This is a genomic window from Paenibacillus dendrobii (genome assembly GCF_009807035.1).
Classification (GTDB): domain Bacteria; phylum Bacillota; class Bacilli; order Paenibacillales; family Paenibacillaceae; genus Paenibacillus_AQ; species Paenibacillus_AQ dendrobii.
The window spans coordinates 230,687-346,029 of sequence record NZ_WUBI01000004.1; the positions used below are offsets into that span (position 1 = coordinate 230,687).

Genomic DNA, 115,343 nt, shown 5'->3' on the forward strand with positions numbered 1-115,343 from the left:
CAGCAGGTATATGAACGAACCGGCTTCAATCGGCGAGAACAGGAAGAACAAGGCTACCGCCACGCCAGCTCCGGAGTTAATGCCGACGATGCCGGGATCGGCCAGATCATTGCGGGTGATTCCCTGCAAAATCGAACCGGATAACGCAAGCGCCATACCAGCGAGCAGCGTAATGACGATCCGGGGCAGGCGCACCGAGAACAGCACGAAATTTTCCTTGAATGTTCCTTCCCCGAGCAGAGTCGGAATGAGCCGGTCAAACGACAGGGAGGAGTATCCCAGTCCCATGCTGATAACGACGGTTAGCACAATAAGTACAAACAGGATAAGCACAACGAGGCGCTGCTTCCTGATGAGAGATGGATGAATCATGAGAATGCTCTTCCCCCTTTACGCACAATGATCAGGAAGAAGGGAAGACCCAGAACGGCTACAATGGCCGCCACAGGTGCTTCGTAAGGGGCACTGATGGTCCGGGCCAGCGTGTCTGCGAGCATCATGAATGATGCACCGAAAATGGCTGACATCGGGATGGTGAAACGATAGTCCGTACCGACTACGGCACGTACGATATGCGGAATCATCAAGCCGATAAAGGTCAGACTGCCGACCAGCGCGACCGAAGCGCCTGCCAGCATAACGGTTACGACGAATAGAACGGCTTTGACACGGGCAGTCTTTTGACCGAGCCCAACAGCGACTTCCTCGCTAAGACTTAAGATCGTCAGCTGCTTGGAGAGCAAAATGGCGATGATAATGCCAATGACGATAAACGGTACGATGACCTTCAGCTGCTCCCAATTGGCCCCGATCAGGCCACCGGAGGTCCACATGGACACATCCTTCGAAATTTTGAAGCTAATGCCCACGCCATCGGCAACAGCGTACAGAAAAGCTGAGATGGCTGCGCCTGCCAGTACGATGCGCAGCGGGGAGAAGCCTCCCCTTTTCACTGCGCTGATCCCGAATACCAATCCGGCACCGACGGCAGCGCCGATAAAGCAAGCGATCATCAGGCCGAAATAATTGACGGAAGGGATAAAGGCAATCGTCACGGCCAGTGCCGCATTGGCGCCAGCCGTTAAACCGAGGAGTCCCGGATCAGCGAGCGGGTTACGGGTCATCCCCTGCATGATGGCTCCGGAGACCGCCAGTGCCGCTCCGACGAAAATGGCTGCAATTTCACGCGGCAATCGAATTTCGCGGATGACGGACAGTTTCTCGCCATGGCTGGTGCTTGTCAGTGCCGCCCATACATCCTGGACAGAGGTCTGAGCTGCTCCGAGTACCATGGCAAGCAAAAATATGATAACGAAGAGCAGTGCGGCGGCGAGTAATTTGAAAATAAAAGGGATGCGTTCAACCGTATTCTTCATACCGCGTTACTTCCCTAGAAAGCTTTGAATAAAGAAGTTCAGCTGATAATCAAGTGTCAAAGGGTCGTTAAAATAGAACGCTTTGGCATCAGCCACGTACATATGATTGTTTTTTACCGCAGGGATGTTTTTATAAGTCGCCGTTTCTTCAAAGGAATTATCGGCATCTTTATTTTTGCTGAAGATCACATAATCACCCGCAAATTCCGGCAACACTTCAGGAGAAAGCGCATAGTAGCCTTCTTTCAAAGCGGCATTTTTCACTTTTTCAGGCATTTTCAGCTTCATTTGTTGATACAGGATTTCGGTACCGCGTCCCCAGTTATCGCCGAAGACGTACAGTTGTTTGTCGAAGCTTTCGATGACGGAAACGGTAGCGTTTTCGCCAATTTTGGCTTTGATTTCATCGCCGGCCTTTTGAGTGCGTGCTTTGAAGTCATCCACCCAAGCCTGAGCTTCCTTTTCTTTGTTCAAAAGTTTGCCGATTTCCAGGTGCTGCGTCAGGTAGTCTACTTTTCCGTACGTAAAAGTAACCGTTGGAGCAATTTGTTTCAACTTGTCGATGTTTTTGATATTGGACAAGCCGATGATCAGGTCCGGATTCAGCTCAATGATTTTTTCCAGATTTTCATCGGAAACTTCCTGAACGTCCTTCAGTTTATCTTGGAAGTTCGGATTCATCTTCGACCAGGAGTCCACGCCCACCAGATTCACGCCTAAGGATAGAACATTGCCGGTAAACGAGGAGAGAACCACGACGCGCTTCGGATCGGCAGGGACCTCAACCGGGCCGCTCTCCGAGTGATACGTGATCGTTTGAGGTTTGGAACTCTCGGCGGCTGCGCTGCCTTCCACTTTATCGCCGGTCGGTTCGCTGACTTGCTTATTGCCGCAGGCGCTTAAGACCAGGATGAGACAGAGTAAGAGAGGGAAAAATGCTTTCTTCATGCTTATGAACTCCTTCAAGAGGTAAATTTTTCATTCAGATCAATGAACTGGGGATTTAGGTTGGAATTCTTTTATTTAATCAGATTATACGTAACGCACATCGGTTTATCCGTTCTTGGATCCCGTCCGATGGCGGCATCGATTTGGTACACCTGCTTCAAGACTTCGGGGCTGATCACTTCCTCGCCGCTGCCGGTTTTGACGATCTCTCCGTCCTTCAGGGCGATCAGATAATCAGCGAACCGCGCCGCTTGGTTAATATCATGCAGTACCATGACGATGGTCCGCTGCTGTTCGTGATTGAGCTTCTGCAAGAGCTCCAGTACCTCCAGCTGATGCGCCATATCGAGGTATGTAGTCGGTTCGTCAAGAAAAATGATATCCGTTTCCTGGGCAAGTGCCATGGCAATCCATACCCGCTGGCGTTGTCCGCCGGAGAGCGTATCCACGGAACGGAACTTGTAATCCTTCGTGCCCGTTTTTTCGAGCGCCCAGTCGATGACTTCATAATCCTTCGTTGTCAGACGACCAAAGCCTTTTTGATATGGAAAGCGTCCGTACGACACCAGTTCGCCTACCGTTAGCCCTGCAGCGCTTTCCGGTGTCTGCGGCAGAATGGCCATCTTTCTTGCGAGCTGTTTCGTATTTTCCTTGGCAATATTTTCACCGTCGAGAATAACCGCTCCGGCTTGATGCGGAATGATCCGTGTGATGGCTTTCAGCAACGTGGATTTACCGCATCCGTTAGAGCCGATGATCGCAGTGATCTTCTTGTCGGGAATGTTCACACTGAGATTCTTCACAATGGAGCGTTCGCCGTAACCAATATTCAATTCTGTTGTGTACAGCCGAACCATGTTTTGTCCCCCTATATATGGATAAAATTTTGTTGAAAATAACTATTGATAATGATTCTCAATATCGTTAAAAGAATAAGGTTATTTTGATGAGTTGTCAATAGAATCTTGAAATGGGAGGTGAAAACGTGTATATTTTTATTGAGAATGAGAATTGTTATCATTAATAATGATTTCTGAGGAGCGAGCGGAAATGGGCCAGGAAGAAATTTTCGATATGACTGTCATCGGCGGGGGTCCGGCTGGACTTTATTCCGCATTCTATAGTGGTCTGCGAGAGATGAAGACCAAAATTATTGAGTTTCAATCGGAGCTGGGCGGCAAAGTCCATGTATATCCGGAGAAAATGATCTGGGATGTCGGCGGCTTGACGCCGTTGCCCGGAGCGAAGCTCATCGAACAGCTGGTACAGCAAGGACTGACGTTTAACCCCGAGGTTGTCCTGAATGAGAAAATTGAAACCATTACGCGCCGGGAAGACGGAGTGTTCGAGCTGCACGGCACTTCGGGCCGCATGCATCTCTCCAAGACGGTTATCGTGGCTGTCGGCAGCGGTATTTTGAACCCGCAAAAGCTGGAGATCGAAGGCGCGAGCCGGTTTGAGGTCAGCAATCTGCACTATACCGTGAAGTCCTTGCGGCAGTTTAAGGATAAGACCGTGATCATTTCCGGCGGCGGCAATACGGCCATAGACTGGGCGAACGAGCTGGAACCCCTTGCGAAGAAGGTCTATATTACCTACCGCAAAGATGCGTTAGCCGGACACGAGGCGACCGTGGGACATCTGCTGAACAGCTCGGTGGAGTGCCTATTCCATACTTGTATTACCAAGCTGCACGCACGGGGCGACCACGAAGTCATAGAACGTGTCGAGCTTACCCATCAGCAGACCGGAGAGGTCATGGAACTGATGGTCGACGAGGTGGTTATCAATCACGGATATGAACGGGATACGACCCTGCTGCAGAACAGTACGCTTAAGATCGATATTGCGGAGCAGGATTACATAGCTGGTACGCCGAACAGTGAGTCTTCCGTTCCGGGGTTATATGCGGCGGGTGATATTCTGATGCATGAAGGCAAGCTGAATCTCATCGCGGGGGCTTTTCAAGATGCGGCCAATGCCGTTAACAAGGCGAAACAGTTCATTCAGCCGGATGCCGGTCAAATCGCGATGGTCTCTTCACATAATGAGGTGTTCAAGGATCGCAACAAAGAGCTCGTTAAAAAAATGATGAGCTGAACTTCTTCCTTGAAATATGCCATGACAATCACGGATACGAACCCCTCGAGAGAGGGGTTTTTTGATGTGGAAATAGATTTCGCCACATTAGAATCCGGAGAACTTGTAGCCGCGAAAATATCCCCATTGCGACAGTTTATGCCTCTCTTCGAACGCGTTCGCGTGTTGTTTTGCTAAAATAACTAAAAATTACTATTTTTTTAGGATTGTATATATAAAAAAGAGTGCAAAGTGAGTTAAAATAAGGAAAATAGGACCTTATATCAGAGCAAACACAATCGATATTAGGATTGGGAGATCATACGCTTGTACAACATAAGTAGTTCATATTTAGCAGGACCATACATCGATGTCAAACGAAGATGACAAGGGGAGAGCGTGTGATGGTGAAGGAGCAAACGAGGTATTCCCGGCTTGCAAACATTACAAAATTAATCAACACCAAACTGGAATTGCGAGAGGTACTGCAGCATGTAACGACGGCAATCTCGGAGGAAATTGTCCAATGTGATTCGGTGGGGATTTATTTGCCGCAGGGGGATGGCAACTTCAGAGGATATGTCGGCAAACCGGAAACCATTAACGGTATGACGTTGGACATGCACATTATTGATACCGAACGTGACCTGCTGGCCAAAGAAGTGATCGAAACGCAAAGAACGATCTACATTCCGGACACATCACAAGATGAGCGCCCTGACTCCTGGGCAATAGAGGGATTTGAGATCAAATCTCTGCTCGTTCTTCCTATCTCGTATGAGAAAGAACTGTTTGGACTCGTATTTTTATTTGATTACGGCATTCCGATGAACCTGACAGAATCGGAGATTCAAACGGTCGAGGCCTACGTTAATATGGCGGCTGTCGCCATCCGCAACGCCAACAATTTGACGCATAAGGAAAATCTGATTGCCGAAAAGCAGCTTCTGCTCGATGTGACACGCAACCTGTCGATGTGCTCTACCATGCAGCAAGGACTTGATACAAGCTTTTACTATATTGCAAAAGTACTGAACAACTATAATGTCGGCGCGCATTTGCTCGATCCGCTCGCAGGCAAGAGAATCAAACCGGCCAAGCTCAGCAAGGACAGCGACTGGACCGAGGAAGACTGGATGAGAACGCATCAAAAAATCAAAATCGATCCGGAAAATGATGCGGTCTTCCAGGAAGTAATACGCACGAAAAAGGTGATCATCATTCCGGATGTTTTCGAGGATGACAGACCCAATCATGAAGCTTGCCGCGATTTCGGGATCAAGGGGATGTTCATGTTCCCGCTTGTGTCCATGGGCGAGGTTCTCGGGGTCATCGCTGTCGTGAATCTGGGCGAGAAAATCACGTTATATTCCGAAGCGACCGTGCAGCTGTGTCAATCGATTGTCGAGGCAACGGCTTCAACGCTGTCCAATCTTCTTTACATGGAAAAGCAGGAAGTGATCATCGAAGAAAGAACCTCCGAAATTACCTTTAAGAATAAGGAGCTCGAACGGGTCGTTGCAGAGCTGAAGCACTTGAGCCGGGAGAAGGAATTGATTCTTAACTCAGCGGGCGAGGGGATTTTCGGTCTCGACTTGGAGGGCAATATTACGTTCTGCAATCCGGCAGGGGAATTCATGCTCGGCTACGAGGTGAAGGGCGAGCTGATCGGACAGCCCGGCAGCATTATTTTCAATGGCAAAAGACCGGATAAACAGCAGGAAAACTACGTTAATGAACGCAAGTGGAGCAACTGCCATACCGACGACCGCTTTTACCGCAAAGATAACTCCAGTTTTCCAGTGGAATATGTCATCTCTTCCATTAAAGAAGGCGAAGACATTGTGGGCGATGTGGTCACCTTCAAGGACATTACGCAGCGGAAGCAGATGGAAGAGGAAATCAAGTACCATGCTTATTTCGACAGCGTGACGGACTTGCCTAACCGGGTCTTACTCAAAGACAGGCTGAATCAGGGTATCAAGTATGCCCAAATGAATGGGGGAAAAGTAGCGCTCCTGTACCTGGATTTGGACCGTTTTAAATTCATCAATGACACGCTGGGTCATACCTACGGGGATTTACTGCTGCGTGATGTGGCCAAGCGCCTTAGCGCCTGCATTCCGAAGAGTGCCACGGTTTCGCGCCAAGGCGGGGACGAGTTTACTATCTTTTTACCGAACATTAAGAGCAGGAAAGAGATTCTGAAAGTCGTGAATCAGGTTGTTGCATCCTTCGCCGAGCCTTTTTACGTCAAGGATAACGAGGTATACATTAAAACGAGCATTGGCATCAGCCTTTTCCCCGACCACGGGGATACCAGCGAAAGCTTGATCAAAAATGCGGATACCGCCATGTATAAATCGAAGGAAATTTCCGGGAACAGCTATCATTTCTTCAGCTCGGGCATGGATACGCGCACCTTTGAAATCGTTAAATTCGAGAACGCATTATATAAAGCCCTCGATCAAAACGAACTGATCATATATTATCAGCCGCAGATCAACTATGAGACCAATACCATCGTCGGGGTGGAAGCCCTGTTACGCTGGAATCATCCAACCGAGGGTATGGTTTCACCGGATGAGTTTATTCCGATTGCAGAGGAGACGGGGCTGATCGTTCCCATTGGGGAGTGGGTCTTGAGAAATGCCTGCTCGCAGATTAAGGAATGGCATAAAATGGGCTTTCCCCGCATCAGCGTGTCGGTGAATTTGTCCGTGAGACAATTTGAGCAGGACAACTTATTCGGGATGGTCAAGAGTATTCTGAAGAAGACCGACTTGTCGCCTGAATATCTTCATCTGGAGGTCACCGAAAACCAGATTATCAAAAATTCCGACATTACCCTTAAAACGATGGAACAGCTCAAGGGTCTCGGCATCAGCATTGCCATTGATGATTTCGGTACAGGCTACTCTTCTCTGGGATATCTGAAGAACTTCCCTATCAGCACGCTGAAGATTGATAAATCCTTCGTGCAGGATATCATCCAGGACGATGACAATGCGGCTATTACCAACACGATCATTACGCTGGCCCAGAACCTGCACCTTGATGTCATTGCCGAAGGGGTCGAGACGAAGGAGCAGGCTGAATTTCTGGCTGCTCGCAGCTGCTATCTGATGCAGGGTTACTATTTCAGCCGTCCGATGAGGCCGGAAGATATCGCTGAATTATACCTATCCTGTGGAGTGAACTAGAGCCTACGGGCTTTGGTCACTCCGTTACTTCATAGATAAAAATGTATTTTTAGGAGGTTTCTTATGAAAGCAGCACGTGCAGTATTGGAGTACCTGAAAGGACAAGGCGTAAGACATATTTTTGGAATTCCGGCAGGTTCCGTCAATGTCCTGTTTGACCAATTGGTGGAGATGCCTGAAATCACGCCGGTTGTTACCAAGCATGAAGGGGCTGCGTCGTATATGGCGGCGGCCTATGCTAAATATTCGGGCCAGATGAGCGTAGTGATCGGCTGCAGCGGGCCAGGCGGAACGAATCTGGTCACAGGCGCGGCCAATGCCATGCGTGAACATCTGCCGGTTCTTTTCCTGACGGGTGCAGTTCCGGTAAACACGCTTGGGCTCAATGCGTCGCAGGAGCTGGATGCGGATCCTGTATTCCGTCCGATCACCAAATACAGCGTGATGGTAAGAGAATCAAAGGATCTGCTGGCTGAAGTCGTCAAAGCCGTTGAAATTGCGATTTCCGGCGTCCCTGGACCGGTACATGTCGCAATGCCGATCGATGTGCAGCAGGGTGAAGTGCAGCATGTCATCATTCCCGATCCACCGAAAAGAGCACCGATCGTCCCTGATTTGGGCGTCATCAAGCAGGTAGCGCTCGAACTGTCGCAACGCGAAAAAGGTTATATTTTTGTGGGACAAGGCGTTAGATATTCGGTTGACCAGGTCCTCGAGGTAGCGGAAGTGCTGAACTGGCCTATTTTGACTTCGCCGCAGGCCAAAGGATTCATTCCTGAAGAGCATTCGCTTCATGCAGGCGTCTTCGGCTTTGCCGGCCATGAAGGAGCATCATCGCTAATCAATGAAGGCGACGGGCAAGCGCTTCTGATTCTGGGTTCGAGCTTGGGTGAGACTGCGACAAACAACTGGAATGCGAATCTAACGAAGAACCGGTTCTGCGTTCAGATGGACTTTGACGAAACGGTATTTGGCCGGAAATATGAGATCGACATTCCGGTTCTGGGCGATATCAACCTGAGTCTGATGTTCCTGATGGAGGAGCTGAAGGCACTGGGACTGCCCCGTGACGGAGCGAAGGCATTGGAGAAGCCGCAAGGCTATAAAGTCACGGAGGAATACAATACGCAAAACGTGCTTAAAAACCTGCAAAAGCATTTGCCTGCGGATACGCGCTACACCGTGGACATCGGCGAGTTCATGTCTTATGTGATCCATTACATGAACGTGCTGGACTATAATACGTTTGATATCAACGTGCATTTCGGTGCAATGGGCAGCGGCATTGGCTCGGCCATCGGTTCGAAGCTTGCTGAACCGGACCGTCCGGTCGTATGCATCACAGGCGATGGCTGCTTCTTCATGCACGGTATGGAGATTCTGACGGCGAAGGAGTATAACTTGCCGATCCTGTTTGTGATTATGAACAATGCACGCCTTGGCATGGTTTACCATGGCCATGAGCTGCAGTATAAACGCTCGCATGCCTCCTTTGGACAAAAGGAAATCAGCATCGCGGCCATGGCTGCCGCGATGGATATCCCGAGCTTCCGCGTGGAAGAGCTTGACGATCTGACCCAGGATTCCGTACGCAACCTGCTGAACACAGGCGGCCCGGCGGTTCTGGAGATCGCGCTGGTGGATAACAATACGCCTCCGATGGGAGACCGCGTGAAATTCTTGTCTTCCTTCGGTAAGTAAGCGAACTAAAGGGCCCTGATCGTCTTAGATCAGAGCCCTTTTTTTGATTCCGCCCAGCCTGATTTACAAATGAGAGCAGGAGCTGCGGATGGTTGCCATAATAGCTCCCATGGTCTGCCCCTTAAAGGCATCCGGAACGGCTTGACCTTCAGCGTCTGCATAGTAAAAACCGTTCGTTTCTTCATCGATATGATAGCCAAGGCTATTCAGAGCCTGCTGCAGGTCTTCGGGCAGGCCAGCCATTCCCGTTTTCTCCAGAAAATATGCAGTCGGGTACACTTTGACATCTACATCACCTTCGCCGGTATAGACTACAAAGAGATCATGGTCCTGTTGTACGATCCACTGGCCTTTGGAGAATAGCGAAATCCGTGCCTTCTCCAGTGAAGAAATGGCGTCGAGATTCACGCCGAACAACTGATTCAGCATGATGCGAATTTCGGGGCCTGTTCTCAGTTTGCCATGGGCGGCAAGCTGGGAGTCCAGCACGTGACGGGGCAGCATGCTGCTGAAGGAAGACGCTTTGGTGCCGATCTCTGTCTGCGTATCCTGGGCAGCAGCCAAAGCTTCCTTCTCAGCTTCCGTTAACAGAGAGGCGTTATCCAGATCGATTTCGAATATCTGAAGAACAATTTTATGAATGACCTCGCCGGTCACTTCACCTTGAAAAGAATGGAGACAGGCGTCCATGAGCTGGGCCTTGTTCATTTGGCTTCGCCGTTCATGAAGTTCAGCCGGACTGGCTTCCGGCATATCTGCGGTTAAGGACTTATTGATGCAATCGGTAATAAAAGAAAGGGCATGGTCTGCATTTCCTTGATTCATAGAACCTCCGCAATTGTTAAAGTTATCCATATGATGGTTTGATTTCATTATAGCTTACTCCGCCATAGCCACAACAGAATTCTTGCCTCAACTGCAGATTCATGCATACTGACGGTTGTTGAAGATACATTTTACTCTTATAATATGGTAATACGGTAGTAAGATAAAGCGATAATATAATAAATTGACATTTAGAGGAGCGCATCATGAAACGAATAGCAGTCATAGGCAGCAGCGGCGGCAATTTATATAATTTGGGAGGTAAGGATCCAGACAAGCTGATGGGCGAAATTGCAGCCCAATGTGATAGTGCCGGGGTTCGAATCTGCGGTGTGCAATTCATTGCGGCATCGGAATCGATGGATACGGCAAAAGACGTAACGGCGGCGGTTCTATATGAATGGAGCCCTGAGGAATCCCGGTTGATGAAGCGTGCCAAGGGTTCCTTAAAGGAAGTGAACCAAGCGGCGGCGGAAATGGATATGCAGATGGCTGACCTGATTCGGTCGGAACAGATTGACGGCTTGATCGTCATGAGCGCGGATCCCGAAGAGGCCAATCGGCTGACGATCGAGGCAGCGGCAGAACGAAGAATTCCTGTGGTCGGAACAGGCGGCACCTCAATGGCCATGATCAGCTCCAAGGGAGCGAATGTGATCGCCACCTCCGGAACAACCGGAACGACGAACCGGACCCGCGCAGTGTCGTTCATCACTTCGCTGTGCAAGCACTGGGGCATGAAATATGTGCCGGTACTTGGCAGCCCGGGGAGTTCGAAGCTTCCCTCTTCCGGTAAACCGTGGCGGAGAATCAATCTGAAAGGGATTATGCAGTCATCGCTGCCGGGCTTTATTGCGATGGCCATTGTGCTTGCGCTCAGCCAGATTCCGGCACTCAAAGGCTTAAGCGAAGTCTTCGATATCATGCTGAAGGCCCTTCCGGTTGTGCTGGCTGTCATCGCCGCCAAGCAGATTTCTGACATGGACGAGGTTTCGATAGTTGCAGGGGTCATCGCTGGTGCCCTGTCTATCAACGGCGGCATTATCGGGGGCATACTCGGCGGGATCGGGGCCGGACTGCTCGTACAGCTCCTGTTCGTCCAATGCGTGCGCTGGCGGTTTCCGATGACGACCGTGAACATCGTGGCCGGCGGGTTCGCCGGGCTGATATCCGGGCTTATCATGTATTATTTAATCGCTCCGTTTGCGCTGCAAGCCGGGGAATTCATCAAGTACCTCATTAATCTGGCGATTTCTTTTAACCCGATCGTGGCTGGCGTGATTGGCGGTCTTCTGATCTGGCCGGCCATTCTTGGCGGCGTGTATCATGCGGCGATTTTACCGATCGTCCTGCTCGAGATGGAAAAGACGGGCAACAGCTTCCTGGGTGCCATTGATATGGTCGGACTTGTCATGGTATCGGCAGGTATAACGCTTGCTAACCTGATTGCTCCACGCGATAAGGGCGAGGCGGCTGTGGCAGCGCCGGGCTTCCTGATCAATATGGGCTTCGGCACGTTCGTGGAGGCAGCCTACCCGTTCATGTTCTCGAATAAATGGGTATTCGCGGGAGCGATCTTTTCCGCAGGCGTTGGCGGCGGATTGGTTGGCGTATTTAATGTCCGGGGCACTGCGTATGTCCCGTCCTTTATGGGTCCCCTGCTCTCGAATAACGTCATGGGCTTCACCCTTTCGATGGCGGTGGCTTTGCTGCTGGCATTCCTTGTAACCCTGGTGGCCAACAAGGCGACGAGAAACCGGAAGCAGGCAGAGCAAAGCGTATCCGTCCAGCAATCCGCTTGATAGTTACAACATACACATAACGTAAAAAGACCCGCACAGCCTTGTCATTAGGCTGAAAAGCGGGTCTTTTTTGTGACTTTTGGCATGGCAGCTGTCCTTTTTCCACCGCCTGTCAGAACATCCGGAGAATATCTGCCAGGCGATTGAGGATATGATTAACGCAGCAGCTCCTCAGCCAGCAAATATCCGGAGGTGGCGTTCAGGCCGCCGCCCGGCCAGGTGGAAGCACCAACAATATACAGACCGTTCAACGGCGTTTTGTAGCGGGACCAGCCCGGGAATGGACGGAACAGGAAGTTCTGGTCCAGGTGATGGCTTCCGGCCACGCTGTCCCCGCCGACGAGATTCGGATTGGCTTTTTCCAGGTCCTCCGGTGAGTATACGGTGCGGTCAAGCAGCACCTGCCGCAGATTCGGAGCGTATTCCTCCAGCTTTTTCAGAACGCGTTCGGCATAAGGTTCTTTCATATCCGACCAGGAACCGATGGCGATCTCGTTCAAGGAATCCCCTTTCGGCTTGGAAGGCAGGGCCCGTACCTGAATCCACAGGGTATGTTTGCCCTCCGGTGCGCGGGAAGGATCGAATGCGGTTTGCTGGCCAACAACGAGCATCGGACTTGCAGGGAGAATACCGTTGATGGCATCCGTATAGGTTTGCGAAACGTTATGAACATACGGACCGATATGCACATAGGCGAATTTCGAGAAATCCTCGCCGGCTCTCCACTGCAGCGGGCCATCCAGCGCAAGATGAACCATCATCGTACCGGGACCGAAACGAAATGACTTGGATTTCTGCACATATGTCGATGGCAGATGGATCGGGTCCAGCAGCTTGGTGACAAGCTGAGTTGGCGTTACGTTGGCAATGACGCCACTCGCTGCGTACAGTTGTTGTCCGTTGGCCAGCTGAACGCCCGCAGCTTTATTGTTCTGGACCAGTACTTTATCTACAGCGTGACTGACCATCACCTTGCCGCCAAGCTCTTCCAATGTTTTGACCATGCTGTCGATCAGGTTGCTGATGCCGCCTTTGACAATGGCCATTCCGTTCATATGATCAAGCGGCGGTTCGACGAACGGAAACTGCGCGCCGCCGGATACATCGGGTCCGAAGTCCAGGTGAAACGCCCATGGAATGAAGAGGGCCTGAACCTTTTCCGATTCGAACCAGTGCTCCGCGAATTGGCGAGGGCTCTTCAGAATGAGATCTCCGAGTTCCATCAGCTTGCGGTACCCGAGACCGCGAACCATGCCGTACAGCGATTTCACCGCTTGCAGGGAAGGCATCGGCTGCTGCAGCAGAGGCAAGAAATAAGGAGAAGTTTCATTGAATACCTTCAGGAGTTCTTTCCAGGCTTCTGCATCCTTCGGGGATTGACGCTCGAACTGTTCGATCGTACGTTGTTCGTCTTTGTATACGCCGATTCCGTCGCCATCCGGGAACACGCTGGAGAAGGGTTGATCGGACACGGCAATGTCAAAGCCGTTCCGGTGCAGATCCTGCTTACATTCCTGGTAGATTTGCGAACCGACAAACAGGCCGATGTTCGTGGCGTACAGGTCATGCACGAAGCCCGGCCGCGTGATTTGACCGCTCTTGGCTGCTCCGCCGGCTTGATCCGCTTGCTCTAGCACCAGCACTTTCTTGCCGGCTTTCGCCAGTTTTAAAGCACAGGCAAGCCCGTTATGTCCAGCCCCAATGACAATATAATCCGCATCATTCATGTACCATAACCTCGCTTTCTTGCAGCTGAAATTATTTTAGTCTTAAGAAATAGGCATATGAATATTATAACCAATATCTAGATGGGTGCCGCTCCTTTTCGTGCTTCATTTTCAGGATGACCAACATCATTTCATTTTAGGCATGATGCGATGGGAATTCGGTAGTCAAAGGGAAGAGGCCTAAAGACAACTGCTTACCTGGATTTATCTGCTTACAATCTCCTAACTTCTTGCGCTATCCCACTCTGTATACCAGTCCTGCACTTTGCCGCTGATACTGCTGCCCAGTTCACCTTCAATTCGGGCTGCCAGCAGCCGGTATTGCTCCTGAACCCCCTCCTTATCACCTATTTCCCGGTACAGCTTCATGAGTGTAAGGCAGCATTCCTCATCGTAAGGAAACAGCTGCTGAACGCGCAAATTGAGGCGAACCGCTTCGCCCGTAAGCTGATGCAGTTCATAAAAAGCGCTTAAACTCCGGGCCGTCCGCAGCCATAACCCGCGCAGATGCTCCCGTTCCGGTTCTGCCCATACATAGTCGTATTCAGCCAAGTAGTCGCCTTTGTACATATCCAGCGTCAATTCGTAGTTAGATGCATTGATCACATTCAGCGGGCCAAGCTTTAGCACCTGTGTTTTCCATTCTTCCGTGTCCAAACGCAGATCCCCGAATGTCAGTCGGTAGCCGGTCTCAAAGCTTCCGCTTGAAATGGTGATATGATCGAGTCCATTGTTCTTCAACGTTTGGCGAATATGGTACACCGTCGTGTACAAATACTGCAGCGCCCGGGGAGTATCATATTCAGGCCACAGCATCTCAAGCAGGGTCTCCTTGTCCACAATGCGGCCGCGGTGATGCAGCATGAAGGCAAACAGCTCCTGGGCCTTGCCTGTGCGCCATTTCAAGGGTTGGGGTGGTTCGCCTGCTGGTTGGTACTGCAATTGGTTAAAACAGCATAGAAGAGCCTGTCCGGTATCTGCCTCCATGCGCTTGTTTTCACTCTCCCGGAAGCGCTCAAGCGTCTTCTGCAACCGTTTCGGATTCGGCGGCTTGAGGATGTAATCCAGCGCATTCATTTCAAAGGCTTCAACGGCATAGCGGTCGTAACCCGTGACAAATACGATTTTTAATGAAGGAATCGACTCCTGCAGCAGATCCCCCAGCTTCAAACCGTCAATGCCAGGCATATGTATATCGAGAAAAATAAGATCCGGTTGCAGCTCACGGGCTTCTTCCAAGGCCTGCACCGGGTTGGTATAAGCTCCAACGACGGTTACGCCGCCGACTTTTTTCTCCAGCATCTGCTGGAGCAGTTCCAGCGCCAGTCGCTCGTCATCGACAAGAATGGCTCTCATGACACCACCTGCAATTTCTCCGAGTATTTACCTTATTATAACATCCCGGAGACAAGGCTTACACCTTGAGGAATTGCCGATTAGAGGACATAAAATGGACCCGGTATGTGGGGCTTGTGGATATAAATGTTTAATGATATGGCAGAGGAAAATTTTGTGACTTTGCGTTTGTATATTTTTTGTATATGTTGAATTGATATGCTGTGTCTGAATGGGTAGAAGGTTGCATGAAGTTTTACATAAAGGAGCAAGGATGATGCAAGTGAGTAAAGTGAAAAGACCTGGGAGAAAAGCGTTTACACTCCTGCTTTTGGCACTGGTATTTACTTTTTTGCCCGGTTGTGGACTGTTCGGCGGTGAAAAAGGTGAAATCGGGACTGACAAGCAGCCCCAGGTTCAGCAGCCGGTCACGAAATTTACAGGAGCCAAGAGCCGGGCGATTTCTTATGTATATACCACGAAAAGGGAACTGGCGCTGACATTTAACGGAATGGCGGATCGCGGCACGATGACCAAACTGCTGGACGAGCTGGACCGGTACCGGATCAAGGCGACCTTTTTCCTGCCGGGCATGAGAGTGGCGGAAGAGCCTGATATTGCACAGGATATCAAGTCCAGGGGACACGAGATCGAGAACAACACGCTGAATGGCCTGGATCTGAGCAAGCTTACCTATGATCAGATGTATAAAGAGATTCGCCTTGCGAATCAGGTCATTGAAAAAGAAACCGGAGCCGCACCGCGATACGTGAGGACGAAAACGGGAACCTATAATGACGACATTCGGCTGGCAGCCGCACATAACGGGCAGAGTGCGGTGATATCCTACAGTCTTTTTTTGCATAACTGGAATCAGGAGACAGAACTTCAGAAAAAGCAATATATTCGAAAATACATCAACCGCGGCGGCATTATCACGCTCGACATCGAGGAAAACAAGCAGCTGGAGGAAAATATCTCCCTTATTGCAGCCGCTGCCAAGGACGTCGGCTACACTTTCGTGCCGCTAAGCAATCTGGTCGCGGAGGGCAGCGAGCGGAAGCCGCTCGAGGAAATTGCAGGGTATGATGCAGCCAAACCGAATGCGGATTATCACCAAGTCCCTTACAACCTGATCTATAGAAAGGAAACCCCGCGCAAAGAAATCGCGCTGTCCTTCGATGATTGGGGCACGGATTATACCATTACCCATATTCTCGACATCTTGGACAAGTATCAGATCAAGGCTTCCTTTTTCCTGCGGGCGGATGGTGTAGAGAAGAATCCGAATCTGGCAAGAGCCATCGCGGAGGCTGGGCATGATGTGGGCAACCATACGTACAGCCACCCCGTATTGGACACCCAAACCGCGGAGCAGCTTCAAAATGAGGTGGTGAAGGCGCATCAAGTGATCACGGAAGCCATTCAGCAGAAGCCCGCGATGATTTTCAGGCCGCCGACCGGAGAAATCAACGAGGCCGAAGCGCGCATGATTTCGGCTGCCGGTTACCATACGATTGCGGATTTTGACGTGGACCCGAACGATTGGAACCGGAGCCGAACCGCGGATCAAATCGTAAAGACCATTACGGAACAGACTCGAAGCGGGAGCATCATTTTGCTCCATATGCTGGATGATCTACACACCATCGAAGCGCTGCCCGAAGCCATTGAGAAGCTGAAAGGCAAAGGTTATACATTCGTCAGGGTCAGCGATTTGTTGAACCCGTAGAAGCCAGTTAGGAAGCGAAGGAGATAGAGAGATGAGTTCAACCATGTTGGAGGATATTGCGAATCGGCGGACGGCCATCGCAGTGATTGGTCTTGGGTATGTGGGCTTGCCGATTGCGGTTGCTTTTGCCAAGCAGGTTCGGGTCATTGGATTTGACGTGAACGAGCGGAAGATCAGCCGTTATCGAAGCGGCAATGATGTTACCGGCGAATTGGGGAATGGGGTAATCGGGAACTGCGCCGTCGAATTCACCTCGGATGCGGATCAGCTCGGAGAGGCCGGATTCTTTATTATTGCGGTCCCAACTCCAGTGCAGAGCGGCAATGTTCCCGATCTTAAATATGTAGAAAGCGCAAGTAAGATCGTCGGGCAGAAACTGGCCAAGGGTTCTGTTGTCGTGTTCGAATCGACGGTGTATCCCGGCGTTACCGAGGATATCTGCATTCCTATTCTGGAGGCTGAGTCGGGGCTGCGCTGCGGCGAGGATTTCAAAGTGGGCTACTCGCCGGAACGCATCAATCCCGGAGATCAGGTTCATCGGCTGGATAATATCGTGAAGATCGTTTCCGGCATTGACTCAGAGGCACTTGATATCATTGCCGGCGTATACGGGCTTGTGATTGAAGCGGGCGTACACCGCGCGGCAAGCATCAAGGTTGCCGAAGCAGCCAAAGTCATCGAGAATGCGCAGCGGGACATCAATATCGCATTCATGAATGAGCTGTCCATGCTGTTCCATCAGATGGGCATCGATACGCAGGAGGTTCTGGAGGCCGCAGGGACCAAGTGGAACTTCCTGCGCTTCACACCAGGACTTGTAGGCGGGCACTGCATCGGCATTGATCCTTATTACTTGACCTATAAGGCGGAGGATACCGGATACCGGTCCCGGATTATTCTGGCTGGACGTCATATTAACGACGGAATGGGATCATATGTGGCCCAGCAGATCATTAAACTTCTCGTGAAACAGAAGCTGGACTTGAACCACTCCCGAATCGGCCTGTTTGGCCTTGCCTATAAAGAGAACTGTGCCGATATAAGGAACACGAAGGTTACCGATATCCTTGAGGAGCTTCAGGAGTATGGCGTATGCCCAATCATCACCGATCCTTATGTGGACCGCCAAGAAGCTTACGATGAGTATGGATTGGAACTGTCCGATTTGTCCGAAATGCGGGATTTGGACGTGCTGATCGTAGCCGTTCCGCATCGGGAGTTTGCCCAGATGAGCTTTTCCGATATCGACCGGATGTTCAGCGGGAAACAGCCCAAAGTGATGGTGGATTTAAAAGGAGTCTACAGCAAGGCCGAATTCGAGAATGAAGGCTACTATTACTGGAGGCTATAATTCATAGATTGGAGAAGGGCGCCAGTGCTTGGAAGAAAAAAGAAAGTTATTGAAGAGGTATTGACTTCTCCGCGCGCCGACCGTCGCATTTTGCCCGACGTGCCTGATCCCGAGCAAATCCGGACCAGCCCGGACCGCCGGGGAATGAAGGAGATGGATCAGGAGCAAACGGATCAGGATCCCGATCTGGTATCGAAGCTCAGGCTGCTCAGTTTGCGCTATGAGGCTGATTTTGAGGTTCGGATGACGGCGAAGGGACAGCGGAAAAAAGGAATGCTTAAGGGACACGCCGTGGATATATCCTCCACCGGCATTCTGGTTCGAATGACTGGAGCGGAGGTTCCGTTCAAACCCGGTGATGCGGTGCATATCCGGTTCCATATTCCGCCTGGAACCATGCCGGAAGGCTTCGAATCGGCCGTGAAAACCGATGCGATAGCCATTCGTCTCTTTACGGAGGAGCAGAACGGCTGCGAACAGCAGATGATCGCATTTGAATTCGAAAAGCCGCTGACGGTCTATTTTCAAAAGAAGCGTTGGGGATATTCCGTGTACACCGCGAGCGCGTTGCTGTTTGCCTCGGTACTGTTCATTATGCTGCTGCGTGCGGAAAGCATCATCTATTTTAAATATAATTTGCTATTGTACTTATACAGCCTGATTGCGGCGGCATTTTTGCTGACGCGGTATTTTTTCGGGGCGCTCTACCGTGATGTTCCGGTCAATCCGGAATATACGCCGGGCGTATCGATCATTATCCCCTGCTTCAACGAGGAGGAGTGGATTCACCGCACGGTGCTCAGCTGCATGAACCAGAATTATCCGGTGGACAAGCTGGAAGTGATTGTGGTGGATGACCGGTCAACCGACCGCTCCGTAGAGCAGATTCAGAAAACCATCGATCTGGTTCATCGCGAGGCAGACCGCTACAAGACGAAGGAGCGTCTGCGAATGCATGTACTTCCTGAAAACGGCGGTAAACGGGTTGCATTGGTGGAAGGGGTAAAAATGGCTAAACATGACCTAGTCGTGTTCGTGGATTCAGACAGCTTTCTCGATCACCAGGCCATCAAGAATCTGGTCCAGCCGTTTCAAGACCCGCAAATGGGCGGGGTGGCAGGACGTACGGACGTGGAGAACAAATATACCAACTCCGTGACCAAGCTGCAAACCGTCAGGTATTATATTGCATTCCGGATCATGAAGGCTGCCGAGTCGTGGTTTGACAGCGTGACCTGTCTTTCCGGGCCTCTGTCCTGTTACCGGAAGGAACTGATCGTGCAGCACTCGGAGGCGTGGCTGAACCAGAAATTCCTGGGACAACCGGCCACCTTCGGCGATGACCGCAGCATGACGAATTATATTCTGAAGACCCATCGTACGGGTTACCAGGATCGCGCCATTTGTTCGACGATTGTTCCATCGGATATGGGCGTGTTCCTGAAGCAGCAGATGCGCTGGAAGCGTTCCTGGCTGCGGGAGTCGCTTCGGGCGGGGGGATTTATCTGGCATAAGGAGCCCTTCATGGCGCTGTTCTTCTATATCGGGCTGATCGTACCGATTGCCGCGCCCGTTATCGTGCTCTACAATCTCGTATACGTTCCGGCAGTGCATCACATCTTTCCGACGACATTCCTGATGGGGCTGCTGATGATGGCCATGCTCATGAGCTTGGCGCATCTGTTGTTCCGTAAGAGCAGGCTGTGGATATTCGGACTGGTGTTCTGTGTCTTCTACGAGCTGGTGCTGCTGTGGCAGATGCCTGTAGCCTGGGTGACCTTTTGGAAGTCAACGTGGGGTACGCGGGAAACGCCGCAGGATATTGAAGCACGCAACCGGAAAAAGGCAAGGAAGCAGAGAAAGAAGCACAAGCACAAGGACCGTAACATCGATCTGCCGTTCTAGTCCCGTGCAAGCTGAAACTATAGAGTGAGGTTGGCCGAAATGAACAATGGAAAGCGGAGAACCGCCCTGGACTACCAGCGCAAAAACCGCCGGAAGCGGATCAAGACGGTGGCGCAGCTGGCGATATTGCTGGTTGTGGTCATCCTGCTGGTCCAGACGATTTTTAATACGAGGCATTATGCAGAACCGTCCAAGGAGAACTGGACGAACCATAACGGCTTCATCGCCTTGTCTTATTTTGGCGTGGATCGTGCCGGCACCCCGAAGCTGGTAGCCAAAAAGCAGCTGGAGCAGCAGCTGGGAACGCTGTACGATCAAGGCTATCGTACGATTTCCCAGCAGGATGTCCTGGATTTTTATGAGAAAGGCAAGCCGCTGCCGGATAAAGCCTTGTTCCTTTCCTTCGAGGATGGGCGCAATGATTCCGAATTATTTGCCCAGCCGCTGCTGGAAAAGTACAATTTCAAGGCTACGTTCCTCTCCTATGCGAACAAAATGGGAGACAGCGACGGCAAATTCGTCCAACCCAAGGAAATGCTGAAAATGATGCGGACCGGCTATTGGGAGCTGGGCACAAACGGATACCGCTTGTCTTATATCAACATATTTGATCGGGATGGCCGCTATCTCGGGCAGAAGACCGAAAACGAAATGCGCAATAAAAAGAATATCGCGTACTATAATCATTACCTGATGGATTTCATCCGCGATGAGAATATGATACCGCTCGAAGACCGTAACCAGATGGATGCCCGCATTCAGGGGGATTACGATCAAATGAAGTCCGTTTACACGGCAAAGCTGGGTTTCGTGCCTCCAGTGTATATGATCATGCATGCCAACACGCTGTATGGAAGCATGAACCGGTTGGTGGCTGAAGCCAATGATGAAAATATTCATAAGCTGTTCAGCATGCATTTCAACCGGGATGGCAATATGTATAACGACAGCAAGAAGAATCTGTATGATCTGACGCGGGTACAGCCGGAGCCTTATTGGTATACGAATCACCTGCTGATGAAGGTGGAAAGGGACGCCGGGCAGCAGATGGAGTATATTAAAGGGGACGAAAAAAGGGCGAGCCAGTGGCAGCAGATCAGCGGCGCGACTGAGTATTTGGAAAATAAAATTGCCTTGACCTCAACGCCTGCCGGGGAGGGGAAAATCTTACTGAAGGATAGCATGCAAAGCCCGGATCTTCGGCTCAGCGTGAAGCTGACCGGCAACGTGGTGGGTAAACAAATGGTGTACGTCCGCGACGATGAGCAGAAGCAGTCGTTTATCCGCATCGTGCTGGACAATAACGAGCTCCGCGTTGAACAGAAGAAAGCGGGACAAGCCGTGGAGATTCTGCAGAAGCGCAAGCTCGATACCGTGCAGTGGCGAGCAACGGACCTGACGCTGGATAAGGCGGGCGTGTACTCGGAGCAGGTGGCGACTGCAGGGCTAAAGACTTCTGAGGATGAGTACCCGGTTAATGTCGGCCAGACCCGCAATCTGGAAGTAACGATTCAGGGCAGCAAGCTGGATGTGAACGTGGACGGCGAGCCGTTGTTTGTGCAGCAGTCCGTCGACGCCTCTATCCAGACAGGAGGCGCAGCCCTGGGTTCGGAATTCAATAAGCAGAACACCAAGGACGATATTTATGACGGCGTTTTTGAGAGCTTGAAAATCGAAGCCTTGAAGGATAAGAACGATGGCGGCAAGTTACTGTGGAGCAGCCGCTCTACGGGCATGAAGGGCATCGTGGTAAAGGTTCAAAACATAATCAATGCTTCCATCGATTGGGCAATCGATACTTTCTGAGGAATCAGAGGTGAAGGGAAGAGTGAAAGGTGTCTAAACCAATGCAAACGAATAAATGGTTGGTTGTCTTATCCATCACGATCATTTCAGCAATAACCGCCATTTACATGGGAGTTAAGGAGCAGTTTCATCTGGATGAGACACGGCCTGTGGCCCCCTTACAGAAGGAGCTATCCTCCTGGGTGGTGGATTGGCAGTGGAAATCGGGGCTGGAGGATTTCCGGAGGATGTCAAGCGGCCTTGGAAGTCTGCAGCTTTTTGCGGTGTACTTTGACGAAGCGGACGTTTTGTATATGACGGAAGACATGAAGAAAGCCTTTCCGTCCATGCTGCAGGCCGCGCAGGATGCTTCCATCAGCAAGGTCTACTTGACGCTGGTGAATGACCGTTATCTCCAGGATGGAACCGAGGTACAGAAGGACCCGGATCTGCTTACGCGCCTGCTGGGTTCGGAAGCGGCTAGGAGCAAGCATATCGGAGAGATTCTAAGTTTGATGTCGCAATATCATATCCAAGGTGTGGAGATTGATTACGAAAAGGTCAAGGACAGTGACTGGAGCAAGGTTACGGCTTTTTATAAGGAACTGTACGAGGCTCTGCACCAGCAGGGGAAATCTTTACGGATTGTCCTGGAGTCAAGGGCGCCAATAGAGCAACTGGATTTGCCAACGGGACCGGAATACGTCATGATGGCCTATAACCTGTACGGAACGCACAGCGATCCCGGTCCGAAGGCTGATTACACGTTTCTGGATAAGCTTGCACGCCGGATGAACCATCTGCCGGGAGACAACGTCATCGCCATTTCGGCGGGAGGTTTCGATTGGAGCGGGCAGGGGAAGGTCACGGCGGTGACGGAGAAAAGGGCTGTAGAGCTGGCCCTTCAGGCGGTTGCTTCGCCGGAGCGGGATACCGCAAGCGGAAGCCTTCACTTTGAGTATGTAGATGACAAAGGGGAGAAGCATACCGTGTGGTATGCAGATGATTCCACCTTGATCGGATGGCTGGATACCCTCCGACGGGACGGTTATGGCAAAGCAGCCATCTGGCGTCTGGGTGAACTGAGCGAGAACTCGCTTGCTAAGCTGAAGAGCTGGCATGAGGATCATTAAACAGAATGGAATGAGGATGGGCCCCTGGTGAGGGCGCATCCTTTTTTACATATTTCAGGGTCATCCCAGTCCGAAAATCCTGTTTTTTGCAGGCTTGCTATCCATTTTGGATTTTGGGTCGACTTCATTGACAAATCCAAAGAGAGAACGTATATTCACTAAAAACAATGAGCAGCGTTTCCGATAAGCCGGCGTACGGCTTTCATTCTACGTATTTTTCAGACATCCGAGGTGTGGTTTTATGAATGGTTTAATTGGTCTACTCTGCCTGATTTGGGGCTTCAACTGGGTATTTATGAAGCTGGCGAACGGCGTTTTTCCACCGGTGCTGTTCGCTGGTTACCGGTTTGCACTTGGGGCTCTGGTGCTGATTGCCGTATGCATGGTCCGGAGGGTGCCGCTTCCCCGCATGCGGGATTTGAAATGGTATATTCTCTGCGGTATTTTGCAGACCATGTATTTTAATCTTGCCATCCAATTATCACTGGAGGATCTCAGTGCAGGACTCACCTCTGTACTTACTTACAGCATGCCGCTATGGCTGACGTTGATGGCACATTTTTTGTTGCCGGGTGAACAGCTCCGCATTAGGAAACTGCTCGGTGTTGTGATTGGTATCATCGGTTTGTTCGTTGCGATGGATGCTCACTGGAGCGGTAGTACGCCCGCGTTGCTGCTGGCGGTTTCCTCGGGGTTATCCTGGGCTCTCGCCAATCTGCTGGTTAAGCGCAAGCTTGGACATTGCGACATGCTTCAGTTCACGACGTGGCAGATGATTGTCGGAGCGGCAGGATTGCTGCTGTACTCGGTTATTTTCGAGCATGGGGAAAGTCATTGGGGCGTGATGCCTGTGGTGTATGTGCTCTTCTCGGGCATCGTCGGCTCCGCACTGGCTTTTGTGATGTGGTCTTACATCTTGTCCAAGGTCGAAGCCAGCAAAGCCTCCATCTCGCTCCTTCTGGTCCCGGTCATCGGGGTGGTTTCGGGCGTCCTGTTTCTAAACGAAAGTCTAAGTATGGTCACGATCGCAGGTATCGTGTTTGTATTGATGGGCATTTGGCTGGTAAACGGCAAGAGCCGGAGGCAGGAGACGGGAGTACAGGCTGCAGCAGGACAAGAGCAGCAAACGCAGGTCATGAAATAAATAGGGTTACTTGGTAAAAAACATCGGTAGAGGAGCGGATAATCATGAAATATCGTCGACTAGGAAACAGCGGCCTGGAAGTGTCCATTCTGGGCCTTGGAACGAATGCATTCGGCAAACGCGCAGATCAGGATGCATCCGCCCGGATTATTCACCACGCGATGGATCGTGGCATAAATTTCATCGATACAGCGAATATCTATGCAGGTTCGGAATCTGAACGGATTATCGGCGAGGCCCTGGTTGGCAGACGGGACAAAGTGGTGCTTGCAACCAAGGCAGGGCTGGTGAACGGGGAAGGGCCGAACACGCGGGGTTCATCGAGGTATCATTTGATGCAGGAACTGGAACGCAGTTTGCAACGGCTGAAGACGGATTATGTTGACCTGTACCAGATTCACACATTTGACCCGAATACCCCTTTGGAAGAAACGCTCCGCACATTGGATGACATGGTGCGGGCCGGCAAGGTGCGTTATATCGGCGCTTCCAACTACGCAGCCTGGGAGCTGATGAAGGCACTGAGCGTCAGCGAAGCGAAAGGGCTGAACCGATACGTATCCACTCAAACGAGCTACTCCCTGGCTGACCGTACCCCCGAGCAGGAGCTGGTGCCAGTGTGTCTGGATCAGGGAGTGGGCATTATTCCGTATTTTCCTCTGGCAGGCGGCATTCTGACCGGCAAGTATAGCTTCGACGACCGTGCGCCGCTGAAATCGCGCGCACAGACGGACCCGAGCTTCAGCCGGTTTATTAATGACCGGACGCTGACGCTTGGCGAAGAGGTGAGCCGGGTCGCTGAAGAGAATGGGTGCACGCCAAGCACATTATCGCTGGCATGGCTGATGGAGCAGCCCGCGGTTTCAACCGTGATCGTGGGTGCAACCCGAACGGAGCAGCTGGATGAGAACTTGAAGAGCGTGGAGCTGAGCCCAAGCGAACAAGTGCTGAACAAGCTTGACGAGATCAGTGGGTCATTCCGGTACGGCAAGCCTTTTGCGACATATCGGTTGTCTTAGATACCAGTTTGGGCTAATGATTGCTTGAGACACTTCACCATAGAGGCTAACCAAACCACTCTTCGGAGTGGTTTTTTTGTAATTAAGCTCAGTCAAAGCAGCGGAACCACAAGCATTGTTGCTGCATCTAGTCATGAACCCATGCCCAGGCCCCTGCATAGCATATAGCACCACTTTGCAGCAGGGGAAGGGAGTGACCCAAGAGATGGTCATTCATTTAACGGCAATTCATTACGTGTATCTGGCGTTTATCGTGTTGATCATGGTACTGCTCATCCGGCGGCGCGATACGACCATGATTTGCGTGGCAGGGATTTTGGCGCTGGGCGTTTTGGCTACAGGCACGGTCAGCGGATCGGTGTCCGGTGTCTTTAACTCTTTCATTTACGCTACGAAAGAGCTGATGGGTACGATCATGATCATTTCTATTATCGTGGCCATGAGCCGGGTGCTCATTCGCACGGGTATCAATGAAGCGATGGTAGCGCCGCTCACGCGCTTTTTGCGTACACCGGCGCTGGCTTTCTGGGGAATCGGAATCATCATGATGGTGACATCCTGGTTTTTCTGGCCGTCACCGGCCGTCGCCCTGATTGGAGCCGTACTGCTCCCGGTAGCGATTCGGGTCGGCTTGCCAGCCCTTGGCGCGGCGATGGCAATGAACCTGTTTGGCCATGGCATCGCGCTGTCCGGCGACTATATCATTCAGGGAGCGCCGAAGCTGACGGCGGATGCCGCAGGACTTCCGGTTACCAGCGTAATGGAAGCAAGCGTACCGCTAGTGATCGTCATGGGGCTCGTTACAACTGTAACCGCTTTCTGGATGATGCGGAAAGATATGAAGAACGGAACTTGGCGAGACGGCTTGGTTACAGTTAAAGGCACAGGGAATGTCCTTGCCGCAAACGGCGGGGAGGATGAACAGAACGTTATTTTGCCTTCCAAGGTGAAAAAAACGCTGGCGCTGGCGATCCTCCTGCTTTTTCTTGCCGATGTGGTCGCCATGTTCGTACTGAAGCTTCAAGGGGGAGATGCTACCGCGCTCGTTGGGGGGACTGCGGTGCTGATCCTGATTGTCATCTCTTTGCTCGCCCATAAAAACCAGGGGCTAGAGAAAATAACATCATACTTGATTGACGGCTTCGTTTTTGGCTTTAAAATTTTCGGTCCGGTCATTCCGATCGCAGCCTTTTTCTATCTTGGCGATGCAGCCTTTACAGATCTGTTCGGTAAAGTATTACCCGAGACATCGCATGGCATCGTGAACGACTTGGGCGTGGCGCTGGCGGGCAGCGTACCGCTGAACGGCGCAGTCGGAGCCGTGACGTCAACCATTACGGGCGCGATTACCGGCCTCGACGGCTCCGGCTTCTCCGGAATATCGCTCGCGGGTTCCATCGCACAGCTATTTGCGGCGGCTACGCATACCGGTGCGGCGACGTTGACGGCTCTTGGCCAGATTGCAGCCATTTGGGTCGGCGGAGGCACGCTCATTCCGTGGGCCCTCATTCCGGCGGCTGCGATTTGCGGAGTGAGTCCATTCGAGCTGGCGCGCCGCAATCTGAAGCCTGTGCTGATCGGTCTCACTGTGACTACGATTGTTGCCATATTCCTGGTATGATTTTTCTGAAAAAAACCAAATAAAAAAGCACGATTTCAATGCGCGGTTGAAATCGTGCTTTTTATTCTAATTTAGGATAATGGGGCTCCATACTTAGTTATTGTTACCCCGGGCTTCTCCGCCCTTTCTACCGTTTTCCCGGTAAAAATCCTTGTCATGGTTTTTGGAAGTGGCCTCTCCGCCCTTTTCGCCGATTTCCTGATAGAATTCTTTGTCATGATTCCGTGCTGTTGCTTCTCCGCCTTTACGACCTGCTTCTTCTCTGGACATTTTGTCTGCCATGATTCATCTCTCCCTTTATTTTGTATTTTTGCAATAATCTATGTTATTGATACGTTATTTATATAAACTCTATCCGGATGGACTAAACAAAAATCGTATTTTCGAGTGTTTTGAAAATACTGGTAAAGTTACGGGACAACGAAGTGTTCCATCCAAACCGGCATAGTCTACTATTAACCGTCTGGCCAGAATGCAATCGGATTGAAGGTTTTATATCTCTGGAAGAGGAGAAGACGCGGGCGCCCGCAAATACATATAAAAAAGTAAAAAATTGAGCGCGGTGGAAAGCCGACTACGCAGAGCCCGGCAAAAATTAAAAGAGGAGCTGTATGACATGGTCCATGATTTTTTGGAAGACAATCGCCTGGAGGAGCAAAAATTCGAGAAAGAAGTGACCTCGCGACTAAAATCCCTTTTTCATATGCAAATTCCGGTCAAAGACATGGATGCATCCATTGCTTGGTACAAAGAAAACCTTGGGTTCACGCTGAGAGAACATTACGGAACCTGTGCATTTCTTGAATTGCCAACCGGACCGTTTCTCATGCTATGGCAGACGGCTGATGATACCACAGCCAATTTCACGGTGGATGGAGCCTCGATGCCCGTGCTCTTGTATGCAACGGATGATGTGCACTCCATGCGGGACTCTTTGGAAAGGAATGGTGCAGTCATTACTTTTTATAAAAAGGAGAGCTTCGGCTGGGTTCTGAAATTCGTAGATCCAAGCGGAAATATGTGGGGCGTCGTTCAGGAGCATGAAGCCAGGTAATATATGGATGAATGTTTATTCATCCATATATTGACAACAAATTCAAATGAGGTTAGTATCAAATTGTTAGTGTTCACTAACATTCGAAATGAAGGCAGAAGGCAGAGGATTGGAATTATATGAACCAGAGGCTGAATAGTAAAGACAAGCTGCTTCTGGCGGCGATTGATCTGATGGCGGACAAGGGATATAACGGCGTGACGACCAAGGAGATTGCCGCTGCGGCCGGAGTCAGCGAAATGACACTTTTCCGCCATTTCGGCACAAAACGGGCGCTGCTTGAGGCGGCTGTGGACCGTTTCCATTACAGCGGGGATATGAAACGGATTTTTCAGGAGGAGCTGTTCTGGGACTTGCGGGCGGATCTAAGCCTGCTTGCAAATCGCTATCACGAGATCATGAACCGCAATCGGAAAATGATTCAGATTGTGCTCAAGGATACGGGCCTTGAGGATGTGATGAACAACGCTCAGAAGCATCCCCGACAGCTCAAGGAAATGTTGACGAATTATTTTATAACCATGCAGGAACAAGGTAAAATGATCGCTATGGATGCGGAAACTCAGGCCATGACCTTTATGTGGATGAATTATGGGGCATTTATGACCCACCTGTACCAAGCGGAATCTATCACCAGCATCACGATGCAGCAGTTTAAGGAGAGCAGCGTGGATCTGTTTGTCAGGGCATTGACACCCTGATTTTTTTAAGGATTTATAATCTAAGGTCACAGCGGCATCGAACTTACATTTACTCGCAAAGAAAAATTTCCGGGCAAGACGAATGATTAATTCGAAACGGAGGTTGATGTTCAAATGAACCCATCACGTGATGTAATGAAATCATCCGGGGAACGCCAAGCAGTTAAGCCGGTTGGCCAGACGACGAGCGCAGGCTTTCAAATCGGCGTACGCAGGACTTTTCCGATATCGGGTCAGGAAGCCTGGACGCTGCTTGTCTCCCCCGAAGGAATGATGCATTGGATCGGGGAGGTGGGAAGCCTTGAAATGAAGCCTGGAGAGTCCTTTGCATCTGTTGAAGGCATTACGGGCGAACTTCGGGTCGTTAAGCCGATGGAGCAGCTGCGGATGAGATGGCAGCGCAAGGACTGGAAACATCCGTCAACGCTGCAAATCCGCATTTTACCGGCCTCACAGGGACAGACAACCATCAGCTTTCATCAGGAAAAGCTGGAGGATATGCATGCCAGAGAGGTGATGAAGGACCACTGGGAGCAGGCACTAAACAGCCTTAAGGAAATGGCGGGAGAAATTAAACGCGGGAGCGGAAAGGAGAACAATAATGAACAAATTTAGCCATATCGATGTGCGCGTTCGCAGCTTGCAGGATGCACTTCCTTTTTATGAGCAGCTGCTTCCGGCACTTGGATTCAACCGTACGTTTCACAGCCGTGACTGGCGGGTATTTGCGGCGGACGGGGAGCTTCCAAGCGCTCCTTATTTCGCGATTACGGAAGATCCGGAGCATCAACCAAGCAGCCATCTCACAGGCTTTTGGGCCGAAGACAGAGCTGAGGTGGATCGGCTTGCGGAACTGGTATCACAAGCTGGAGGGCATATAGAGTCTGGTCCGCAGCTATTTCCGATCAGTCCGACATACTATGCCGTTTATTTCGAGGACCCTTGCGGGAACAAGTTCGAAATCGTTCATAGGCTTAACTGAATTTGGTTTAAAAACACCGAGCGCATAGAAGCGGAGGGGAGAACATCATGAACAGAACGGATCGCTTACTGGCAATCGTTCTTGAGCTGCAGGGCAAAAAAACCATTCGGGCCGAGGAGTTGGCCGCTCGCTTCGAAACAAGCGTGCGCACCATATACCGGGATATGCAGGCGCTCAGTGAAGCGAATGTGCCTATCATAGGCGCACCCGGTCAGGGATACTCCCTGATGGAGGGATATTTTTTGCCTCCCTTAAGCTTTACAGCCAGCGAGGCGGTGACACTCCTCGCGGGTGCGGAGTTCGTGCAGAAAAAACTGGAGCCGAATTACGGCGTTCATGCTGAGTCCTCCAAGGCTAAGATTGAGGCTGTACTTCCTGAACAAGTAAGGCTTGAGGCGGAGCAAGTACGTGCCACCATGCGGTTCTTCTCGGCCAGGGAGGCGGAAGGCAGCAGGCGTGAGCGGGAGAATATGGAGCTGCTGCGCCAAGCCATGCTGGATAAACGGAAGATTCGCTTCCATTATGCCAAAACCACAGGTCCGGTGCTTCAGCGGGAGAGCACGCGTGTGGTGGCACCCTACGGGTTAGCGCATATTCAGGGAGCATGGATGCTGGTGGCCGCCTGCGATCTGCGGCGGGACATTCGGCATTTCCGGCTATCGCGAATGAGCGGACTGGAAGAGACCTCTGACAGTTACGAGCTTCCTCCCGATTTTAACCTGGAGGCTTACAGACCCCGGGACGACCGTGAATTGAAGGTCATTCTCCTTGCGGATCCCGATATTGCGGATCGGGTTAGAGAATCGGATATCTACTATATCGACGCATTTGAGGAGCATCCTGATGGTCTCCAGATTAAGCTGCGCGTCAGACGCATGGAGGACATCCTGTACTGGGTGCTCAGCTGGGGGGCGGATGTAACCGTGCTGGAGCCGGAATCCTTACGTTCCCGCGTTGTTAAAGAAGCCCAAAAGCTCCTGGAACGCTACTGACATAACGCTGTCAGTAGCGTTTTTGTATATTGGTCTCAAGATCAATTACAAGGAGTGATTTGCTAGATGACTACGCAAGAAACGATACGTAAATTGGACAGCGTGACGCATCATTATTTGGAAGAATTGGACCGTTTCAGCATGGAAGATTTAACCCGGAAGCCCAGTGAAGAGGAGTGGTCGCTTGGTCAAATGTACATGCATTTGGTTCACGCGTCCCTGTATATGCATTTGCGCAATGTCCGTGCATGTGCTGCTTCAGCCGACGAAGTGTTGACGGAAGGCGAGAAATCGGAGAGAGGGGAGGCCGCATTCGCGAATCAGGCGTTCCCTCCGGTACGGATTCAGGTTCCGCCTTCTCCAGCATATACGCCGCCCCAACCTGATAACAAGGAGCAGCTTCGCGAGGGATTGCGGAGCGTGCTGGCCGAAATGAGAAAGGCGGAGCCGCTCGCAAGGACTGCGCCAGTGCAGAATAAATTGATCCATCCCGGATTTGGCGCCTTGAATGCGGCCGAATGGTTCATGCTTGTCGAAATGCATTACCGTCATCATTTGCGGCAGAAGGAGCGCTTGGAGAGTTTTATTGAAGGAGCGGGCTGCTAAGGCTGTCCGCTTCTTTGGCATTGTCATCAGCGTCGTTGTTCATGAACGGATCTGAATGATTTGTTGTCTATTCTATTTACGTAGTCATATATATCATTTTTTCCGCAGGTTTGGAGAAAATTGTGCCGCTGACTTGTACGGGAAGCAGGGGAATGACATACCATATCCTATCAATGGTGAAAGGGTGTAGAGCGATGCCTACTTTTGATAGTGTATTGGTAACGGGTAACCAGACTATAAATCAGAATTTGCAGGTGGATGGCAATGAAACGGTTGGAGGGATGCTGCAGGTCGAGAACAACCAGACCGTTATGGGCAGCATGCAGGTAGTCGGGGATCAAACGGTGGCAGGGAATTTAGCGACGGGTGGGTTTTTCCTTGCGAATAGCGACGCATTGGTGCTGGGTTCCGTGGATGTCGGAAATACAGTGAATGCGGCCAGCACGGTGAATGCGATATTCAGGCTGATGTCCTCATCGCAATCGACTACACCCGCTGGAGGTTTCAGCGCCCAGCAGGTCCGGTATTACTCAGCCGTCATGGCAGGCCAGCCGGGCCTGGTCCTGAAAGGAACGGATGGCAATGATTACGTACTCTTCGTAGATGTGTCGGGCGGTGTGCCAAACCTGGGCATCATGAAAGCTTAGGTGGCCGAGATTCTGACCGCAGCATTTGCCTTACTAAGCAGGATGGGGCTTTCAATCGAACGGGCGGAAACCTGCCCGGGATAGAGCCCGTTTTCCGTCAAGGCATCTCTTACGGCTTCAAGGTATCGGAAACGGTGGTGCTGATCGGGTTCCAGATAAGCCCCCTCAGCCCACTCATTCCAAGCATTAATAAACATAAATTCGCTTTGGTATACCGCCGCGGCGCGGCGGATCTGCATAGAAAGATAATGGCGGAACCTCTCCGGAGACGCGCCGATGCAGCTCTGGCCCCTTTCTCCAAGTCTTGGCGTATTGTCCCAATTCACGAAAGCACCGGGGAAAATGGTCTCTCCGTCTCGATGGGGAGATCTTTTCAAAATGGTCTGCCATATGCTGTCATAGTCCACAACCAAATGCTCCATTTGCCTCGTTGAAATATAATTCCATAGACTCCCGTTAGCATGATTCGCGAACGTGTAGTGAGGCTCGAATTCCACACTGGCGTCAAAGCCCCTTTGCTGTGGAACCGCAAATCCGCCGAGCGTCCGTGCGAAATAAATTCCATCCAGGCCATTTCGTCTGGCTAGCGTATTCCAGAAATGGAGCATCTCCTCACAGCGGGGAATATTACCGGGACGATAGATTAAAAATAGGGGTTTATTGTTTACCCGGATATATCGTTCGTCCTCAAAAGCTTCAAGCAGCTCATGGAAGTGACGTTCCCAATCATGCTCGTTTCCATAGTCCTGCTGCTGTAAAATATGCCCTTCTCCGCCATCCCATTTTCGAGTCCAAGCTTCGTTTGCCCAGGACAGGCAGAAGGGGAAATGCGGCTCTCCGAGTTGAAGCACCTGATGAAATGGTTTTTCGAGCAGTCGTTTCCCTTTGAACCAATAATGGTAGTAGCAAAATCCGTAAATGCCGTATGTGCTGGCTAGATTGGCCTGCCACAACCTCGCCGCGCTGTCAGTAAGATCATAATAGTAATGATCCAGCGGCTCTTTGGGCTGCTGATGGCCTCTATACAGTGGTCTGCTTTTCCGGGTATTCGTCCATTCCGTGAATCCTTCTCCCCACCAACTGTCATTTTCGGGAATCCGGTGAAACTGAGGCAGCAAAAATGCGATAAGCTTCAAGCTGTATACCTCCCTCAGCAAAGCGGTTTATTTGTGAATTCTAAGATGATGTTGAGATGATGATTCGAAGGAGCTCAATGACCATATGCAGGGGCGAATATTCGTAATGGGTGTTCCAGAGTGCCTGACTTGCAATTAATCTTCTCTGGTCAACCTGATCGGTATAGTAAGTCAGCCGTGTTCCGAGCTCCGCCGCGTTCTGAAACGGGACGACGTCAATGCTTGCGTTCATGTATCTAAAAAGGTCGGCGCTGGCCTCTGCCAGTTGAAATACGCCGCAGGCTGCGGCTTCGAATACTCTTCGCTGGACTGGATCCCACTGGATAATCATGTTAGCGCGATTATAGACCTTCTGCAGGCCATCCTCGGCTGAGCAGGGAACAGTTTTAACAGAGAATGGCTCCCAGCCCTTGCCTATGGCAAGCAGCTTCAGATCCGTGGAGAAATCGCGGATGACACGAATATATTCCTCTCTGGAACGTTCGGCATCGCCGATAATCAGAATGTCGCAACGTTCGTATTCGCCGGATTTTCGGGGGGGAAAAACCTCCGGATCCGCAGGAAAAGGCAAATAATGTACGTTCAGGCACCCAAGGGTCTCCTGATAGATGCAGAGATGAGCATGATGTTGTGTGAATACATAGTCAAACGTCTGGGCCATCCACCGCTGGGAATCAGTCACCCCGTTTTCGTCATCCATCCATACGGCTGCAGGAATGCCGGAATCCCTGATGGTTTCCAGATCCGTGGAAATCATCACCTCGGTTCCGCCGAGCAGTAGAAGAAGATCCGGCTGAAGCCGGGTCAGAGCATCCGTAAACCCCTCATAGGCTTTAATGACGATCAATTCTTTGACCAAAAGCCGCAGTGCTTCCGGTATGGATTGTCCCCCCACGGTATGGTTGGTGCGAAAAAAAGGCGTCACAAGAAGAACTCGTAAATTCTTATGGGCGATGAAAGGCAGCGCGGCCTGAGACTCAGGGGGAACGGGGAGTTCCGGCTCCTTCTGCCGCGATGGGTATTCTTGGCCGGTCTGTTCCGGAGCATGCGGAGGCAAGTTCTCATGAATGACATAAGGTTTGGTTAACGTTCTCAGCCATTCCTCGATGCTGCCGGAGGGGGCGGCGGAAGGGATCTTTTTTCGTTTGGGGGAATTTCTCCGGGGAGCTTGTTTTTTTAAAGACCGGATGACAGGATGGCGTCTTTTGGATTTATGTTTGTTTTTCATAGCTACACCCTTTGCGGAATCATCCTCTTTTTGGATCATTATATGATGGGTGAGGCTCCTGTTACAGGGCAATTGTGCGTAGTGCGGAAAAATAGGCAAGATGCCCGCGGCAATTGTTCCTGCCTCAAATCCTGCCTGTCTCCCCTTGTTTTAACAATGAAATTTTGGGACAATAAAGACAGATTGCCGTTCCTTTTCTGGTAAAGTAGAGAGGGACTGAATTATAGGTTTTTTGAAAAGAGGAAAGCATTCATGAACAAACCATCCATTTATGGATTAACTCTCGACCAACTGGCCGCATGGCTGGCTGAGCACGGGCATAAAAAATCACGGGCACTGCAGGTATGGGAAGGACTGTACCGCAAGCGGGTGACGGAATTCTCTGACATGGCTGATGTTAGACCGGAATGCCAAGAGCTATTGGCCGAGCATTTTGACATTCAGACGCTGGAGGAGCATACCAAACAGGAATCCGCAGACGGAACGATCAAGTTCCTGTTCCGGCTCCAGGACGGCAACTTGATTGAAACCGTGCTGATGCGCCACAAGTTCGGCCTTTCCGTATGCGTAACAACGCAGGTAGGCTGCAATATTGGATGCAGCTTCTGCGCCAGCGGACTGCTGAGCAAGAGCCGGGACCTGACCAGCGGCGAAATCGTGGGACAGGTGATGAAGGTGCAGCTGCATCTGGATCAGCGGAAGCTTGATGAACGGGTCAGCCATATTGTCGTGATGGGCATCGGCGAGCCTTTCGATAATTTCGAGCATATGTCGAATTTCATCCGCGTGATCCGCGACCATAAAGGGCTGGCTATTGGTCCTCGTCACATCACGGTATCGACCAGCGGCCTTGCGCCGAAGATCCGGGAGTTTGCCGACAGCGATCTGGGCACCAACCTTGCCATTTCTCTGCATGCGCCAAACAATGAAATCCGTACGCGGATCATGAAGATTAACCGGGCATATCCGATCGAGCCGCTGATGGAGGCCATCGATTATTATCTGGAGAAGAGCAACCGCAGAATCACGCTGGAATATATCCTGCTGAAGGATGTGAATGACCAGCCGGAGCATGCGCTGGAGTTGGCCGAGCTGGTGGGCAGCCGCAGAGCCTTGGCTAACGTTAACCTGATTCCGTATAATCCGGTCGATGAGCACAGCCAGTATCAGCGGAGCTCCCAGGAGACGATTACCGCCTTCTACGATACGCTGAAAAAGCAGAACATCAGCTGCAGCGTGCGTTTGGAGCATGGCACAGACATCGATGCCGCTTGCGGACAGCTGCGCAGCAAGCAGATTCAGAGTGAACGGGGACGGAGCGCGAAAGCAAGCCGGGCCGTAAACGAATAAAAAGGCATAAAAAGAGCGCATTTCCGAATGAAGAAATGCGCTCTTTTTGTATTGCTTCTTCGTTATCCTTGAGCTGCAGCAACGATAAACAGGACCCATCCGGCCAAAAAGGCAACTCCGCCAAGCGGCGTAATGGCGCCAAGCTTCCGGATGCCAGTCAGGCTGAGCGCGTACAGACTGCCGGAGAAGAGCAGGATACCCGCAGCGATGAACCAGCCGGCCAGAACCGCCATAGAGGCGTGGTCTGCCATGCCTGCGTAAAGTCCGATCAGCACCAGACCAAGGCCGTGGGCCAGATGATATTGAATGCCGGTCTGATATGTTTTTAACTGGCTTTCGTTCAGCCGTTCCTTCAGGGCATGCGCGCCAAAGGCGCCCAGCGCTACTGCGAGGAATAGCATGATACCGCCAAGGATCAGCATTGTTTTCAAGTCGAATCACCTCTTAAGACTCATATTACCGATCGCATGGTCCTGACGTCAATGGTATTGCGTATTGCATCCGGTCTCCATTTACCAAGAAAAATTTGTTAGAATGATAGGGTAAGGAAATCGGAATACATATTTGTCTAAAAATAAGAAACATGGCTCTAGGCGGAAACTAAAATCAGAAGACTTGCTCCATTTTTGCAAGCGTTTTAACGACATCATGGATGAATTGAAATGGTGCAAGAAGAAGGGCGGGAAGAGGTATGGAGAGCGTGCATCAGTTGGCGCAGAAATTAAAGCGGAACATTGCAAACGTGATTGTGGGCAAGGAGCATGAGGTGGATCTGCTTCTGACGGCGCTGCTGGCCTCCGGACACGTACTGCTGGAGGATGTTCCGGGAACAGGCAAGACCTTGCTTGCGAAAAGCCTGGCGGCATCGCTTAGTCTAAGCTTTCAACGCATTCAGTTCACACCGGATTTGCTGCCTTCGGATTTGACGGGCATCCATTATTTTAATCAGAAGGACGGCGAGTTCCATTTCCGTCCGGGACCGCTGTTTGCCCGCATTGTGCTGGCCGATGAGATTAACCGTGCGACACCCAGAACCCAGTCAAGCCTCCTGGAATGCATGGAAGAGCGGCAGATTAGCATCGAGGGGAAGACGATGCCGCTGGCAAGTCCGTTCATGGTGCTGGCCACGCAGAATCCGGTGGACAATCAGGGAACCTTCCCGCTACCGGAAGCGCAGATGGACCGGTTCCTGATCCGGATGAAGCTCGGTTATCCATCGGCAGCCGAGGGGCTTGAGATTCTGAAACGGACTGCCGCCGCAGGCCGTCTGCGGGCGGAGGATACCGCGCAGACGGCAACCGCAGAAGAGGTACTGGAAGCGCAGCAGCTGTGCGGACAGGTAAGCATTGCGGATGATCTGCTGGGCTATATTGTTTCTCTGGCTGAGGCTACCCGGAGTCATGAACAGACGATGCTCGGCATCAGTCCCCGAGGCACGCAGGCGCTGCTCCGTGCTTCCCAGGCTTACGCCGCGCTGCAAGGAAGAAGTTACGTGCTGCCCGATGATATCAAACGGCTCCTTCTACCGGTTTGGACACACCGGCTGGTGCTGCGGAGAAGGCATGAAACAGGAAGCGGCCACGGCGAGCGTATTTTGACGGAAATCATGGATAGCATCCCGGTTCCAAGCGAAAAGGAACTTGAAAGCGGCGTGAAATAATGGCTGTATTCTGGCTTTTTCTTGCCTGCGGCGTCGTTATGGCACTGCAAGGCCTTATTTTGGGGAAGAGCGCACTGAACAAGCTGTCCTATGACCGGCATTTCAGCACGGGGACTTGTTATGCCGGAGACCGGATCGAAATGGTGGAGACGATTGAGAACAAACGCAGGTTCCCGATTCCTTGGCTCCGTTTGGAAGCGATGCTACCGGCATCCCTGGGCTTCAAACGAAGCAAGGAAACCTGGATCAGCGAAGGCCAGATCTATCAGAATCATACGAGCTTTTTCTCGCTTCCCGCGCAGACGCGAATCACCCGGACGCATCAAATTCAGTGCCGCGGCCGCGGTATCTTCCGCATGGATACGGCTACCATGACCGGTAGCGATTTGTTCGCGATGTACACGCCGTCTCTACAGGTGACGCTGAACAAACGGCTGGTGGTGTACCCTTCTCTTCGGAGAGACGAGGAGCTGCCTTCTTCCTGGAAAACCTGGCAGGGTGAGCTGGCCGTACGCCGCTGGATCGTGGAGGACCCCTTTCTATTCACGGGGGTAAGGGGCTATGCGCCTGGCGATGCCATGAACCGGATTCATTGGAAAGCCAGTGCAAGATCGGGAGAGCTGCAGGTGCATCAACACGGATATTCCGCAGATCCGAAGGCGATGATCCTGCTGAATATTGAGGTTACGGAGCAGATGTGGAATGTCGTGACCAAGCCGGAGGTCATTGAAGAGGCGCTGTCCTATGCGGCAACCTGCGCCGCAGCGCTCATTCATCAGGGGATGGCGGCCGGATTCGCAAGCAACGCCTATTTTTCGCCTGATGCCGATGGCAGGCTGGCACATCTTGCGCCGGATTACGGTCTTCCTCATCTTGAGGATGTGCTGGAGGCGATGGCGGCCGTGGAGCTTAAGGTCTATAGACCCTTTTACGAGCAGCTGAAGCTCGAGGCCGAGAGGGATTTTCACGAGACGATCGATTATTTCGTGGTGACCCCGCATGTATCCCAGGCGATTCGGGACGCGGTCCGAATACTTGAGACGAAGGGGCACCGCGTGTCTATAGCGCATTTGGACGACGGGCTGAAGGAGGCGGGAGCATGATGCATTCCGGTCAAGAAACCCGCAGGCGCAAGCTTCTGGCTGTACTGGGCAACTCGCTGCTCGAGACGGCTGCATGTTATCCTTTTGTGGTGCTGTACATGGTTTATGCCATGCAGTCTGCTCCATGGTGGTTGATGCCATTGATATGGCTGCTCCATGCCCTGGGTACGCTGATTGGCAGACGGCAGGCGGCAGGCCGCAAGGAATTGCTGGTTACGGCTCTGCTTCTGGTGGCTGCGCTGCTGCCGCTGGCGGTACTCGGGCTGCGCCCTGCCATATTGGCTGTCGTCGTCTTGCTGCTGGCCGATTTTCGCGGGCTGATTGTCGGCCGCAAGGATCTGTGGAGATTCATTCAATTGAATCTGCCGCTCGCGGGGCTGGCAGCAGCCCTGATTGTTTATGGGGTATCCTCCAACGTGGAGGCTATCGAGCCTTACCGAGTTCCCCTTTACTTCATGAGCATCTTTACGCTGTTTGCGGTTTTGCTGCGGTGGAACGGGGACCGCGTGCGTGAAGCCTCCAATGCGCATGAAACCGACCGGATGCAGCTTCGCAGAATACTGTCCAGAAACCGCTGGATGACCTGGCTGGTTGTCGCGTTTATTGCAGTGCTGAGCTTGTGGAACGGACTTGGGGAAGGCTTGGCTTACTTCAAACGGTGGCTGACCGGATTGTTGAATGGCCTGGGCAAAAGTGGACAGGCGGAGAGTCCGGAGCAGATGCCGCCGGCGCAGCCGGGACCGATGGAGCTTCCTCCACCGTCTCATCAACCGAAGTGGCTGCACATTGTCGGCCAAATCGCGTTTGCCGTGCTCGTGGCCGCCGTTGCTGCGGCCCTGCTGCTGCTGTTGTACCGCCTGCTGCGGCGCTGGCTCCCGCAAAGCATCCGCGCCTGGATAGCGCGGATGGCCCAGCGGCTCCGGCTTATGCGTGAAATGAGGCGCATTCCTACGGATCAAGGGGATTACGTAGATGAAGTGGAGAGAATTGAGCGAGTGAACAAGGGTCAAGGCCGATGGCGGAGAAAGCGCAAAGAGGGTCCAACCTTGGCCCGGGATGGCGATCCGCGCCGAGCTTATGAAAGCTTGATCCGTATGGCCGTCAGACGGGGCTTCAAGTTTCGGCCGAGTCTTACGCCTTCCGAGAATGGCGCAGCGCTGGCCTCGGACAAAGACCTTACCGGTCTACCGGCTCAGGACATGGATCAGGTCATCAGCCGGTACAATCAGGCACGTTACGGCTCCAATGATAAGAGGTGAGGCGGTCGCCTTTAGGTATCACTAAGTTACAGACCAATGATAAGACCAGACGCTTGGGCGATCCCAAGCGTCTTTTTATATGGACCTATCCAACGCAAGCGAAACCCGAAAATGATGCTTGCCTGAATCCAAACGATTGAAACGGTTAATATTCTTTTATCGAGAGGAATGATCTACAACTGTCACCAGAAAGCAGAGGAAGGCGGGTCAAGCATGCGAAAATATCGTATATCACTGATGATCACCGGGATTTTTTTGATTGGAGTAACGGGCTTTTGGCTCTATGGAAGGGACCGGCAGTCCGAGGTTTCACCTATCAAGACGGAGGCCTTTATCCAAAAATTCATGGTTAATCCTAACGGCACGCTGGCTACCTATCTGCAAAGCGGAAGCTCGGCCAACCCGGAGATCGCCGCGGGCCGGGAGGCTCTGTCGGAATCCATGGGGTTCTGGATGCAATATGCCTTGTTAAAGCAAGATCAGGGGTTGTTTGAACAAAGCTATGAAGCGCTGAAGCGGTATTTTCTGACTCCGCAGCATTATTTGGCATGGAAACTTGCACCTGACGGGACAACGAATGTACATACCAATGCGCTTGGAGACGATCTGCGAATTATCGGGGCTCTGTTGAAGGCGGAGCAGTTATGGGGCACGGCGGAGAATCGGGGGCTTGCGGAAGAACTGACGGGCACGCTTGTTACTTCTGCCACGGTTAAAGGTTATTGGACCGATTTCCATGATTTTTCCCGGAATGAATCCGCACAGGTCCTAAGTCTAGCCTACATCGACAGCGACGCCCTCAATCAGCTGCGGCAGGCGCAGCTGATTGAGCCGGCTTTCTATAACCGGCATATTCGGCTTTTGGAGAACATGCCGAATGACGGAGCCTTTTATCCGAAAAGCTTTGATGTAATGAACAGGCAGTATGCGTATGATGACTCCGTCAATTTAATTGATCAGCTGCTGGTGGGACTGCATGCAGCGGAAATCGGCCGGAGGCCGGAGCCGCTGATGGACTTTTTGAAGAAAGAATGGGGCCATAGCCACAAGCTGTTCGGGCGTTATGACCGATCTTCGCGGGAGAGCAGCGTTGATTATGAATCCCCCTCGGTGTATGGGCTGGCTGTTCAGCTGGCACTCAGGGTAGGAGATCAAGACTGGGCCGGCGAGCTCTACAAGCATATGTTGTCACTCCATGACGGAGAGCGGCAATATAACGGAGGCTACGTGTTTAACGGGAACACGCATATTTTTGATAATCTGCTGCCGCTTCTGGCAACCCAATTGTGGAATGATCGTGCATAAATATGAAAAATATGGTTAATTCATGATTTTTTGCGTTAATAGATGAATAATGATGGAAGTGAAATGTCGTATTTTGTAATATTTAAATAGGAGGTAGGCGGCTCACTCTTGTGTCGGACCATCAAGCATTGGAATGGGGTGCCGTTTTTAGTACAATGTCTTTTCATCGCATGAATCTGCGGTATCCGCACTGGCAGAACCTACACAAGGAAGGAGAAGAATGCGGATGAACAACAAGACAACAACGGGCCGGCTCGCACTTGGATATGTCCTCTTAATCGCGCTGATCATGGTACAGGAAATGCTTCTCTTTTTGAAAATGCATCTGAATGCGTCCTATACAACCATGGAGTTCGTGTTAAGCCTGGCGGGACTTGCGGCTCTGTTGGTCGGCTTCATCATTCCTCTAGGCGTTTCCGTTGTTCTGGCGTTTGTGTTCCTGGTGAGTTATTTTGTCTGGCTGACGACATACGCGCCCTTCAATGTACTTACATTCTCATGGATGCTGCTGATTCCGGCGAATATGCTGATCGCTGCCTTTATTAAATCCGGTCTGATCGGTAGCAAGCGCTGGATGGAGCGAATGGAAGAGATGAAAGGGAGCCATCCGCAGGTGGATATCGATACGGCACTGGGCAACAAGGAAGCTCTGGCGGATACCCTGCAGAAGCAGTCCAATCTGGCCCGTCGTTATACGGACCGTTACGGTTTTTCGATGGCGATGTTCAAAATCGACTTTTTGCCGCTTGTTCAGGAATCGCTGGGTTCGCAGCAATATTCGCGCCTGCTGCTTGAAATGTCGGACACGATTCAGAAGCAAATTCGTTATGAGGATTATAAATTCTCGATCAGCAAGGGCCGGTTTATCATCCTCTGTCCCATGCTGGGACAGGAGAACCTGCATATGCTCACGAAAAGGGTCAAAAATGCCATGATGGCTGTCGATATTCTGGATAAAAGAGGCGGTAAGCTGAAGCTGGTTGTACGGGCCGGAGCTCTGGTCTTTCATAAGGAGCAGTTCGGCAAATACGAGCATATCGATCAGGTCATTTACGCGCTGGAGCGCAATACCGAGACCGATCTGATTGGCGAATATATTTAGAGGAGGGCTTCATATGTCATATACGAGCTGGTTTATCCCTTTATGCATTGCCGTCAGCGCGATTTTTGCCATGACCATCCTGATTCTGACCATCGCTACGCTTCGATTCCGGACCTATGTCAATAAAAAATATGATCGGGGGAACTTCAGTGGCTGATGTGCTGTTGATCCTATCCATTGTAACCATATGGATTGCGGTATTCGAATCGGTGATCATTATGGCAGGCGCGGTCCGGTTTATTTTCAAGCAGAACAAGAAAAAGCTCGTACTCCCAAAAAATATGGATGATTTCCCTACGGTAACCGTTATGGTACCGGCACATAATGAGGAACTTGTGATTACCTCGACAGCCGAACATATTCTGCAGCTAAACTATCCGGAGCATAAACTGCAGCTGATCGTCATTGCCGACAATTGCTCGGATCATACGGCCGGAAAGCTGAAGATGCTGAAGGAGATGACCAGCTACAAAGATCGTGACTTTATCATTCTGGAGCGCAAGGGAACCGGCGGCAAATCCGGGGCTCTGAATGATGCGTTGAAGCTGGCAACGGGCGAGTGGATCTGCGTGTACGATGCGGATGCGGCGCCGGAGCGCAATGCGCTGATGTTCCTGACGCAGAAGGCGATGGAGGACCCGGGGAGATACGGCGCCGTCTTCGGGCGCAACAAGGCGCGTAACCGCGGCCAGAACTTTCTTTCCCGCTGTATCAATCTGGAGATCATTACGATCCAGCGCGTTCACCATACCGGGTTATGGGAGCTCTTCAAGCTTGGAACGATCCCCGGCACGAATTTTATCGTGAAAACAGCTCTAATGCGGGAGATTGGGGGTTGGGACGAGCAGGCGATTACCGAAGATACGGCCGTTTCGTTCGAGATCATGTCGCGGGGACAGTTGATTGCGCTCGCTCCTCAAGCCGAGGCGTACCAGCAGGAACCGGAACAACTGGGCGTATACATGAAACAGCGGGAGCGGTGGGCCAAGGGCAACTACAACGTCGTCGTCGAAAATTTGCATCATCTGTTTGACCGCAGCAGCTGGCGGATTAAGCTGCATGTTCTCTACTATGCGGCCAGTTATTTCTGGTTTATGATTGCCATTATCGTATCGGATATCGTCTTTGTCGCTAATCTGGTGTATCAGGGAATTGCTTTGTTCAAGCCCGGCGTGGTATCTCCCTTCCAGTTCCAATCGGACGTATATGTCTATCTTGTGGTGGCCTGGGCACTCATGTACTTTTTGTATGTGCTGCAAATTAATCTGGCGCTTGCGACCGATATCGGGCAGAGCAATGTGCGTAATTTCGTGCTTTCGTGCATTTCCTATTTTACTTACGCGCAGCTGTTCCTGCTGATATCCGTCAAGGCATTTTACAACATGGTCATGGATAAGATCACTGGACGCGAAAGCAAATGGTACAAGACTCAGCGCTTCGGCTAACCAAGTAACCAGGCTTGTATTTATATCGAAAATGGAACCAATCAGCTTTCTTTGGCTTGCACCGGGGAAGCTGTTTTTTTGTATGCTTTGGACGTACTTGCTTCAGTAACGACATGGGTTATTGACTTATGGGGGAATTGACTTAAACTATAAACAATTATTCCGATTCGATTAGTAAGAAAAAAGCGGCGGAGGAGACCCCATGAATTCAATAACACTCACCCAAAAGATCAGCTCCACCATCATCGCATACACGTTCGATAAGAGGCCAATATTCAAGCGTTCCTCGCTCAAGAAAGAGGTATCCCGTGCAGCGTAGTAAACAAATTCTAGTCGCCTCCCACTGCGTGCTCAACCAGAATGCCGTCGCTCCAGGTGGAGCGCTTAGCCCGGGTATACTGAGGTCTGCGGTCGATTGGGCCAGTGATCAAGGATACGGCATTTTTCAGCTGCCATGTCCCGAACTTACATTTTGGGGTCCGGATCGGCCGCGAATGACCGTGGAAGAATGCGACACGCCGGAATTTCATGCGCATAACCGCAGCATTCTGCAGCCCGCGATCGAGCAGCTTAAAGTCTATCAGATGCACGGATACGAGATTGTCGGCGGTCTGGGCATTGCAGGCAGTCCTTCCTGCGATCCCGGCAAAGGGATATTCATGAACGATTTCCTTATGCTTGCGAAGGAGCAGGGTGTACATATTGATTTCTTTTGGCAAATCCCGGATACAGAGGAGGGCCGGTTTGATCCGCGCGATAAGAATAGCGTGCACGGTCCGGTAGGCGTGCAGCTTCGGACCGTTTCGGTGAAACCAGAGAAGGCCCGCGGCAGAAAGAGGCACGGATTGTCGTAATGCGAATCAAGCGAATCCGATCACAACTATTCGATGACGTTCAGGTATGGCCGGTTCATTGGCAGATGACACTATAGTGAAAGGCAATTGAACCGGTGACCGCAGTCTGGAAAAGAAGGAGGATGAGGCGTGAAAACCGCATCACTGCTTGAACGGTACAAGCCGGCTATACGGAGATTGCCGCATGGCCGTGACCTGACCCGGCAGGACCTGCTGACGGATGCATTTCGTATGACAGCTGAGGGACGAATCGCAATGTACTATGCTCCCCATAACGAGTGGATCAACGATTCTGCCAAGGTGGTGATTCTCGGCATTACTCCCGGTTGGACGCAGATGAAGATTGCCTTTCAGGCCGTGCGAGACGGTCTTGACGAAGGTTGCACGGATGAGGAGGTTCTGCGCCGAGCGAAGCGGGAAGCCGGGTTCGCCGGCACCATGCGCCAACATTTGATCGGGATGCTCGACTGTCTTGGCCTCCAAAATGAACTCTGTATCGAATCCAGCGCCGACTTGTTCGGGGAGCGGGCATCGCTTCTTCATACGACTTCGTTGTTGAAGTATCCTGTGTTTGCGGGAGAGCGGAATTACACCGGGGCGAACCCCGATATACTTGCTTCAGCGTTGCTGCGCGGACAAGCCTTATCCAGCCTGGAAGAACTGAAGGAGCTCCCTGATGCGTTGCTGATTCCTCTTGGCAAGGCGGTGGAACGAGTGCTCAGATGGCTGGCCGATCAAGGGCATTTCGCGGGGCAAAGGGTATTATGGGGGTTCCCGCATCCATCCGGAGCCAATGGGCACAGGCAGCGGCAGTTTGAAGAGAATAAAGAGAAGATGCAGACTATATTTACGGAGTTTTTCCGGGAGCGATGAAGAATCCTCCACAGAATTGAGAAAAGTATCGTTAAAAAGAGCGGGTGCTACGTAGCATCTGCTCTTTTTGGACTTATGCGATGCGTTTAAGCTAATATGTGTGTTATCAAATGATAAATCCTTGAAGGAGATCATGAACCTGATGAAAATAGATCGATTGCTAGCGATGACCGTCCTCTTGCTGAACAGGGGGAGAATCAGCGCTAAGGAGTTGGGTGAACGATTCGGGGTTTCCACTAAAACGATATACAGGGATATGGATACGCTTAGTCTTGCGGGCATCCCGGTGATGGCACATCAGGGAACCAGCGGTGGTTTTGAGATGATGAGCCATTACACGATTTCGCGGCAGTTTCTTACCCTGGACGAGATTTCATCCGTCTTTTCGGCTGTCAAGGGTGTAAAAGCAGCCATGGATGACCGGACGCTAGACCAGCTGCTGGATAAAGTGGGATCGCTGCTGCAACGTTCAGATCAAACGATGGATGCAGGGATGGCCCAAGGCCTCCTATTTGACCTGAATCCCTGGGGGCAAGCAAAAGGAACCAGAGATAAGGTGAGTTTGCTGAGGCAGGCGTCCAACGAATCCAGAAAAGTGAATATGCACTATATCAACATGAATGGCGCAGAAGGATGGAGAATCGTTGAGCCAGGCAGGTTGATTCTAAAAGGGAATGTATGGTATCTGCAGGCATTCTGCACCTCCCGCGAAGATTTCCGGATTTTCAGAGTATCCCGCATCTTGGATATGAAGGTTCTTCCGGAGGCGTTTGAACCACGCGAGCTGCCGCCTTTGGAGGCCTACGAGTGGAATCCGGAATGGTCCAGCAAGGATCACCAGGCGGTAACATTGAGGTTTTCTCCGAAGGTCAGACATAGGGTGGCCGACTCCTTCAGCCCGGAACAGATTTCGGTGCAGGGGGATGGAAGTCTGCTGGTCAAAAGCGGGTTCCCTTTGGATGAATGGTTCTATGGCATGGTCCTCAGCTATGGAGACCAGATCGTTGTCGAAGCTCCGGAGCATGCAGCTATGGAAGTGGTACGGCGGGTTCAGCATATTTTGAGGCAGTATGCGAAACCGGACAGACAGATGTCCACGTAGCCTCTATACAATGGAATCATCTTTAAGGAAAAGAGGAACCCTTCATGAATTATGAAATAACCCACATGCCGGCTGTTGAACTGGCAGGCATCAAGATCCGAACATCCAATCGACGGGAGAGCGGGCCGGATGGGCTCATCCCCTCGCTATGGGAACAATACGGCCAAGGCGGCCTGTCCGCAAAGCTGAAGCCAATACATCCACAATTGCTCTACGCCCTTTATACGGAATATGAGAGCGACGTGAACGGAGATTATACGCTGCTCCTCGGGCATGAGCGGGACCTTGGATTTCTAGGGGAAGACGCCATTGGGATTGCCTCGATTCCAGAGGCGACGTACCTCAAATTTACGACGCAGAGGGGACCCGTACAGCAGGTTGTGATCCAGCTATGGCAGGAAATATGGGCTTTCTTTGAGAATTCGGAGATTAAACGGACCTATACCGGGGACTTCGAGCTGTATAACCTGCAGGATCTGAATTCGGCCGATGCCGTAGTCGATGTTTATATTGCTGTAGAAAAGCACTGAAAGATAGGTTTTTCATAAGAAAGCCAAAATAAACGGCGTGTCTGCAAGAGTCGACTGGACTCTTCGGCACGCCGTTTGTTGGTACTCGGCCTTGATACAAGGAGATTATAGATATTGTTCGCGTACAAGCAGCTCCAGCTTTTTCATCCATGCGAGGTCCATGTGCAGCTGGCTTTGCGTATGATCATGGATCAAATGAACGGCGGGCGGTGTTTCGTCACGTACCTTATCCCAGAAAACAATACCGCTCTGAATTTTGTTTTCCAGCTTTTGCTGGGCTTCCTCAATCAAAAACAGCAGTTTGTTCGGATCGGCATACTTCAGGAATAGCGTGGTTGAATAGAGGGCTTCTACGCGGGTGAAATTTTTGAAGCTTGCATAGATCTCTTGCTCCAGATGCTCTTTTCCAAACGTTGTGATGCCGTAAGTTGTCTTCTCCGGACGGTTGTCGTCACGGATCACTTCGATCTTCTCGATATATCCCTTTTTCAGCAGGACCTCGAAATTATAGTATAAGGACCCATCATTAATTTTGGAGTTTTCATCCACAACGTTTTGCTTGAACATCTTCTTAATATCGTAAGGATGATGGTGTCCTGTACTCAGAACACCCAGTATAAAAATTTGAAGCGACATAACAGCTACACTCCCATCCGAAATCATACGAAAAGCCGGCTGACTCGAGGGGAGTGAGCTGGCTTCGCGTGTATGCGATATAGAAGGACCCGGAAGCATAGATTCCGAGCCCGTTCCATTCAGCTAAAGATAAATGAATGAAGGCTAATGAATACCCCTGATGCGCACTGCGCGATGTTAAGCGACTGCGTGCTTCTCTTGGTCATCGGCTGCTTCTTTCGGAGAAACAAAGTAGAAAGCAAGAAGGCAGATGATCATCGAAGCAATGGATGCGATCCACAATCCGAGCAGATGTTCAGGCAGCTTGCCGCCGCCGAAAATGATCGAAAAGTCCGTTTGAACGGTATAGAACATGATGGAAATATAGCTCACAATCTTAAAGAGCCACGGCATCATTTCCTGAGACATCGTCGCGCCACTGCTGATGGTTTGGATCAGCATGAGGGTCAGGTTGGCGAAAATGGCCTTGTCCTTTAATAATAAACTGAAGATGGACATAAACTCAATGGCTCCGAACAATTCAAGCGCGTGTACAAGCCATACCTTCACGAAAGTCTCCGCTCCGTAACCGCCCTGAATCAGGAAATAAATCGAAATCCCGATCAGCGGCGCAATCAGAGAGACGATCGCATTGGTTGCTTGCGCGGACCAGAAGGCCTGCCAAAAGCCCATTTTGCGTTTCAGCGCGTTCATGGCACCGACCATCATCATGGAGAAAATCATGGCGCCCACATAACTGACCATCGTCAGGAAAAATGGTGCCATTTGGTTATGCATGCCTGCCGGTACCGGATTGGTATTGACGATATTGGCATCCAGCTTGGTAGGGATCTCGGCTGCGAGCTTCTGTGCCTGCTCCGCCGGCATTTTCATCGATTGGAAGACGCCCTGGGCGGACTGCGTCGCCAGCTGGTTATTCAAATTGGTCGTGATTTGCGTAACGACCGACTGCATGCTGCTGGAGACCATCGCCGGGTTGGACTGGTTCATGAAGAAGTCCATTTTGGCTTTTGTTCCGGATGTAGACAACTGCTTCGTAAAGTCCTGCGGAATGTGAATGATCAAAGCAATATCACGGTCATTCAACTGCTCCTGGGCTTTATCCAGCGGAAGATCGGTCACCATTTTGAAAGGAAGCTGCTTGGCCAGACCTGCCGCAATATCTGTGCCCGCCTGTTTGTCCTCGTTGACAATGGCGACGGTCATTTCGTTCATGTTTTTCGGAATTGCGCTGTAACCTGTCATGAAAATCAGGATAAAGGCAACCTGGTAAAACAGCACCATCGTGATGCCGCCAATGACGGATTTGTTTTTGAGAAACGTTAAAATATTTTTCATTGCCCCACACCTCAATATTCTAAATTTGATTTGATTACTTTAATTAGAGTAATTGATTTAGAATTATACGCCGGGGTTTTGGAGGTGTCAACAAATGTATGCGCTTGTATGTGATTTTGGTCATATACAAAATGAAAAGTTTTCATTTAAGACACAATTACAGTTGTAATAGTTTGATGCATCGTTTATATTTACACTTGTAATAGTTTAATTTGAACCGGAAAGGAGGTGTGAGAATGGAAAGTATGCCCAAAATTTCGGAATCCGAGTGGGAGATCATGAAGATTGTCTGGAAGGAAAACCCGCTCACGGCGGAGCAAATCGTGCAGTATTTGCCTGCGGATACGGACTGGAGCGATCAAACGGTCAGAACGTTCATTAACCGACTGATGAAGAAAAAAGCGCTGGGGTATCAAAAATCCGGCAGAAGCTATCAATATTATCCGCTGATTTCGGAAAAAGAATGCGTGCGCGCGGAGAGCAAATCCTTTTTGAACCGTGTGTTTAACGGAGCGGCGGGACTGATGATGACGAACTTTTTGGAGGAAACGCAGCTGTCTGACAAGGAGATCGAACGATTGCAGCAGATTTTGATGGAAAAGCAAAGTCAGGACTCGAAAGATTCACCACAGTCATAATGAAATCCAAATTTAATCAAATGAGGTCATTCCATGAATATAGCTGAAAGCCTCTTCAGATGGTTTGTCGCTTCGACACTGACGGCCAGCTTGGTCGCCATCGTGGTGATGGCAGTACAACATCTGCTCCGCAGGCGCATCAGCGCCCGTCTGAGGTATTCGTTATGGCTGATCGTGCTGGCAAGACTGGTGCTGCCGGTATTTCCGGACAGTCCGGTGAGCTTATTCAACGTATTTCCTGCCATCTCGGATATAAAAAATGCTGTTGCCCATCTTCCGTCTCAGCAGGACAAGCCGAGAACGGAAACAGGAAACAGCATCAAAGAAAATACTACTCAATCCCATTATACATTGAATGGAGCCGGAGGAAACAGTCAACAGCAGCCGGTCCTGCAGCTGGATCGAGGCGCAGGCGCTGCTGCGATTACAGAGAGAGAAAATCATCCGGCGATTCGGATTCTGTCCGTCATATGGCTGGCCGGTACGGCATCCTTTTTGGCGTATCATTTGATGTTCTGGCTGCGGATCAAGAGAAAGCAAAAAAGCTTCAACCGCGTCAGTGACTTAACCATGAGAAATGTGGCAGAGGAATGCCGCCGTTTATTTACTTTGAAACGTCCGGTATCTCTTTACATGAGCCCTTCGATACAAAGCCCGTATATTTCGGGAATGATCCGTCCGGCAGTCTATCTGCCTGAAACACTCTCCTGTGATCCGGAGGAAGCAGCCCGTCTGAAGCATGTGATTGCGCATGAACTGGCCCATTATAAACGAAAAGATACGGCTTGGAACATGCTCGGCAGTCTTGTACTTGCCGTCCACTGGATGAATCCGCTGGTATGGATGATGATGCGCCGAATGAAAGCGGACCGGGAGCTGGCATGCGATGCCTGCGTACTGGAGGTGCTTGGCGAAGAAGAAGCCGTACCGTACGGCATGACCATTATCGGGTATCTGAAAAGGTACTCATCCGGCCGGAATCATCCCCATCTGCTGTACTTCAAAGGCCTGAATGGTGAAAAGGACATTGTGCGGCGGATTCGGATGATTCAATCCTTTAAAAGGGGTTCATATAAGTTTTCCGTACTGGCGGTACTGTTGGTGCTCTTGGTCGGCGCGGCCACGCTGACGAATGCGCCGGTGTCGAAGGCGGGGACTTCCGCCTGGATTCATGCTGAAGAGGGCGGGGATGAGATGCTCTTCGCGGATGGCGAATTCCGGGAGTACGATAATCTCGAAAAGGCAGCCCGTGTGGCGCCGTTCCGGTTCAAGGTTCCTTCGGTGCTGCCGAGTGGATATACCTTCGACAATATCAGCTTTCACCTGCAACCCTTAACATCATCAGCAAGTTCCGCCGTAAATGTACGGTACCAGAAAGCGCACGTGAATGAAATCTCCGGCTATATGGATCTTAACATCGTACGTGGCGCGGAACCGCAGCAGTGGTATGAACAAATCCGCACCGAGGAAGAAGATCTGGGAGACGCGCAAGCCGGCGGCAAGGTCATTGAGAAATCGGCGGTGTCCGTGAATGGGCTTGAAGGCTTGAAGGTAACCATTCGAATGACCGCATGGAAAGGGCAACCGGAAAGATACTACTATGTCTGGAAGGATCAAGGCGTCGCTTATAAATTGGGGGGCGATGGTCAAGTGACAAGCCGGGACTTCGAGAATATGATCGCTTCCATGAAATACCCGGATGAGAATCTGAACAAACTTTACGAAAACAATGATTACTACGCGAGAGCGCTGACATATCTGTTCGATACGGAGGATATCCGGCGTGCACAGAAGCTCATTGGTTATCATGCCTCATTTCCACGGAAACTGCCCGGGGATTTTGCCGCGAGCGGAGCCTATGTGTCCCGTAAAGTGAATTTCAACTATCCGGAAAGTGACCAGGACTCCATGCGAATGCTGCTTGCGGTTACGTATAACCCCAGTGCTTCCTCCGCCGGAGTAAAGCGTGTGGAGCTCACACAGATGCTGAACGGGCATATGTACGAAGATATGAAAAAGGACAGGAAGTTATCTTTAATGAGAATCGACGGGAAGAAATTTACTGTTAACCTGCAGCCCATCACGATTCAGGGCCGTGAAGTGCTCCATTCAGAAAAATTTAAAATCGATGGCGAACTTAGCAGCCCGAACGAAACCGACCGTGTCAGTTATTTTTGGCTGAATGACGGGGTCATCTTTCAGGCCAGATTCATTGGTCAAGGTTCAGAGGAGCAAAGCATTGTGCAATATTTAATGGAGCAAGGCAAATCATAATATTGTGGAACGCCTTGGTTCCATAATAAGGAATAGGCGGCTGGATTGACTTCTCATCTAACGGGGAATAGTATAGTTCTATGACTATCAAACCTTCGAAAGACGATGAAAAGCGGGCTAAGATTTTTAAAGCCATGGCGGAAGTAAAGCGCATTGAAATGATCCGTTACCTGCACCGCCACCCGAGCAGCAATACTTGTGGTGAGATTGGAGAGGCGGTCGGAGTGGACAAGTCCAATGTATCTTACCACCTCAAGATTTTGTACGAAGCGGACTTGATTCAGGTGTTCCGTAAGGGCCAGAACAAGTGCAGCGAGTTGAGGGAGGAGACATTGAACGAATTTATGCCGGGTTTCTTGGACAGTTTATAATGGACAGGAAACCCTGATTTTAGACCAATAGTTTTAAAGTTTTAAAACTATCTGATTAAATGAACTGTCTTACTTATCCGCCCTTTGCCATTTGGGTGCAGACAGCACGGGATTGCGTAGTCACTTTTCATCAAAAATATGAATATGGGAGCAGTGAACATACATGCAACAGTTAACCAATAGATCCATTGCTTTGAAGTCACGTCCGGTGGGAATGCCGACGGAACAAAATTTTGAATATCGCGAAGCACCAGTGCAGGAGCCAGAAGCAGGACAAGTTGTGGTACGCAGCGTGTATCTGTCCGTGGATCCTTACATGCGCGGCAGAATGAGCGATGCCAAATCCTATGTCGCGCCGTATGAACTGAACGAGGTCATTTCAGGCGGAATCGTGGGAGAAATCGTAGCGTCGAAATCCGATCTGTTTAAAGCCGGCGACAAAGTGATCGGCATGCTGGGTTGGCAGCTCTACAATGTGGTAGACGCGAAGCTTGTCCGGAAAATTGATGAATCCATTGCGCCGTTGTCCGCTTATTTGAGCGTGCTCGGTCTGACCGGGCTTACCGCCTATTTCGGTCTTCTGGATATCGGGCAGCCGAAGGCTGGAGAAACGGTTGTGGTATCCGGTGCAGCTGGCTCCGTAGGCATGTTCGTTGGACAGATTGCGAAAATCCAAGGCGCCCGCGCCGTCGGCATTGCCGGAACGGATGAGAAATGCGCATATCTGATCAACGAGCTGGGCTTTGATGCTGCTATTAACTATAAAACGACTAAAGATTTGGGCAAGGCGCTGGAAGAGGCGTGTCCGAATGGCGTAGATGTGTATTTTGACAATGTAGGCGGCTCGGTTTCGGATGCGGTGATCAATCTACTGAATGATTATGCCCGTATCCCGCTGTGCGGCGCGATATCTTCTTACAATAGTACAGATGGCGACATGGGCCCGCGCATTCAGTCGAAGATCATCAAGACCCGTTCGCTGATGAAAGGCTTCGTCCTGGGAGACTATGCTTCCCGCCAACAAGAGGGCTTGACACAGCTTGGAAAATGGTTGTCCGAAGGCAAACTGAAATACGAAGAAACGATCGTTGACGGCTTTGACCATATCATTGACGCTTTCTTGCAGCTGTTCCAGGGAACGAACCTGGGCAAGATGCTCGTAAAAGTGGATTAAGCGGCAGACTCATTAGAGTTTGACGAGGAAATATGAAACAGGAAGAGGCTCTCTCCGTTTGTGGAGGGAGCCTCTATGCATTATCCCAGGGAGGGGGCGTCCCGCATTCGTTCCCTGTTAGCGGATTCCGGGGGGCTTTTTTTCGGGGAAGCCTTGTGCGGGCATGAAAATAGCGTTATATTGAAGAGCCGGTACCTATCGGTCCTCGGCGATATTTTAAGATAAGGAAGTTTCAGACTATGACTGCAAAATTTAAAGGCAACAAGATGAACATCGTGATGTTTGGATTGCTCCTGCTCGCTGTTATCATCCGGCTGGCGCTGCAGTCGACCTCTGATTACACGACGGCACAAGCCGTGTGGAATATCGTTTTTATGGCGGTGCTCCTGCTCTTGTCTTTGCGTTTCGCTTATGTGTATGCACGTTACATCCGCATCAAGGGAGACAAGGTGAGGGTAGTCAACATCCAAGGCACTAGGACGTTTGATCTGACGGAAGTAGAGAAGGTTATGATTTATGACAATTGGATCCGTTTTACGATGAAGGCGGACCGTGACGTGTTTATTCATATTAAGGATCTGAATGTACGGGGGCGTGTTCCATTTGTGGCCTGGGCAGCGGATCAATTTGAAATTGAAAAGGATTAGGGCGAAAGAAACGCACCCTAATCCTTTTTTTGTTTTGAGGTATCATTTTGGCTAGCTATGCCCGAATGTAGAACAGCAGCTCCCGGCCGTTTTTCACGGGTTCCTGTTCAAGCGTATAACCATGCTTGACGACTTCCTCTGGAACATTGCGGAAGGCGGCAGGGCAATCGGCAATCACCTGCAGCAGTTCTCCCTTTTTCATTTCCTGAAGCGTTTCAAGTGTATAGATCACCGGATAAGGACAAGATTCTCCGCGAAGATCAAGTGTGTAATCAATGGACATGTTTCGTTTCCCCTTTCTTGAACCCGACGCCGAAGCGGTAGTTTTTTTGCCAAATGACAGCAATGAGAAATCCGGCTGCCAGCAGAACAAGGGTTGAAATCAGTGCCCATGCCGGCCCCATGACCTCGATCAGGTTGATAGGTTTTCCCATCTTCACCAGCGCGTTATAGATTCCGAGATGATCCCAACCATAGGCAAGCACGGTAGCGCCGGCGATATTACCGATAAATACCGGCAGGAAAATCACCTGTCCCTCCATCAAGCGGTACATCATGCCGGTTTCGCATCCGCCTGCCATAACGATGCCGACGCCAAACAGGAGGCCGCCGATCAGCGTGCTTGGAGCCGCCATTTTAGTGACAGGGTCCATGCCGTTCACCAGAATGATGATCAGCGTTACGATGGAGCTTACACCCATGCCGAGCGTAATGGCTTTGGTCATGGTGGCGCGTCCGCTGATCCACAAATCGCGGAAAGCGGAGGTGAAACAGATTTGTCCTCTTTCGATGAGGATGCCGAAGGCTGCGCCGAACAAGGCTGCCGTACCCAGCATGTTTTTGCCTGCTGCATAGAAGTAAATAATAAGTAGGGCATAGGCGAGCGCAAGGACGGCTCCGATATACGGCTGAATTTGTTTGCGTTCCTTGACGATCGAAGCCGTGTTGCCCTTTTGCAGGACAGGCTTACCCTTCCACCAGGAGGTGTTGACGATTTTGGCGCCCCCGAAGGTACCGACTGCCGTGGCGACAATGAAAATCCACGAGTGCAGCGAGAACTGCGGCACGCCTGTAAAAAAAGCAGCCAGGTTGCAGCCAAGCGCCATCCGGGCGCCGAAGCCGGCGACAAATCCGCCGATCAATCCTTGAAACAAACGGCGCTTTTGTCGCGGCATCCTGATTTTGAAGTTATTGCTGAACAGCACCATAAGCAGCGCTCCGATGAACATGCCCCAGACAATCCAGCCGTCCGTACGGGTGAAGGTCGTCCCTTCCATATGAATTAACTTGAAGTAAGCCCAATCGGAAATATCAACGCCGAACAGCTCGAGAATATGCCCGCCCAGACGGGTAAACTCACCGGTTACCGCCCATACCGTTTTGGTAATCCCGAAGTATACAGCGCTCAGGATGCCTGCAACAGCCATCACGATATAAGGACTCCAGTACTGATTGAATACTTTTTTTAACACGATTGCGATTCCTGCCCTTCATAAACGCTAAAATGTTGGAATAACGAATATGTATGTTCCAAACCTTATCAATTTTACATCATTTATTGGAGCATGTGCGGGGAATTCTTTTTTAAGCCGATGGGTTCTGAATCTCCGAATTCGGAGAACCAGGATTTGAAATATGAACATCTTGTGAATTTTTGATAGATATATATTAAAAAACGATTTCGATTTTAAAAAATATGGTTTTATAAAATCTATTTTCGTGTATAAACATAGTATAAACTAATAGGTAATAAGTCCCATTATATTACATACTCTGAAGGAGCTTGCAAGCATGAAATTTAAACAAAAACTGTCTCTGAGCTTTGCGGCCGTTCTGATCCTTACCGTGATTGTAGGCACCATTGGCTGGGTGCAGCTCTCGAGCGCCAACAAAAGCTACCGTAGCCTGATAGATGATCGTGTACAAAACATGCTTCTGGCCAAAGACCTTGGGCGAATCGCTGCGCTGGAGGCCGAGAATGTCAGAGGATATTTGCTGACGGGAAATGAGGAGGATTTCAGTGGCTACGAGGAGACGCGCAAGCAGTTTAGCGATACGCAAACAAAAGTGGGCGGCTTAAATCAAACGGGAAAAGGGAAAGAACTGTCTGATCAGCTTGCTGATTTGGAGATTCAGTATTCCGTGATCGTGGATGAGATTGCGGCGTACAAGAAAAAAAATGACGTGGCTACGTATACCCGCCTTGTCGAGGAAAAATGTGCACCCATGGTTAAGAAAATGACCACAGCCGCGGCTGAGCTGGAAAATTACCAGCAGGTGCTGCTGAATGAAGACTTGGAGCGGACCAAGAAGCAGGAAACGCAAACGAAAGTGGTGCTGGGCATGACAGTGCTGCTGTCCTTGCTGGTAGGAAGCGTCATGGCTTACCTGATGATTCGTATGATATCCCGTCCGATTTCGATGGTTGCAAGCGCTGTGGAGCAAATCGCCGGAGGCGATTTGACGGGAAGGGATCTGAATATTCGTCAGAAGGATGAGATTGGCAGCATGGCCCGTTCTTTTGATGATATGAGGCATCATTTGAACCAGCTGATGCGTCAAATTGATCACCACGCGTCTGAGGTAGCTGCAGCATCCGGGGAGCTTGTGCTTGGTTCGGAGCAGACTGTGCTGGCTTCGCAGCAGATTGCCGAATCGATGCAGGAGGTGTCCGCAGCGGCAGAAAACCAGATGGCCCGGATGAAGGAGAACAAAACGGCGATGGGGGAGAGTTCGGCAAGCTTGCAGCGGATCGCGGAATCCGCATCGGTTACGGTTGAATCTGCCGAGACCGTGCAGAAGCAATCTGAACAGGGAAGAGAGCTTCTGGCGGGAACCGTATTGCAGATGAACAAAATCCAGTCTGTGATGGAGGAATCCCGAAAGGCTGTCAACGATTTGGGTCACCGTTCCCAACAGATTGAGAGAATTTCTCTGTTCATTAAGGGGATCGCAGACCAGACGCATTTGCTGTCGCTGAATGCAAGCATCGAAGCTGCGCGTGCAGGGGAGCACGGAAGAGGATTTGCCGTAGTAGCCGGCGAGGTGAAAAAGCTGGCTGAGCAGGTCGGTACCGCTTCGGAGCAAATCGCCGGAGGCCTCCGTGACATGGTGGGGAATGTATCCACATCCGTCGATGCCATGCAGAGGGGATCGGCTGAGCTGGAAGCAGGGATGGAGGCGATGCATCAAACGGGTAAGGCCTTTGAGGATATTTACGCATCCATCCAAACCGTTACCGGACAAGCCCAAGAGGTATCTGCATCCACGGAGGAGCTCTCCGCCTTGACGGAACAGCTGCTGAGCTCGGAAGAACGGATGGTAGAGCTGTCTTCCCGCATTGCGGAGCACTCGCAAAGCGTGGCAGCAGTGACCGAAGAGCAGCTGGCTGCGATGGAGGAGATCTCCGGGTCCACCGGATCTATGAACGGGATGGCGCTCGGATTGCAGGAAGAGATCCGGAAATTCAAATATAAAGACAGTTGAATGTCGAAAAAAACATCTCTACTTTTGTAAATTTGTTAAATTACGGTTTGAAAAAATGGAAACCCAAGCATTTTGTGTTACAATGGCGCTAGGACATGAAATAAGGAGATGAAAAGGCCATGAGCGGCACACTCAACGAGAAGGAGCTTGTGCAGTACATAGCGGCTGAGACGGGCGCTGAACCCGACAGCATCAGGGCTGTCCTGAAGCATGAGAAGACGTTTATTAACACGGCGGAAGCGAATGAACAAGGTGAGGTTGAGATCGACAGCGATGACTTGGTCGATTATGTACTGAGCCGCAAGGATGTTAAGCTGGATGAAATGACCGTCGAAGCTGTACTCGATGCCGAGATGGATTATCTGATGGATATAGGGATTGCCGTAGACGAAGATTAGTCGAAGGCTGCACACCCGCTAGAATAGCTCATTGCCCCGTTGAAGGGACCAATGGGCTTTTCTTGTTGGCTTCGGGGGACAGAGCGTGACCGTGAGAGGTGACAGATGACAAAAAAAGGCAGCCTATTCAGGCTGCCCTTATGAACTGAAACGTCTACATGCGCTGTCCGCCATCAATATTGACGCAGGCACCGTTGACGTAGCTGGCTTCATCGGAAGCCAGGAATGCGATCACGTTGGCAATTTCATCTGGCTGCGCCAATCGGTCCATCGGATAGGAAGGATAGTACTGGCGATCGGTCTGCGGCATGTCTTTGGCTGCCTCTTTGACAAGGTTGGTATACACGGTGCCCGGACAAACGGCGTTAATGCGGACGCCCATAGGTCCGTATTCCACGGCTGCCGTTTTGGTAAGGCCGACGACACCATGCTTGCTTGCCGCGTAGATGCTGTTGAGCGGAGTGCTGAACAAACCGCCGATCGAAGCCGTGTTTACGATAGCGCCCTTTTTCTGCTCAACCATAATTGGAAGCGCATACTTCATGCCGAGGAAAACGCTTTTAAGGTTAATGCCGATAATGCGGTCAAAATCAGCAAGCGTTTTCTCGGCGAGCAGGGTTGCTTTCTCCACGACGCCGGCGTTGTTCACCAGTACATCGATACGTCCGTAGGTTTCCATCGTTTTTTGAATATAGTTTTGCACGTCCTCTTCAGACGACACATCGGTTTTGACGAAAATGCCTTCGCCTCCAGCACTTTTGATTTTCTCAAGGCTTTCGAGGCCGGCAGCTTCGTTGAAATCGACCAGCACGACTTTAAAACCCTGCGAGGATAACTTTTGAACTGCGGCGAATCCAATACCTCCGGCTGCTCCGGTTACGATGGCTACTTTGTCTGACATACTGCTTCATCCTTCCCATTTTTGAATATATGAGCCTCGAAATCTGCATCCTATGTTGCTGGCATGTCTCGATTAGTCGGCAGACTATCCTAACATATTCTAAAGCTAACGGCACATGTAAGATGTTAAGGATCATTGAAACTTAAGGGAAAGTACTGATAATTTTGAAGCTTGAAACCGGAATATGGGTACATTTAATATAAGCTTGGACGAAAGAGTCTGGAGGGATGAGGCGGCAATGAAGGAGAAGGATTACAGAGAACTGTATATTTCCGGGATTCTCGATTTGGCGGAGGAGCATGGGCTGGACTATCCGAGGAAAACCCTGGAGCAAATGGCGGAGAAGGATCTGATCGAGCTGCGGGATGCGCTGCGGATGAAACATGGAAATATAAACTTCAAACGCTTTTGCTAGATGATCGGGCCGGTATTGCGATGTACTCTTATAACATGGACGAAACAACATGAATAACGCTGAATTCGGAGGAATGCGCATCGGGTGATGCTTCGGGATTCGGCTTTTTTTAGATACAAAAAAACTAAGCTTCGAGGAGCCGGGTTCTTTATATCGCAAGAAAAACATTCTCTGAAATGCGGTTTGTCTACCTTGAAAGTACGGGGATATGCGATTATTTTATTATGAAAGAAAAAATCTCCTAATTTATATTTAATAATGGAGAAAATCTTTAATATTTGCTATAATCGTTTCCATGAAGCATCGGAAAATCATTCCCGTACCGAAAAGGTAGAGGATAAACAGGAGATGAATGCATGGGAGATCTATATTTTGAAAAGATACGAGGCGGGTTGATCGTTTCTTGCCAGGCTCTTGAGGATGAGCCGCTGCATGGAGGGGACACGATGGCCAAAATGGCTCTTGCAGCTGACCAGGGCGGCGCTATCGGTATCCGGGCGAACAGCGTACACGACATCACGTCAATCAAGCGAACGACCCGATTGCCGATTATCGGTATCATCAAACGGGACTATGATGACAGCGGTGTATATATTACGCCCACTCTTCGCGAAGTCCGTGAGCTGATGGATGCCGGGGTGGATGTCATCGCGCTGGATGCGACCCGCAGCCCAAGACCTCATGGGGAAACGCTGGAAGAGCTTGTGGCTTACATGAAGGAACGCGGGCAAAGGGTGATGGCCGATATATCGACGATGGAGGAAGCCTTGTACGCAGAGTCCATCGGAGTCGATTGCATTTCGACGACGCTTTCCGGGTATACCCCTTATTCACCGCAGCAAAAGGAGCCTGACTTCAAGCTGCTGCAGGAGGCGGTTCGCAGCATCCGGATCCCTGTCATTGGGGAAGGAAGGATCAATACACCGGAGCAGGCTGCGCATTGCCTGAAGCTTGGAGCGCACGCGGTCGTTGTCGGATCGGCTATTACAAGGCCCAAACTGATTACGGAGAGGTTTGCTGTGGCTGTCCGCGAAGCGTCGGACGGGGAAGCCCGTTAAGAAGGCCGGGGACAATGAAAGGATGGGAGCAGGCATGAAGGTCATAGGTATCGATATTGGCGGCACCTCTATTAAAGGGATGGTTCTGGATGATTCGGGCCGGGTTATGGATCAGGGTAAAATTGCAACCGAGGCCACGCAGGGGAAGGAACGCATTCTTGAAAATATGACAAATCTGTTGGATAACCTCATGGCACAGCATGGGGATATCCAGGGCATTGGGATCGGCACGGCCGGCAGGGTCAACGTGCGGACAGGCGAAATTGTATATGCGACTGACAACCTGCCTGGCTGGCAGGGCTCTAATGTGAAGCAATTTGTGGAAGAGGCGTATAAGCTGCCTGTATTTGTTGATAACGATGCCAATACCGCGCTGGTCGGCGAAGCCTGGCTCGGAGCGGGCAGAGACGTGAAGGATCTGTCCATGCTGACGCTTGGAACGGGTGTTGGCGGAGCGAATATGATCGGCGGCGAGCTGTATAGAGGGGCTCATTGGAACGGTGGAGAATGGGGGCACACCATTTTGGTTCCTGGCGGTAGGCTCTGCAACTGCGGTTTACGCGGCTGTATCGAGCAATATCTGTCGGGTACGGCCTTAGTCAAGCTTGCCAGTGAAGCTACAGGAAGTACGTATACTTCCGGTGTCGAAGTGCTGGATGATCATCTGAAAGGGAATCTGCTGGTCACTGAGGTGTTGAAGCAGTTCACTGCGCATTTGGCTATTGTCGTGAATAACATTCATGTCGGCTTGAATCCGCAGGCTATTTTGCTCGGTGGAGGCCTTATCGACTCCAGGGCTATATGGTGGCCGTACTTGTTGGAATGCATGCAAAACATGCAAATGGATGCGGATATTCGTCCGGCCGAGCTTGGCAATGAAGCAGGTGCAATCGGCGCGGCTAAGCTAATTCTGGAGCATTTGAGCACAATCAAAAAATAAATGTAGATGACTTCGTTTTCGGGCAGCATTGGATGTAAACCGATGAGTCGAAAATGATGTCAAATGACGATAATAGGGCGGCTGAGAGCTGCTCTTTTTTTTGATTATTAGTTAGTATAATAAATGTTTGTATACATATAATATTTACAAAAATGAAATGAACCTATACAATTAAACAATAACCAGCAGCCAACGAAGGAGGCAGCAGCTTCAGGTATGGAGGACAAAGAGCATCTTTACGGGCATTTGATTTCAAAGACCAGCCGGACATTACTGCGTTACTTAACGATGCATTTTAAGGAAGACGACATTACACCCGAGCAGTGGACTGTACTGAAACGTTTGGGGGAGCAGGACGGGATTACACAAAAGGAGCTGTCCCTCATCGCGGATAAGGATCAGGCGACACTGACTAAAATATTGGATATTCTGGAACGCAAGCAGCTGGTCCGCAGAGACAAAAACAAGGATGATCGGCGCTCGTTTCTTATTTTTATTACGGATGAAGGCAGACAACTGAGGGAAAGGCTGTTTACGCATGTGAATCAGCTTTTTGCGGATGAGATTGTAGCCGGAATTCCGGAAAAGGACTTGAGTATATTTTTGGCGACGCTAATGAAAATTCAGCATAATGCTGAGTCGGCAAAAGAAACGGATCACAGCTGAATCCTGTACAGCATAAACACGATGACAAAAGAGATTACCAACTGGAGAGAAACCTAATGATAACTGAATCGCATCAAAATGATTATGTTCGGCGCAGAACGGCGCAGCGGGGGCCGGCTGCAGTGAAGGTGCGCGACGCCTTCCGGGTTCGGCCTTTGCCGCTGCAGTGGTTCCGGGGCATCGGCTCTGCCGTCAGTGCAGGGATTCCGGTTCTGATCGGGGCTTTGACCGGACATATGGATTATGGATTATGCGCCTCCATCGGGGGCTTTACCTTTTTGTACGTATCGAATGAAACCTATAGACAGCGGGCGATTAAGCTGCTGCTGGTGGCCTTGGGGATGGCTGTATCTTTCGGACTCGGCTCTTTGACGGGAACGATTCCTTGGCTGATGGTACTGCTGTTCGGGCTGATCGGTGCGGCTGCCGTATTCTGCTTCGGAGCCTTCCAGGTCACCGGGCCATCGGCCATGTTTTTTATTTTGACCTTTGCTGTCGGTACGAGTCTGCCTTATGATTTGTCATTCGTTCCACTGCGGACCGGATTTGTTTTTGCGGGCGGGTTGCTGGCTTGGGTTGTCGGCATGGCCGGATGGCTGCTGAATCCGCATCGGCCGGAAACGAAAGCTGTTGCAGGGGCCTATGCTTCATTAGCCCAATTCATTGACTCAATGGGCACGGAGCATCAATATGACGCGCAGTATAAGGCAGCGGTCGCCCTGCAAAATGCCGGTAAAACGGTAGCCGGCGGCGAATTGCGCTGGAGGCATGCCTATGCGCCAACCCAGCGCCTCATGCAGCTGTCCCAAAAGGCCAACGAGATGTATCTGACCCTGGTAGAGATTGCACTGGGTCAGCGAGCTTCAGGCGATGTGGAGGCAGCGGCTTCGATCCGGTCGATTGCAGCCGGAATTCAAGGAGCAGGGCATGTTGAGGCTTCTCGAAAGGTTAGGTCGTATACCCGTACCGAGGATAAACTGAACGAGCGGCTGAACTTCCAGATGGAGGAAGCTCGGTCTCTATTGAGCGAATCAGGCGAGGCTGTTGTTCAAGCCCCATTGGCTGAACCGGAGAACCGCCTGCGGCTGATTCTATCCGGTGCGTTTAACCGCCAATCCACGCTGCTGAGCACCGCCGGCCGCTACGGCATTATGATTGCCATTGCGGCAGCCGTTGCTTATGGATTCGGCTTTCACCGCTCCTATTGGGTGCCTTTGTCCTGTGCAGCCGTCATGCTGGGCACGACGGCCATCGGCACGATGCACCGCGCGCTTCAGCGTACGGCAGGAACGATCCTTGGCCTGCTGGCCGGGGGTGCACTGCTGTCTCTGAAGCCGGAGGGAGTCTATGTGGCTCTGGCCATGGCAGTGCTGCAGTTCATCGTCGAGCTGATCTATTTGCGGAATTACGCACTGGCCGTTATCTTTATCACTCCCAGTACGCTGCTAATCGCAGAGAGCAATCATCCTGAAACGGCCATGACCTACTTTATGTCGGCCCGCATCGTCGATATCCTGGTAGGCAGCGCCATCGGCTTGGCTGGAATACTGCTGTTATGGCGGCGTGCCTCCTCCAGCCGGCTGCCGGGAGCAATGGCAGCCGTCATCCGCAAAGAAGGAGCCCTGCTGGAGCAGCTTCTCGCCGGAGGCCCAAATGCCGAAGAAGTGGTTCATCCTGCAGAACTGGAAACGGCCATGCTTCGAGTCAGACTGCTCTACGATGCCTCTCTGGCCGAATCGGTGCGAAAGCGTGAGCGAATCAGCCTGTGGTGGCCGGCAGTGGCAGAAATTCAACATTTCGGTTATGTGCTCATTGCGGCAGCGGAGAGGGGACTAGAGCATCGTGAACCGCCCGAGACCCTGCGCGGCCTCGAGCAAGCTTTTCATGATATGGCCCATGCCGTCCAGCATTCGGAATCGCCGGCTCCGATCCATGTGCCGGAGCTGCCCTCTTTTTCGGCGCTGCGTTATGAACTGATGGAGCTTCACGCTGCATTGCAGATCGGGGAGAACACCGCTTCGCTGAAATCGGGGACATAAGATGCTATGAAATAAGCCTGTGCCTGGCTCCAATGCACTCTTGCATGAGGAACCTGGCACAGGCTTGTTTTCTTATATAGCTGCCGTCCTACCTTTTTACGACCGGAATCCATACCTCGCAGCGGTAGTCATCACTCATGGTGTCGCCGGGAGGATAAACTTCCAGTTCCGGTCCTGGGGCATGCTCATATCCGCTGGCTGGAAACCAATCTTGGTAGACGTATTGCCAGACCTGTTGGATAGCAGCCGGCAGGGGGCCGATAGATGTGAAGACAGCCCAGGATGCAGCAGGAATGGAGCGGGTTTCGAATCCCGCTGCTTGCTGCCGGTTCGCATCCGTCTTGACTCCGATCAGATATTGAAAACCGCCCTGGCCATCAAATTCCATACAAATGCCGAGCAGATCTCCTCCCTCTCCCATCACCTCCAGCTTCATCGTAGATCCGTCCCGGTGACACTCCTGCCAGAAGGCTGGAATATCCACTAAATTGCTGCCGTCCTTTGAGGATACACCACGCATTTTACCCGTGACCGTAAATGACTCTTTATCAACAACCTGAAACTCCATACCTATCCCCTCTTTCTCGCTTTGATTTCAAAAAAAACTTTGAGCTGTCACACATGTGAATAACTTTCGAGCCCGCGGCAGAGCTTTCCTGCCGGTAATATTCGTTATTTGGCTGTTTTTGACGGATCATGACAAACGTTGTTCTAATTTGTACGACTAATGTCAAACCGAGTCTCCTTCGGTTGCTTCCTTCGAGAGGAGAGCATCGAAAAACTGGCGGGCCGGTGGGGGGAGCGGTTCTTTTCGCGTATAGACTGAAATGGGATTATTGAGCTTCACCTGCTGTACGTGAACCCTGGAGAGCTGTTTCTGGGTGATGAAGAAATCCGTTTCCAGCGAGGAGAGAAAAGCGGCACCGTATCCTTCCATGACAACGCGCAGCGTTTCATGAAGACCGTTCATCTGCAGTCCGATCGAAGGAGCGGGAAGGTTATGGACATGGCAGAGTGAAAGAAGCTGTTCACGGGAGAAACTGCCTTCTTCACGAATAATGAAAGGCTCCCGCAGCATTTCGGCAAGCGGAATATCGGCTCCTGCCAGGCGATGCCCCGGATGTACGACGAAGCACATCTCGTCTTCTACCCAGGAGGTCCGGTTCAGCAGTGGGTGTTCCTTGGCAATGCCGCCGACAACCGCAATATCTGCCTTGAAATGAACCAGCAGATCGAGCGCTTGACTGGAATTGGTCGTCGTCAGTTCCAGTTCGACAGAAGGATATCGCTTCTTATATGCAGCGATAGGCTTGGGAAGCAAATAGTTGGCTGGCAGATAAGTTGCGGCGAAATGTAGTTTGCCCGCATCCCCTCTTTTCAGCCGCTTGAGTCTATCCTCGATGCTTTGCTCCAGCTCAAACAGCCTTTGAGCCTCATCAGCCAGCATGCGTCCTGCCTCGGTCAAGGCCACTCCCCGCCCTTGCGGGATCCAGAGCTGAACACCTAGCTCGCGTTCCAGCCTTTTAATCTGCGCCGTGACCGCCGGCTGGCTGACTCTTAGCAGTTCGGAAGCCAGCGTTACGCTGCCGACATCCGCCACCTTGGCAAAAAAACGAAGCGCATGCAGGTTCAATGGGGACCCCTCATTTCCTTATTCATAACTAAATATGATAGATAACCAAATATAATATATTAGATTTATAAAATGTTCCTGCTTATTCTAATTCTAACCGGGGCAAATGACAACGAGCAAAACGAATCGCTCCGAGCCAAGGATGAGAGGAAGAAGATCAATGAAGCTGGTGTGCGTGGACTGCAGTGCCGAGCTTTCATGGCGGGAATCCCATACGGCGTGTTCCTGCGGTGGAAGACTGGAGGTAATTCAGGATCTTAAGATGCTGGACGGAGAAAGGCTGAAGACGGTATTCCAAGAGAGGTTGGCGGAGCGAATGTCGGTTTATGCCAGCGGCGTATGGCGTTATAAAGAGCTGATCTTACCTGGGGTGCCCGAAGAACATATTGTGACTAAATATGAAGGCAACACCGGACTCTATACCTCGGAGCCGATTCGCAGCCAGCTTGGAATCAGAGCCTTGTATTTCAAGGCCCAGAGCGAGAACCCGAGTGGTTCCTTCAAGGACAACGGGATGACGGCAGCTGTTTCTCATGGACGTTTTCTGGGCTACAAGCACTTTGCCTGCACATCGACGGGCAATACGTCATCATCGCTTGCCATGTATGCCGCTTGGGGAGGCTGCTCTTCGCAGGTATTCGTACCAAGCCGCAGCGTATCGGTGAATAAGGTGCTCCAGACGCTTGCTTACGGCGCAAAAGTGATCCGTTTTGACGGAACCTATGACGATGGCATCCGGTTTCTCGAACAGCATGGAGAAGAGCTTGGACTTTATGTATGCAATTCGGTGAACCCTTTTCGGATTGAAGGACAGAAGAGCATTATATATGAAATTGCACAGTATTTGAATTGGGAACTGCCGGACTGGATTGTCATACCCGGAGGGGCACTAAGTAACGTATCCGCACTTGGGAAGGGACTCGAGGATCTGAAAAACCTCGGCATGATCACGAAGCTTCCGCGGATTGCCCTGATTCAGGCAGAAGGAGCCAGCCCCTTTCACCGCATGATGGCGGATGGCCAGGATGAACTGATTCCACAGCCTAATCCGGCCACCAAAGCCTCGGCACTTAATATCGGAAACCCGCCAAGCTGGAAAATAGCTCGCCGTGTTTTGCGGCAATGCCAAGGAATCACCTGCAGCGTTAATGATGAGGAGATCATGGTATCCAAAAAAATGATCGACCAAAGTGGTATTGGCTGTGAGCCAGCGTCGGCTGCAACTTTGGCGGGATTAAGGAAGCTAATGGACGATCGTATTATCGATAAGGACGAGCGCGCACTGTGCATTCTGACGGGGAATTTGCTGAAGGATACGGATATTTTGGCCGAAACGACGGATGACATGGTGTATTCCGATTTGACGATCGAGAGCCTGCGTGACTTATAGAGCAAATCATAATAAATAGTTGTTGTGATTCCTGAAAGCAATCAACTATAATCGAATAAATTCATGCAGGATTCAAATGAGTCCTGAGCTGGGAGGTTTTTTATTGTGTTAAAAACGCAGACGAAGCAGTGCTTAGTGAGAACGTTGTCCAATCAAATGACAGGCAGTGTGATGCGTCCGTAATCGAAGTAGTGGCATGAATTTTGAATGAATGAGATTGTTCACGGACTTTTAGCGTGACGCGCCGCCTGCCGAGAAGGGCGGAACTATTTTGCGTATTCAACATGCGTCACAAGTGTATATTATCATGAGTTTTATCATGGCTTTGGCCAACAGCATCATGTTCACCACCAGCGGGATTTATCACGTGACATCGCTCCACCTGAATCCATTTGAGCTGGTGTTGATGGGAACGGTGCTTGAACTGACAGTATTGGTCTTCGAAGGCATTACCGGCGTGGTAGCCGATACGTACAGCCGGAGGATTTCGGTCATTATCGGCATGTTTATTCTCGGTTTTGGATTCGCAGTGGAGGGGAGCGCGCTTTGGCTTTCCGAGGCGGGTTCGTTGATTTCCGTATTCGCTTGGGTTGTGGTCTCGCAAATCCTGTTCGGGATCGGCTGGACTTTCGTCAGCGGGGCGAATACCGCATGGGTCGTCGACGAGATCGGCGAGGAGCAGGCAGGTGGAATTCTGATGCGGTCGCAGCGGATGTCGCTCATCGCTTCGCTCTTGGGTATTGGCTGCAGCGTGGGATTTTCGATGATCGCCCCTAATCTGCCATACCTGACAGGAGGAGTATTATATGCACTGCTGGGCATGCTGCTCTTGGTCATCATGAAAGAAACCAAGTTTGTGCCTCAGGAGCATGCTCCGCAGACTTCGCATTTCAAGCGAATGACCGGCACGTGGTTGAGTGGGGCTAAGGTGGTCCGCAGACATCCACTGCTAGGAGTCATCATTGCCGTTACCGTGTTCACAGGTGCTGCGTCGGAAGGTTATGACCGACTATGGCAGCCTTTTCTTATCAGCGGCATGGGCCTTCCCGATCTGCCTGTATCCTTGGCAGCATGGTTCGGCATCGTTGCGGCAGCAGCGACGCTGCTCGGGCTTGGAGGCGTTCGGCTGGCCGAGAAATGGATCGATATGAGTAACCAGAGGAAGGTATCCATAGCGATGTTCGCGCTTACGGGAATGCGCATTGCAGCAGTCCTTTCGCTGGCTGTGGCACCGAATTTTGCCTGGGCTATCGCGTCCGTGCTGATGGCTTCGGCATCAGTGTCGATCAGCGAGCCGATCTATGGAACATGGTTGAATATGAACCTCGAAAGTAAAACAAGGGCGACGGTACTGTCCATGGTCAGCCAATCGGACGCGTTGGGGCAGACCGCGGGCGGCCCGGTGGTCGGGTGGATCGGCAGCCGTTATTCCATACGGGCATCCCTTCTGTCCGCAGGTGTACTCATGCTTCCTGTGTTGGCCGTTTTTGCAAGGATCATACGAAGACGCACTTAGTTTCACGATAAGGGCATGATAAATACCGATGATTGATATGAAGTGAAAGGAGCCGTTCTGAGCAGAACGGCTCCTTTTTCGTTGAGTCCCCTTTTGTAGGGTTACTGTAGCGTAGGTTCAATCTCCTCTTAAAGGGAATTGGCAAAAATGGAAGGGGATTAGGGATGATTTGATGGCCGAAAAGGTAAAGTAATAAATACTTGATGGATTTATCCTACTAAACAGGAAATGAGCTGATGTTCGTCTGTGTTATGGTCAAACAAGATAGGGCAGCGCGTATGGATGGTTATGATCATCGCATGTATAGCGACAGCCAGTATGCCGGTCTCTGGAGCGGAAGGCTACGGACGTTATGATGTCGTTGTGATCGGAAGCGAACTGCAGGGAATATTGCTGGCAAGAGAAGCCCGCCATCTGGGTTTGCGCGTGCTGATACTCGATCCCCGTAGCAAACCGGGAGGAGAATTGATTCAAGGAGAGATGCTTTTTCTCGACGAACCGTTGAATAAAGAACGGAAAAGCATCGTCCAAGGCGAAATGAAGAATCTTTTTGAACAATATAATCAAGGCACCATCCGTGATAGGAATGAGTTCAGGAAGTACTATAACAAGCTGATTCAAGGCATGTCTCTGAAAAGCGGCATTACCATCAGGCATGTAGAGGAGACGGTTGCAGCAGGCGGAAACCGCATCCTGAAGTCATTGACCTATACGGATCGTGATCAGAAAACATATAAGGTGGAGGCCGATTACTGGATAGAAAACACCGATTTCAATGCGTTGACCGGCAGGCTTAGGCACAAGAAACGCATTCCCGGCATGGAAACGGTGGAGAACAGCAATAAACCGGATTACATGGGCGCGACTTATATGCTGAAGTTTAAGAACGTTAATTGGAAAAGACTCCACCAGGATATTATGGGCAGTGATTCATTATCCAATGTCGAAAGATGGTATGGTCCTCATACCTATGTGGATTGGAATTTCGGGGTGGGATTCAGCAACGTCATGGCCAAATATGAGCCTGCAGGAAGGCTCATGCGGCTGCGGGGCCTGAATATGGTCAACCAGGGAAACGGAAGGGTTATCGTTAATGGCCTGATCCTATACAATGTAGACCCATCACGCGGCAAATCCGTCAGAGAGGCGCTGCGGAAGGGGAGAGCCGAGGCACCCCGAATTCTGGAGTACTTACGCGCTCGACTGCCGGGGTTTGAAAATGCGGAGCTGAATGGTTATCCCCGTTATCTCTATATCCGCGATTTCAATCGTTATGAGACCGAATACGTGCTGACTTACGAGGATGTCATGAACGGTAAAATATTCTGGGACAACGTCAGCATCGGCGCTTATCCGGTCGATTTGCAGGGTACGGTACACATTCCGCACGGAATTCATCTCGGAGTGCCTGAACCTTACGGTATACCTCTTCGTTCCTTCCTGCTGAAAAACTATGACAATGTGATCGTGGCGGGAAAAAATATCGGGGCCGATATCAGAGCTTACGGTTCAGCGAGAATCATGGCGAACAATGCTTTGGCTGCGCAAACGATCGGTATTATTCTGGGGCTGGAGTCGAAGAAAAAACAACTGAAGGAGTTAACGCCAGAGGATTTTGAACGAATCCATCTCCTTTTGAAAACAGAGTACAAGATTGACGTGGAGCTTCCCTGATGGAGATTGGTGAAGGAGCCGGCTTTGCCTTCGAATGTACCCCGGCCCCTACTGCTGAAATAAAAAAGTTGTGCACGATACCTAACTTTAGTTCGTTTTTTTAAAGTTTGATTCTTGCTAATCTAAAAGGAAGCGAACGCTCAAGGAAAGCTCATCACCCTCGAATAGCCTCTTTTTGTACCCCGCTACTGAACCCGCGGTTTCTCTGCGACATGTTGAGGGTTGAGTCCGGCAACCGCCGGGGTTAACCCTTCTTCTATCATGAGCGATTGCGACTCGCCGAGATCGGCACTTTATAATTCCCAATGTTAAGTCCGGGGGATGACGGCAGGCTGCATATAAATATGCTTCTCAAGGAGCGCCTTCCACCACGGGGCCCCATTCACATGCCTGCTGCCGTCCACCGTGAAAATATCGAGCTGATCCGTCGAGGACAGGCGCAGCTTCGTTTGGTATTCGCTTTTCAGAACGGACAAGCTTTCATTCCCGTAATGAAAAATGGACAGCCGCTTGCCCGACTCCGCCAGAGAACGGAAAAGTCCGTTGATATGGCCGTCATCGCCGTTGAAGCCGTAGCCGATAATCGCAATGATGTCCGACCGGGCGAATTGGTCATACAGCTCAACGTAACGACGTGACATCGTAATCGAGGTCAGCGGCTTAATTCCGCTCTGGGTGAAGATCAGCGGGACGAGCATCCGCGGATATGCTGTCAGTTCTGCTTCCGTAGGCTGCTCCAGAATCAGGTTGCAGTAGGGATCATAGTATTCTTCCACGCAGCCGTTCAGATAGTAGACGGGGATGGACGGGAGCTGCTGATGCACGAGATCCCGGGCGAAGCCGTTGTAATTGGTCGTGCCGACGGAAGTAATCTCAGCAAGTCCGGATAGCCCGGACAGATCATGGTAATATCCCGGTCCTGTGGCCAGCCTCTCCATAAGCAGGTCATCCGATTTGCTAATATACCGTCTTACGGTGCGCAGGAAGATAGCGATTCTCGTAAAGCGGGCCCAATGTGCCTTGGGATTGTACAGATAGCGGAAGTGGCTGTCGACCAGCGCCTGGTAGTCGAGGGTACGTGAATAGATATCCTCCAGAACCGTATGGCACAGCGCTGTCATAATCTCTGTCGGCGAATCGTCCTCAGTCACGGGCTCTAAGGTTTCCCCGAGTACAATGTCCATGCCTGTCTGCCCGACACTGTGGTAATTGAGGCTAAAAATGCCGGAGAGGTCATCGAATACGGACAGTTTATCGGGTGCGGATTCGAATACCTCCTCATTCAGCTTGGCGACCAGCCGCTGACCGCAGGAGCCGACCAGAAGCTCAAGGATAGCGCGGACGCAATGCTGCAGCCGGGTCTGATCGGGATGAAGCTCCAGCAGTTTCAGCCAGGCGGAGAAGAAGGCGGAATTAAATAGCCCCACGCTCTCCGCTAGGCGGCTGTTGAGCTTGACGGCTTGTCCGTAGAGAATCTGTCCCAGCTCGTGGCCGGTTTCGCTTCGGAAGAGATCACGGATATGCTCCTCGCTGACATCCCAAGAACGGAGCAGGCGGAGTACGTGCTGATCAAGCTGTTCGAGATAAGATAAAATGTCGTCTTTACGGTATTCCAGACTGGAGGCGATAATGCCCTCATAGTCGCTTTTGCCGAAGACATGAATGCGTTTCTTCAAGTAATCATCCGGGAGCCATTTGGTAGCGTAAGCGGACGTATTGTCCAGCGACTTCAGCTGTTCTTTGAAATCGCCTTTATCTTGATCTACAGGAATACGGAACAGGTCAAGCGCGAATCGGCCTCCAGAAGGAAGTCCGTAGCCTACCTCGGCTCCGGCGCCAAAAAACAAGGATACTGCTGGTTTATCCATAAATATGGCCCCCATTCCTGATTGCTAAATCCTTACATTCATTGTAGCATAAAGCGCTTTCCCGAACCTGCGAAAAACGAACCAATAAAGCTTGTTTTGATAGAAAAAAGATCCGGGAATCGGGCAGATGCCAAACTCGATTTGCCAATGGAATGCCCAGGATTTATAATCAGGTTATAAAATAATAGTAAACAGGTGTTTATTTATGCAGATCCTAAAAGAAGACGTCCGCCAAAGCATTCTGCGGGCTGCCCTGAACGAGTTTAAATCCCATGACTACGCCGGCGCTTCCATGCGCCGTATTTCAGCGGCGGCAGGGATTACGACCGGGAATATCTATCGCTACTTCAAGAACAAGGAAGAACTGTTCGAAGCGCTGGTCGGGCCGATTTACGAAAAGATCATCCACTACATCCTCGATCTGAAAAAAGAATTGGGACGCAGCTATGCGGGTGAAGACAACGGGCTGAAGTATTTGAATATGGTTGAGGAAACGATCGTCGGGTTGTTTTTGGAATACAGCGCGGAGCTGACCATTTTGATGAACCGCAGCAGCGGCTCGAAATACGGCCAGGTGAAGGAGCGCATGGTCAGCCTGATCGTAACCATTTTGGAGGATGCCTTTACGGCCGGTCCCCAGAACGCGGCGGAGCTGACGGTGGCCGATCGCCAAAGTGCCAGAATGCTCGCCGGAACCATCGTGGAGGGCGTGTGCCTGATCCTGCGGGAGCACGAGGACGGGGAGACCGTGAAAAGGCTCGTGAACGAGTTCGTCTTCCTGTATCATCTGGGCATGCAGTACAGGTGCACCCATTAAATGGGGCGCCTTCCGCCCTTTTTAGGATGAATAAATTCAGCGCTGCCTCATTATTTATGATTAGAAGCGGAAGCTTTCTTTTTTTGGCTGAATAATGAACGCCTGTTTACTAACCGAATTGGAATTAGAGGAGGAAAATCAAAAGCATGCGGCAAATCATCAAATGGCGCTGGGCGATCCTGGCGCTGTGGCTTGTGGCAACCGTGCTGTTGACTGTATTTCAGCCGGACGTGAACGCCATTTTGCATGAGCGGGGCCAGGACCCGCTGACAGAGGACAGTCCGTCGAAGGTAGCCGGTAAGTTGCTGAACAAGATGACCGGCACCAGCGGAACGAGCGACATCATCGTCTTTCACAAGGAAGGTAAGCTGACGGATGAGGACATGAACAATATCGGGTCCGGGATCGAGAACATGGTCCGGCAAAAATCGGAGCTTGGCTTCAGCCAGCTGATCGACCCGTTCACGACGCCTGCCGCCAAATCCTCTCTTGTATCCGAGGATAACACTACGCTGATGGTCAGCTTTAATCTCGATAAAATGGGCCGCAACGTGGATGACATCGACAAGCAGTTCAAAGCGGCGCTGGGGGACGTCAAGGTTCCTTATTATTTGAGCGGCGAGGACTTTATCCAGAACGATTATCTCAAGGCATCGGTAACCGGCGTGGAGAAGAGCGCCGCACTCACCGTCATCTTTATTCTGGTCGTTCTGGTCGTGATGTTCCGCTCCGTTATCATTCCGTTTGTTTCCTTGCTGGCGGTGGGCATTTCCTATCTATGCTCCATGGGGATCGCCGCACAGATTATCGACAAGCTGAATTTTCCGGTGACGAGCGTCACGCAAATGCTGCTGGTGCTGATTCTGTTCGGCATCGGTACGGATTACAACATTTTGCTGTTCAACCGGTTTAAAGAGGAATTGTCCCACGGGCGCTCGGTAGACGAAGCGATCATCATTTCCTACAAGACCGCGGGCAAAACGATCATATACAGTATCGCAACGGTGTTCATCGCGTTTGCCGGACTCAGCTTCTCAAGCTTCGGCATTTATAAATCGGCGAATGTCGTAGCGATCGGCACGGTGGTGCTCGTGCTGCAAATGCTGACGCTGACGCCATTCTTCCTGAAGGTGCTCGGACCGAAGCTGTTCTGGCCATCGAAAAAAGTGGCGGGCCACAAGGAAAGCACATTCTGGGCGAAATTGACGGGAATCTCCGTCAAGCATCCGATTATCGTCACGGTGATTATCGTGGTTCTGATGATCCCGGCGCTGCTGACAAGTGGACAAAAGCTGTCCTTCGACCAGCTGAAGGAGCTTGGCGACGACTATCCGTCCACCAAGGGCTTCAGCATCGTGGCGGAGCATTTTAGCCGCGGGCAAGCGTTGCCGACCACCGTCGTCATTGAGGATGACAAGGCTATGGACAACAATGAGACCTTGGGTGTCATCGACAAGCTGACGGAGAAGCTGAAGGCAGTCGATGGCGTCAAGTCGGTTGCAAGCGTGACGCAGCCGCAGTCCGAGCCGATCGATCAGTTCTACATCAGTAATCAGACCGAAACGGTCACGGAAGGCATCTCGGCTTCCCAAAAAGGTGTGGACCAGATCAAGAGCGGTCTGGACCAGATTGGCGACAAGCTGAGCACGCCGGATACGTCCAGCGCGAATCAGCTCGTTACCGGTACCGGACAGGTGAAGGACGGATACGACCAGATTACCAAGGCGCTCGGCCAGGTAGCCTCCGGCATTAATCAGGGTGCTGACGGAGCCGGCGAGCTGAGCAAAGGCATCGCGGGCCTTGCGAGCGGGATGGATACCGTGAGTGCCAACACCGGCAAAATCAGCGATGGCCTGTCGCAAATCTCCAAAGGGTATACTTCTTTGGCCGCGGGCTATAAACAGATCAGCGGGCAAATTCCGCAAATTCAGCAGGGCCTCGTCGGCATGAACGGCTTGATCGCCGGTCTTGGAGCCAACCATAGCGAGCTGGCAAGCGATCCGGATTACGTGAAGCTGAAGGCGACCGGAGAAGGACTTGCGGGGAGCATGGCACAGCTGAGCGGGGGGCTGCAGGAGCTGGACGCGAACTATGCGAAGCTGAATGCTTCCCTGAGCGAGACTTCCGGCGGTCTTGGACAGATCGCGGCAGCGCAAAAGAAGATGTCTGCCGGACTGTCGGCCCTGCAAAAAGGAGCGGCTGATCTGCAGAAGGGCCTGCAGCAGGGCGGAAGCGGCAGCCGTGAAATCGAGGCGAACATGAAGAAGCTGAATGCGGCGCTCGGTGAGGTGCAAAGCGGACAGAAGCAGCTGATCGGCGGCTTGTCCAGCTTGACAGGCGGCATGTCGCAGCTGAAGGAAGGCATCGACAAGAGCGGCAGCGGTCTCGGCGATATCTCCGAAGGGCTGGGCAAAACCGGAGATTTCCTCACGCAGCTGAACGGTTCGAAAACCTTCTTCATTCCACGCGAGGCTTTGGATAGCGGGGATTTCAAGCAGTCTGAGGACAATTTCATGTCCAAGGACCGGAAGATTACGAAACTGCTCGTGATCCTAAAGGATGATCCGTATTCGCCGGCAGCGCTGAAGACCATTGAAAAGGTTAACGACACGGTATCCAGCAGCCTGAAGGGAACCGTGCTGGACAATGCCGAGTACGGCGCGGCAGGACCAAGCTCAACGACCTATGACATGAACAAGGAGCAGTTGAAATCGTTCAACAGTACCGCCATCATCGTCATTGTGAGCGTGTTCGTCGTTCTGCTGTTCGTCATCCGTTCGTTCTGGCCGGCGGTCTTTATCGTGTTGTCGCTCGTTGCTTCCTATTATGTAGCGATGAGCGCATCGAATCTGGTCACGACCTACATCATTGGAGCAGACGGCGTATCCTCCTTCGTGCCATTCTTCTCGTTCATCATCATTGTAGCGGTAGGCGTCGACTACAGTATCTTCCTGATGGAGCGTTACCGCGAGAATGGGGACATGGCACCGGGCGACGCGATCGTGAAAGCGGCGAAGAGCGTGGGCGGAGTCATCATTTCCGCGATGGTCATTTTGGGCGGCACCTTCGCTACCCTGATCCCTTCCGGGCTGGTGCTGCTGATCGAGCTGGCTTCGGCCGTCATCGTAGGCTTGATCGTGCTCTGCTTTATTCTGCTGCCGATGCTGGTTCCGGCACTGATCGTGCTGCCGGAGAAATTGCAGCAGCGGCGCACGGAACGCCTGCACGTCGCACATGTAAGCGGCAAGGATCACGACAAGTAAGTTTGGAACAAGCAAAAAGGACCGGAAGAGCTGCAGGCTCTTTCCGGTCCTTTTGTATATGAAGGTTCAATTCCAATCTGCCTGCTTAGAGGGGGGAGCTTGCAAACAGGATTAAACCAGGGTTTTTAGCGTGTCAGGCGTGAACGGCTTGAGCTCCTCAAAGCGGCCTTCGCGTACTTTTGCAGCCCAGGCAGGGTCGGCGAGCAGAGCGCGTCCTACAGCTACCAGATCGAATTCATGATTCTCCAGACGGTCCAAAAGCGCGTCGATATCCTGTTTCCCGGCACCTTTGCCTTCGGTGAAGAGAGCGGTGAATGCCTCGTCAAGGCCAACGGAACCGACGGTGATGACGGTCTTACCTGTCAGCTTCTTGGCCCATCCGGCAAAGTTTAGGTCAGAGCCTTCGAATTCAGGTTCCCAGAAACGGCGTGTCGAGCAGTGGAAAATATCCACGCCTGCGTCTACAAGAGCAGTCAGCAGCTGTTCCAGTTTTTCCGGCGTATCTGCCAGCTTCGCATCATACTTGGTCGTTTTCCACTGGGAAAGGCGGAGCGCTACAGGGAAATTGGGCCCGACCGCTGCACGGACGGCTTGAACGACTTCAATCGCAAAGCGGGCGCGCTTCATCATGTCGCCGCCGTATTCGTCGGTCCGCTGGTTGGTAGTTTCCCACAGGAATTGGTCGATCAGATAGCCGTGAGCGCCGTGGATTTCCACGCCGTCGAAACCGATCCGTTTGGCATTGGCGGCCGCATCGGCATAAGCCTTAACTACGCGGTTAATCTCATCCACCGTCATCGGCTCAGTCACTTTGTTCCCGTTCAGGTCGAGCCCGGATGGGCCGATTGGCAGCGCCTCAGGATTCGGCTCGGAGCCTACCGAACGCGTCATGCCGACATGCCAGATTTGCGGCATAATTTTGCCGCCGGCTTCATGGACCTGCTTCACGACTTCGGCCCAGCCGTTCAAGGCTGCTTCGCCGTGGAAGTTCGGTATGCTCGGGCTTTCAACTGCCGCCGGATGGTCAATTGCCGTGCCTTCCGTGACAATCAGGCCGACGCCGTTCTCGGCGCGGCGGCGATAGTAGGCAGCCACGTCGGCTCCCGGTACCCCGTTCGGGGAGAAGCCGCGGGTCATCGGCGCCATGACGATTCGGCTAGAAAGGCTAAGGTTACCCAGGGTGTAGGGCTGGAATAGTGATGCGGTAGAACGAACGCTCTGTTTTTGGTTACTCATGTATGGATTCCTCCAATTTAAATAATTTTATTTTTCTATATTTCCATAAAAATAGATATATATATGATCAAAAGAAAGAGCCCTCTGCTTAAAATGGCGTATAATTATGCTTTTTAAGCCTAAAGCTCTTTCTTGAGTTGTTCGATAAAGCGGTCAATACCCTCCTCATTACGTCTGTAATAAGTCCATTGTCCCGAGCGCCGGGACTCCAACAAGCCTGCCTTCTGCAACTTGACCAGATAGCCGGACACAACCGATTGGGCGAGGCCTGTTTTCGCGGAAATCGAACCGACGCATATACCGCCCTTGAAATCACAGGTCGCAGGCATGTGCTCCTGGGGACAGAAATGCTCCTCGGGATGCTTTAGCCATTCCAAAATGTTGAACCGGGTCTCGTTTGATATCGCTTTGATCGTTTGTAATATATCCATGCGCTTTATTATATCTATTTTTATAGAAATGTAAATATTCTTTCCGAACTTTTTATTAGGGAATTTTCACCGGTGCAGCTTCTTTGGCTGAATCGGGGCTGGCAGTGGTGAAGAATCCCATGACCAGCACGTAAATACTCCCTCCAAATAAGAACAAGCAGAAAAAGAGCGAGGCAACCGCTCCATCCAGGCTGCTGAATATCGAAGAGAGGACTGGAAAAATGAAGATCGAAAGAATCATTTGGGACAGTCCGGCCGCGAATCTCTGCGTTCTTCTTTGCTTGGTCATGACGACAACCATAAAGGTAATGAATGCTGCCAACAGCATCAGTAAGAATAGGATTTCCATCCGCAACTCCTTTCTACTCCTGAATCATTCGCGTCATTGTACCATATTATGGAATATTAATAAATTTAGGAAGGTTTGCTTCTCGCCTCGGTTCCGTTTAAGGGTGAATTCCGAAGGGTAATATCGTGTGTATTCAACTTCGGACGATCGTGCCGTTACATAAGAACAGGAGGGAATGAACTTCATGAACAAAGACCGGAAAAACATGAACATCCATGAAGAAAGCAAGAAGGAGCAGCTGAAGGATTTTAGCGTGAATGACTCCGGAACGAAGATGACCACCAACCAGGGTGTGCGCATTACCGATGACGAGCATTCGCTGAAGGCGGGAGACCGCGGTCCGACGCTCATGGAAGACTTTCAGTTCAGAGAAAAAATGACCCATTTTGACCATGAACGGATTCCTGAGCGGATTGTCCATGCCAGAGGCTTCGGCGCACATGGTTACTTTCAGGTCTATGAGCCGATGAATGAGGTTACCAAAGCCAAGTTTCTGCAGGATCCATCCGTGAAAACTCCCGTATTTGTCCGTTTCTCAACCGTAGCAGGCTCCCGGGGCTCTGCGGATACGGTAAGGGACGTGAGAGGCTTCGCGACCAAGTTCTATACCGAAGAAGGAAACTTCGACCTGGTAGGCAACAATATGCCGGTCTTTTTCATACAGGATGCGATGAAGTTCCCGGATTTCATTCATGCCGTCAAGCCGGAACCGCATAACGAGATACCGCAGGCTTCCACTGCTCATGATACTCACTGGGATTTCATCGCGAATAATACTGAATCGACGCATATGATCATGTGGGCCATGTCCGACCGCGCGATTCCGCGCAGCTATCGGATGATGGAAGGATTCGGGGTTCATACCTTCCGCTTCGTAAATGAGAAAGGTGAAGCGCATTTCGTTAAATTCCACTGGAAGCCGCTGCTCGGTGTGCATTCGCTGGTGTGGGACGAAGCCCAGAAAATCGCCGGTAAAGACCCTGACTTTAACCGCCGCGATCTGGCGGACGCCATCGAGATGGGGAATTATCCGGAGTTCGAGTTCGGCGTGCAGATGATCCGTGAGGACGAGGAATTCAATTTTGATTTTGATATCCTCGATCCGACCAAGCTGTGGCCAGAGGAGTTGATTCCGGTACGCCGCATTGGCAAAATGACGCTAAACCGCAATGTCGATAATTTCTTCGCTGAAACGGAGCAAGCCGCATTCCACGTGGGACATGTGGTGCCTGGCATCGATTTCAGCAATGACCCGCTGCTGCAGGGCCGTCTGTTCTCTTATACGGATACGCAGCTGTCCCGCCTCGGTGGACCGAACTTTCATGAAATCCCGATTAACCGCCCGTTAGCGCCCGTGCATAACAACCAGCGCGACGGGATGCACCGGATGACGATCAACCAAGGTCAGACAAGCTATCATAAAAACTCGCTGAACAACAACGATCCGCATGAAGCGACCGAGCAGGAAGGCGGGTTCGTTCACTACCAGGAGAAGGTGGAAGGCCGCAAAGTACGCTCCCGCAGCGACAGCTTCAAGGATCACTACAGCCAGGCTAAGCTGTTCTGGAACAGCATGTCCGACGTCGAGCAGAAGCATATGATCAAGGCATTTCGCTTTGAACTGGGCAAAGTGCAGACCAAAAGCATCCAGCAGCAGATGGTCGACAATCTCAGCAATGTCGATCTGGAGCTTGCACAGCAGGTGGCGCTTGGCATCGGAGCTAAAGCTCCGCAGGCACAGCCGGAGGAGACCCGCGAAAGCGTAACCCTGCTCTCACCGGCGCTTAGCCAGCTGAACACGGTGAAATCCGCAGCTACCCGCAAAATTGCCATACTTGCGGCGGATGGTTTCGATTCCGCCGAAATGAAGGCTGTACAGTCGGCGCTTCAAGAAGCCGGAGTCACCGCTGAAATCATCAGCGAACATCTCGGGATGATCACGGGGACCGAAGGGGATCCGTTGCAGGTGAAGCAAACGTTCCTGACAGCCGACTCTGTCTTATATGACGCCGTGTATGTTGCCGGAGGCAAGGAAAGCGTGTCGCAGATCGGGACGATCCGCGAAGCGGTGAATTTCCTGAATGAAGCTTACAATCATTGCAAGACGATTGGTGCCGCGGGTGAAGCCCTTGATCTGCTCGGTACAGCTGGCATCCACGCTACGAGCCCGGATCAGCCGGTCGGCAATCTGGAGAAGCCTTTCACGGATACCGGACTCGTTATCGACAGCGATGCAGGAAGTGGCGCCGACTTCGGTCAAAGGCTGGTGGACGCGATGGCCATGCACCGCCACTGGGACCGAGAAGTTTCCATGTCCAAATAAGCCGTTAACGGCTTAATCAAGAGTTCATAAGCCAGTCCGCGATCTTCATCCGGGCTGGCTTTCTTTTTAGACATTTGTATCATCCAAGCTTTATGTTAGGATAATAAGGGAATTTAGTTCCAATCTTTACAAGTGAGAGGGTGCATGGCATGAAGGAAAGGCTGGAGCGGTACAAAATATTCCGTATCCTGGCTTCCATATACCGGATTAAAGCCGTCCGATTGCTGATACCGATCGCGGTCATCGGGCTGGTCTACTGGGAAGGCCAGAAGGAGCTGCGTCAGGTTTCTCTCGGCCGCACGTTTGGCGAGCTGCGCCGCTTGCCGGTCGAAGCTGTTGTGGAAATATTTCTGTTTTCCCTCTTTTCGATCGCGGTCATGAGCCTCTATGACTTTATGATCCGCCACCACTTCCGGCTAAAGGTTGGATTTTGGAGTACGTTCCGATACGCTTGGATCGCCAACACGTTTAATAACATTATTGGATTTGCCGGATTGACCGGAGCCGGACTCCGGACGATTTTATATAAAAGAAGCGGGATATCGCCGGTATTGATGGCTTCCGCGGTCGTGTTTCTATCGCCGGTCGTCGTTACAGGGCTTTCAATTTTATCCTGGGGCATTATCGCTGGAGTATTTTCCGTGGGAGATTTGTTTGCGGAACACCGGTGGCTGATCTTTGCGGTATGGGGGATGGCGCTGTATTTGCCCCTCTTTGTACTGATGCAGAGATCCTCGCTCTTCGCGAAATGGTTCAACCGCGGAGAGGGAAGAACGCCATGGACAACCGTCGGCGTGTCCCTCAGTGCGTCGCTGTTAGAATGGGCCTGCGCAGGGGTGACCTTCTGGCTGATTGCCAGCAGCATCCTGCATGACGTATCCTTCCGCGAAGTGATCGGTATGTACTCGGTAGCTGCTATTGCCGGGATTTTGAGTATGGCGCCTGGAGGTATTGGAGCCTTCGACCTGACCGTGCTCTTGGGACTGGAGCAGCTGGGATTTCCCTCTGACCGCGCAATGGCGGTACTGGTGCTGTTCCGTTTGTTTTACTATATTGTGCCGTGGCTGATCGGACTGATCATGTCGGCTTTCGAGCTGGGCAGCGCGGCCAAACGTGCCGGGGACAAGGTGGACGAGGGGCCGGAGTTTCCTTTGAATGTATGGCAGAGGCTGTGGCGCTGGCCGGGCCAGTATCGCTTTTTGAGTGATCTCGGCGTATGGGCACTTGGCAAGCTGGTGCTGGTGAGCGGACTGGTGCTTTTGCTCTCGGCCGCTACGCCAGGCTTGTTGTACCGTCTGAAGCTGACCGAGGAGATATTGTCCATGCCGATCATGCGCATATCCCATCTGATTTCGGTCATTATCGGCTTTATGCTGATCGTTCTTTCGCGGGGCATATCGCTTCGGATCCACAGGGCCTATGTATGGACGGGCGTACTGCTGCTTGCGGGCGCTATCTTTACATTTACCAAGGCATTCGATTTTGAAGAAGCGATTTTTTTGCTCATTGTCGGTATTGCGCTGTGGATGTCGCGCTCCCGGTTCTATCGTAAAGGGGCCGTGGTGGATGTGCGGAGCTATCTGCTCTGGTATGTCCTGTCAGCGGTCATTGCGGCAATCTATTTCTGGATCGGAAGCCATGTTCACCACGGCTGGCTCAGGCACCTTCCTACGGCCGACCGCATCCACTGGATGTTTGGCCCAAGGCCATACGCCATAACGGCGTTGATCGGACTTGCTGGAGCCTGGCTGCTGCTGACGATGCTTTTGCTGCTCCGTCCCAACCGTAAGATGGCTGCCGCCGCAGGTCCGGAAGAGCTTAAGAAGCTGAAGGCATTCCTCCAAAACAATCAGGGCAACTTATTGACGCATATGCTGTTTACGGGAGATAAAAGCTTCTTTTGGGCTCAGGACGAACGTGTACTCATACCTTATGCGAAGGCAAGGGACAAGCTGGTGGTTTTGGGTGATCCGCTGGGTCCCGTAAAGCTGGTGCCTGACGCGATCGGTGAATTCCAGCATTACGCCGATCAGTACGCGATGGCTGTGGTTTTCTATCAGGCGACGCCGGATTACCTGCCCATCTATCATGAGTACGGATACCGTTTCTTTAAGCTGGGGGAAGAGGCGTTGATCCCTCTGGACCATTTCACCCTAAGCGGCAAAAAGGCTACCGATTTGCGAAGTGTCCGCAACCGGTTTGAACGCGAAGGCTATGCATTTGAGGTAGTTCATCCGCCGTACAATGATTCACTTCTGGAAGAGCTTCGATCCGTATCCAACGAATGGATTAAAGGGAGACGGGAAAAGGGCTTTTCGCTGGGATGGTTCGATAAGTCATATCTGGAGCAGGCTCCGATAGCCCTGCTGAAGAATCCCGAGGACAGCATCCTTGCGTTTGCCTCTCTTGCGCCAGGATATGATGAAGGCCGGACGATGTCTATCGATCTGATGCGGCATCAAAGTGGTACCCCTAACGGCACGATGGATTATTTGTTTGTTAAGCTGCTTGAATGGTGCAAGGAGCAGGGATATGAAATCTTTAACCTTGGCAACGCGCCGCTGTCCAGCGTCGGGGAGAGCAAAAGCGCGCTGCGCGAAGAGAAACTGGCTGCGCTGGTGTTCCAATACGGCGGACACTGGTATGGATTCAAGGGCCTTCGCAGATATAAGGAAAAGTTTGCGCCGGAGTGGGAGCCGCGTTTCCTGGCTTATCCGGCATGGGTATCGCTGCCCGTGCTCACGATGGATCTGGTTAGGCTCGTATCGAAGCGGGTACAGGAGAACAGAAAGTGAGAAATGGACGAAAAAAGAGCAGGGGCTGGGACTATACTTCGTATGGTCTTGTGCCTACTGCTCTTTCTTTGGATCTGAGGAAGGAAGTATGGCTTAGGTTATAAGAACAGCCCAAGCCGTCTTCATGCCCGTTTGGGCTAAACAAGACGGCTCGATTGGGAGAATAATGAGGCTTATTTCGGAAGCCGGATACGGAAAATGATGCCTTTCGGCTGATTATGGAGCGCCTGAATGGTGCCATGATGGCTGTCAACGATCCACTGCGCGATCGACAGTCCGAGTCCTGATCCGCCGCTTTCACGCGAGCGCGCCTGGTCTTCGCGGTAGAACCGGTCGAAGATGCGGCTTAGACCGGCCTCGCTGATACCAATGCCGGTATCGCTGACCTCAATAAAGACTTTATTCTCCTTCACGAAGGTGCTGATGCCGATGCTGTCATGCTCTCCAGTATATTTCAGCGCATTGTCCAGCAGAATCACCAGCAACTGATGCAGTCTTGCAGGGTCGGCCTCCAGCCGGATTTTACTGTGAAGCTTCAGCCACATATGCTTTTCGGAAAGTTCTGCAATTTCCGCATACGGACTGCAAACCTTGTGAATGAATTCGTCCAAATCAATGGTTTGCTTTTCGAGCTGCGTCTCGGTCGAGTCCGCTCTGGCGAGCGTCAATAGGTCGGTCGTCAAGCGCGATAGCCGCCTTGTTTCGGACAGGGAGAGGGCGATATTCTCGAAGGTATCGATGATTCGCTTCTCCGGCGTTGTCTGCAGCAGCTCCAGTTTGTTCTGGATGATCGTCAGCGGGGTCCGCAGCTCATGTGAGGCGTTTTCCACGAACTCCACCTGTTTGTCCCAGGAGCGGATGATCGGTTTCATCATTTTCCGGGACAGTATGAAGCTTGCAGTGATGGATAACAGGATGAAGATAATCGAGCAAATGATAATAATCCGTTTAAAATTATCGATCAGGTTTTGCTCGGAGTCGACATTGACCATCAGCTGAACATAAGTACCCGTTTGCGTCGGATGGGGAATGGATATCGTTCGGTAATGAAATATATTATGGACTTTTATATTCGTGATGACGCCTATGGTGGAAGGGTCGAATTTCAGGTCGCTGAAAAGAGATTCATTAAAGCCGATTTGATGAATATTCATAATTTTTCCTTCTTTGCTCCACTGAATGGGCGTCACCCTAGGATTGAACTCCGGCCGGCCGTTCTTGATAGGGGGAGGGAAGCCGTTCTTGTCCGCGATGGGGTCCTTGTCCGGGCTCGTGCCGTTATTCGTCCCTCTACCGCCGGACTCAATCATCATTTTATAGCTGTTCAAATCCGTGTCCGTCTTGGCATAGAGTGTCGTCTTGATCTGACCGAAAATAATCGTACCGAAGATGCCGAAGAGGATGGTGAACGCAATCAGGGTATAGACCATAAACCGCAGCTGCTGGCTGCGAATGACCTTGTTCTTATTCATGGTCATCCTCATTTTCGGACAGCATGTACCCCATGCCCCGGATCGTCTTGATGTATTTGTCATAACCAAAGGATTTGAATTTCTTGCGCAGATTACTGATGTATACCTCGATAACCGTATTGGACGTGCTGGAATCCATGCCCCAGATGCGATCGAAAATCTGTTCCTTGGTCAAAATCATGTTTTTGTTATTGATCAGATATTCGAGAAGGTCGATTTGCTTACCGTTCAGAAGCACGGATTCCCCGCCGATCTGGACGCCGCGGCTTTTGAGGTTTAGCTTGAGGTCCTTGAACATGAGCGTACTTTCCTTGAACCCGCCGACCGAGCGCCGCAAAATCGCCTCCAGCCGCAGCAGCAGCTCTTCGCGGTGAAAGGGCTTGACCAGGTAATCGTCGGCCCCCGTCTTAAAGCCGCGGATTTTATCGTCGATCCCGTCCTTGGCCGTCAGGATCAGCACCGGGGTTGCAATGCCCTTTTGCCGGAGCTCGCCAAGCACCTCGTATCCGTTCATGTGAGGCATCATAATATCGAGAATAATGACGTCGTAAATGTTCTGTTCCGCCATATATAAGCCTTCTTCCCCGTCAAAAGCCTGCTCGGCCTCAAACAGGTCGCGGGTTGTTTCGCATACCGTATCGGACAGATGTTTATCATCCTCGATGACCAGGAGTCGCATACCGGTTTCACCTCTTGATATTTATTCCCTTGTATAAGAACGTCTATCGACGTACACAAAAGGGGACAAGCCGCATGCAGCGGAAGTTTATCTTCTTGCGATATCGGGATTGGAAATCCTCGGGCGTTTATATATCCCTGATATCTAAAAATAAACATTTTGCGGTGAATGTCAAATTCCGTCCCTGATCGGCAATGAAATAATTGTATCTGTCCTGAGGCCATGTCAATCATGAAAAAGCCCGGTATTAACCGGGCATTTCGACCTTCGCTTCATGTTGGTGTCTGCGGTTCAGCGAAGGCAGCACCATGAGGTAATATACGCTTACAATGAAAATGCTGGCTGCCAGGATCCAGTAAAGTGCCGTTACCGATACCAGGGCAGGGAAGAAGATGGCGACGAATCCGAGCGCCAGCGCCTGACCGGTCGTGGACAATGGCTCGATCCAAGCGCTGACCCGGCCCATACTCTGTGGTTCCACAAGTTCCGGCATCCATCCGCCCAGCACAACGTTAATCGGTCCAAGGATGATGCCAAGCAGCACCGCTATGCCCAGATACAGCTGAATATAGGCGAAGCTGCCTAATATGATCGTCAGGATACCGACGAGGAAGAGGCCGGTAATCAGCACTGTGACTTTGCCGACTTTTTTGATGAGCGGTGTGCTGATCGCGCTGCCTATAAGGTAACCGATGCCGAGAAATACCATCACCAGGGGGGTGTATACCTGATAGTGGTCGGGACTTAGTTTGTATTTCATGGTAAAGAGAGGAAGAATCGAGAACACGCCATTCACGATGCCAAAAAAGAAGAAGCCAAGAACGATCGCGAGCAGCAGCCGGTTACGGACGATATATTTGAAGCCTGAGCCGAAGTCCGTAAGGATGCTCTTCATGTTCAGGTCTTTCAGCTTTGCTTTGCCGTTTGGCTGGCGAACATGGAGCGGGAAATGACAAAACGCGAGGAGAAGGCCAGAAATAATAAAGCTGACCGTGTCGATGATAATGGCACCTTCGATGCCCAAGTAGTAATAAGCAGCAGAACCCATACTCATGCCGAACAGCATGAAGATACCCATGATAGACATATTCAGGCTGGAGGCCTGAACATATTGCTCCGGCTTCATAATGCCCTGAAGCAGGCTCATTTCGGCTGGGGCAAAAAATTTTGAGATGGCGCTCCGCAAAAATAAAATGGCAAAAGCGGCGACGATCCAGTCTTCATGTACAGCCAACAACAGAACCAGCGACAAACCGGCACGGATCCAGTCGCTTAGTACGGCGATGCGTTTGCGGTCGAGCCTGTCGGCCAACACGCCGATGAACAGGAACACCACCAGGGTCGGGAGCGAGTACATCATCTCGGCGACTGTGGCATAAGTAGGCTGATTGCTGAAACGGTCGATCAGGTAAAAGGCGAATGCCATGGTGCCGACCATGGTGCCAAGCTGCGAAGCGAATGCAGCCAGAAACATTCTGACGAATATGGAATTGCGGAAGAGTTCCATGCGGGGTAATCCTCATTTCTTTTTTATTTTTGGGAGTATTCGATTTACGTGGATTCTCGAAGGTGAACAATCTGATGGAAAATCTCGATTTCATTTATTTAGTAACAGTTTACAACGATATCCCCTATTCCGATAACGGCGCAGGAATGATGTTACTATCGGTCTTTGGACGGAGTCCAGGCATCCATTAATGGTCCGCGTGCACCATACAGCGGGTCGGTGCCGGGAAGGGGTACGTTGCGAATGTCCTCAAGTACGCGCGGCCGCTCATCCGGTTCGCCGGTACACAAGTTATAGTCCATGCCGCCCGGGTAAGCCCCGACAACACTGAAGTCTGAAGTGGCGGAGATTTTTTTGTGACCGGTGCCAGCGGGCAATACGACCACATCTCCGGCAGCAAGTTCAAACTTTTGTCCGCGTTCTCCGCCCAGCTGCAGAACGGCCGAGCCGCTGACAACGCCCAGGACCTCGTGTGCAATACTGTGATAGTGGTGGTAACTGAATACGCCGTTTTTCCAGCTGTTCAGCCAGCCGTTTTGATTGAAGATGCTCTCGGTCTCCATAGGCTCGTCCCGAAGTACACCTTTGTACACCATCACGGGCAAACGGGGGTTGCCCGGTATCTTTCCGTCATCCTTAAAATAATAGGTGTTGATATCCGCTCCGTTCAATGTAATCCCTCCATATAAACCAAAGTAGGTATAAAATGGTGCGAATTTCTGATTGTTAAATGCACGTTTATGCTGGGCTTGAACCCAATGGAACGAAGGGCTCTTTTTTTTATAATGAAACTTGTGCTATAATGCATGTGGAATATTAATAACTGGATAATATGTGGGTAAATGAATGAATATATCCCTTGGATAAAAGTCACTTTCATGGCCTAACTTCTCTTCATATGTTAAGGGAATGTTAGGCCTTTTATTGTTTAAAGGCCCGACGTTTCCGGCCAAATAGTCCGGCAAACAGGGTGATGGCCCGCCCGCTACTTCGTAATCAGGAGGGAAAGAAGGATTCGTTTCCAGATAATACGGCAACCTTGGGGTCATGCCTTCAGATCGTGCTAACAGACCATGGAACGGGTCAAATTCAATGGACCAATTACATAATCAATCATTTCAGCAAATTATCGCCAGTTATACTGGCAAACTATTAAGGGACCACTTCGGCAAGGGACCAGAGTCGGTTGTGGTTTCCACAGGCAGTACGTTTATAACCATTTATTTGCGTAATTTTATGACTCCGACGGAAAAGATACTGCTGGAACAGCATCAAGAGGGGCTCGTGATGGAGACCAGGGACAAGCTGATGCTGGCGGTTATGCCGGAAATTTTGCAGTATCTGCAGGATATGAGCAGCGTAAGCATGGAGGAGTGCTATTACGATTGGGACCTGGAACAGAAAACAGGGATGATTATGATTATAAGCCGGGAACCGGTCTGTCATGCTCACTTCATCTCAACGGAGTACAACTGCAGGAAGGAGATCGAGGCGGAGCTGAACAGGATTAGTGCCCATGTGCAAAAAGCACCGTGCACCACCGATTCTTACGAGATGAACCCGCGCACTCTCCTGGTGGTCCGTAACGGTGTTCTGCTGCCGATGGAGCAGGAGATGATCCGCTTGGGGCAGGGAGATACCTTGAAACGCGTGAAACGCAAGCTGGAAAAGGAATATGTATTAAAAAGTCATATCCTTGAGGAACTGCTGCCAACCCGCATTAGCGATTGCTTCATCGATTGGAATTACACATTGGATAAAAGTATTCTCGTGCTTGCACTGAACCCGCACCGCTGACCGGCCGTGCGGGCTTTTTGCGTGTCATCCCGAAGTATAACGCCGTCTGAGCTGCTCTGCCATATCAGCGACTTCACGGCTGCCCGGCAGTATGAGACGTGCTGCTGAAGCCGCAGTACCCTCCGCCGTTTGCCGGCTGCGGATGATGTCTTTGACGGCACTGGCGAACTGCTCCGCCGCGTGCGGTCCTAGTCCGGTCAATTCTTCCAGGGAGGCGGTACTGCGGCTCTCCACCTGCGGATAATCCGCCGCAGGGGCACCCGCCCCTGCACGGTCGTAGAACTCTTTTACGAGCTGTGCCCGTTCCTGCCCCGAGCCCGCCGCAATCACGAACGCCTGCACGACAAAGGCATGGGCCTGACGTCTCTGCGCGATGCCGCAGAATTTGCGACCGCCGATACTGAGGTCAAAGTCTCCGGGACAATACGCGCCCGCAATTTCACCCTTGTCCACCTCGAAGCCGGTGTGAGCCAGCGCTTCTCGAATCAAACCGTACATCCGTTCGAAATCGCTGCGGAAGCGTTCGTCGCCTGCTCCTTGTTTCGGTAGAATCAGGGACAGGTTAACGACTCCAAGATCGAGCGGAACGGCTGCTCCGCCTGAGTTTCGGACCGCGGTACGATATCCCATGGACTCAAGCCAGGTTCTCGCCTCAGCAGCTCCCGGCAGACGACTGTCGCGAAGACCGATGATAAAGGAACGTGGCTGCTGCCAAATGTGGCACACAGACGGTCCGCCTAGTCCAGTTTCTTTGCACAGTAGCTCATCCAGCGCGAAGGGATATAATGCATCCTGTTCGGTGTGAGCGTTCATCCGGTCCAGGATAAGCATGGAGCCGAATACGTCGTTGATTACTTCGGACATGTGAATCGCTTCCTTTTCGGGTATCATTTCATTCATACATGAATGCAAAAAAATCATCGTTATTCATCGCATTTCTCTTTTGATTATGCCACATGTGATTTCCCGGTGGCTAGGATGGCAAAAAAAGATGATGGCGGGCTTACTTTGGTGAAGGGAAACAATACATGGAAACGAAGTAGAGATGTACTCCTATCCAAAAAAAACCGGGACTGCCACTTACGGGCTTCCCGGTTTTGCGCTAGGATCAGACTTGACCCGTAATCAATTGGCTGACGAACTTTTTCATGTCCTCTCCTGTACGGTTTAACTGCTCGATCACATCCATGAACTCCGTAACCAGCACGGCCTGTTCTTGGGAAGAGGAAGCGATCTGAGTGAAATCCGTTTCCATCTGCCGGATGGAGTGCTGCACGCTCCCCAGTGTTTCGGAGATTTGCAGCGTTGCCCGCTTGGTATCCTCAGACAGCTTGCGGACCTCCTTGGCGACAACATTGAAACCTGCTCCCAGCTGCCCTGCCCGGGCCGCTTCGATAGAGGCGTTCAGGCCCAGAATATTCGTCTGGCTCGATATATTGCGGATGAAATCGATGGTCTTGTTGACATTCGAAGATTCCTGCACGGCATTTTTGGAGTTGTCCAGAATATGCTCGCTCGTGGCAGACAACTCCTCGGAATGCGCAGCCACATTTTGCACCATTTCCACCAAACGGTTGGAGATGTCTTCAATCCGCCCCATGTATTGCTCCAGCCGTTCCTGGTTCTCATAGCTTTGCGCCGTTGCGAGGGTACCCACGACCTGCCCCTGATCATCAACGACCGGAATGGCAGCAGCCAATATGCGGTGGCCGTAGATCTCAGCCGGAAGCTGCGTAGAAGACCGGTGCCCGGCAAGGGCTGTTCTTAAGTTTGCGTCTTCCTCCGGTATCGGATCGCCTGCCTTGAGCCCGAAATCGATCGTATTCGATGGCTCGTACAATAGAAACTTCTCACGGTCCGTAACGCCAATCATGATATTCCCGCCCGTGATCTGTTTGATATAAGGTATCGCAGCGATAATTACATCCAGAATATTCATCTTTTACACCTGACTCCCAATTGTTTTGTATAAAATGGAATTGTGATCGGTTAGTTGATTCACTACATAATATATCGTCGCAAATCCTGCGAAATGTGAGGGAATCGTGACATCCAGATGTTTACAGGCTTCAAGATGGTTCGGTGCAGAATATATGGTATATTAAATTATTAAGTGGAATTTATTTGTCTGAATTTTACATGGGAGAGAAGAGTTTGAAGAAAAAGATGATGATAGGCGGCGTTTCTTTTATTGTGCTGGTATTGATCGTAATTACGTCGGCCAGCTTCTATTTTTACCATGTGGCTGTTGCGCGTGCTTCGAAAGACTTTTTAAACGGAAGTCCCGATCTGCAGGCCAGTCCTGAAGTGGAACAATCGAAAGATACCTCGAAAGCGGACAACGATTGGTGGAACCATCAAAGCTTTGACCGGTGGGAGATGGATTCGGATGATGGCATTCGCTTGAAGGGGTATTATTTGGCGGCTTCCAAGCCTTCCGATAAAACGGTCATTATCGCACACGGTTACTCTGGCAATGCCACGCAAATGAGCGGCTACGCCAGAATGTATCATGAGGATCTGGGATACAATATTCTGCTTCCGGATGCCAGGGGACACGGTGAGAGCGATGGCAATTATATCGGATTCGGCTGGCCGGAGCGCAAGGATATTGTCAAATGGATTCAGCGCGTTCTGGACGTCAACGGAGCAGACACGCAAATGGTTCTCCATGGTGTCTCCATGGGTGGTGCGACCGTAATGATGACCAGCGGCGAAGACCTGCCGTCTAATGTGAAAGCTATCGTAGAGGATTGCGGTTATACGTCAGTGAAAGACGAGCTTACATTTCAGCTGAAGCGGATGTATCATCTTCCCGCGTTTCCAATCGTGGAAACCACAAGCCTGTTAACCAAAATGCGCGCAGGATACTTTTTCGGGGAGGCTTCCGCACTTGAACAGATCAAAAAATCGAAAACCCCGACTCTGTTCATTCACGGGGACAATGATACGTTCGTACCGACGGAAATGGTCCATCAGGTGTACGAGAATAGCCCGGTCGAAAAGGAGCTATATATCGTTCCCAAAGCCGGGCACGGAGAGGCTTACCGCATGGACCCGGTGAAATATGAGCAGGTGGTTTCTGCGTTTATCGGCAGGTTCGTCCAATAATTTCTTGCATCCTTCTTGCAGATTGTATGGAAGAAATGCAATTTTTAAGCACCTAATGGAATATAGATAAGACATACCCTCCCTAACACGCAGCATTTCATAGGGATAAGGGCAGACAACTTCGTTCAGTCTTGGTAACATAATTCAGCGTTTCCGGGCCATACTAAGGAAACAGCTGGGATGCTGCGAAAATACAGGATGAGGACGGGATTGCGATGTACTTCGGAAAAAAAGCGGTTGAGGAAATTCCTGAGGCGGACACGACGATCTGGTCTTGCTCCAATGAGGACTGTAACGGCTGGATGAGGGATAATTTTGCTTTCGAGCAGGAACCCTTGTGCGCGCACTGCAGCTCACCCATGGTCAGCGGTACGAAGATTCTGCCATTGGTCGTGAATGACCATCCTATTAAAATGCTGAAGAAGGGCACATTAATTTAGATGTCCGCCATCATATGAAATAAGAAACAGGGCCTCTGGGAAAGAGGCCCTGTTTCTATGCTGCTTGAAATAAAATCATGCACTTAAATCGTGACTTTGCTAAGAGCTTTCTCGGCCGGTATATAGTCGTAACCAAGGTCGCGGGCTACCGCTTCATAGGTTACATGGCCGCCCAGGACGTTGGCACCGCTGCGGATGGCCGGATTGGCAATCAGGAGCTGCTGGAGCTCAGTGTCCGCGAGCTTAAGCGCAAACGGCATCGTGGCATTGGTGAGCGCAAGCGTCGAGGTGCGCGGTACCGCGCCGGGCATATTCGCAACGGCATAATGGACTACGCCGTGCTTCACGTAAGTTGGATTGTCGTGGGTGGTAATATGGTCAATGGTTTCGACCACACCGCCCTGATCAATGGCTACGTCGACGATCACCGATCCGGGTTTCATGGTCTTGACCATGTTCTCCGTGACCAGACGAGGTGCCTTGGCTCCCGGAATGAGCACGGCGCAGATGAGAAGATCGGTTTCGGCGACGGCTTTGGCGATATTAGCGGGAGCGGATACCAAGGTACTGATCTGATTCCCGAATATTTCATCCAGCTGGCGAAGGCGCGGAATGCTCAGATCCAGCAGCGTGACATCCGCACCAAGTCCGGTGGCGATCTTGGCGGCATTCATGCCCACGATGCCTCCGCCGATAATGGTTACCTTGCCTCTGGACACACCGGGAACACCGGACAGCAGAATGCCCTTGCCTCCATGCGGACGCTCCAGCAGCTGCGCACCGATCTGAGCGGCCATGCGTCCCGCCACTTCACTCATCGGCGTAAGCAGCGGCAGCGTTCCGTTCACATTTACGGTTTCATAAGCGATGGCATGTACGCCCGATGCAACGAGAGCTTTAGCCAGTTCCGGCTCAGCGGCCAGATGCAGGTACGTGAAGAGAATGAGCCCTTTACGGAAATAACCGTATTCGCTTGGCAGAGGCTCCTTAACCTTCATGATCATGTCCGCCTGCTCCCATACTTCCTTGGCATCTGGTATAATGACGGCTCCGGCCTCTTTATATTCTTCGTCGGTGAATCCGCTTCCAAGTCCGGCGTTGTGTTCTACGAGCACTTTGTGCCCATGCTGGACAAATTCCAAGGTTCCTGCCGGGGTAACGGCGGCGCGGTTCTCATTATTTTTAATTTCCTTTGGTATTCCGATGTTCATGACAGATCACCTCTTCATTCATATTAAGAAACGACATTTTGTATTTTTTCTCCATATATTAAAAGTTTACAATCGATTGGTATGCGCTGCATCATACGTCTTGTCAATGAAATAGATCACATGACAGGACATAATGTTCAGCCTGGAGGGACCGGAATCTGTATTGAAAATGGCCCGCCAACCTTCTATAATGTCTCCATTAAACCTGAGGGATGTGACGGCTATGGGCGGGTTTACGCTTTACGTCAGGGACGTGCTGGAGCGCCCCGTATTTCAAAGAGCCCGGCTGATCGCAGGCGCGGGCGGCACCGGCCATAAAGTCGGTTGGGTCCACATACTGGAAATCACGAATGTGGCTCCTTTTGTAACAAAAAACGATCTCATTCTAACCACCGGCCTCTGGCTTCGTCATTATGAACAGGAACGCCTGTCCTATATGCAGCAGCTTATACGCCAGGAAGCCGCGGGGCTGTGCGTTGAGCTCGGAACGAGCATCGAGAACATTCCAAGCGAGATCATCGAGCTTGCGGATGCGTCGAATTTTCCTCTCATTGTATTTGAGCAGCCTGTCCGTTATGTGGAAATTACCCAGGACATTCACGGCCTGCTGATTAACCAGCAGCATCAGATGCTGAAGGATTTGGAGGCTTACTCGCGCAGACTGCAGCAAATTACCCTTCAAAGCACCGACGTTAACGCCGTTCTCCATGTATTATATGAATACACCGGACAGCAAGTTGTGTACCATTCCACCGTAGATACGAATAAATTTGTCCCCCGCGGAATTTCCGCCGCTTCTGCAGAAGAAGTCACCGTATTGTACAGGCACCAGGTGGAAACCAGCGAATCGGCCCAGCAGGAGGCGGGCACCTTCGTGCTGCCCCAGAACCGTTTGCTGCTGACGCAGCCGGTCATTTGTCTCGGACAAACGCTGGCGCATGTCGGACTGGTCATTTCAAGCCAACAAGCCCAGGACCGGATCACGCTGCTGCTTGACTATACTTCCAAATCGCTGGCGTCACTTCTTCTTAGGATGCTATTTCTTGAAGAAAAAATGCTGCGGGACCAAAATCAGCTTATTCAGGATCTTTTGAATCACCAGATGGAGGATGAGGAAGAGGCGCGGGCGCGTATGGGGCTTCGGCCTGCCAAGCAGGGAGAGATATGGTTTGCGGCGGGGATGATCGAAACGGAGTACAGTGCCGAGGAAGGGGACCTGGACCGGGATAAAATAGAGTCGGATCAGCAGGACCTTCTGGTCAGATTGCGCGCGTTATTAAAAAAGCATGCCCTTCACAATTTATTGATGCAGAAAGGCCGCCGGATTTATATCCTATGCGCGCGCGATAAGGCAGCAAGAGAAGATACGACGGCACTCCTGCAGCAGACGATCCGCAAAATCGTGGAACGTATGCAGCTACCGGGTGCGGGAGCGCCAATGTTCCGGCTTCATGCTGGCTTTGGACTGATGCGCACCCGAATGACGGATATGCATAAGAGCTTTAAGGAAGCGGAGCAGGTGCTGGAAATATCACGTTCGGCAGCATTGGTGCAGGAAGGGCTCTTTTACGACCGGATCGGGGTGTACCGCTTGCTTAAGGCCATACCTGCGGAGGCTCTGGGGTCCTTCATTCAGGATCAGCTCGGAGCGTTGATGGCCTATGATCAGGAGCATCATCTCCATCTGCTTCAGACGCTCGATATGTATTTGAAATGCATGGGGTCCAAAAACGATACGGCCAAGGCACTGTTCATTCACCGGCAAACGCTGTACAACCGGCTGGATAAGCTTACGGAAATTTTGGGCGAGGATTTTTTGGAGCCAAGTCGACGGGTATGCCTGGAAATGGCGCTGCTCGCGCTGCCGCTACTGTCTTGAACATTTGATGAAATCAATTTGGTTTTGAAAATAACTGCGTTGAGAGCATAAAGGATGAATAACCAATGAAAAAAGTCGGTTTGATCATGCGCAAGATCCAATTTAGCGAAAATCAGGGCCCCCGCGTCTTTGCGGACCGCCTGAAAGCCATCGGCGAAGAATTAGGCGTGGACATCGTGTTCATCTCTCCGGAGCGCCATGTAAGCGGATATGACTGGGTGCCGGGCTATGAGCACGAAAAGGGAGATCTGGTGAATTATGATATTGTGCTGGATCAGATTTATCAAAATAACATCGAGCATGTCATCTACACGGTTTCAGGCTTCACCTACTTGAAAATGTTTTTGGAGAAAAGCGTGCTCTTTCCCCACAGCTTTCCCGATCCTGCGTTGACGGGATATGAAATGATGAAGCCCTTTTACCAAATGGTGGACAAAGCGATCGTACAAACGGAATTTCTGAAAGAGGAGTTTGCCCGGAACTTTGGCGTCACCGACGTGAACGTCATTCCGATCGGCTTCAGCGAAAGCTTGGCGCAAAAGCATTTTGACCCGGCACAGGTTGTGGAGAACCGCATTCTATGGATCGGGCGTGACGAGGAAAACAGGCGGCCGGATCTGGTGCTGAAATATGCAAAGCAAAACCCGGACAAGGAAGTGTTCATGGTCTTCGGCGGCGTGCGCTACCGGGAAAGCATGAAGAAATATGATATTCCGGATAATGTACGGCTGCAGTTCGCTTTGAGCCAGGATGAGATATTCGCGCTGATGAACTCGGCCAAAGTCTATTGGAGCTGCTCGCGGTTTGATACTTTTGCCATGCCGCTGACCGAAGCACTCGCAATGGGCAAAATCATCGTCAAACCGGAGCATCCCTGCTACCGTCACATCAATGCGCGCCATTCCTTTTCAGGAAACGAGGAGAACTGGTTCGAGCTGGTGAACATGGCTGCCGCATCGCCCAAATCGTATTCGATGGATAACCGGCATTATGCTTTTGACCAATTTTCCAGCCGGGTGATGAAGGAAGGGTATAAGAACTTTTTTGATCAGTGGCTTAGAGATTGATGCTGGAAGATAGCTATTAAAATCGGCAGGAAATGAAGAAATCGACCTGGTAACTATTTCGACAAAACGCTCACTAATTTGGGATGTTTTTGTCTGGATGTTGCTAGGTTTTTTTGCATTTTGCTTCCTAATTCGATCTAAAGTAACAAATATTGATAAAAAAGTGATTCCCAACATTTGGGTAAGGGGGTATAATACACTATGAATCTCTATATTTTAGTAAAATATAACTATAAAGGGGATGATCTAAAAGTATTATAGTGACAGAAGTGTTTTGGCATGAAAATTATTGGAGGGGTTGTTGTTTTGAAGGGGAAAAGTTCACTACATAAGAAGTTATTTATTTTAGTCCTCTGTGTTTGCCTTAATGTTGTTGCATTGAGCAGTGTTTTCGCTTCCACAGAGACAAAGGCAGAGGCTCAGCCAGCAAAGACAGTAAATGACATCCAAGGGCACTGGGCAGAAGGCGTACTGAAGGAGTGGCAGCAAAAAGGCTACCTTTCTGGATTCGAGGACGGTTCATTGAAGCCGAACGGCAAGATTACCCGCGCCGAATTAGCAGTACTTATTAATAAGTCTTTTGATTTTCAACAAACGTCAAATGTTACATTTAAGGACGTGAAGTCTTCAAACTGGTTTAACCAAGACGTTGCAAAAGCAGTGGCAGCGGGCTATATGAAGGGTTACACAGACCAAACGTTCAAACCCAATAATGCAGTATCCCGTCAGGAATTGGCGGTTATCATAGCGAATTTGCTCAAACTGAGTCCATCGGACACCGCGGATCGTTTGCCTGATACGAAAAATAGTCCTGTATGGAGCAAGGGAGCGTTGGGGGCAGTCATTGATGCCGGTCTCATGAACGGGCAAGATCAAAAATTCAGACCACTCGATTCCGCTTCCAGAGCAGAGGCAGTTAGCGTTTTGGATCGGGCCTCCAAGTTAAAGGACACTTATACCGTGTCTTATAACAAGGCAGGCGTGTACGGACCAGCATCCGGTACAGAAACCGTAAAAGGCTCTGTGAAAATTAACGCACCGGGCGTAACACTCCAGAACACAGTGATTGAAGGCAACCTGGTTCTGGGTGAGGGAATTGGCGAGGGAGATGTTTTCCTCAAAGGAGTTACTGTAAAAGGAACGACTACGGTAAACGGCGGCGGCAAGAATAGTGTTCACTTTGAAGACTCCGTTCTGGTTACGGTTATTGTTAATAAAAAAGATGGCAGCATTCGCATAGTCACGGAAGGCGCGACTTCTGTCCAGCAGATTACACTGCAATCCGGTGCAAGATTGGAAGAGTCCAATCTCACAGGCAGCGGCTTTGGCAATGTATCGTTGTCGGATCAGCTTCCTGCAAATTCACTGATTACATTGGCCGGAACCTTCGAAACGGTTGATGTGATTGCCACTTCCATTCGTGTGGACCTGACATCCGGTTCCATTCAAGCATTGAATGTTGCATCATCTGCCGGTCACGCTGATATTCAATTAGCGGCGGGTACAAGCGTTAACGCGATGATTTTGAATGCCATAGCGAATGTCACGGGCACGGGAAGTATCGGTACGGCAACGATTAATGCTTCCGGTGTAACGATTGCCCAGACTCCAGGCAATGTTGTCGTTGGCGGTAATGTGCAGGCGACGGTTAATGGAAGAACGGTTGGAAATACTTCTGGAACAACCTCTGGCGGAGGGGGAAGTTCGAATTCAGGAGGCGGCACACCATCCGTTCCTTCAGCAGTGTATGGCTTCGGGGGTACGATCACGGATGTAAATGATCTGCCCGTTGCCAACATGACGATTAAATTCCGCAAAGGCGTAGGCGCGATCAGCGGTGACGTTGCAGCCACCGTCGTAACCGATGCAGAAGGAAAGTACACGGTTGTCGTTCCACCAGGCATCTATACAGGCGAACTGGTGAAGGCTGGATTTATCACAACGTATGTGGTTGGCGTTTCGCTAACTGACCGCTATAACCCGGATCAAGATGCAACGGCGATCAAGGTACCGGCGGCAGACGAACTTCGCATTGTGTTGACTTGGGGAGAAAAACCAAGAGATGAGGATTCTCACTTGCTTGGACCTACACCAAACCAGCATAGCTTCCATACATGGTACGGCGGCAAACAATACTACTATGGCGACAAGCTGTATGCAGACCTGGATCATGACGATGTAGATTCCTATGGGCCAGAGACAACGACGATTCGTAAAACGGTTGATGGAACGTATACCTTCTACGTGCATAATTATTCCGGGAATTTCGATGGTACGCAGACATTGCGTAACTCGAATGCAAAAGTAGAAGTATACTCGGGGAATTCGGCAACACCGCTGAAGATTTATCACATTCCTGTCGGATATGGCGATGAATTATATTGGAATGTATTTAATATGGTGGTAAATGGCTCAGATATTCAGTTTCAGGATAAGAATGAGCTGACATCGGTGGCTCCAACGCATGAACTTCCTGAATATTCTAATATAAGCGCAGCTCCCGAACTGAACAATATTACCGCGGTGAACAATGTCGGACCGCATGACACTTTAACAGTAAAAGGTTTGTTCCCAGGAGACAAAGTGAAGCTTTATCATGATGAATTTGTCTTCTACTCCGATCCTGTAGCAGAAAGCAGTGATACTGCAATCATACAAGATTTGGACTTTTATCCACTGGGAGAAACGATATACGTATCGGTTATCAGCCCGGGGTTGATAGAGAGTCCATGGGTTGAAGTAAGAGTTCTTCCTGAAGAGGGTTCGGATATTCCTAACACGACTTTAGAGAACGAACTTCAAAAAGTGAACGACCATGTTGTTGTTCCTGGGTTAACGACGGTTGGCGATTCGGTGTACTTAACCAATTCGGAAATGAATGAAAAAGCGGAGCTGGAGATCATTCATTTTGAACCGGTTACGGTGCAAGATACAGTGTATTTGGAGCTTGATGCAGCAAGCAATGAGATTAAATTGTTGCAATTCAATACCTCGGGTGAGCCAATTCAATATCGCGCAACCGTAAAGGTCACGGTAGGGCAAGAATCCGATACGAAAGTAGTAACTATAACGCTGCCAACTCTGAGAGAAGCTCTAAACGAAACGATATTTGCTGTTGAATCTCTCGAGAACGTATTAATATTGAGTGATGCGGATAAACACTCTATTGAAACTGCGAGAGAGATCTATAACAACAATGATGCGGCGGAAGAGGCGCTTATCGAAGCATTGAAAGACATGTGCAGCATTTGGAAATTCTATACGAACAGATCATAGCTCATCGGTAGTTTGAAGAAAAAAGCGTCAGGAGATTCCTGACGCTTTTTTATGTATATCCACGATATACAATGATTGGGTTTAGAAAGATATTCCCTTATAATAATTCGTGACTTCTGAATAAAATGGGAGTAATCTCGATAAGTAAATATGTATTAAAATACATATAGGTTCGCAATTATAGCCAAATTTGATAACAAAAGGTGTGTCCATCGATGTCCTTTCTTCGCAAATATATCCGGAAGTACGGCAAAATGTTTGCCATTGCGGTGTTGTTCCTGATGCTGGAGGCCTTCTGCGACCTGCTGCAACCCACGATCATGTCAAAGGTGATTGATGACGGTGTTGCAACGGGAAGCATGAACAAGGTTTTTACTTTAGGCGGGCTCATGCTGCTTGTCACAGGAATTGGCGCCTTGTCAGCATCGATCCGCAACGTGATTTCCAGCCATGTCTCCCAGCGCTTCGGGGCAGAGCTGAGATCGGATCTGTTCCGTAAAATCCAGTCGCTGTCGTTTGAGCGCATGGACCACTTTGACAGGGCTTCCCTGGTCACGCGCCTGACCAATGATGTGACGCAGGTGCAGAATTTTATGAACGGTCTCATGCGTTTTTTCGTAAAAGCGCCCTTGCTGGGGATTGGTGCCCTGATCATGGCTTTGCGGCTCGATATTCATCTATCCGTGGTCCTTGCCATTGTAGTACCTGTCGTAGCGGTTCTCATTGTGATGAACATGAAGATCGGCTTTCCGTTCTTTATCCGCGTACAGCGCGCGCTTGACCGCGTGAATGGCGTCATGAGGGAATACCTGTCCGGTGTGCGCGTCGTAAAGGCGTTTAACCGTTTCGACTATGAAGTGGATAAATTTAAATCAGCCAATGATGAGCTGACAGATCGTTCGATGACTTCCATGCGGGTCATGTCGGTATTTGGGCCGGGGATATCGCTTGTCGTTAATTTTGGCATCATTGCTGTCCTTTGGCTCGGCGGGCTTAGAGTTGACAATAACCAGATGCAGGTCGGCAGCATCATCGCGTTCATCAACTATATGACGCAGATTTTGTTCGCGTTGATGATGATTTCGAACGTATTCAATATGTTTGTGCGGGCCAAGGCATCCGCCGGACGGATCGGAGAAGTCATGGTGGAGGACAGCGGTATGCCGGGCGGGGGCGCGAAAGCAGAGGCTTTTACCGGAGAACGCGGGCGGATCGATTTCGAACGGGTCAGCTTTGCTTATGCAGGCTCCGCGGGAGATCCGGTGATCCGCGATTTTACGCTGACCTGTCTGCCGGGACAGACGGTTGGCATTATCGGCTCAACAGGTTCCGGCAAGACCTCGCTGGTTCACTTGATCCCCAGATTCTATGATGCGACTTCCGGCAAAGTGAAAGTGAATGGTGTGGATGTAAGTCAGGTGGATCCGAAGCAGCTTAGGGATTCCATCGCGATCGTCCCGCAGAAAATCATGCTCTTTACGGGTACGGTGGCGGACAATCTGAGATGGGGCAAGGAGGATGCATCGGAGGAGGAGCTTGTGCAGGCGTCGCGGATGGCGGAAGCACATGAATTCATCATGGCTTCTCCGGAAGGCTATGGCAGCCGGATCGGCCAAGGCGGCGTAAACTTCTCCGGCGGACAGAAACAGCGGCTCTCCATTGCCCGGGCGCTGGTCAGAAAGCCGGAAATTCTGATTCTAGACGACTGCACGAGTGCGGTGGACGTAGCAACGGAAGGGCGGATCAAGGAAGCTCTGCGCACCTATGCCAAGGGGCTGACGTGCATTCTGATTGCGCAGCGGATCACCTCCGTCATGGATGCCGACCAAATCGTCGTGATGGACCGCGGGGAAATGGCCGGCAGCGGAACGCATGAAGAGCTTATGCTGACCTGCCGCGTGTACCAGGAAATTTACAAATCCCAGATGGGAAAGGAGATGCAGCCGAATGACGCAGAATAATCCGGCGCGTGAACAGAAGCAAGCTCCTCTACCTCAAGGTGCAGCGTCTCCTGGCGGAAGACCGGGCAGTCCGATGGGAGGAACCATGGGCAGAGGTGCAGGCGGGAAGCCCAAGAATCTTGGAGGAACGCTCCGGCGGTTATGGGGGTATTTCGGCAAAGAGCGGAGACTGCTGTCACTCATTCTGGCGTTTATTGTGGTGGATGCGGCCGTGACCCTGCTGGGTCCGTACCTGATCGGCCGATCCATTGACGCCATGTCGCCACTGGGCGGAGGAGTGAACTTCAGCTTGCTTCAGATCCTCATTATCGTCCTGGCCTCGGCTTATGTAACTGATGCGTTATTGACGTTTTTGCAGGGCTGGCTGATGGCCGGCATTTCGCAGAGGATCGTAGCCTCTTTGCGGAGAGCTCTTTTCGGGAAGCTCCAAAAACTGCCTGTGGCTTATTTCGACGCCCGTTCCCATGGTGAGGTGATGAGCCGGCTTACGAATGATATCGATAATGTGAGCTCAACGATTTCGCAATCGACCGTTCAATTGATGTCCGGCGCCATTACGATCGTGGGCTCGCTTGTCATGATGTTGATACTCAGTCCGATCTTGACGCTTGCGAGTCTGATTACCGTGCCGATTCTATTCGTGCTGACGCGTACCGTAACACGGAAGACCAAAGTGCTGTTCAAGGAGCAGCAAGTACAGCTGGGGATGCTGAACGGCCATATTGAAGAAAGCATCTCGGGCATGGAAGTGGTCAAGGCCTTCAACCATGAGGATAAAGCGATATCCGAATTTGAAAAGGTAAATCAGAAGCTGTTCGATGTAGGTTTGAAAGCGCAAATCCGCTCCGGTTTTCTCATGCCGATGATGAACGTAATCAACAACATCGGATTCGCTGCCGTTGCTTTGGTAGGCGGGGTCCTCGCGGTTAAAAGCCTGATTACCATTGGCGTTATCGCCAGCTTTATCAGTTACTCGCGTCAATTCGTAAGGCCGCTGAATGATCTGGCCAATATTTATAATTTGCTTCAATCCGGCGTTGCCGGAGCGGAGCGGGTCTTCGAAGTGCTCGATGAGAAGGAGGAGCCTGAGGATTCCAAGAGTGCGGAAGTACTGGATCAGGTTATGGGCGAAGTGGTGTTCGACCAGGTCAGCTTCGGGTACAGACCGGAAGTTCCGATCTTGAACAACATCAACTTTACTGCGAAGCCCGGAAGCAGTACGGCGCTGGTGGGTCCGACAGGGGCGGGGAAGACGACGATCGTGAACCTGCTGACGCGGTTTTATGATGTTACCGCCGGCTCTGTTCGCATCGACGGGACGGACATCCGGGACTATACGAGGGACAGCCTCCGCCGAAGCTTCGGATTCGTTCTGCAGGACACGTACTTATTCTCGGGGACCATCCAGGAGAATATTAAATACGGCAAGCCCGAGGCGACGGACGAAGAAGTGAAAGAGGCGGCGGCTATGGCGAATGCAGATGTATTCATCCGGCGTTTGCCGGAAGGGTATGACACGGTGTTGTCCGAGAATGGCGGCAATCTCAGTCAGGGACAACGCCAGCTGTTGGCCATCGCGCGCGTTCTGCTCGCAAGGCCATCCATCTTAATCCTGGACGAAGCGACAAGCAGCATCGATACCCGTACGGAACTGCACATCCAGGACGCGTTGCTCCACATGATGCAGGGACGAACGACCTTCATTATTGCACATCGGCTGAATACGATTCGGGATGCCGATACAATCATGGTTATCGACCATGGGGAAATCATTGAGAAGGGCAGCCATGAAGAGCTGATGGAGCAAAAAGGGTTCTATGCCCGCATGTTTGAGAGTCAATTCAAGAATCTGGAGAGTACGGTAGATATCGCCTCCGTTCCCCGGACTTCATAGTGAACCAAGTTAGGCAAGAAAGGCGCCCGTTCGCGGGCGTCTTTTTTTTTGTCTGCATCCAATAGATCGCTAAGATACGTACTTCGCCGTGACCCCAAAATGCTTGCCGGGTTGGTTTCCCAAAAAGGTCGTTTAATCCTCCCCTAATAAGAAAATAATACCTGTATAACATAGTTTTTGGCATGAGATCGTTCGTTTAAAACGTTTTCGTAAAGGGTATTTCTTAATTACAGAAGCTATTTATATAGAATGATCCAAGGTATCGCTTCCGGATCATCAGCTACTCATGATGCTGTATATGGGAATTTTAAGATTAGGGGGGTCCAGCATGAAAAAGGGAAGACTTCTGCTCGCCTGCGTTTTGTTCGTTTCGATGCTGTCGGGATGCGGAAACGGCGACGGGACAGACGGAAAGATCAAGCTCGAATTTTTTCAGAACAAACCGGAAGCAAAAGGTTCTTTTGACAAACTGATCGCGAAATTCAACCAGACGCATCCGGGCATCGAGGTTAGCCAGATCAACCCGCCTGATGCGGAAACGGTGCTCAAGACGCGCGTCGTCAAGAACGATATCCCCGATGTCATTGCCCTCGGCGCGACCGATACGTATTCCATCCTCGCACAGAGTGACATATTTACCGACCTGACGCAAAGCAAGCTCTTGGACAACATTGAACCAAATTATATCCAAATGCTGAAGGACATCACCGGCATGGATAAAGTGACTGCGGTTCCGTATGCAACCAATGCCAACGGCATCATGTATAACAAGGCCATGTTCAAAGAAATGGGATTGACCGTTCCGAAGACCTGGGACGAGCTGATTGCAACGGCGCAGAAGGTGAAGGACAACGGCAAAATCCCTTTTTATTTTACATACAAGGATGATTGGCAGACGAACCTTCCGTTTAATGCGCTGGCTCCGAATTTAGTGGGCATTGATTTCTTCAAGCAGCTGCGGGAAGGAAAGGTCACGTTCAAGGACAAATTCCGCGAGGTGGCGGAAAAGCAGCTGAAGCTGCTGGACTACGGCCATGGAGATAACTTCGGCAAAAATTACGCCGACGGCAACCGTGCCTTCGCCAAAGGCGAGGCCGCGATGTACATCCAGGGCAGCTGGGCGATTCCGGAGATCCGCAAAGCGAATCCGAAAGCCGATATCGGCTTCTTCCCATTCCCGACCGGCAACGACCCGGACAAGATCAAGCTGATCTCCGGGGTAGATTCGCTGCTGGCTATTTCGGAGGATACCAAGCACAAAAAAGAAGCGGAAGAGTTCGTCTCCTTCCTGCTCGAACCGGAGAATATCGGGCAATACATTCAGGAGCAGACGGCATTTGCCGCTGTCAAAGGCGTGAATCAAGACGACCCGGCGGTTGCCGAATTGCAGCCGTATTTGAAGAAGGGCAAGGTGCTGGATTTTGCGGACCACTATTTGCCTGCCGCGATGCAGCTGAACTCGATCGTACAGGGATTTTTGCAGAACCGGAACATCGATAGCTATTTGCAGACGCTCGACCGTGAGTGGGATAAGGTGCAAAGCCGCAAATAAACGCACGGATCAAAGGAGGAAGGAAGAATGACGAAGCGACTCACGGCTTTTTACTGGATGACCGTGCCTGCCGTTATCTTGTTTTTCATATTCATGACGCTGCCGGCCCTACAGGGTATTTATTACTCGTTCACGAACTGGAACGGCTTCGGCAAGCATTACGACTTTGTCGGATTTAAGAATTACATTAACATCTTCACGGATAACAACGTGGGCAACGCCTATTGGTTCACTTTTAAATTCGCGATCGTGACCACGATCCTGATCAATATACTCAGCCTGCTGATTGCGCTCGGACTCAATGCCAAGATCAAGTTCAGAAACTTTTTCCGCGGCATTTACTTTCTGCCGAATATTCTGAGCGTGCTGATCGTCGGGTACATTTTCAACTATCTGTTCTCGAACGTCTTTACGATTTGGGGCAAAAACTTAGGAGTCAGCGCCTTCTCGACCAACATACTCGGCAATGAGCATCTGGCCTGGATCGGGATCGTCATTGTGGCGGTATGGCAGGGGATTGCGTTCAACACGATTTTATACCTGGCCGGGCTGCAAACCATCCCGACCTCGCTGTATGAAGCGTCCAATCTGGACGGGGCCAGCCGCTGGCAGGAATTCTGGAAAATCACGTTCCCGCTAATTGCGCCGTTCTTCACCATTAACATGGTGCTCGCGATGAAAAACTCGCTGATGGTCTTCGACCAGATCATTGCCTTGACGGGTGGCGGACCGGGCCGGGCGACGCAGTCGATTTCGCATCTGATCTATACCGGCGGCTTCCAGGGCGGGGAATTTGCTTACCAGTCCGCGAACTCGGTCATTTATTTCATCGTGATTGCTATCATCTCGGTACTGCAGCTTAAATTCCTTCAGGGAAGGGAGACGGATATGTAATGCGAACGAAAACGAACTGGCTCGTCCTGGGTCTGATTGCCATCGGAACGATTCTGATTTTGTTCCCGCTGTATATGACAATTACGATAGCCTTGAAAAATCCGGAGGAAATGACGCGTTCTGTCTTCGCGATTCCGACAACCTTCCACTGGGAGAACTTCCGGAATGCGGTGAAGATGACGAACTTCTTTCAGGCGTTCCGCAACAGTGCGCTGGTGACCCTGTGCACGGTGGTGCTGACGCTGCTGACCAACTCTCTGGTTGCTTATGCCATTGCGCGGAATATGAACCGGAAGTTTTTTAAAGGTCTGTATTTCTACTTTATCAGCGCAATGTTCATCCCGTTTCCGATCATCATGCTTCCAATCGTCAAGCTGACCTCGGCGCTGCATATGACGAATCTGGTTGGTCTGACGATCTTGCATACGGTGTACGCGCTAGCATTCAATGTTTTTGTCTATGTCGGTTATATCCGCTCGATTCCGGTTGCGCTGGAAGAGGCGGCGACGGTGGACGGGGCGGGCACTTGGGGCACGTTCTGGCGGATTATTTTCCCGCTGATGGCTCCGATCAATGCCACAGTCGGCATTCTCATCTGCCTCTCCACGTACAACGACTTCCTGCTCCCGCTGATCATTATCAGCGACCAGAATATGTACACGCTGCCGCTGGTGCAGTACATTTTCCAGGGGCAGTTCAACACCGACTTCAATCTCGCGTTCGCTTCGTACCTGATGGCGATGCTGCCAATGATCATCATCTATCTGTTCGCGCAGAAGTGGATCATCAATGGGGTGACGCAGGGGGCAGTGAAATAGGCAGGCATTGGCTAAATAAAAGAGTGTCCCTCAGTGGTCTTTAGGCTGCAGGGATGCTCTTTTTTGCATTTGCAAGGTGCCCCGAGAACGAATCAACTCCTCCGCTCGCTGCCGCTTCTTCGGCATCGAATCATACTCTACGCTGCTTCGTGTGTCGTCCGCCGTCCCCCTAAGGGCAGAAGAAGCGTTTTTTTAGATATTAAGCGTTACTCTTCGTCTGGCTTGCTACTTGTTGACGAGGATCTGCTCCGCAAACGTTTGAAAATCTTCTCCTTGTTTTTCTTCAACAGTACAAACAGGGTGATCAGCACTGCCAGCACGACCATCGTGGCCGCAAAATAACGGGAGACTACATGCAGCAGCTGTTCGATATTCGGTCCGAATAGTTTACCGATGGATACATACACCAGCACCCATACCAGGCCACCGATATAGTTCAGTACGAAAAAGGTGCGCTGCGGCACTTTCAGTACACCCGATACGTATCCGGTGAAATGGCGGAGCCCCGGCACGAAATAACTGATCAGAATCAGTTTATTGCCGTATTTGCCAAACCAGGTCGTAACCTTCGCAAGGCGTGTTTGGTTCAGTAGAACGTATTTTCCGTACTGCTGAAGAAACGGCGTTCCCAGCCTGTAGCCGACGAAATACGTAATGGTCGTGCCAATAATGGCACCGATATACGAATAGAAGATGATGAAGGGGATATGGAAGTTGCCAAGCGAGGACATATGACCGGAAATGGCCATCGCGAGTTCTCCCGGGAAGGGAAGGGCGAGAGACTCCGAAAATAAACCGAGAAACAGCACAAGATATCCATATTGTTCAAAAAGATTGTTCATCCATTCCATGCTTTTGCTCCTTTATGGCGGGATTAGATTGCGTAATGCTCCCCGCGTTCGTTCAATGCACCATACAGAAGCACTGTATGGGAATCAAAGCCTGCCATTTGTTCCATTCTAATGAAATCGGCGAAGTGCCGAAACTGACCGGAGGCTAGGATGGAGCCAGACTTTGGTCTTGGCGGCCTGGCCGCTTGACTATTGATTTAGACGATAGGGGAAGGTTCAACCCTGCAAAGGATATGAAAATCAGGTATTCATCAATGGACTTTGGACAGGAGGACGGCGATAGAGAACCAATACCCCCAAAGCGCTGCTCGCGGATATTGCTGACTCGCTGGACGTGCAAAAAAGCATCCGCCCTCAATGGATACGGACGGATGCTTGTACGGTTATTTATTGGTGCTGTGCTGCTTGTTCGGCAGCGGTTTGCTGGAAACGTTTTGGCCATGGTTTTCTTTGTTCTTGCGCTGTTTCTCCTGATTATCATGAACCTTGTCCACAAAATCACGCGTACTGTCCGTCATTTACCCCTCGCTCCCTTCGTTATGGAAATGGCATTCCTTGTTACGATGTCCGAAGAAGGGAGATGGAATTCATGTTAGGCGGAGTCATTCCTCCATTCACTGTGGATGTCAGGGGATCCGGGAGGCGTAATGAATTCAGATTTTTTCGTCAGACGGATGATCCATGGCATTTGCACTAATTGTATACATTTCTTTGCATGAATTCACAGAGTGGACAGGCTGTAATCCTTGAGGTTACGGCCCTCTCAGCCTTTTCTCTGTTTTGTGTCGATCCCCAAAAGCTTGATTTAATCACATTTATGCGGTTGACAAAACCGAGCCAACTGATAGAATGATAACTAAATCAATCTAATTGAGAATGAGTATCATTCTTAACATATGTAGATTTATGCATATAGACTGAATAGATAAAATGAACTAAAGTGTTATTCTTCTCCATGAAACTCGTGATCATACAGGGGAGCAGCTACTGTTTCTTTAGTTCAATTTATAAAGAAAGAGTCGAATTCCTTATGAAAATTTGGTACTTGTGGGCAGCATTCATACTTTTATCCGTCATATCCCTGTTCGTGGGAGTTAAGGACATTACCCCGTGGGATCTTTTTCATCTGACACCGGAACAACAGCAAGTATTATGGATTAGCCGTATGCCTAGGCTTGTAAGCATTATTATCGCAGGCACCAGCATGAGCATCATCGGTCTGATTATGCAGCAGCTGACTCGGAACAAGTTCGTCTCTCCGACGACGGCGGGCACGATGGACTCGGCAAGATTCGGCATTTTGGTGGCGATGATGCTGTTCTCGAATGCGAGCACGCTAGAGAAGATGCTGGTAGCCTTCGTCTTCGCGCTGCTGGGCACTTTCATTTTCATGCGGATTCTTGACAAGGTGAAGTTCAAGGATACGATTTTTATCCCGCTGGTGGGATTGATGTTCGGCAATATCGTCAGCTCGATCACGACCTTTTTCGCGTATAAAAATGATTTGATCCAGAACATGTCCGCCTGGCTCCAGGGTGATTTCTCAACGGTGCTGAAGGGCCGGTATGAAATGTTGTACATCAGCATTCCGCTGCTCATTATTGCCTACCTGTACGCGAACCGCTTCACGATTGCGGGCATGGGCGAGGAATTCGCGGTCAACCTGGGGATGAACTACAAAGCCGTTGTCAACATCGGGCTTGTGCTGGTCGCTGCAGTGTCGTCGGTGGTTATTCTGACGGTAGGCACGATTCCGTTTCTCGGGCTGGTCGTTCCGAACATCGTAACGATGTACCAAGGTGATCATTTGAAGAAAAACCTTACGCATACCGCCCTGCTTGGCGCCGTGTTTGTCCTCTTCTGCGACATTCTGGGCCGGATTATCATTTATCCGTACGAAATTTCCATCGGTTTGACGGTTGGCGTACTGGGCAGCGCGATCTTTATTTTCCTACTCCTGAGAAGAAAGGCTTATGCATCATGAAAAAAAAGCTGATTTTCCTAACCATTATCGCCCTCGCGCTGATCGCCGTGTTCATGCTCATCCAAGCCGGCGGCCACTGGGATTACATCCTGCCTCGCAGAGGCAAAAAAGTGCTGGCGATGATCATTACAGGCGGGGCGATCGCTTTTTCAACCGTCGTCTTTCAGACGATTACGAACAACCGCATTCTGACGCCGAGCATTATGGGACTCGATTCGCTGTATATGCTGTTCCAGACCTTTATGGTTTACATATTCGGTTCGGCGGGCTTGACCATGATGGGCAAGAACGTGAATTTCGTCATTTCGGTCGGTCTCATGGCACTTTTCTCGGTGGTTTTTTACAAGCTGCTATTTAAGCGGGAAGGCCAGAACATTTACTTTCTGCTCCTGCTCGGACTGATCTTCGGCACCTTGTTTCAAAGCCTGTCGACATTCATGGAGGTGCTGATCGACCCGAACGAGTTCCAGATTGTGCAGGATAAAATGTTCGCAAGCTTCAACAACATCAACACGGAGCTGCTCGTGCTGTCGATCGTGCTGATGGCGGGGGTCGCGATTTATTTTACTCGGTATGCCAAGTATCTCGATGTCATTGCTCTGGGAAAAGACCAGGCGGTCAACCTGGGTGTGGACTACGACAAGGTCGTCAAAAGAATGCTGGTCGTGGTGGCGATTCTCATCTCCATCTCCACGGCGCTGGTGGGTCCGATTACGTTCCTCGGATTGCTCGTGGCTAACGTCAGCTACCAGTTCATGAAAACATTTCGGCATCATTTTCTCATCATCGGAGCCATGCTGCTCAGCGTCATCGCCCTCGTGGGCGGCCAGCTGCTGGTCGAGCGGGTATTCACCTTCTCCACCACGCTGAGCGTCATCATCAATCTGGCCGGAGGAGTGTACTTCCTCTACTTGCTGCTAAAGGAGAGTAAATCGTCGTGATCGAGGTCAAAAACGCAACCAAACTGTACAATGGCAAAACCGTCCTGGACGACGTGTCCGTCTCCATCCGCAAAGGGAAAATCACTTCCTTTATCGGCGCAAACGGTGCAGGCAAAAGCACGCTCCTGTCCCTGATCAGCCGCCTGATTAAAAAGGACGGAGGCGACATTCTGATTGAAGGCGAGTCCGTCGACAAATGCAAGAGCAGCGACCTTGCCAAAAAAATATCGATCCTCAAACAGTCCAACCACATTAACGTGAGGCTTACGATTCGCGAGCTGGTCAGCTTCGGGCGGTTCCCGTACTCGCAGGGCAAGCTGAGACCGGAGGACTGGGCATTCGTCGACAAGGCGATCCGCTATATGGAACTGGAGGAGCTGCAGCATCAGTATCTCGACCAGCTGAGCGGCGGCCAGCAGCAGCGAGCTTTCATCGCCATGGTTATTGCCCAGGACACGGAGTATGTGCTGCTCGACGAGCCGCTGAACAACCTGGACATGAAGCACTCGGTGCAGATCATGAAGGTGCTGCGGCGCATGGTCGACGAACTTGGCAAGACCGTTATTATCGTCATTCACGACATCAACTTCGCATCGGTCTATTCCGATGATATCGTGGCTCTCAAAAACGGGAGAGTCGTTAAAGAAGGACCCGCCGCGGAAATTATAGATTCCCCTGTGCTTAAGCAGGTATACGGCATGGACATCCAGATCGAAACGATCAACGATCATCGAATTTGCATTTATTTCTCTTAAAGGCTTCTCCTGCATTTATCACTTTCGGTAATGATATGGGATGTAACGCCAGCATGCCAGGGCCCGGCAGCACGGCTTGCATCGCATCATTTTATAAAAACAACATTTTGAGTAATTGAATTATTGCGCAGAGGTAGCGCAGGGGGCGGAATCGTTCTGAAGAAACGTCAGTGTTCGCCTTTGTCCCCGGATTTCTACCCTTTTAAATGGCAAATAAAGAAATCTGGGGACAACAGCGATCGGAAGAACGATCCGTCACCGGAGCGGCCGCCGTGCACAAAAGCGAGAACTTAAAAAATATTATGAGGTGACCACTGTGAAAAAAAGAAATATGCTCATGCTGATCATATCCGCAATGCTGGTGCTTGTGCTGGCAGCCTGCGGTAACAATAACAAAACCGCCGAAACGCCGGTGAATGAAACGGAGGCTAATGCCGCCGCCGCTCCTGAAGACAACCAAGAACTGACCATCAAGCATAAGCTCGGCGAGACCAAAGTGAAAAAGAATCCGCAAAAAGTCGTTGTGTTCGACTTCGGCATTCTCGATACGCTTGATAAGCTGGGAGTTCCTGTAACAGGTGTTCCTCAAGCTAACATTCCGCCATACTTGTCCAAATACGAAGATAAAAATGCCTATAAAAACGTCGGCAGCCTGAAAGAGCCGGATTTCGAAGCCATTAACGCGCTCGATCCGGACCTGATCATCATTTCCGGCCGTCAATCCGATGCTTACGAAGAACTGAGCAAAATCGCTCCAACCGTGTACCTCGGTCTCGATACCACGAAATTCATGGATTCTTTCAAGGAAAACATGAATACCGTCGGCCAAATTTTCGGTAAAGAAAATGAAGTGAAATCCGAGCTGGAAGCCATCGACAAGTCGATTGCCGAGGTTCATGACAAAGCTGCCGCTTCCGGCAAAAAGGCCCTGATCGTGCTTTCCAATGAAGGTAAGCTAAGCGCGTACGGCCCGAACTCCCGTTTCGGCATCATCCATGACGTGCTTGGATTCGCCGCGGCGGACGATAAGATCGAAGTATCCACGCATGGTCAAAGCGTAACGAGCGAATATGTAGCTGAGAAGAACCCGGACTACCTGTTCGTCGTTGACCGCGATGCTGCTGTGGCTACCGATAAGGACGGAGCAGCCGCTAAGAAAACCGTTGAAAACGAGCTGGTGAAGAACACCAACGCGTCCAAAGACGGCCATATCGTTTACCTGGATCCGAACTACTGGTACCTCTCCGGCGGCGGTCTGCTGTCCGTGCAGGAAATGGTGAAGGAAGTTGGAGAGAGCATCAAGTAAGCTGCCTTAAGCAGGCTGCGTACATTGGATACAAGCGTCTAACTGGCGCATCATCAAAAGGCTGTCTGCCATCCCGAGGGGATGGAGGCAGCCTTTTTGCTGTTTCATGGCTTATGTTATGAACCGTAACCAAGTGCGTTCCTGATTAGAACACATACTGCACCATGATCATGTATAGAACCGTTCCGCCGCCGATGCTCAGCAGGAGGTTATGCTTCCATTTGTGCACGCCGATGACGAACAAGCCGGCCAGCAGTTCAGGTATGCCGTAGGGCCAGGCCTGCGGGGAAACGGACTTGAAGCAGTAAACGATGAGCATGCCGATAATCGCAAACGGCAGCACTTTGCCCAGATAGGCTACAAAAGGCGGAGTCTTCCGATGAGCCGGAAACACCAGAAACGGCAGGACGCGGGTCAGCAGCGTAGCGGCCGCGATGACGAGAATCGTTAAGGCGGCTTCCGTGGTGGACAGAACCATTATTCAGACTCCTTTACATGCAATTTGCCTCTGAGAAGCGATAGGGAGACCAGGATGCCGGCCATGGCAAACAGAATAAAGCGGTCGGCTCCGAACAGGATAAGGCAAAGGGCGGTGATGACGATGCCCAGAATGGCTGGTACATGATTCTTGGCCTGCTCCCACTGCTCCACGAAAATAACGATGAACAGCGCCGTCATCGCAAAATCGATGCCCGTCGAATTAAACGAAATGAGTGAGCCCGCGATATTGCCGATTAGCGAGCCGGCGATCCAGTAGCCCTGATTGAGGAGGGCGATGAAGAACATGAACCATTTGGGATTCACGTTGTCCGGCGCTTTCACGGAGCTTAACAATGAGAAGGTTTCATCTGTCAGCGAGAACATCATGTAGGGCTTGAGCCTGCCCGACGCCTTGAACCGGTCCAGCATGGACAGTCCGTAAAACAAGTGGCGGGCGTTCACCATGAGCGTAATGAAAAAGGCAGCGGCGAGCTGAAAAGGACTCACCAATAGATTGATGGCGACAAACTGCATGGAGCCCGCGTAGATGAGGAGGCTCATCACGAAAGCCCATGCGGTATTGAATCCTTTGCTGTTCAAGAGGACGCCGAAGGCGATACCGAGGAACAGATAGCCCATCAGGACGGGCAGGGTATAAGGGAAGGCGGTTTTGAGTGCGTGTCGTTTCATTGTCAATTCTCCTGGCTGTAGTTATCTCGGAAGTTTGTCCGTTCGTTGGATATGATTTTAGTCTATCGCGAACCTATGGATCGGGCAATTGAAAATTGGAGTTATACTCGAATCCGGCATATGTCTTATAATAGAATGACCAAAACGAACGGATATGGGGAGGAAAGAAGCGGTATGGCTTATCTGGAGTTTGACCCGAGCGACTATTCCGTCACGTTTCAATCGGAAACGATTACGTTGTTGGCCAAGGAGTATGCGCTCCTCCGGTTTCTCTACCAGCATGCTGGTCAGACCTTCACGCGGGAACAGCTGCTGGATCAGGTATGGCCGATGGAATACCCGGTCGAGCGCACGGTGGATGATCATATTTACCGGCTGCGGAAGAAGCTGAAGCGCTGGAGCGCGCGGGTTCAGCTGGGTACCGTGCGGGGGCTCGGCTACAGCCTGGCGCTGAAGGAAGCCCCTGTACTTGCGGTTCCGTCTCTGACGGACAGCGGACTTCAACAGCAGATCCGGCAGCTGCTGGACACCTACCAGCTGCTTGGACAAAGCAAGGCGATGCTGGCCCTCGCCAATCAGCAGGAGGTGCTGGGCGTAAGCATCGATTCGCTGCATTTGAATTTTTTGCACTTTGTGCAGGCGGATCTGGAAGGACTGATGCAAGCCTCCGAAGCGGATGGACCGGGCGTATTATATTGGCTGCTTGCGTCCTATTATTCCTATTATTATGAGCCGCAGCAATGCCTGGGATATTTTGAACATGCGATTCGAGCACGCATTCTCCCGTACGAAATGCAGCGCGAGCTGGAACTGCTTAATATATTGGGGCTGTATGCCGATAACGGCCGAATGGCAGAGGATTTGGAGCGCGTGCAGGAGGCTTACCGGGTCATCGACGGGCTTGATGGCGAGCTTGATAGCTTTAGAGTCCACATCGCATCGGTTGAAATGTACATCCACCTTAAGGCAAGGAACGAGCAGGAGGCCGAGCGCTGCTCGGTCGCGATCGAGAAGATGCTTGCTGAAGCTCCCTATCTGCGGGAGATCTGCACCTATCATGGGCTGAAAGGAAGACTGCTGCTGCTTCAGGGACGCCGTTCGGAAGCCGCGACAGCATTCGAGCACGGCCTTGCTGTCGGCGAGGAGGCGCATAATATGCCGCTGCTCGTGCATTCTGTCATCGGGACGCTGGATTTCCTGGAGAACGTGCAGGGAGATCCTATGCTGCAGCGGAAATTCCGGGCGCGGTTGGTTGAATTTGACCGGATTTACGAACTTTCGATGCATAAGAAGCCAATAGAACTAGCTATTGAGCGGATTTTGGGATCCGTCTGATATTCCTCTGATATTTCCCCGTTAAAGTGAGCTTATCTTGATCTAAACGGAGGAATAAGCATGACCACTCTATCATCAGCATCTTCTAATGCAAGCAAGCGCCCGGCGTCCGTCTGGGCCAACAAGACGTTTACACGCATGTTTACCGCTTATGCGATGGCATCCTTCGGCGAATGGTTCGACGCGTTTGCGATCGAAATCCTCGTGGCGTACCGTTGGCACGCCGATCCATTCATGATTGCCTTAATCCCGGTGATGATGGCCCTGCCGGGAATCGTGCTCGGTTCCTTTGCCGGTGTCATTGCCGACCGGTGGAAGAAGGTTAACCTCATGATGCTGGCCGACGCGGCCGAGACGGTGCTGACCATTCTGCTGCTGTTTGTACCGAACATGTATTGGCTGCTCCCGCTATTGCTGCTTCGTGCCGCGATGGGTGTCATTCGCGTTCCGGCGCATCAGGCGCTCACGCGCCAGGTCGTTTGGAAGGACCAGCTGCTGAAGGCGACCTCCTATAATGGGCTCGTGAATCAGTTCTCGAAAATCGCCGGTCCC

General features: G+C 51.0%; 99 protein-coding genes and 1 pseudogene (2 of these 100 running past the window's edge). 67 read left to right on the forward strand and 33 right to left on the reverse strand.

Going from position 1 to position 115,343, the window contains the following annotated elements; genetic code table 11:
• The 4 genes from GRF59_RS22380 to GRF59_RS22395 form a co-directional block, all read right to left on the reverse strand.
• Positions 1–372 carry the 5' end (the start) of a FecCD family ABC transporter permease gene (locus tag GRF59_RS22380; protein ID WP_160499940.1) on the reverse strand. It extends 636 nt beyond the left edge of the window, so 372 of the gene's 1,008 nt are visible here — the first part of the coding sequence; the start codon lies at positions 370–372; its stop codon lies beyond the left edge, outside the window.
• On the reverse strand, positions 369–1,376 hold the full coding sequence (locus GRF59_RS22385; RefSeq protein ID WP_160499941.1) for a FecCD family ABC transporter permease: 1,008 nt from the start codon (positions 1,374–1,376) through the stop codon (positions 369–371). The genes GRF59_RS22380 and GRF59_RS22385 overlap by 4 nt, the downstream gene beginning before the upstream one ends.
• Before the next feature lie 6 nt (positions 1,377–1,382).
• Positions 1,383–2,324 (reverse strand): iron-hydroxamate ABC transporter substrate-binding protein, encoded by a 942-nt coding sequence (locus GRF59_RS22390; protein WP_160499942.1) that lies wholly within the window; start codon positions 2,322–2,324, stop codon positions 1,383–1,385.
• A gap of 71 nt (positions 2,325–2,395) precedes the next feature.
• The gene (locus GRF59_RS22395; RefSeq protein WP_160499943.1) at positions 2,396–3,181 is read right to left on the reverse strand and encodes an ABC transporter ATP-binding protein; all 786 of its coding nucleotides are present in this window, start codon (positions 3,179–3,181) and stop codon (positions 2,396–2,398) included.
• Positions 3,182–3,374: 193 nt separating this feature from the next.
• Here GRF59_RS22395 and GRF59_RS22400 point away from each other — a divergent pair, with 193 nt between their 5' ends.
• From GRF59_RS22400 to GRF59_RS22410, 3 genes are all read left to right on the forward strand, one after another.
• Complete coding sequence (locus tag GRF59_RS22400; protein WP_160499944.1) at positions 3,375–4,424, forward strand: NAD(P)/FAD-dependent oxidoreductase; 1,050 nt, start codon at positions 3,375–3,377, stop codon at positions 4,422–4,424.
• Between the two features lie 383 nt (positions 4,425–4,807).
• Positions 4,808–7,606 carry a bifunctional diguanylate cyclase/phosphodiesterase gene (locus GRF59_RS22405; RefSeq protein ID WP_160499945.1) on the forward strand — a complete coding sequence of 933 codons (2,799 nt, stop codon included), beginning with the start codon at positions 4,808–4,810 and terminating at the stop codon, positions 7,604–7,606.
• A gap of 63 nt (positions 7,607–7,669) precedes the next feature.
• Positions 7,670–9,307: a thiamine pyrophosphate-binding protein gene (locus GRF59_RS22410; RefSeq protein ID WP_160499946.1), complete on the forward strand. Its 1,638-nt coding sequence runs from the start codon at positions 7,670–7,672 to the stop codon at positions 9,305–9,307.
• 63 nt (positions 9,308–9,370) lie between these two features.
• On the opposite strand, the gene GRF59_RS22415 is transcribed toward GRF59_RS22410, so the two are convergent.
• Positions 9,371–10,132 (reverse strand): hypothetical protein, encoded by a 762-nt coding sequence (locus tag GRF59_RS22415; RefSeq protein ID WP_237391979.1) that lies wholly within the window; start codon positions 10,130–10,132, stop codon positions 9,371–9,373.
• Positions 10,133–10,338: 206 nt separating this feature from the next.
• On the opposite strand from GRF59_RS22415, the gene GRF59_RS22420 reads away from it, so the two are divergent.
• On the forward strand, positions 10,339–11,934 hold the full coding sequence (locus tag GRF59_RS22420; protein ID WP_160499947.1) for a PTS sugar transporter: 1,596 nt from the start codon (positions 10,339–10,341) through the stop codon (positions 11,932–11,934).
• Between the two features lie 155 nt (positions 11,935–12,089).
• Here the strand turns inward: GRF59_RS22420 and GRF59_RS22425 are convergent, their stop codons facing one another.
• Entirely contained in the window at positions 12,090–13,661 is a 1,572-nt protein-coding gene (locus GRF59_RS22425; protein ID WP_160499948.1) for a phytoene desaturase family protein, read from the reverse strand.
• Positions 13,662–13,883: 222 nt separating this feature from the next.
• The gene (locus tag GRF59_RS22430; RefSeq protein WP_160499949.1) at positions 13,884–15,017 is read right to left on the reverse strand and encodes a response regulator; all 1,134 of its coding nucleotides are present in this window, start codon (positions 15,015–15,017) and stop codon (positions 13,884–13,886) included.
• Positions 15,018–15,270: 253 nt separating this feature from the next.
• On the opposite strand from GRF59_RS22430, the gene GRF59_RS22435 reads away from it, so the two are divergent.
• From GRF59_RS22435 to GRF59_RS22470, 8 genes are all read left to right on the forward strand, one after another.
• Positions 15,271–16,728 (forward strand): polysaccharide deacetylase family protein, encoded by a 1,458-nt coding sequence (locus GRF59_RS22435; protein WP_423802975.1) that lies wholly within the window; start codon positions 15,271–15,273, stop codon positions 16,726–16,728.
• A 31-nt stretch (positions 16,729–16,759) separates the two neighbouring features.
• On the forward strand, positions 16,760–18,079 hold the full coding sequence (locus tag GRF59_RS22440; RefSeq protein ID WP_237391980.1) for a nucleotide sugar dehydrogenase: 1,320 nt from the start codon (positions 16,760–16,762) through the stop codon (positions 18,077–18,079).
• A gap of 24 nt (positions 18,080–18,103) precedes the next feature.
• Positions 18,104–19,984, forward strand: a complete 1,881-nt coding sequence (locus GRF59_RS22445; RefSeq protein ID WP_160499951.1) for a glycosyltransferase — start codon at positions 18,104–18,106, stop codon at positions 19,982–19,984.
• Positions 19,985–20,023: 39 nt separating this feature from the next.
• A complete protein-coding gene (locus tag GRF59_RS22450; RefSeq protein WP_160499952.1) occupies positions 20,024–21,790 on the forward strand; it encodes a polysaccharide deacetylase family protein in 1,767 nt (588 codons plus the stop codon).
• Positions 21,791–21,819: 29 nt separating this feature from the next.
• Positions 21,820–22,902, forward strand: coding sequence for a glycosyl hydrolase family 18 protein (locus tag GRF59_RS22455; RefSeq protein WP_341480123.1), 1,083 nt, complete (start codon positions 21,820–21,822; stop codon positions 22,900–22,902).
• 241 nt (positions 22,903–23,143) lie between these two features.
• Positions 23,144–24,046 carry a DMT family transporter gene (locus tag GRF59_RS22460; protein ID WP_160499953.1) on the forward strand — a complete coding sequence of 301 codons (903 nt, stop codon included), beginning with the start codon at positions 23,144–23,146 and terminating at the stop codon, positions 24,044–24,046.
• 44 nt (positions 24,047–24,090) lie between these two features.
• A complete protein-coding gene (locus GRF59_RS22465) occupies positions 24,091–25,065 on the forward strand; it encodes an aldo/keto reductase (RefSeq protein ID WP_160499954.1) in 975 nt (324 codons plus the stop codon).
• Positions 25,066–25,270: 205 nt separating this feature from the next.
• Positions 25,271–26,686 (forward strand): hypothetical protein, encoded by a 1,416-nt coding sequence (locus tag GRF59_RS22470; RefSeq protein WP_160500280.1) that lies wholly within the window; start codon positions 25,271–25,273, stop codon positions 26,684–26,686.
• Positions 26,687–26,782: 96 nt separating this feature from the next.
• On the opposite strand, the pseudogene GRF59_RS22475 reads toward GRF59_RS22470, so the two are convergent.
• Positions 26,783–26,968, reverse strand: a pseudogene (locus GRF59_RS22475) (KGG domain-containing protein); the annotation flags it as partial.
• Positions 26,969–27,302: 334 nt separating this feature from the next.
• Between GRF59_RS22475 and GRF59_RS22480 the strand changes: the two are divergent.
• The 7 genes from GRF59_RS22480 (at position 27,303) to GRF59_RS22510 (ending at position 31,668) form a co-directional block, all read left to right on the forward strand.
• The gene (locus tag GRF59_RS22480) at positions 27,303–27,740 is read left to right on the forward strand and encodes a VOC family protein (protein ID WP_160499955.1); all 438 of its coding nucleotides are present in this window, start codon (positions 27,303–27,305) and stop codon (positions 27,738–27,740) included.
• A gap of 119 nt (positions 27,741–27,859) precedes the next feature.
• Positions 27,860–28,441 carry a TetR/AcrR family transcriptional regulator gene (locus tag GRF59_RS22485; RefSeq protein ID WP_160499956.1) on the forward strand — a complete coding sequence of 194 codons (582 nt, stop codon included), beginning with the start codon at positions 27,860–27,862 and terminating at the stop codon, positions 28,439–28,441.
• Between the two features lie 114 nt (positions 28,442–28,555).
• Positions 28,556–29,056 carry an SRPBCC domain-containing protein gene (locus GRF59_RS22490; protein ID WP_237391981.1) on the forward strand — a complete coding sequence of 167 codons (501 nt, stop codon included), beginning with the start codon at positions 28,556–28,558 and terminating at the stop codon, positions 29,054–29,056.
• Positions 29,043–29,423, forward strand: coding sequence for a VOC family protein (locus GRF59_RS22495; RefSeq protein ID WP_160499957.1), 381 nt, complete (start codon positions 29,043–29,045; stop codon positions 29,421–29,423). The genes GRF59_RS22490 and GRF59_RS22495 overlap by 14 nt, the downstream gene beginning before the upstream one ends.
• Positions 29,424–29,470: 47 nt before the next feature.
• Positions 29,471–30,415, forward strand: a complete 945-nt coding sequence (locus GRF59_RS22500) for a helix-turn-helix transcriptional regulator (RefSeq protein WP_160499958.1) — start codon at positions 29,471–29,473, stop codon at positions 30,413–30,415.
• Positions 30,416–30,481: 66 nt separating this feature from the next.
• On the forward strand, positions 30,482–31,021 hold the full coding sequence (locus GRF59_RS22505) for a DinB family protein (protein ID WP_160499959.1): 540 nt from the start codon (positions 30,482–30,484) through the stop codon (positions 31,019–31,021).
• A gap of 194 nt (positions 31,022–31,215) precedes the next feature.
• Complete coding sequence (locus GRF59_RS22510; protein WP_160499960.1) at positions 31,216–31,668, forward strand: hypothetical protein; 453 nt, start codon at positions 31,216–31,218, stop codon at positions 31,666–31,668.
• Here the strand turns inward: GRF59_RS22510 and GRF59_RS22515 are convergent.
• Positions 31,665–32,804: a glycosyltransferase WbsX family protein gene (locus GRF59_RS22515; protein WP_160499961.1), complete on the reverse strand. Its 1,140-nt coding sequence runs from the start codon at positions 32,802–32,804 to the stop codon at positions 31,665–31,667. The genes GRF59_RS22510 and GRF59_RS22515 overlap by 4 nt on opposite strands.
• A 40-nt stretch (positions 32,805–32,844) precedes the next feature.
• Entirely contained in the window at positions 32,845–34,032 is a 1,188-nt protein-coding gene (locus GRF59_RS22520; RefSeq protein WP_160499962.1) for a glycosyltransferase family protein, read from the reverse strand.
• 252 nt (positions 34,033–34,284) lie between these two features.
• On the opposite strand from GRF59_RS22520, the gene rlmN reads away from it, so the two are divergent.
• Positions 34,285–35,382, forward strand: coding sequence for a dual-specificity RNA methyltransferase RlmN (gene rlmN / locus GRF59_RS22525; protein WP_160499963.1), 1,098 nt, complete (start codon positions 34,285–34,287; stop codon positions 35,380–35,382).
• Between the two features lie 62 nt (positions 35,383–35,444).
• Here the strand turns inward: rlmN and GRF59_RS22530 are convergent, their stop codons facing one another.
• Positions 35,445–35,813 (reverse strand): DUF423 domain-containing protein, encoded by a 369-nt coding sequence (locus GRF59_RS22530; protein WP_160499964.1) that lies wholly within the window; start codon positions 35,811–35,813, stop codon positions 35,445–35,447.
• A gap of 260 nt (positions 35,814–36,073) precedes the next feature.
• On the opposite strand from GRF59_RS22530, the gene GRF59_RS22535 reads away from it, so the two are divergent.
• The 11 genes from GRF59_RS22535 (at position 36,074) to GRF59_RS22580 (ending at position 46,615) form a co-directional block, all read left to right on the forward strand.
• On the forward strand, positions 36,074–37,042 hold the full coding sequence (locus GRF59_RS22535; protein ID WP_160499965.1) for an AAA family ATPase: 969 nt from the start codon (positions 36,074–36,076) through the stop codon (positions 37,040–37,042).
• Positions 37,042–38,145 (forward strand): DUF58 domain-containing protein, encoded by a 1,104-nt coding sequence (locus GRF59_RS22540; protein ID WP_160499966.1) that lies wholly within the window; start codon positions 37,042–37,044, stop codon positions 38,143–38,145. The genes GRF59_RS22535 and GRF59_RS22540 overlap by 1 nt, the downstream gene beginning before the upstream one ends.
• On the forward strand, positions 38,142–39,404 hold the full coding sequence (locus GRF59_RS22545; protein WP_160499967.1) for a DUF4129 domain-containing protein: 1,263 nt from the start codon (positions 38,142–38,144) through the stop codon (positions 39,402–39,404). The genes GRF59_RS22540 and GRF59_RS22545 overlap by 4 nt, the downstream gene beginning before the upstream one ends.
• Positions 39,405–39,641: 237 nt before the next feature.
• Positions 39,642–40,709 (forward strand): glycosyl hydrolase, encoded by a 1,068-nt coding sequence (locus GRF59_RS22550; RefSeq protein WP_237391982.1) that lies wholly within the window; start codon positions 39,642–39,644, stop codon positions 40,707–40,709.
• Between the two features lie 226 nt (positions 40,710–40,935).
• The gene (locus GRF59_RS22555; protein ID WP_160499969.1) at positions 40,936–41,811 is read left to right on the forward strand and encodes a diguanylate cyclase domain-containing protein; all 876 of its coding nucleotides are present in this window, start codon (positions 40,936–40,938) and stop codon (positions 41,809–41,811) included.
• A 13-nt stretch (positions 41,812–41,824) separates the two neighbouring features.
• A complete protein-coding gene (locus GRF59_RS29485) occupies positions 41,825–41,968 on the forward strand; it encodes a hypothetical protein (protein WP_202128812.1) in 144 nt (47 codons plus the stop codon).
• A complete protein-coding gene (locus tag GRF59_RS22560) occupies positions 41,961–43,256 on the forward strand; it encodes a glycosyltransferase (protein WP_160499970.1) in 1,296 nt (431 codons plus the stop codon). Before GRF59_RS29485 ends, GRF59_RS22560 begins: the two co-directional genes overlap by 8 nt.
• Before the next feature lie 308 nt (positions 43,257–43,564).
• Complete coding sequence (locus GRF59_RS22565) at positions 43,565–44,110, forward strand: CD3072 family TudS-related putative desulfidase (RefSeq protein ID WP_202128813.1); 546 nt, start codon at positions 43,565–43,567, stop codon at positions 44,108–44,110.
• A gap of 129 nt (positions 44,111–44,239) precedes the next feature.
• Positions 44,240–44,983, forward strand: a complete 744-nt coding sequence (locus GRF59_RS22570) for a hypothetical protein (RefSeq protein ID WP_160499971.1) — start codon at positions 44,240–44,242, stop codon at positions 44,981–44,983.
• A gap of 142 nt (positions 44,984–45,125) precedes the next feature.
• Positions 45,126–46,085, forward strand: a complete 960-nt coding sequence (locus tag GRF59_RS22575) for a helix-turn-helix transcriptional regulator (RefSeq protein ID WP_160499972.1) — start codon at positions 45,126–45,128, stop codon at positions 46,083–46,085.
• A 44-nt stretch (positions 46,086–46,129) separates the two neighbouring features.
• Positions 46,130–46,615, forward strand: coding sequence for a GyrI-like domain-containing protein (locus GRF59_RS22580; protein ID WP_160499973.1), 486 nt, complete (start codon positions 46,130–46,132; stop codon positions 46,613–46,615).
• Positions 46,616–46,720: 105 nt separating this feature from the next.
• On the opposite strand, the gene GRF59_RS22585 is transcribed toward GRF59_RS22580, so the two are convergent.
• Both GRF59_RS22585 and GRF59_RS22590 read right to left on the reverse strand, forming a co-directional pair.
• On the reverse strand, positions 46,721–47,251 hold the full coding sequence (locus GRF59_RS22585; RefSeq protein WP_160499974.1) for a PadR family transcriptional regulator: 531 nt from the start codon (positions 47,249–47,251) through the stop codon (positions 46,721–46,723).
• A gap of 177 nt (positions 47,252–47,428) precedes the next feature.
• Complete coding sequence (locus GRF59_RS22590; RefSeq protein ID WP_160499975.1) at positions 47,429–48,589, reverse strand: YhgE/Pip domain-containing protein; 1,161 nt, start codon at positions 48,587–48,589, stop codon at positions 47,429–47,431.
• Between the two features lie 236 nt (positions 48,590–48,825).
• On the opposite strand from GRF59_RS22590, the gene GRF59_RS22595 reads away from it, so the two are divergent.
• The 5 genes from GRF59_RS22595 (at position 48,826) to GRF59_RS22615 (ending at position 53,693) form a co-directional block, all read left to right on the forward strand.
• Positions 48,826–49,227 (forward strand): BlaI/MecI/CopY family transcriptional regulator, encoded by a 402-nt coding sequence (locus GRF59_RS22595; RefSeq protein ID WP_160499976.1) that lies wholly within the window; start codon positions 48,826–48,828, stop codon positions 49,225–49,227.
• 33 nt (positions 49,228–49,260) lie between these two features.
• Positions 49,261–51,501, forward strand: a complete 2,241-nt coding sequence (locus tag GRF59_RS22600; RefSeq protein WP_160499977.1) for a M56 family metallopeptidase — start codon at positions 49,261–49,263, stop codon at positions 51,499–51,501.
• A gap of 80 nt (positions 51,502–51,581) precedes the next feature.
• Entirely contained in the window at positions 51,582–51,872 is a 291-nt protein-coding gene (locus tag GRF59_RS22605; protein WP_160499978.1) for an ArsR/SmtB family transcription factor, read from the forward strand.
• A 163-nt stretch (positions 51,873–52,035) separates the two neighbouring features.
• The gene (locus GRF59_RS22610; protein WP_160499979.1) at positions 52,036–53,046 is read left to right on the forward strand and encodes an NADP-dependent oxidoreductase; all 1,011 of its coding nucleotides are present in this window, start codon (positions 52,036–52,038) and stop codon (positions 53,044–53,046) included.
• A gap of 239 nt (positions 53,047–53,285) precedes the next feature.
• The gene (locus GRF59_RS22615) at positions 53,286–53,693 is read left to right on the forward strand and encodes a hypothetical protein (protein ID WP_160499980.1); all 408 of its coding nucleotides are present in this window, start codon (positions 53,286–53,288) and stop codon (positions 53,691–53,693) included.
• 55 nt (positions 53,694–53,748) lie between these two features.
• On the opposite strand, the gene yedF is transcribed toward GRF59_RS22615, so the two are convergent.
• A complete protein-coding gene (gene yedF, locus GRF59_RS22620) occupies positions 53,749–53,976 on the reverse strand; it encodes a sulfurtransferase-like selenium metabolism protein YedF (protein ID WP_160499981.1) in 228 nt (75 codons plus the stop codon).
• Positions 53,966–55,120: a selenium metabolism membrane protein YedE/FdhT gene (yedE, locus tag GRF59_RS22625; RefSeq protein WP_202128842.1), complete on the reverse strand. Its 1,155-nt coding sequence runs from the start codon at positions 55,118–55,120 to the stop codon at positions 53,966–53,968. Before yedE ends, yedF begins: the two co-directional genes overlap by 11 nt.
• 364 nt (positions 55,121–55,484) lie before the next feature.
• Here yedE and GRF59_RS22630 point away from each other — a divergent pair, with 364 nt between their 5' ends.
• Together GRF59_RS22630 and GRF59_RS22635 are read left to right on the forward strand one after the other, a co-directional pair.
• Positions 55,485–57,179 carry a methyl-accepting chemotaxis protein gene (locus GRF59_RS22630; RefSeq protein WP_160499982.1) on the forward strand — a complete coding sequence of 565 codons (1,695 nt, stop codon included), beginning with the start codon at positions 55,485–55,487 and terminating at the stop codon, positions 57,177–57,179.
• Between the two features lie 119 nt (positions 57,180–57,298).
• Entirely contained in the window at positions 57,299–57,577 is a 279-nt protein-coding gene (locus GRF59_RS22635; protein ID WP_160499983.1) for a hypothetical protein, read from the forward strand.
• A 154-nt stretch (positions 57,578–57,731) separates the two neighbouring features.
• Here the strand turns inward: GRF59_RS22635 and GRF59_RS22640 are convergent, their stop codons facing one another.
• The gene (locus GRF59_RS22640; RefSeq protein ID WP_160499984.1) at positions 57,732–58,478 is read right to left on the reverse strand and encodes an SDR family NAD(P)-dependent oxidoreductase; all 747 of its coding nucleotides are present in this window, start codon (positions 58,476–58,478) and stop codon (positions 57,732–57,734) included.
• Positions 58,479–58,662: 184 nt separating this feature from the next.
• Here GRF59_RS22640 and GRF59_RS22645 point away from each other — a divergent pair, with 184 nt between their 5' ends.
• From GRF59_RS22645 to GRF59_RS22665, 5 genes are all read left to right on the forward strand, one after another.
• Entirely contained in the window at positions 58,663–58,893 is a 231-nt protein-coding gene (locus tag GRF59_RS22645; RefSeq protein ID WP_237391984.1) for a hypothetical protein, read from the forward strand.
• A gap of 356 nt (positions 58,894–59,249) precedes the next feature.
• Positions 59,250–59,951 (forward strand): N-acetylmannosamine-6-phosphate 2-epimerase, encoded by a 702-nt coding sequence (locus GRF59_RS22650; protein WP_160499986.1) that lies wholly within the window; start codon positions 59,250–59,252, stop codon positions 59,949–59,951.
• A 34-nt stretch (positions 59,952–59,985) separates the two neighbouring features.
• Positions 59,986–60,891: an ROK family protein gene (locus GRF59_RS22655; protein WP_237391985.1), complete on the forward strand. Its 906-nt coding sequence runs from the start codon at positions 59,986–59,988 to the stop codon at positions 60,889–60,891.
• 216 nt (positions 60,892–61,107) lie between these two features.
• A complete protein-coding gene (locus GRF59_RS22660) occupies positions 61,108–61,557 on the forward strand; it encodes a MarR family winged helix-turn-helix transcriptional regulator (RefSeq protein WP_160499988.1) in 450 nt (149 codons plus the stop codon).
• A 56-nt stretch (positions 61,558–61,613) separates the two neighbouring features.
• Complete coding sequence (locus GRF59_RS22665; protein WP_160499989.1) at positions 61,614–63,596, forward strand: FUSC family protein; 1,983 nt, start codon at positions 61,614–61,616, stop codon at positions 63,594–63,596.
• 88 nt (positions 63,597–63,684) lie between these two features.
• Here GRF59_RS22665 and GRF59_RS22670 read toward each other — a convergent pair whose 3' ends face one another.
• Positions 63,685–64,164 (reverse strand): GyrI-like domain-containing protein, encoded by a 480-nt coding sequence (locus GRF59_RS22670; RefSeq protein WP_160499990.1) that lies wholly within the window; start codon positions 64,162–64,164, stop codon positions 63,685–63,687.
• Positions 64,165–64,326: 162 nt separating this feature from the next.
• A complete protein-coding gene (locus GRF59_RS22675; protein WP_160499991.1) occupies positions 64,327–65,229 on the reverse strand; it encodes a LysR family transcriptional regulator in 903 nt (300 codons plus the stop codon).
• Between the two features lie 160 nt (positions 65,230–65,389).
• Here GRF59_RS22675 and thrC point away from each other — a divergent pair, with 160 nt between their 5' ends.
• The 3 genes from thrC (at position 65,390) to GRF59_RS22690 (ending at position 69,809) form a co-directional block, all read left to right on the forward strand.
• A complete protein-coding gene (gene thrC / locus GRF59_RS22680) occupies positions 65,390–66,619 on the forward strand; it encodes a threonine synthase (RefSeq protein WP_160500283.1) in 1,230 nt (409 codons plus the stop codon).
• Between the two features lie 307 nt (positions 66,620–66,926).
• Positions 66,927–68,135, forward strand: a complete 1,209-nt coding sequence (locus GRF59_RS22685) for an MFS transporter (RefSeq protein WP_160499992.1) — start codon at positions 66,927–66,929, stop codon at positions 68,133–68,135.
• A 246-nt stretch (positions 68,136–68,381) separates the two neighbouring features.
• Positions 68,382–69,809 carry an FAD-dependent oxidoreductase gene (locus GRF59_RS22690; RefSeq protein WP_341480124.1) on the forward strand — a complete coding sequence of 476 codons (1,428 nt, stop codon included), beginning with the start codon at positions 68,382–68,384 and terminating at the stop codon, positions 69,807–69,809.
• 308 nt (positions 69,810–70,117) lie between these two features.
• Here GRF59_RS22690 and GRF59_RS22695 read toward each other — a convergent pair whose 3' ends face one another.
• Positions 70,118–71,677, reverse strand: coding sequence for a hypothetical protein (locus tag GRF59_RS22695; protein ID WP_160499994.1), 1,560 nt, complete (start codon positions 71,675–71,677; stop codon positions 70,118–70,120).
• A 205-nt stretch (positions 71,678–71,882) separates the two neighbouring features.
• Between GRF59_RS22695 and GRF59_RS22700 the strand changes: the two genes are divergently transcribed.
• The gene (locus GRF59_RS22700) at positions 71,883–72,494 is read left to right on the forward strand and encodes a TetR/AcrR family transcriptional regulator (RefSeq protein WP_160499995.1); all 612 of its coding nucleotides are present in this window, start codon (positions 71,883–71,885) and stop codon (positions 72,492–72,494) included.
• A 146-nt stretch (positions 72,495–72,640) separates the two neighbouring features.
• The gene (locus GRF59_RS22705; RefSeq protein WP_160499996.1) at positions 72,641–75,757 is read left to right on the forward strand and encodes an MMPL family transporter; all 3,117 of its coding nucleotides are present in this window, start codon (positions 72,641–72,643) and stop codon (positions 75,755–75,757) included.
• A gap of 111 nt (positions 75,758–75,868) precedes the next feature.
• Here the strand turns inward: GRF59_RS22705 and GRF59_RS22710 are convergent, their stop codons facing one another.
• The 3 genes from GRF59_RS22710 to GRF59_RS22720 all read right to left on the reverse strand — a co-directional run bounded on the left by GRF59_RS22710 (position 75,869) and on the right by GRF59_RS22720 (position 77,773).
• Positions 75,869–76,993 carry an NADH:flavin oxidoreductase gene (locus GRF59_RS22710; protein WP_160499997.1) on the reverse strand — a complete coding sequence of 375 codons (1,125 nt, stop codon included), beginning with the start codon at positions 76,991–76,993 and terminating at the stop codon, positions 75,869–75,871.
• 119 nt (positions 76,994–77,112) lie between these two features.
• Entirely contained in the window at positions 77,113–77,424 is a 312-nt protein-coding gene (locus tag GRF59_RS22715; protein ID WP_160499998.1) for an ArsR/SmtB family transcription factor, read from the reverse strand.
• Positions 77,425–77,479: 55 nt separating this feature from the next.
• Positions 77,480–77,773 (reverse strand): hypothetical protein, encoded by a 294-nt coding sequence (locus tag GRF59_RS22720; protein ID WP_237391986.1) that lies wholly within the window; start codon positions 77,771–77,773, stop codon positions 77,480–77,482.
• A 184-nt stretch (positions 77,774–77,957) separates the two neighbouring features.
• Here GRF59_RS22720 and GRF59_RS22725 point away from each other — a divergent pair, with 184 nt between their 5' ends.
• Together GRF59_RS22725 and mprF are read left to right on the forward strand one after the other, a co-directional pair.
• A complete protein-coding gene (locus tag GRF59_RS22725) occupies positions 77,958–80,096 on the forward strand; it encodes a catalase (protein ID WP_160500000.1) in 2,139 nt (712 codons plus the stop codon).
• A gap of 149 nt (positions 80,097–80,245) precedes the next feature.
• Positions 80,246–82,891 (forward strand): bifunctional lysylphosphatidylglycerol flippase/synthetase MprF, encoded by a 2,646-nt coding sequence (gene mprF, locus GRF59_RS22730; protein WP_160500001.1) that lies wholly within the window; start codon positions 80,246–80,248, stop codon positions 82,889–82,891.
• 173 nt (positions 82,892–83,064) lie between these two features.
• Here mprF and GRF59_RS22735 read toward each other — a convergent pair whose 3' ends face one another.
• From GRF59_RS22735 to GRF59_RS22750, 4 genes are all read right to left on the reverse strand, one after another.
• Positions 83,065–84,363, reverse strand: coding sequence for a sensor histidine kinase (locus GRF59_RS22735; protein WP_160500002.1), 1,299 nt, complete (start codon positions 84,361–84,363; stop codon positions 83,065–83,067).
• Positions 84,356–85,042, reverse strand: a complete 687-nt coding sequence (locus tag GRF59_RS22740) for a response regulator transcription factor (RefSeq protein WP_160500003.1) — start codon at positions 85,040–85,042, stop codon at positions 84,356–84,358. Before GRF59_RS22740 ends, GRF59_RS22735 begins: the two co-directional genes overlap by 8 nt.
• Before the next feature lie 247 nt (positions 85,043–85,289).
• Positions 85,290–86,549, reverse strand: coding sequence for an MFS transporter (locus tag GRF59_RS22745; protein WP_160500004.1), 1,260 nt, complete (start codon positions 86,547–86,549; stop codon positions 85,290–85,292).
• A 155-nt stretch (positions 86,550–86,704) separates the two neighbouring features.
• Positions 86,705–87,220, reverse strand: a complete 516-nt coding sequence (locus GRF59_RS22750) for a cupin domain-containing protein (protein ID WP_237391987.1) — start codon at positions 87,218–87,220, stop codon at positions 86,705–86,707.
• A 421-nt stretch (positions 87,221–87,641) separates the two neighbouring features.
• On the opposite strand from GRF59_RS22750, the gene GRF59_RS22755 reads away from it, so the two are divergent.
• The gene (locus tag GRF59_RS22755; RefSeq protein ID WP_160500005.1) at positions 87,642–88,346 is read left to right on the forward strand and encodes a Na-translocating system protein MpsC family protein; all 705 of its coding nucleotides are present in this window, start codon (positions 87,642–87,644) and stop codon (positions 88,344–88,346) included.
• A gap of 24 nt (positions 88,347–88,370) precedes the next feature.
• On the opposite strand, the gene GRF59_RS22760 is transcribed toward GRF59_RS22755, so the two are convergent.
• Both GRF59_RS22760 and GRF59_RS22765 read right to left on the reverse strand, forming a co-directional pair.
• A complete protein-coding gene (locus tag GRF59_RS22760; protein ID WP_237391988.1) occupies positions 88,371–89,210 on the reverse strand; it encodes a lipoate--protein ligase family protein in 840 nt (279 codons plus the stop codon).
• Positions 89,211–89,454: 244 nt separating this feature from the next.
• Complete coding sequence (locus GRF59_RS22765) at positions 89,455–90,285, reverse strand: methyl-accepting chemotaxis protein (protein WP_160500007.1); 831 nt, start codon at positions 90,283–90,285, stop codon at positions 89,455–89,457.
• 215 nt (positions 90,286–90,500) lie between these two features.
• On the opposite strand from GRF59_RS22765, the gene GRF59_RS22770 reads away from it, so the two are divergent.
• Entirely contained in the window at positions 90,501–91,457 is a 957-nt protein-coding gene (locus GRF59_RS22770; RefSeq protein ID WP_237391989.1) for an alpha/beta hydrolase, read from the forward strand.
• Between the two features lie 215 nt (positions 91,458–91,672).
• Positions 91,673–91,897, forward strand: a complete 225-nt coding sequence (locus GRF59_RS22775; protein WP_160500008.1) for a cold-shock protein — start codon at positions 91,673–91,675, stop codon at positions 91,895–91,897.
• Positions 91,898–91,980: 83 nt separating this feature from the next.
• On the opposite strand, the gene ald is transcribed toward GRF59_RS22775, so the two are convergent.
• Positions 91,981–93,108 (reverse strand): alanine dehydrogenase, encoded by a 1,128-nt coding sequence (gene ald / locus GRF59_RS22780; RefSeq protein ID WP_160500009.1) that lies wholly within the window; start codon positions 93,106–93,108, stop codon positions 91,981–91,983.
• A gap of 190 nt (positions 93,109–93,298) precedes the next feature.
• Between ald and GRF59_RS22785 the strand changes: the two genes are divergently transcribed.
• From GRF59_RS22785 to GRF59_RS22820, 8 genes are all read left to right on the forward strand, one after another.
• On the forward strand, positions 93,299–94,987 hold the full coding sequence (locus GRF59_RS22785) for a PucR family transcriptional regulator (RefSeq protein ID WP_237391990.1): 1,689 nt from the start codon (positions 93,299–93,301) through the stop codon (positions 94,985–94,987).
• 65 nt (positions 94,988–95,052) lie between these two features.
• Complete coding sequence (locus GRF59_RS22790; protein ID WP_160500011.1) at positions 95,053–96,054, forward strand: glycosyltransferase; 1,002 nt, start codon at positions 95,053–95,055, stop codon at positions 96,052–96,054.
• A 378-nt stretch (positions 96,055–96,432) separates the two neighbouring features.
• Positions 96,433–99,330, forward strand: coding sequence for an S-layer homology domain-containing protein (locus tag GRF59_RS22795; RefSeq protein ID WP_237391991.1), 2,898 nt, complete (start codon positions 96,433–96,435; stop codon positions 99,328–99,330).
• A 215-nt stretch (positions 99,331–99,545) separates the two neighbouring features.
• Positions 99,546–101,291: an ABC transporter ATP-binding protein gene (locus tag GRF59_RS22800; RefSeq protein ID WP_160500013.1), complete on the forward strand. Its 1,746-nt coding sequence runs from the start codon at positions 99,546–99,548 to the stop codon at positions 101,289–101,291.
• A gap of 73 nt (positions 101,292–101,364) precedes the next feature.
• The gene (locus GRF59_RS22805) at positions 101,365–103,185 is read left to right on the forward strand and encodes an ABC transporter ATP-binding protein (protein ID WP_202128843.1); all 1,821 of its coding nucleotides are present in this window, start codon (positions 101,365–101,367) and stop codon (positions 103,183–103,185) included.
• 328 nt (positions 103,186–103,513) lie between these two features.
• On the forward strand, positions 103,514–104,737 hold the full coding sequence (locus GRF59_RS22810; protein WP_160500015.1) for an ABC transporter substrate-binding protein: 1,224 nt from the start codon (positions 103,514–103,516) through the stop codon (positions 104,735–104,737).
• A 27-nt stretch (positions 104,738–104,764) separates the two neighbouring features.
• Complete coding sequence (locus GRF59_RS22815; protein WP_160500016.1) at positions 104,765–105,631, forward strand: carbohydrate ABC transporter permease; 867 nt, start codon at positions 104,765–104,767, stop codon at positions 105,629–105,631.
• A complete protein-coding gene (locus GRF59_RS22820; protein ID WP_160500017.1) occupies positions 105,631–106,449 on the forward strand; it encodes a carbohydrate ABC transporter permease in 819 nt (272 codons plus the stop codon). The genes GRF59_RS22815 and GRF59_RS22820 overlap by 1 nt, the downstream gene beginning before the upstream one ends.
• Positions 106,450–106,655: 206 nt before the next feature.
• Here GRF59_RS22820 and GRF59_RS22825 read toward each other — a convergent pair whose 3' ends face one another.
• A complete protein-coding gene (locus GRF59_RS22825; protein ID WP_160500018.1) occupies positions 106,656–107,300 on the reverse strand; it encodes a DedA family protein in 645 nt (214 codons plus the stop codon).
• A 383-nt stretch (positions 107,301–107,683) separates the two neighbouring features.
• The gene (locus GRF59_RS22830) at positions 107,684–107,818 is read right to left on the reverse strand and encodes a DUF4023 domain-containing protein (RefSeq protein ID WP_160500019.1); all 135 of its coding nucleotides are present in this window, start codon (positions 107,816–107,818) and stop codon (positions 107,684–107,686) included.
• Between the two features lie 512 nt (positions 107,819–108,330).
• Here GRF59_RS22830 and GRF59_RS22835 point away from each other — a divergent pair.
• From GRF59_RS22835 to GRF59_RS22850, 4 genes are all read left to right on the forward strand, one after another.
• Positions 108,331–109,284, forward strand: coding sequence for an ABC transporter permease (locus GRF59_RS22835; protein WP_160500020.1), 954 nt, complete (start codon positions 108,331–108,333; stop codon positions 109,282–109,284).
• Entirely contained in the window at positions 109,281–110,225 is a 945-nt protein-coding gene (locus GRF59_RS22840; RefSeq protein ID WP_160500021.1) for an iron chelate uptake ABC transporter family permease subunit, read from the forward strand. The genes GRF59_RS22835 and GRF59_RS22840 overlap by 4 nt, the downstream gene beginning before the upstream one ends.
• Positions 110,222–110,980, forward strand: coding sequence for an ATP-binding cassette domain-containing protein (locus tag GRF59_RS22845; RefSeq protein WP_160500022.1), 759 nt, complete (start codon positions 110,222–110,224; stop codon positions 110,978–110,980). Before GRF59_RS22840 ends, GRF59_RS22845 begins: the two co-directional genes overlap by 4 nt.
• A 331-nt stretch (positions 110,981–111,311) precedes the next feature.
• Positions 111,312–112,286, forward strand: coding sequence for a siderophore ABC transporter substrate-binding protein (locus GRF59_RS22850; protein ID WP_202128845.1), 975 nt, complete (start codon positions 111,312–111,314; stop codon positions 112,284–112,286).
• A gap of 145 nt (positions 112,287–112,431) precedes the next feature.
• Here the strand turns inward: GRF59_RS22850 and GRF59_RS22855 are convergent, their stop codons facing one another.
• Together GRF59_RS22855 and GRF59_RS22860 are read right to left on the reverse strand one after the other, a co-directional pair.
• Positions 112,432–112,764 (reverse strand): branched-chain amino acid transporter permease, encoded by a 333-nt coding sequence (locus GRF59_RS22855; RefSeq protein ID WP_160500023.1) that lies wholly within the window; start codon positions 112,762–112,764, stop codon positions 112,432–112,434.
• On the reverse strand, positions 112,764–113,456 hold the full coding sequence (locus GRF59_RS22860) for an AzlC family ABC transporter permease (protein WP_160500024.1): 693 nt from the start codon (positions 113,454–113,456) through the stop codon (positions 112,764–112,766). The genes GRF59_RS22855 and GRF59_RS22860 overlap by 1 nt, the downstream gene beginning before the upstream one ends.
• 120 nt (positions 113,457–113,576) lie before the next feature.
• Between GRF59_RS22860 and GRF59_RS30050 the strand changes: the two genes are divergently transcribed.
• Entirely contained in the window at positions 113,577–114,791 is a 1,215-nt protein-coding gene (locus GRF59_RS30050; RefSeq protein ID WP_272915016.1) for a winged helix-turn-helix domain-containing protein, read from the forward strand.
• A 60-nt stretch (positions 114,792–114,851) separates the two neighbouring features.
• Positions 114,852–115,343: the beginning of an MFS transporter gene (locus tag GRF59_RS22870; RefSeq protein WP_160500025.1), read on the forward strand. It continues 828 nt past the right edge of the window; 492 of the gene's 1,320 nt are visible here — the first part of the coding sequence; the start codon lies at positions 114,852–114,854; the stop codon falls past the right edge of the window.

Coding starts and splice junctions, on each gene's coding strand:
- GRF59_RS22385 (WP_160499941.1), bottom strand. CDS start 1,376: ATGAAGAATACGGTTGAACGCATCCCTTTTATTTTCAAATTACTCGCC.
- GRF59_RS22390 (WP_160499942.1), bottom strand. CDS start 2,324: ATGAAGAAAGCATTTTTCCCTCTCTTACTCTGTCTCATCCTGGTCTTA.
- GRF59_RS22395 (WP_160499943.1), bottom strand. CDS start 3,181: ATGGTTCGGCTGTACACAACAGAATTGAATATTGGTTACGGCGAACGC.
- GRF59_RS22400 (WP_160499944.1), top strand. CDS start 3,375: ATGGGCCAGGAAGAAATTTTCGATATGACTGTCATCGGCGGGGGTCCG.
- GRF59_RS22405 (WP_160499945.1), top strand. CDS start 4,808: ATGGTGAAGGAGCAAACGAGGTATTCCCGGCTTGCAAACATTACAAAA.
- GRF59_RS22410 (WP_160499946.1), top strand. CDS start 7,670: ATGAAAGCAGCACGTGCAGTATTGGAGTACCTGAAAGGACAAGGCGTA.
- GRF59_RS22415 (WP_237391979.1), bottom strand. CDS start 10,132: ATGAATCAAGGAAATGCAGACCATGCCCTTTCTTTTATTACCGATTGC.
- GRF59_RS22420 (WP_160499947.1), top strand. CDS start 10,339: ATGAAACGAATAGCAGTCATAGGCAGCAGCGGCGGCAATTTATATAAT.
- GRF59_RS22425 (WP_160499948.1), bottom strand. CDS start 13,661: ATGAATGATGCGGATTATATTGTCATTGGGGCTGGACATAACGGGCTT.
- GRF59_RS22430 (WP_160499949.1), bottom strand. CDS start 15,017: ATGAGAGCCATTCTTGTCGATGACGAGCGACTGGCGCTGGAACTGCTC.
- GRF59_RS22435 (WP_423802975.1), top strand. CDS start 15,271: ATGATGCAAGTGAGTAAAGTGAAAAGACCTGGGAGAAAAGCGTTTACA.
- GRF59_RS22440 (WP_237391980.1), top strand. CDS start 16,760: ATGAGTTCAACCATGTTGGAGGATATTGCGAATCGGCGGACGGCCATC.
- GRF59_RS22450 (WP_160499952.1), top strand. CDS start 20,024: ATGAACAATGGAAAGCGGAGAACCGCCCTGGACTACCAGCGCAAAAAC.
- GRF59_RS22460 (WP_160499953.1), top strand. CDS start 23,144: ATGAATGGTTTAATTGGTCTACTCTGCCTGATTTGGGGCTTCAACTGG.
- GRF59_RS22465 (WP_160499954.1), top strand. CDS start 24,091: ATGAAATATCGTCGACTAGGAAACAGCGGCCTGGAAGTGTCCATTCTG.
- GRF59_RS22470 (WP_160500280.1), top strand. CDS start 25,271: ATGGTCATTCATTTAACGGCAATTCATTACGTGTATCTGGCGTTTATC.
- GRF59_RS22480 (WP_160499955.1), top strand. CDS start 27,303: ATGGTCCATGATTTTTTGGAAGACAATCGCCTGGAGGAGCAAAAATTC.
- GRF59_RS22485 (WP_160499956.1), top strand. CDS start 27,860: ATGAACCAGAGGCTGAATAGTAAAGACAAGCTGCTTCTGGCGGCGATT.
- GRF59_RS22490 (WP_237391981.1), top strand. CDS start 28,556: ATGAACCCATCACGTGATGTAATGAAATCATCCGGGGAACGCCAAGCA.
- GRF59_RS22495 (WP_160499957.1), top strand. CDS start 29,043: ATGAACAAATTTAGCCATATCGATGTGCGCGTTCGCAGCTTGCAGGAT.
- GRF59_RS22500 (WP_160499958.1), top strand. CDS start 29,471: ATGAACAGAACGGATCGCTTACTGGCAATCGTTCTTGAGCTGCAGGGC.
- GRF59_RS22505 (WP_160499959.1), top strand. CDS start 30,482: ATGACTACGCAAGAAACGATACGTAAATTGGACAGCGTGACGCATCAT.
- GRF59_RS22510 (WP_160499960.1), top strand. CDS start 31,216: ATGCCTACTTTTGATAGTGTATTGGTAACGGGTAACCAGACTATAAAT.
- GRF59_RS22520 (WP_160499962.1), bottom strand. CDS start 34,032: ATGAAAAACAAACATAAATCCAAAAGACGCCATCCTGTCATCCGGTCT.
- rlmN (WP_160499963.1), top strand. CDS start 34,285: ATGAACAAACCATCCATTTATGGATTAACTCTCGACCAACTGGCCGCA.
- GRF59_RS22535 (WP_160499965.1), top strand. CDS start 36,074: ATGGAGAGCGTGCATCAGTTGGCGCAGAAATTAAAGCGGAACATTGCA.
- GRF59_RS22540 (WP_160499966.1), top strand. CDS start 37,042: ATGGCTGTATTCTGGCTTTTTCTTGCCTGCGGCGTCGTTATGGCACTG.
- GRF59_RS22545 (WP_160499967.1), top strand. CDS start 38,142: ATGATGCATTCCGGTCAAGAAACCCGCAGGCGCAAGCTTCTGGCTGTA.
- GRF59_RS22550 (WP_237391982.1), top strand. CDS start 39,642: ATGATCACCGGGATTTTTTTGATTGGAGTAACGGGCTTTTGGCTCTAT.
- GRF59_RS22555 (WP_160499969.1), top strand. CDS start 40,936: ATGAACAACAAGACAACAACGGGCCGGCTCGCACTTGGATATGTCCTC.
- GRF59_RS29485 (WP_202128812.1), top strand. CDS start 41,825: ATGTCATATACGAGCTGGTTTATCCCTTTATGCATTGCCGTCAGCGCG.
- GRF59_RS22575 (WP_160499972.1), top strand. CDS start 45,126: ATGAAAATAGATCGATTGCTAGCGATGACCGTCCTCTTGCTGAACAGG.
- GRF59_RS22580 (WP_160499973.1), top strand. CDS start 46,130: ATGAATTATGAAATAACCCACATGCCGGCTGTTGAACTGGCAGGCATC.
- GRF59_RS22585 (WP_160499974.1), bottom strand. CDS start 47,251: ATGTCGCTTCAAATTTTTATACTGGGTGTTCTGAGTACAGGACACCAT.
- GRF59_RS22590 (WP_160499975.1), bottom strand. CDS start 48,589: ATGAAAAATATTTTAACGTTTCTCAAAAACAAATCCGTCATTGGCGGC.
- GRF59_RS22595 (WP_160499976.1), top strand. CDS start 48,826: ATGGAAAGTATGCCCAAAATTTCGGAATCCGAGTGGGAGATCATGAAG.
- GRF59_RS22600 (WP_160499977.1), top strand. CDS start 49,261: ATGAATATAGCTGAAAGCCTCTTCAGATGGTTTGTCGCTTCGACACTG.
- GRF59_RS22605 (WP_160499978.1), top strand. CDS start 51,582: ATGACTATCAAACCTTCGAAAGACGATGAAAAGCGGGCTAAGATTTTT.
- GRF59_RS22610 (WP_160499979.1), top strand. CDS start 52,036: ATGCAACAGTTAACCAATAGATCCATTGCTTTGAAGTCACGTCCGGTG.
- GRF59_RS22615 (WP_160499980.1), top strand. CDS start 53,286: ATGACTGCAAAATTTAAAGGCAACAAGATGAACATCGTGATGTTTGGA.
- yedF (WP_160499981.1), bottom strand. CDS start 53,976: ATGTCCATTGATTACACACTTGATCTTCGCGGAGAATCTTGTCCTTAT.
- yedE (WP_202128842.1), bottom strand. CDS start 55,120: ATGGCTGTTGCAGGCATCCTGAGCGCTGTATACTTCGGGATTACCAAA.
- GRF59_RS22630 (WP_160499982.1), top strand. CDS start 55,485: ATGAAATTTAAACAAAAACTGTCTCTGAGCTTTGCGGCCGTTCTGATC.
- GRF59_RS22635 (WP_160499983.1), top strand. CDS start 57,299: ATGAGCGGCACACTCAACGAGAAGGAGCTTGTGCAGTACATAGCGGCT.
- GRF59_RS22640 (WP_160499984.1), bottom strand. CDS start 58,478: ATGTCAGACAAAGTAGCCATCGTAACCGGAGCAGCCGGAGGTATTGGA.
- GRF59_RS22645 (WP_237391984.1), top strand. CDS start 58,663: ATGGGTACATTTAATATAAGCTTGGACGAAAGAGTCTGGAGGGATGAG.
- GRF59_RS22650 (WP_160499986.1), top strand. CDS start 59,250: ATGGGAGATCTATATTTTGAAAAGATACGAGGCGGGTTGATCGTTTCT.
- GRF59_RS22655 (WP_237391985.1), top strand. CDS start 59,986: ATGAAGGTCATAGGTATCGATATTGGCGGCACCTCTATTAAAGGGATG.
- GRF59_RS22660 (WP_160499988.1), top strand. CDS start 61,108: ATGGAGGACAAAGAGCATCTTTACGGGCATTTGATTTCAAAGACCAGC.
- GRF59_RS22665 (WP_160499989.1), top strand. CDS start 61,614: ATGATAACTGAATCGCATCAAAATGATTATGTTCGGCGCAGAACGGCG.
- GRF59_RS22670 (WP_160499990.1), bottom strand. CDS start 64,164: ATGGAGTTTCAGGTTGTTGATAAAGAGTCATTTACGGTCACGGGTAAA.
- thrC (WP_160500283.1), top strand. CDS start 65,390: ATGAAGCTGGTGTGCGTGGACTGCAGTGCCGAGCTTTCATGGCGGGAA.
- GRF59_RS22685 (WP_160499992.1), top strand. CDS start 66,927: ATGAGTTTTATCATGGCTTTGGCCAACAGCATCATGTTCACCACCAGC.
- GRF59_RS22695 (WP_160499994.1), bottom strand. CDS start 71,677: ATGGATAAACCAGCAGTATCCTTGTTTTTTGGCGCCGGAGCCGAGGTA.
- GRF59_RS22700 (WP_160499995.1), top strand. CDS start 71,883: ATGCAGATCCTAAAAGAAGACGTCCGCCAAAGCATTCTGCGGGCTGCC.
- GRF59_RS22705 (WP_160499996.1), top strand. CDS start 72,641: ATGCGGCAAATCATCAAATGGCGCTGGGCGATCCTGGCGCTGTGGCTT.
- GRF59_RS22710 (WP_160499997.1), bottom strand. CDS start 76,993: ATGAGTAACCAAAAACAGAGCGTTCGTTCTACCGCATCACTATTCCAG.
- GRF59_RS22715 (WP_160499998.1), bottom strand. CDS start 77,424: ATGGATATATTACAAACGATCAAAGCGATATCAAACGAGACCCGGTTC.
- GRF59_RS22720 (WP_237391986.1), bottom strand. CDS start 77,773: ATGGAAATCCTATTCTTACTGATGCTGTTGGCAGCATTCATTACCTTT.
- GRF59_RS22725 (WP_160500000.1), top strand. CDS start 77,958: ATGAACAAAGACCGGAAAAACATGAACATCCATGAAGAAAGCAAGAAG.
- mprF (WP_160500001.1), top strand. CDS start 80,246: ATGAAGGAAAGGCTGGAGCGGTACAAAATATTCCGTATCCTGGCTTCC.
- GRF59_RS22735 (WP_160500002.1), bottom strand. CDS start 84,363: ATGAATAAGAACAAGGTCATTCGCAGCCAGCAGCTGCGGTTTATGGTC.
- GRF59_RS22740 (WP_160500003.1), bottom strand. CDS start 85,042: ATGCGACTCCTGGTCATCGAGGATGATAAACATCTGTCCGATACGGTA.
- GRF59_RS22745 (WP_160500004.1), bottom strand. CDS start 86,549: ATGGAACTCTTCCGCAATTCCATATTCGTCAGAATGTTTCTGGCTGCA.
- GRF59_RS22755 (WP_160500005.1), top strand. CDS start 87,642: ATGGACCAATTACATAATCAATCATTTCAGCAAATTATCGCCAGTTAT.
- GRF59_RS22760 (WP_237391988.1), bottom strand. CDS start 89,210: ATGTCCGAAGTAATCAACGACGTATTCGGCTCCATGCTTATCCTGGAC.
- GRF59_RS22765 (WP_160500007.1), bottom strand. CDS start 90,285: ATGAATATTCTGGATGTAATTATCGCTGCGATACCTTATATCAAACAG.
- GRF59_RS22775 (WP_160500008.1), top strand. CDS start 91,673: ATGTACTTCGGAAAAAAAGCGGTTGAGGAAATTCCTGAGGCGGACACG.
- ald (WP_160500009.1), bottom strand. CDS start 93,108: ATGAACATCGGAATACCAAAGGAAATTAAAAATAATGAGAACCGCGCC.
- GRF59_RS22785 (WP_237391990.1), top strand. CDS start 93,299: ATGTCTCCATTAAACCTGAGGGATGTGACGGCTATGGGCGGGTTTACG.
- GRF59_RS22790 (WP_160500011.1), top strand. CDS start 95,053: ATGAAAAAAGTCGGTTTGATCATGCGCAAGATCCAATTTAGCGAAAAT.
- GRF59_RS22800 (WP_160500013.1), top strand. CDS start 99,546: ATGTCCTTTCTTCGCAAATATATCCGGAAGTACGGCAAAATGTTTGCC.
- GRF59_RS22805 (WP_202128843.1), top strand. CDS start 101,365: ATGGGAGGAACCATGGGCAGAGGTGCAGGCGGGAAGCCCAAGAATCTT.
- GRF59_RS22810 (WP_160500015.1), top strand. CDS start 103,514: ATGAAAAAGGGAAGACTTCTGCTCGCCTGCGTTTTGTTCGTTTCGATG.
- GRF59_RS22815 (WP_160500016.1), top strand. CDS start 104,765: ATGACGAAGCGACTCACGGCTTTTTACTGGATGACCGTGCCTGCCGTT.
- GRF59_RS22820 (WP_160500017.1), top strand. CDS start 105,631: ATGCGAACGAAAACGAACTGGCTCGTCCTGGGTCTGATTGCCATCGGA.
- GRF59_RS22825 (WP_160500018.1), bottom strand. CDS start 107,300: ATGGAATGGATGAACAATCTTTTTGAACAATATGGATATCTTGTGCTG.
- GRF59_RS22830 (WP_160500019.1), bottom strand. CDS start 107,818: ATGACGGACAGTACGCGTGATTTTGTGGACAAGGTTCATGATAATCAG.
- GRF59_RS22835 (WP_160500020.1), top strand. CDS start 108,331: ATGAAAATTTGGTACTTGTGGGCAGCATTCATACTTTTATCCGTCATA.
- GRF59_RS22840 (WP_160500021.1), top strand. CDS start 109,281: ATGAAAAAAAAGCTGATTTTCCTAACCATTATCGCCCTCGCGCTGATC.
- GRF59_RS22850 (WP_202128845.1), top strand. CDS start 111,312: ATGCTCATGCTGATCATATCCGCAATGCTGGTGCTTGTGCTGGCAGCC.
- GRF59_RS22855 (WP_160500023.1), bottom strand. CDS start 112,764: ATGGTTCTGTCCACCACGGAAGCCGCCTTAACGATTCTCGTCATCGCG.
- GRF59_RS22860 (WP_160500024.1), bottom strand. CDS start 113,456: ATGAAACGACACGCACTCAAAACCGCCTTCCCTTATACCCTGCCCGTC.
- GRF59_RS30050 (WP_272915016.1), top strand. CDS start 113,577: ATGTCTTATAATAGAATGACCAAAACGAACGGATATGGGGAGGAAAGA.